The sequence below is a fragment of the Ureibacillus chungkukjangi genome, from assembly GCF_003217295.1.
GTDB lineage: Bacteria > Bacillota > Bacilli > Bacillales_A > Planococcaceae > Ureibacillus > Ureibacillus chungkukjangi.
Genome location: NZ_QJTJ01000005.1, coordinates 57,672 through 173,014 on the forward strand (window position 1 = coordinate 57,672; position 115,343 = coordinate 173,014).

At 35.7% G+C, this 115,343-nt stretch carries 111 protein-coding genes (2 of these 111 cut by a window edge); 82 read left to right on the forward strand and 29 right to left on the reverse strand.

Annotated elements, in window-relative coordinates:
- Positions 1-128 carry the 5' portion of a hypothetical protein gene (locus BJ095_RS05785; protein ID WP_107933255.1) on the reverse strand. It extends 91 nt beyond the left edge of the window, so 128 of the gene's 219 nt are visible here — the first part of the coding sequence; its start codon is at positions 126-128; its stop codon lies off the left edge, out of view.
- A 169-nt stretch (positions 129-297) separates the two neighbouring features.
- Positions 298-1,113, reverse strand: coding sequence for a uroporphyrinogen-III synthase (locus BJ095_RS05790; RefSeq protein WP_107933257.1), 816 nt, complete (start codon positions 1,111-1,113; stop codon positions 298-300).
- Between the two features lie 352 nt (positions 1,114-1,465).
- Between BJ095_RS05790 and BJ095_RS05795 the strand changes: the two genes are divergently transcribed.
- The 4 genes from BJ095_RS05795 to BJ095_RS05810 all read left to right on the forward strand — a co-directional run bounded on the left by BJ095_RS05795 (position 1,466) and on the right by BJ095_RS05810 (position 6,828).
- Positions 1,466-2,278, forward strand: a complete 813-nt coding sequence (locus BJ095_RS05795) for an N-acetylmuramoyl-L-alanine amidase (protein ID WP_107933259.1) — start codon at positions 1,466-1,468, stop codon at positions 2,276-2,278.
- A gap of 110 nt (positions 2,279-2,388) precedes the next feature.
- The gene (locus BJ095_RS05800) at positions 2,389-3,960 is read left to right on the forward strand and encodes an alkaline phosphatase family protein (protein WP_107933261.1); all 1,572 of its coding nucleotides are present in this window, start codon (positions 2,389-2,391) and stop codon (positions 3,958-3,960) included.
- A 180-nt stretch (positions 3,961-4,140) separates the two neighbouring features.
- A complete protein-coding gene (locus tag BJ095_RS05805) occupies positions 4,141-5,625 on the forward strand; it encodes an aldehyde dehydrogenase family protein (RefSeq protein WP_107933263.1) in 1,485 nt (494 codons plus the stop codon).
- Between the two features lie 885 nt (positions 5,626-6,510).
- Positions 6,511-6,828: a hypothetical protein gene (locus BJ095_RS05810; RefSeq protein ID WP_235867584.1), complete on the forward strand. Its 318-nt coding sequence runs from the start codon at positions 6,511-6,513 to the stop codon at positions 6,826-6,828.
- Positions 6,829-6,860: 32 nt separating this feature from the next.
- Here the strand turns inward: BJ095_RS05810 and BJ095_RS05815 are convergent, their stop codons facing one another.
- Positions 6,861-8,606: a B12-binding domain-containing radical SAM protein gene (locus BJ095_RS05815; RefSeq protein ID WP_107933267.1), complete on the reverse strand. Its 1,746-nt coding sequence runs from the start codon at positions 8,604-8,606 to the stop codon at positions 6,861-6,863.
- 209 nt (positions 8,607-8,815) lie between these two features.
- Here BJ095_RS05815 and BJ095_RS05820 point away from each other — a divergent pair, with 209 nt between their 5' ends.
- The 3 genes from BJ095_RS05820 (at position 8,816) to BJ095_RS05830 (ending at position 11,065) form a co-directional block, all read left to right on the forward strand.
- On the forward strand, positions 8,816-9,250 hold the full coding sequence (locus BJ095_RS05820; RefSeq protein ID WP_202973771.1) for a MarR family winged helix-turn-helix transcriptional regulator: 435 nt from the start codon (positions 8,816-8,818) through the stop codon (positions 9,248-9,250).
- Between the two features lie 25 nt (positions 9,251-9,275).
- The gene (locus tag BJ095_RS05825) at positions 9,276-9,902 is read left to right on the forward strand and encodes a nitroreductase family protein (protein WP_107933269.1); all 627 of its coding nucleotides are present in this window, start codon (positions 9,276-9,278) and stop codon (positions 9,900-9,902) included.
- Between the two features lie 233 nt (positions 9,903-10,135).
- Positions 10,136-11,065, forward strand: coding sequence for a nucleoside hydrolase (locus tag BJ095_RS05830; RefSeq protein ID WP_107933271.1), 930 nt, complete (start codon positions 10,136-10,138; stop codon positions 11,063-11,065).
- A gap of 52 nt (positions 11,066-11,117) precedes the next feature.
- On the opposite strand, the gene BJ095_RS05835 is transcribed toward BJ095_RS05830, so the two are convergent.
- Positions 11,118-11,732 (reverse strand): HD-GYP domain-containing protein, encoded by a 615-nt coding sequence (locus tag BJ095_RS05835; protein WP_235867585.1) that lies wholly within the window; start codon positions 11,730-11,732, stop codon positions 11,118-11,120.
- A 583-nt stretch (positions 11,733-12,315) separates the two neighbouring features.
- On the opposite strand from BJ095_RS05835, the gene BJ095_RS05840 reads away from it, so the two are divergent.
- Both BJ095_RS05840 and BJ095_RS05845 read left to right on the forward strand, forming a co-directional pair.
- Complete coding sequence (locus BJ095_RS05840; RefSeq protein WP_107933275.1) at positions 12,316-12,519, forward strand: hypothetical protein; 204 nt, start codon at positions 12,316-12,318, stop codon at positions 12,517-12,519.
- A gap of 196 nt (positions 12,520-12,715) precedes the next feature.
- On the forward strand, positions 12,716-13,276 hold the full coding sequence (locus BJ095_RS05845; RefSeq protein ID WP_235867586.1) for an RNA polymerase subunit sigma: 561 nt from the start codon (positions 12,716-12,718) through the stop codon (positions 13,274-13,276).
- A gap of 69 nt (positions 13,277-13,345) precedes the next feature.
- On the opposite strand, the gene qoxD is transcribed toward BJ095_RS05845, so the two are convergent.
- The 5 genes from qoxD to BJ095_RS18980 all read right to left on the reverse strand — a co-directional run bounded on the left by qoxD (position 13,346) and on the right by BJ095_RS18980 (position 17,611).
- Complete coding sequence (qoxD, locus tag BJ095_RS05850; RefSeq protein ID WP_107933277.1) at positions 13,346-13,627, reverse strand: cytochrome aa3 quinol oxidase subunit IV; 282 nt, start codon at positions 13,625-13,627, stop codon at positions 13,346-13,348.
- 1 nt (position 13,628) lies between these two features.
- Positions 13,629-14,225 carry a cytochrome aa3 quinol oxidase subunit III gene (gene qoxC, locus BJ095_RS05855; RefSeq protein ID WP_107933279.1) on the reverse strand — a complete coding sequence of 199 codons (597 nt, stop codon included), beginning with the start codon at positions 14,223-14,225 and terminating at the stop codon, positions 13,629-13,631.
- Positions 14,225-16,171 carry a cytochrome aa3 quinol oxidase subunit I gene (qoxB, locus tag BJ095_RS05860; RefSeq protein WP_107933281.1) on the reverse strand — a complete coding sequence of 649 codons (1,947 nt, stop codon included), beginning with the start codon at positions 16,169-16,171 and terminating at the stop codon, positions 14,225-14,227. Before qoxB ends, qoxC begins: the two co-directional genes overlap by 1 nt.
- A gap of 60 nt (positions 16,172-16,231) precedes the next feature.
- Positions 16,232-17,152: a cytochrome aa3 quinol oxidase subunit II gene (gene qoxA / locus BJ095_RS05865; protein ID WP_107933283.1), complete on the reverse strand. Its 921-nt coding sequence runs from the start codon at positions 17,150-17,152 to the stop codon at positions 16,232-16,234.
- 318 nt (positions 17,153-17,470) lie between these two features.
- Positions 17,471-17,611 carry a hypothetical protein gene (locus BJ095_RS18980; protein ID WP_181417970.1) on the reverse strand — a complete coding sequence of 47 codons (141 nt, stop codon included), beginning with the start codon at positions 17,609-17,611 and terminating at the stop codon, positions 17,471-17,473.
- A gap of 165 nt (positions 17,612-17,776) precedes the next feature.
- Here BJ095_RS18980 and BJ095_RS05870 point away from each other — a divergent pair, with 165 nt between their 5' ends.
- Positions 17,777-18,295 (forward strand): hypothetical protein, encoded by a 519-nt coding sequence (locus tag BJ095_RS05870; RefSeq protein ID WP_107933285.1) that lies wholly within the window; start codon positions 17,777-17,779, stop codon positions 18,293-18,295.
- Between the two features lie 253 nt (positions 18,296-18,548).
- On the opposite strand, the gene BJ095_RS05875 is transcribed toward BJ095_RS05870, so the two are convergent.
- Positions 18,549-20,006: a M20 family peptidase gene (locus BJ095_RS05875; RefSeq protein WP_181417971.1), complete on the reverse strand. Its 1,458-nt coding sequence runs from the start codon at positions 20,004-20,006 to the stop codon at positions 18,549-18,551.
- 318 nt (positions 20,007-20,324) lie between these two features.
- Here BJ095_RS05875 and BJ095_RS05880 point away from each other — a divergent pair, with 318 nt between their 5' ends.
- From BJ095_RS05880 to BJ095_RS05965, 18 genes are all read left to right on the forward strand, one after another.
- Positions 20,325-21,491, forward strand: a complete 1,167-nt coding sequence (locus tag BJ095_RS05880; protein WP_107933288.1) for an acyl-CoA dehydrogenase family protein — start codon at positions 20,325-20,327, stop codon at positions 21,489-21,491.
- Between the two features lie 299 nt (positions 21,492-21,790).
- Positions 21,791-22,951, forward strand: a complete 1,161-nt coding sequence (locus BJ095_RS05885) for an MFS transporter (protein ID WP_235867587.1) — start codon at positions 21,791-21,793, stop codon at positions 22,949-22,951.
- A 104-nt stretch (positions 22,952-23,055) separates the two neighbouring features.
- Positions 23,056-24,606 carry a class I adenylate-forming enzyme family protein gene (locus BJ095_RS05890; protein ID WP_107933290.1) on the forward strand — a complete coding sequence of 517 codons (1,551 nt, stop codon included), beginning with the start codon at positions 23,056-23,058 and terminating at the stop codon, positions 24,604-24,606.
- A gap of 34 nt (positions 24,607-24,640) precedes the next feature.
- Entirely contained in the window at positions 24,641-26,680 is a 2,040-nt protein-coding gene (locus tag BJ095_RS05895; RefSeq protein ID WP_268968868.1) for an ABC transporter ATP-binding protein, read from the forward strand.
- Positions 26,677-27,624, forward strand: coding sequence for an ABC transporter permease (locus BJ095_RS05900; RefSeq protein WP_107933294.1), 948 nt, complete (start codon positions 26,677-26,679; stop codon positions 27,622-27,624). The genes BJ095_RS05895 and BJ095_RS05900 overlap by 4 nt, the downstream gene beginning before the upstream one ends.
- Positions 27,625-27,665: 41 nt before the next feature.
- Positions 27,666-28,571: an ABC transporter permease gene (locus tag BJ095_RS05905; protein ID WP_107933296.1), complete on the forward strand. Its 906-nt coding sequence runs from the start codon at positions 27,666-27,668 to the stop codon at positions 28,569-28,571.
- A gap of 33 nt (positions 28,572-28,604) precedes the next feature.
- Complete coding sequence (locus BJ095_RS05910) at positions 28,605-30,230, forward strand: ABC transporter substrate-binding protein (protein ID WP_107933298.1); 1,626 nt, start codon at positions 28,605-28,607, stop codon at positions 30,228-30,230.
- A gap of 74 nt (positions 30,231-30,304) precedes the next feature.
- On the forward strand, positions 30,305-31,273 hold the full coding sequence (locus BJ095_RS05915; protein ID WP_235867588.1) for an MBL fold metallo-hydrolase: 969 nt from the start codon (positions 30,305-30,307) through the stop codon (positions 31,271-31,273).
- Between the two features lie 179 nt (positions 31,274-31,452).
- Positions 31,453-32,217 (forward strand): 3-oxoacyl-ACP reductase FabG, encoded by a 765-nt coding sequence (fabG, locus tag BJ095_RS05920; protein ID WP_107933302.1) that lies wholly within the window; start codon positions 31,453-31,455, stop codon positions 32,215-32,217.
- Between the two features lie 18 nt (positions 32,218-32,235).
- Positions 32,236-32,685: a MaoC family dehydratase N-terminal domain-containing protein gene (locus BJ095_RS05925; protein WP_107933304.1), complete on the forward strand. Its 450-nt coding sequence runs from the start codon at positions 32,236-32,238 to the stop codon at positions 32,683-32,685.
- Positions 32,682-33,080, forward strand: a complete 399-nt coding sequence (locus BJ095_RS05930) for a MaoC family dehydratase (RefSeq protein WP_107933305.1) — start codon at positions 32,682-32,684, stop codon at positions 33,078-33,080. Before BJ095_RS05925 ends, BJ095_RS05930 begins: the two co-directional genes overlap by 4 nt.
- A gap of 85 nt (positions 33,081-33,165) precedes the next feature.
- Entirely contained in the window at positions 33,166-34,341 is a 1,176-nt protein-coding gene (locus BJ095_RS05935) for a thiolase family protein (RefSeq protein ID WP_107933307.1), read from the forward strand.
- Positions 34,342-34,379: 38 nt separating this feature from the next.
- Complete coding sequence (locus BJ095_RS05940) at positions 34,380-34,958, forward strand: TetR/AcrR family transcriptional regulator (protein WP_107933309.1); 579 nt, start codon at positions 34,380-34,382, stop codon at positions 34,956-34,958.
- 49 nt (positions 34,959-35,007) lie between these two features.
- A complete protein-coding gene (locus tag BJ095_RS05945; protein ID WP_107933310.1) occupies positions 35,008-35,469 on the forward strand; it encodes a peptidoglycan recognition protein family protein in 462 nt (153 codons plus the stop codon).
- Positions 35,470-35,602: 133 nt separating this feature from the next.
- Positions 35,603-35,923 carry an SCP2 sterol-binding domain-containing protein gene (locus tag BJ095_RS05950; protein WP_107933312.1) on the forward strand — a complete coding sequence of 107 codons (321 nt, stop codon included), beginning with the start codon at positions 35,603-35,605 and terminating at the stop codon, positions 35,921-35,923.
- 379 nt (positions 35,924-36,302) lie between these two features.
- Positions 36,303-36,626 carry a hypothetical protein gene (locus BJ095_RS05955; protein WP_107933314.1) on the forward strand — a complete coding sequence of 108 codons (324 nt, stop codon included), beginning with the start codon at positions 36,303-36,305 and terminating at the stop codon, positions 36,624-36,626.
- A 212-nt stretch (positions 36,627-36,838) separates the two neighbouring features.
- Positions 36,839-37,618: a gluconate 2-dehydrogenase subunit 3 family protein gene (locus BJ095_RS05960; protein WP_107933316.1), complete on the forward strand. Its 780-nt coding sequence runs from the start codon at positions 36,839-36,841 to the stop codon at positions 37,616-37,618.
- A 44-nt stretch (positions 37,619-37,662) separates the two neighbouring features.
- The gene (locus BJ095_RS05965) at positions 37,663-39,378 is read left to right on the forward strand and encodes a GMC family oxidoreductase (protein ID WP_107933318.1); all 1,716 of its coding nucleotides are present in this window, start codon (positions 37,663-37,665) and stop codon (positions 39,376-39,378) included.
- A 54-nt stretch (positions 39,379-39,432) separates the two neighbouring features.
- Here the strand turns inward: BJ095_RS05965 and pabB are convergent, their stop codons facing one another.
- The 3 genes from pabB to BJ095_RS05980 all read right to left on the reverse strand — a co-directional run bounded on the left by pabB (position 39,433) and on the right by BJ095_RS05980 (position 42,110).
- A complete protein-coding gene (pabB, locus tag BJ095_RS05970) occupies positions 39,433-41,172 on the reverse strand; it encodes an aminodeoxychorismate synthase component I (protein ID WP_107933320.1) in 1,740 nt (579 codons plus the stop codon).
- Positions 41,172-41,750, reverse strand: coding sequence for an anthranilate synthase component II (locus BJ095_RS05975; RefSeq protein ID WP_107933322.1), 579 nt, complete (start codon positions 41,748-41,750; stop codon positions 41,172-41,174). Before BJ095_RS05975 ends, pabB begins: the two co-directional genes overlap by 1 nt.
- A 150-nt stretch (positions 41,751-41,900) precedes the next feature.
- The gene (locus tag BJ095_RS05980) at positions 41,901-42,110 is read right to left on the reverse strand and encodes a hypothetical protein (RefSeq protein WP_107933324.1); all 210 of its coding nucleotides are present in this window, start codon (positions 42,108-42,110) and stop codon (positions 41,901-41,903) included.
- A gap of 131 nt (positions 42,111-42,241) precedes the next feature.
- On the opposite strand from BJ095_RS05980, the gene purU reads away from it, so the two are divergent.
- A complete protein-coding gene (purU, locus tag BJ095_RS05985) occupies positions 42,242-43,147 on the forward strand; it encodes a formyltetrahydrofolate deformylase (protein ID WP_107933326.1) in 906 nt (301 codons plus the stop codon).
- 78 nt (positions 43,148-43,225) lie between these two features.
- Here the strand turns inward: purU and BJ095_RS05990 are convergent, their stop codons facing one another.
- Positions 43,226-44,050, reverse strand: coding sequence for an EcsC family protein (locus tag BJ095_RS05990; protein WP_107933328.1), 825 nt, complete (start codon positions 44,048-44,050; stop codon positions 43,226-43,228).
- Between the two features lie 211 nt (positions 44,051-44,261).
- Here BJ095_RS05990 and BJ095_RS05995 point away from each other — a divergent pair, with 211 nt between their 5' ends.
- The 6 genes from BJ095_RS05995 to BJ095_RS06020 all read left to right on the forward strand — a co-directional run bounded on the left by BJ095_RS05995 (position 44,262) and on the right by BJ095_RS06020 (position 49,811).
- Positions 44,262-45,002 carry a hypothetical protein gene (locus tag BJ095_RS05995; RefSeq protein ID WP_107933329.1) on the forward strand — a complete coding sequence of 247 codons (741 nt, stop codon included), beginning with the start codon at positions 44,262-44,264 and terminating at the stop codon, positions 45,000-45,002.
- A 159-nt stretch (positions 45,003-45,161) separates the two neighbouring features.
- Complete coding sequence (locus BJ095_RS06000; protein ID WP_181417972.1) at positions 45,162-45,812, forward strand: NAD(P)H-binding protein; 651 nt, start codon at positions 45,162-45,164, stop codon at positions 45,810-45,812.
- A gap of 248 nt (positions 45,813-46,060) precedes the next feature.
- Positions 46,061-47,560 carry a malate:quinone oxidoreductase gene (locus BJ095_RS06005; RefSeq protein WP_107933333.1) on the forward strand — a complete coding sequence of 500 codons (1,500 nt, stop codon included), beginning with the start codon at positions 46,061-46,063 and terminating at the stop codon, positions 47,558-47,560.
- Positions 47,561-47,734: 174 nt separating this feature from the next.
- Positions 47,735-49,030: an arsenic transporter gene (locus BJ095_RS06010; protein ID WP_107933335.1), complete on the forward strand. Its 1,296-nt coding sequence runs from the start codon at positions 47,735-47,737 to the stop codon at positions 49,028-49,030.
- A gap of 14 nt (positions 49,031-49,044) precedes the next feature.
- Positions 49,045-49,467, forward strand: coding sequence for an arsenate reductase (thioredoxin) (arsC, locus tag BJ095_RS06015; protein ID WP_107933337.1), 423 nt, complete (start codon positions 49,045-49,047; stop codon positions 49,465-49,467).
- A 38-nt stretch (positions 49,468-49,505) separates the two neighbouring features.
- Positions 49,506-49,811 carry an ArsR/SmtB family transcription factor gene (locus BJ095_RS06020; protein ID WP_107933339.1) on the forward strand — a complete coding sequence of 102 codons (306 nt, stop codon included), beginning with the start codon at positions 49,506-49,508 and terminating at the stop codon, positions 49,809-49,811.
- A 198-nt stretch (positions 49,812-50,009) separates the two neighbouring features.
- On the opposite strand, the gene BJ095_RS06025 is transcribed toward BJ095_RS06020, so the two are convergent.
- From BJ095_RS06025 to BJ095_RS06040, 4 genes are all read right to left on the reverse strand, one after another.
- Positions 50,010-51,014, reverse strand: coding sequence for a nucleoid-associated protein (locus BJ095_RS06025; RefSeq protein ID WP_107933341.1), 1,005 nt, complete (start codon positions 51,012-51,014; stop codon positions 50,010-50,012).
- Positions 51,015-51,249: 235 nt separating this feature from the next.
- The gene (locus tag BJ095_RS06030; protein ID WP_107933343.1) at positions 51,250-51,861 is read right to left on the reverse strand and encodes a methyltransferase; all 612 of its coding nucleotides are present in this window, start codon (positions 51,859-51,861) and stop codon (positions 51,250-51,252) included.
- A gap of 35 nt (positions 51,862-51,896) precedes the next feature.
- Positions 51,897-52,895 (reverse strand): LLM class flavin-dependent oxidoreductase, encoded by a 999-nt coding sequence (locus BJ095_RS06035; protein ID WP_107933345.1) that lies wholly within the window; start codon positions 52,893-52,895, stop codon positions 51,897-51,899.
- 17 nt (positions 52,896-52,912) lie between these two features.
- Positions 52,913-53,197, reverse strand: a complete 285-nt coding sequence (locus BJ095_RS06040; protein WP_107933347.1) for a DUF3219 family protein — start codon at positions 53,195-53,197, stop codon at positions 52,913-52,915.
- A 465-nt stretch (positions 53,198-53,662) separates the two neighbouring features.
- On the opposite strand from BJ095_RS06040, the gene BJ095_RS06045 reads away from it, so the two are divergent.
- The 12 genes from BJ095_RS06045 to proS all read left to right on the forward strand — a co-directional run bounded on the left by BJ095_RS06045 (position 53,663) and on the right by proS (position 67,019).
- On the forward strand, positions 53,663-54,130 hold the full coding sequence (locus BJ095_RS06045; RefSeq protein ID WP_235867589.1) for a spore coat protein: 468 nt from the start codon (positions 53,663-53,665) through the stop codon (positions 54,128-54,130).
- A gap of 26 nt (positions 54,131-54,156) precedes the next feature.
- A complete protein-coding gene (locus tag BJ095_RS06050) occupies positions 54,157-54,582 on the forward strand; it encodes a spore coat protein (RefSeq protein ID WP_107933349.1) in 426 nt (141 codons plus the stop codon).
- A 249-nt stretch (positions 54,583-54,831) separates the two neighbouring features.
- A complete protein-coding gene (locus tag BJ095_RS06055; protein ID WP_107933351.1) occupies positions 54,832-55,032 on the forward strand; it encodes a spore coat protein in 201 nt (66 codons plus the stop codon).
- A gap of 150 nt (positions 55,033-55,182) precedes the next feature.
- Positions 55,183-55,839: a ribonuclease H family protein gene (locus BJ095_RS06060; protein ID WP_107933353.1), complete on the forward strand. Its 657-nt coding sequence runs from the start codon at positions 55,183-55,185 to the stop codon at positions 55,837-55,839.
- 152 nt (positions 55,840-55,991) lie between these two features.
- Positions 55,992-57,497 (forward strand): acetyl-CoA hydrolase/transferase family protein, encoded by a 1,506-nt coding sequence (locus BJ095_RS06065; RefSeq protein ID WP_107933355.1) that lies wholly within the window; start codon positions 55,992-55,994, stop codon positions 57,495-57,497.
- Between the two features lie 214 nt (positions 57,498-57,711).
- Positions 57,712-59,658 (forward strand): elongation factor G, encoded by a 1,947-nt coding sequence (locus BJ095_RS06070; RefSeq protein ID WP_107933357.1) that lies wholly within the window; start codon positions 57,712-57,714, stop codon positions 59,656-59,658.
- A 109-nt stretch (positions 59,659-59,767) separates the two neighbouring features.
- Entirely contained in the window at positions 59,768-59,971 is a 204-nt protein-coding gene (locus BJ095_RS06075) for a hypothetical protein (protein ID WP_107933359.1), read from the forward strand.
- Between the two features lie 385 nt (positions 59,972-60,356).
- Positions 60,357-60,638, forward strand: a complete 282-nt coding sequence (locus tag BJ095_RS06080) for a hypothetical protein (RefSeq protein ID WP_107933361.1) — start codon at positions 60,357-60,359, stop codon at positions 60,636-60,638.
- A 446-nt stretch (positions 60,639-61,084) separates the two neighbouring features.
- On the forward strand, positions 61,085-62,794 hold the full coding sequence (locus BJ095_RS06085) for a methyl-accepting chemotaxis protein (RefSeq protein WP_107933363.1): 1,710 nt from the start codon (positions 61,085-61,087) through the stop codon (positions 62,792-62,794).
- 201 nt (positions 62,795-62,995) lie between these two features.
- Positions 62,996-63,829: an MBL fold metallo-hydrolase gene (locus BJ095_RS06090; protein WP_107933365.1), complete on the forward strand. Its 834-nt coding sequence runs from the start codon at positions 62,996-62,998 to the stop codon at positions 63,827-63,829.
- A gap of 78 nt (positions 63,830-63,907) precedes the next feature.
- Positions 63,908-64,903 (forward strand): hypothetical protein, encoded by a 996-nt coding sequence (locus BJ095_RS06095; RefSeq protein WP_107933367.1) that lies wholly within the window; start codon positions 63,908-63,910, stop codon positions 64,901-64,903.
- A 679-nt stretch (positions 64,904-65,582) separates the two neighbouring features.
- Positions 65,583-67,019: a proline--tRNA ligase gene (gene proS / locus BJ095_RS06100; RefSeq protein ID WP_107933369.1), complete on the forward strand. Its 1,437-nt coding sequence runs from the start codon at positions 65,583-65,585 to the stop codon at positions 67,017-67,019.
- Between the two features lie 314 nt (positions 67,020-67,333).
- Here the strand turns inward: proS and BJ095_RS06105 are convergent, their stop codons facing one another.
- On the reverse strand, positions 67,334-68,251 hold the full coding sequence (locus BJ095_RS06105; RefSeq protein WP_107933371.1) for a cation diffusion facilitator family transporter: 918 nt from the start codon (positions 68,249-68,251) through the stop codon (positions 67,334-67,336).
- Positions 68,252-68,559: 308 nt separating this feature from the next.
- On the reverse strand, positions 68,560-69,654 hold the full coding sequence (gene serC, locus BJ095_RS06110) for a 3-phosphoserine/phosphohydroxythreonine transaminase (RefSeq protein WP_107933373.1): 1,095 nt from the start codon (positions 69,652-69,654) through the stop codon (positions 68,560-68,562).
- 442 nt (positions 69,655-70,096) lie between these two features.
- Here serC and BJ095_RS06115 point away from each other — a divergent pair, with 442 nt between their 5' ends.
- The gene (locus BJ095_RS06115) at positions 70,097-70,255 is read left to right on the forward strand and encodes a YjcZ family sporulation protein (RefSeq protein ID WP_107933375.1); all 159 of its coding nucleotides are present in this window, start codon (positions 70,097-70,099) and stop codon (positions 70,253-70,255) included.
- A gap of 158 nt (positions 70,256-70,413) precedes the next feature.
- Entirely contained in the window at positions 70,414-70,518 is a 105-nt protein-coding gene (locus BJ095_RS06120) for a YjcZ family sporulation protein (RefSeq protein ID WP_107933377.1), read from the forward strand.
- A 66-nt stretch (positions 70,519-70,584) separates the two neighbouring features.
- Here BJ095_RS06120 and BJ095_RS06125 read toward each other — a convergent pair whose 3' ends face one another.
- Positions 70,585-70,980, reverse strand: a complete 396-nt coding sequence (locus BJ095_RS06125) for a hypothetical protein (protein ID WP_146223200.1) — start codon at positions 70,978-70,980, stop codon at positions 70,585-70,587.
- Between the two features lie 478 nt (positions 70,981-71,458).
- On the opposite strand from BJ095_RS06125, the gene BJ095_RS06130 reads away from it, so the two are divergent.
- The 3 genes from BJ095_RS06130 to BJ095_RS06140 all read left to right on the forward strand — a co-directional run bounded on the left by BJ095_RS06130 (position 71,459) and on the right by BJ095_RS06140 (position 75,823).
- Positions 71,459-73,618, forward strand: coding sequence for a DUF2339 domain-containing protein (locus BJ095_RS06130; protein ID WP_107933381.1), 2,160 nt, complete (start codon positions 71,459-71,461; stop codon positions 73,616-73,618).
- A gap of 78 nt (positions 73,619-73,696) precedes the next feature.
- Positions 73,697-74,479 (forward strand): SDR family NAD(P)-dependent oxidoreductase, encoded by a 783-nt coding sequence (locus BJ095_RS06135; protein WP_107933383.1) that lies wholly within the window; start codon positions 73,697-73,699, stop codon positions 74,477-74,479.
- 195 nt (positions 74,480-74,674) lie between these two features.
- On the forward strand, positions 74,675-75,823 hold the full coding sequence (locus BJ095_RS06140) for a toxic anion resistance protein (RefSeq protein WP_107933385.1): 1,149 nt from the start codon (positions 74,675-74,677) through the stop codon (positions 75,821-75,823).
- A gap of 128 nt (positions 75,824-75,951) precedes the next feature.
- Here the strand turns inward: BJ095_RS06140 and BJ095_RS06145 are convergent, their stop codons facing one another.
- Positions 75,952-76,392, reverse strand: a complete 441-nt coding sequence (locus BJ095_RS06145) for a CotD family spore coat protein (protein WP_107933387.1) — start codon at positions 76,390-76,392, stop codon at positions 75,952-75,954.
- A gap of 317 nt (positions 76,393-76,709) precedes the next feature.
- Here BJ095_RS06145 and BJ095_RS06150 point away from each other — a divergent pair, with 317 nt between their 5' ends.
- The 12 genes from BJ095_RS06150 (at position 76,710) to BJ095_RS06205 (ending at position 88,512) form a co-directional block, all read left to right on the forward strand.
- Positions 76,710-77,336, forward strand: coding sequence for a cupin domain-containing protein (locus BJ095_RS06150; RefSeq protein WP_107933389.1), 627 nt, complete (start codon positions 76,710-76,712; stop codon positions 77,334-77,336).
- Between the two features lie 182 nt (positions 77,337-77,518).
- Positions 77,519-78,448 (forward strand): alpha/beta hydrolase, encoded by a 930-nt coding sequence (locus BJ095_RS06155; RefSeq protein WP_107933390.1) that lies wholly within the window; start codon positions 77,519-77,521, stop codon positions 78,446-78,448.
- 173 nt (positions 78,449-78,621) lie between these two features.
- A complete protein-coding gene (locus BJ095_RS06160) occupies positions 78,622-78,939 on the forward strand; it encodes a PadR family transcriptional regulator (RefSeq protein ID WP_107933392.1) in 318 nt (105 codons plus the stop codon).
- The gene (locus BJ095_RS06165; RefSeq protein WP_107933394.1) at positions 78,936-79,469 is read left to right on the forward strand and encodes a DUF2812 domain-containing protein; all 534 of its coding nucleotides are present in this window, start codon (positions 78,936-78,938) and stop codon (positions 79,467-79,469) included. Before BJ095_RS06160 ends, BJ095_RS06165 begins: the two co-directional genes overlap by 4 nt.
- A gap of 14 nt (positions 79,470-79,483) precedes the next feature.
- On the forward strand, positions 79,484-80,383 hold the full coding sequence (locus tag BJ095_RS06170) for an ABC transporter ATP-binding protein (protein ID WP_107933396.1): 900 nt from the start codon (positions 79,484-79,486) through the stop codon (positions 80,381-80,383).
- Positions 80,373-81,614 (forward strand): ABC transporter permease, encoded by a 1,242-nt coding sequence (locus BJ095_RS06175; protein ID WP_181417973.1) that lies wholly within the window; start codon positions 80,373-80,375, stop codon positions 81,612-81,614. Before BJ095_RS06170 ends, BJ095_RS06175 begins: the two co-directional genes overlap by 11 nt.
- 241 nt (positions 81,615-81,855) lie before the next feature.
- Positions 81,856-83,616, forward strand: coding sequence for an ABC transporter ATP-binding protein (locus tag BJ095_RS06180; protein ID WP_107933399.1), 1,761 nt, complete (start codon positions 81,856-81,858; stop codon positions 83,614-83,616).
- Positions 83,609-85,378: an ABC transporter ATP-binding protein gene (locus BJ095_RS06185; RefSeq protein ID WP_107933401.1), complete on the forward strand. Its 1,770-nt coding sequence runs from the start codon at positions 83,609-83,611 to the stop codon at positions 85,376-85,378. The genes BJ095_RS06180 and BJ095_RS06185 overlap by 8 nt, the downstream gene beginning before the upstream one ends.
- Before the next feature lie 149 nt (positions 85,379-85,527).
- Positions 85,528-86,454: an EamA family transporter RarD gene (gene rarD / locus BJ095_RS06190; RefSeq protein WP_107933403.1), complete on the forward strand. Its 927-nt coding sequence runs from the start codon at positions 85,528-85,530 to the stop codon at positions 86,452-86,454.
- 190 nt (positions 86,455-86,644) lie between these two features.
- Positions 86,645-87,355, forward strand: a complete 711-nt coding sequence (locus BJ095_RS06195) for a cytochrome c biogenesis CcdA family protein (protein WP_107933405.1) — start codon at positions 86,645-86,647, stop codon at positions 87,353-87,355.
- 75 nt (positions 87,356-87,430) lie between these two features.
- On the forward strand, positions 87,431-87,802 hold the full coding sequence (locus BJ095_RS06200; RefSeq protein WP_107933407.1) for a response regulator: 372 nt from the start codon (positions 87,431-87,433) through the stop codon (positions 87,800-87,802).
- 218 nt (positions 87,803-88,020) lie between these two features.
- The gene (locus BJ095_RS06205) at positions 88,021-88,512 is read left to right on the forward strand and encodes a CcdC family protein (protein WP_107933409.1); all 492 of its coding nucleotides are present in this window, start codon (positions 88,021-88,023) and stop codon (positions 88,510-88,512) included.
- A gap of 56 nt (positions 88,513-88,568) precedes the next feature.
- Here BJ095_RS06205 and BJ095_RS06210 read toward each other — a convergent pair whose 3' ends face one another.
- Complete coding sequence (locus BJ095_RS06210) at positions 88,569-89,009, reverse strand: DUF2621 domain-containing protein (protein WP_181417978.1); 441 nt, start codon at positions 89,007-89,009, stop codon at positions 88,569-88,571.
- A gap of 111 nt (positions 89,010-89,120) precedes the next feature.
- On the opposite strand from BJ095_RS06210, the gene BJ095_RS06215 reads away from it, so the two are divergent.
- The 5 genes from BJ095_RS06215 (at position 89,121) to BJ095_RS06235 (ending at position 91,070) form a co-directional block, all read left to right on the forward strand.
- The gene (locus BJ095_RS06215) at positions 89,121-89,339 is read left to right on the forward strand and encodes a DUF1659 domain-containing protein (RefSeq protein WP_107933410.1); all 219 of its coding nucleotides are present in this window, start codon (positions 89,121-89,123) and stop codon (positions 89,337-89,339) included.
- 30 nt (positions 89,340-89,369) lie between these two features.
- Positions 89,370-89,597 carry a DUF2922 domain-containing protein gene (locus BJ095_RS06220; protein ID WP_107933412.1) on the forward strand — a complete coding sequence of 76 codons (228 nt, stop codon included), beginning with the start codon at positions 89,370-89,372 and terminating at the stop codon, positions 89,595-89,597.
- Positions 89,598-89,666: 69 nt separating this feature from the next.
- Positions 89,667-89,795, forward strand: coding sequence for a YvrJ family protein (locus BJ095_RS06225; protein WP_107933414.1), 129 nt, complete (start codon positions 89,667-89,669; stop codon positions 89,793-89,795).
- 124 nt (positions 89,796-89,919) lie between these two features.
- Positions 89,920-90,522 carry an SCO family protein gene (locus tag BJ095_RS06230; RefSeq protein ID WP_107933416.1) on the forward strand — a complete coding sequence of 201 codons (603 nt, stop codon included), beginning with the start codon at positions 89,920-89,922 and terminating at the stop codon, positions 90,520-90,522.
- Between the two features lie 116 nt (positions 90,523-90,638).
- Positions 90,639-91,070, forward strand: a complete 432-nt coding sequence (locus tag BJ095_RS06235) for a CBS domain-containing protein (protein ID WP_107933418.1) — start codon at positions 90,639-90,641, stop codon at positions 91,068-91,070.
- A gap of 127 nt (positions 91,071-91,197) precedes the next feature.
- Here the strand turns inward: BJ095_RS06235 and BJ095_RS06240 are convergent, their stop codons facing one another.
- Together BJ095_RS06240 and mscL are read right to left on the reverse strand one after the other, a co-directional pair.
- Complete coding sequence (locus BJ095_RS06240) at positions 91,198-92,304, reverse strand: methionine biosynthesis PLP-dependent protein (RefSeq protein ID WP_107933420.1); 1,107 nt, start codon at positions 92,302-92,304, stop codon at positions 91,198-91,200.
- A gap of 197 nt (positions 92,305-92,501) precedes the next feature.
- On the reverse strand, positions 92,502-92,894 hold the full coding sequence (gene mscL, locus BJ095_RS06245) for a large conductance mechanosensitive channel protein MscL (RefSeq protein WP_107933421.1): 393 nt from the start codon (positions 92,892-92,894) through the stop codon (positions 92,502-92,504).
- A 106-nt stretch (positions 92,895-93,000) separates the two neighbouring features.
- On the opposite strand from mscL, the gene BJ095_RS06250 reads away from it, so the two are divergent.
- A complete protein-coding gene (locus BJ095_RS06250; protein WP_404426983.1) occupies positions 93,001-93,747 on the forward strand; it encodes a lytic transglycosylase domain-containing protein in 747 nt (248 codons plus the stop codon).
- A 47-nt stretch (positions 93,748-93,794) separates the two neighbouring features.
- Here BJ095_RS06250 and BJ095_RS06255 read toward each other — a convergent pair whose 3' ends face one another.
- Positions 93,795-94,052: a GlsB/YeaQ/YmgE family stress response membrane protein gene (locus tag BJ095_RS06255; RefSeq protein WP_107933495.1), complete on the reverse strand. Its 258-nt coding sequence runs from the start codon at positions 94,050-94,052 to the stop codon at positions 93,795-93,797.
- An 847-nt stretch (positions 94,053-94,899) separates the two neighbouring features.
- On the opposite strand from BJ095_RS06255, the gene ilvD reads away from it, so the two are divergent.
- The 8 genes from ilvD (at position 94,900) to leuD (ending at position 105,269) form a co-directional block, all read left to right on the forward strand.
- Positions 94,900-96,570: a dihydroxy-acid dehydratase gene (gene ilvD, locus BJ095_RS06260; protein ID WP_107933423.1), complete on the forward strand. Its 1,671-nt coding sequence runs from the start codon at positions 94,900-94,902 to the stop codon at positions 96,568-96,570.
- A gap of 452 nt (positions 96,571-97,022) precedes the next feature.
- Positions 97,023-98,795 (forward strand): biosynthetic-type acetolactate synthase large subunit, encoded by a 1,773-nt coding sequence (gene ilvB, locus BJ095_RS06265; protein WP_110561291.1) that lies wholly within the window; start codon positions 97,023-97,025, stop codon positions 98,793-98,795.
- Positions 98,792-99,307 carry an acetolactate synthase small subunit gene (gene ilvN, locus BJ095_RS06270; RefSeq protein ID WP_107933427.1) on the forward strand — a complete coding sequence of 172 codons (516 nt, stop codon included), beginning with the start codon at positions 98,792-98,794 and terminating at the stop codon, positions 99,305-99,307. Before ilvB ends, ilvN begins: the two co-directional genes overlap by 4 nt.
- 97 nt (positions 99,308-99,404) lie before the next feature.
- Positions 99,405-100,418, forward strand: a complete 1,014-nt coding sequence (ilvC, locus tag BJ095_RS06275) for a ketol-acid reductoisomerase (RefSeq protein WP_107933429.1) — start codon at positions 99,405-99,407, stop codon at positions 100,416-100,418.
- The gene (locus BJ095_RS06280) at positions 100,418-101,962 is read left to right on the forward strand and encodes a 2-isopropylmalate synthase (protein ID WP_107933430.1); all 1,545 of its coding nucleotides are present in this window, start codon (positions 100,418-100,420) and stop codon (positions 101,960-101,962) included. The genes ilvC and BJ095_RS06280 overlap by 1 nt, the downstream gene beginning before the upstream one ends.
- Before the next feature lie 174 nt (positions 101,963-102,136).
- The gene (gene leuB / locus BJ095_RS06285; protein ID WP_107933432.1) at positions 102,137-103,234 is read left to right on the forward strand and encodes a 3-isopropylmalate dehydrogenase; all 1,098 of its coding nucleotides are present in this window, start codon (positions 102,137-102,139) and stop codon (positions 103,232-103,234) included.
- A 15-nt stretch (positions 103,235-103,249) separates the two neighbouring features.
- Positions 103,250-104,659 carry a 3-isopropylmalate dehydratase large subunit gene (gene leuC / locus BJ095_RS06290; RefSeq protein WP_107933434.1) on the forward strand — a complete coding sequence of 470 codons (1,410 nt, stop codon included), beginning with the start codon at positions 103,250-103,252 and terminating at the stop codon, positions 104,657-104,659.
- Positions 104,660-104,678: 19 nt separating this feature from the next.
- Entirely contained in the window at positions 104,679-105,269 is a 591-nt protein-coding gene (gene leuD, locus BJ095_RS06295; protein WP_107933435.1) for a 3-isopropylmalate dehydratase small subunit, read from the forward strand.
- Between the two features lie 481 nt (positions 105,270-105,750).
- On the opposite strand, the gene BJ095_RS06300 is transcribed toward leuD, so the two are convergent.
- A complete protein-coding gene (locus tag BJ095_RS06300; RefSeq protein WP_107933437.1) occupies positions 105,751-107,139 on the reverse strand; it encodes an MFS transporter in 1,389 nt (462 codons plus the stop codon).
- A 194-nt stretch (positions 107,140-107,333) separates the two neighbouring features.
- Here BJ095_RS06300 and BJ095_RS06305 point away from each other — a divergent pair, with 194 nt between their 5' ends.
- Complete coding sequence (locus BJ095_RS06305) at positions 107,334-108,596, forward strand: helix-turn-helix domain-containing protein (RefSeq protein WP_107933439.1); 1,263 nt, start codon at positions 107,334-107,336, stop codon at positions 108,594-108,596.
- 149 nt (positions 108,597-108,745) lie between these two features.
- On the opposite strand, the gene yfkAB is transcribed toward BJ095_RS06305, so the two are convergent.
- Both yfkAB and BJ095_RS06315 read right to left on the reverse strand, forming a co-directional pair.
- Positions 108,746-109,855 (reverse strand): radical SAM/CxCxxxxC motif protein YfkAB, encoded by a 1,110-nt coding sequence (yfkAB, locus tag BJ095_RS06310; protein ID WP_107933440.1) that lies wholly within the window; start codon positions 109,853-109,855, stop codon positions 108,746-108,748.
- Between the two features lie 127 nt (positions 109,856-109,982).
- Positions 109,983-111,905 carry a right-handed parallel beta-helix repeat-containing protein gene (locus BJ095_RS06315; RefSeq protein ID WP_107933442.1) on the reverse strand — a complete coding sequence of 641 codons (1,923 nt, stop codon included), beginning with the start codon at positions 111,903-111,905 and terminating at the stop codon, positions 109,983-109,985.
- Between the two features lie 191 nt (positions 111,906-112,096).
- Between BJ095_RS06315 and BJ095_RS06320 the strand changes: the two genes are divergently transcribed.
- The 3 genes from BJ095_RS06320 to acnA form a co-directional block, all read left to right on the forward strand.
- A complete protein-coding gene (locus tag BJ095_RS06320; RefSeq protein WP_107933444.1) occupies positions 112,097-112,927 on the forward strand; it encodes a DUF2785 domain-containing protein in 831 nt (276 codons plus the stop codon).
- On the forward strand, positions 112,928-113,515 hold the full coding sequence (locus BJ095_RS06325) for a hypothetical protein (protein WP_107933446.1): 588 nt from the start codon (positions 112,928-112,930) through the stop codon (positions 113,513-113,515).
- Positions 113,516-113,748: 233 nt separating this feature from the next.
- On the forward strand, positions 113,749-115,343 hold the 5' portion of the coding sequence (gene acnA / locus BJ095_RS06330; RefSeq protein WP_181417975.1) for an aconitate hydratase AcnA. It continues 1,108 nt past the right edge of the window; 1,595 of the gene's 2,703 nt are visible here — the first part of the coding sequence; the start codon lies at positions 113,749-113,751; the stop codon falls past the right edge of the window.

Genomic DNA, 115,343 nt, shown 5'->3' on the forward strand with positions numbered 1-115,343 from the left:
ACTTCACTTACTTGTGTAACAATTCCTTTTCGACCCTTTAATTTAATTTCAGAGCCCTCTGTCGGAACCTCATTTAATAATTTACTTATAAATAGTGTGTTTCTTTCATAAAAATGAACTGCGTACATAATCTATCTCCCTTCAACTAAATATACTTACATTCTATGAAGCTAAATTAATTGTAGAAGGGAGAAATATGTAAATAGAGAAATTTTTCAACCCAGTATCTCTTTTTAGTAAATAAAAAACTAATTCGTAGGGAGTACACGAATTAGTCTTGTAATTAAGATTCTCATTCTATTTTGTAACAGTTTCTTTATAATACTTATTTAATGTCATCAGAGCACTACCAATTCTCTCGTCCTCAGGGATAATCATTCTTGTAACACCGCGCTCCTGTAGTGCCTTTCCAGTAACTTTTCCAACAGGTAGGGCTAGCACATGATTCTCGAAAGCGTGCAGAAGCTCGCCATCCTGGTTGTTTTCTACTGCATAATTAAATAAGAAACGAACCTGTTGAATACTTGTAAATCCTACTGCATCTACTTTGCTTGTAAGTATTTCATTCATTATTTGATCCAAAACCTCTTTTTGAGGTGGAATATGCTCATAAGGGATTATTTCTTTAAAATCAGCCTGCTGACCTTTTAACCAATTGATGAGCTCTACTGCAGGATCGCCATAAAGTTGTACAGCAACAGTTTTATCTTTTAAATCATGGTCGTGCATTTCACGGAGTAAGCCTGAAATACTACCATCATCATCTCTCACAATAGGAACCAATCCTCTCTTTTTCAAAGCGTTTGCTGATTTATAACCTCGTATAGCAATATTCATCTTTTCAAGAGCTGCTTGCAAAGCTGCTTCTAACCCCATTTCAGCAGCGACTTCAAATAATTTTTCAAAGCCGATACCTGTTGTGAAAATGGCCCATTCAAAGTGACCGTTTATAATTTCTTTTACTTCAGAGCCAATAAAACTTGAATCAAAAAATACAGTTCCCTGTGCAGGGCGATGGACAGCACTTCCACCAAGCTGTCTAATAATATTTATTTGTTCATCTATTTTTCTTGTCCCTAATAACGCGATGCACTTGTGATTTAATCCACTCATCCAACATTCTCCTCATTAATTAATAATTCTATCTTAACAAAAAAATGAAAAAAAAAGAGAGTGTGTTAGGGAATAATACATTAAAGTACGAAATTAAAGCGAATTTTTTAACAAAGTGTGGAGTGCTTCATATTATAAATCATTAAGAGTGGATACATGTGGTATGCAGGAAGCTATTTAGCTGTATTAAGCGTGGGTATATTAATAAGTCAAAGACAAAAGATTATGGCTTATTGTTCCTTAAGGGTCTCTTTTAGCTCAAGTTTTTCATATTTATATAAATAGAATGGTGATTTTCTCATTCTAACAGTATGAAATTTTCAGCATATACTATTTCCAAGGGTGATGGAGAATGATAAAAGTTGGATATGATGCGGGACATGGTTATAATACGCCTGGTAAACGTACGCCAGATGGGGAAAGAGAATGGTCTTTTAATGACAAAGTAGCTCGTGCCTTTGCTAATGAATTAGCCCTGTATAAAGGAGTTATGACAAGAAGATTCGACGACCCTACTGGTCAAAGAGACGTCCCTTTAAATGAGAGAACAAATGGGGCAAATAATTGGGCAGCCAATTATTATATTTCCTTTCACCATAATGCTCTTGGAGGGCGATGGGGAAATCATACAGGCATTGAAACCTTCGTTTATACAACTCCGCAGCCTCGCAGTGTTGAATTAGCCGAAGCGATTCATCCGGCTGTGGTTAAAGCTTATGGTCTTAGTGATCGAGGCATTAAACGAGGGAATCTTCACATAGTTCGCGAAACAGCAATGCCAGCAATCTTAATCGAGGGTGGCTTTATGGATAGTTTGGTTGATATAACTAAGCTTCGTAATGATACAGTTCTTGCCAATGCAGGAAGGGCTGTCGCTCAAAGCTTTGCGAGGTTTGCTGGGTTATCTAGAGTAACAAGTCCAGAGGAGGAGTTAACTATGGCACAGTACGAGGAATTAAAACGATTAATCGAAGCTCAGGCTAATAGAATACAGGTTTTAGAAGCAATGGCTGGAGTTAGAGAACGTGCAGTTGCACCTGATCATAGAGTGGCATGGGAATGGGCTATAGATCAAGGCTTAGTTAATGGCTCTAATCCGAATAGACCATTAACTCGTGAGCAATTTGCTACAATCGAATATAGAAAAGCAACTCAAGGAATGTAATAGATAAAAAGATACAAAGATCAGCGCAATTTGTGTTGGTCTTTTTTATTTGTGCATGTAATTTCGTTTAAAACACATAATTAATATATTCTTTTAAAATAGGTGGTTACATGAAAAGTAAAATAATTAGTTATTTATTCATATTTGTCATTCTATTGGCAGTTGCTGGCGTTTCGATTTCAATGACCCCAACTAAAAACTTAGATGAAGTAGATATACACACATCTAATAAGCCAGTCATCTTGCTCACAGTAGATTCTCTTATGAGTGAGCCACTACAGAAGATTATTGAGGAAGGTGATGCTCCAGCCTTATCTTTTTTAATGAATAATGGTCATTATCTATCGGATGTTATAAGCTCTTATCCAACGATGTCTGTGACAATTGATAGCACAATCCTAACAGGAACCTATGCAGATCAACATAATGTCCCAGGGTTAATTTGGTTCAACAATGAGGGAAATCAAATGATCAGCTATGGAAGTGGGATGCGGGAAATATGGCATAATGGTGTGAAAAACGTAGTCAGGGATAGTATTATCAATTTGAATAATGAACATTTGAACCCAAAAATTAAAACGATTTACGAAGAGCTTGCGGACTCAGATATAAAAGCTGCATCTATAAATGGTTTAATTTTTAGAGGAGATACAACCCACCATTTGAATGTTCCCAGAATGCTATCATTCGTGAACCTCCTTCCAAAGAATATTGAGGTAGATGGACCGCAGCTTTTTTCTCTAGGGGCTTTATCACAATATAATTCGGCTAATGATAAGCATAAATTTATATGGAACCGTATGGGTCTTAATAATAATTTTACCGTAAGCGAATTAAAGTATCTAATAGAACAAAATAAATTGCCTCCCTTTACTCTTGCATATCTACCAGATCTCGATATGAAGGTGCATAAAAATGGACCAGAAGAGCTAAAGGCAATAAAGGACGTAGATCTTTCCATTCAAGAGCTTCTAAATCAATTTCCATCATGGGAAGAGGCGGTTAAAGAAGTAGTATGGGTTGTAATGGGCGATAGTGCACAATCGCTTGTTGAGAAGGACAAGAAAGAGGGACTAATTGATTTAAACGAATTACTGAATGATTTTTCATTTTGGAATAAGAAAAATCCAGAAGGGCAGTTAGCTATCGCAATAAATGAACGTATGGCCTATATTAACCTAATAGATGAGAATATGGATATTGACTCAATAATCGAGATACTAAAAGAGGACAAGCGAATTGGCTTTATTTCATGGGCTGATAATAATGGCAATTATGTTGCTAGTCCTGAAAAGGAAACCGTTCTATCGTTTTCAACAAAGGGAGACCAAAAAGATTTATTTAATCAAAACTGGCATCTAGAAGGTGATCTATCAATTTTGGATATTTCAATTTCAGAGGATGAAACTATTCAATATAGTAGCTATCCAGATGCCCTAGCGAGACTAAATGGAGCGCTGCATTCCCATGAGGGGCGATTTATAATAGTAGATGCCAAGCCTTCCTATGAATTTATTGAAGAGCATAGTCGTGATCATGCAGGGGGAGGGGCACACGGCTCGCTTCATGAGGTTGACTCAATTGTACCCCTAATAATTGCCGGAAGTGATGTGAAACCGAAATACAATCGCCTAGTTGATTTTAAAAATTGGTTAATAGAAATTGTTGGTCCATCAATATAAGTTTGGTGGGCTTTTCTTTTTCATATTTTTAAATTTTTATAATTGAATAATTGTGGTAATGGATTTTCATACTACTCTTTGATGGATGAGAACAGATAAATTTTTATCCTGATTACTAAGGAGAATGGCTAGAAGCTTTTGTAGGACAAGTTTTCTAGTAAGAATAAAATTTGGAGGTATATGAAATTGACTAAAGAACCGATTACAGTGGCTGCGATTATAAACGGTGAGAAAATACACACAGAAAAGAAAATACAGCGAGAAAATCCAACCCATCCAAATGAAATTGTAGGTTACGCGCCAAATAATACAAGAGAAGAAACAATTCAAGCTATTGATGCAGCTTTTAATGCTTTTAAAACTTGGGCATGGACTGATGTGGATGATCGTATTAATAGAATGAGAACGGCTATTCAAAAAATCAAGGATGCAACTCCTGAAATTGCTGAATTATTATCCCGTGAGCACGGTAAAGCACTTTACGATTCTCAGGGTGAAATCGCCATTTCTCTTATGTGGATGGAGTTTGCCTGTGATCATGTTAAAAAAGTGACAGCACCGGAAACGATGGAGCATGAAAATGGCAAGACAATAATAACGCATGATCCAATCGGAGTAGTTTCTGCAATCACCCCCTGGAACTACCCACTATCCCTTTCTACTATCAAAATTGCACCTGCTTTGTTAACTGGGAATACGATGGTTTTAAAGCCAAGCCCATTAGCACCTTTAGCGGTAAGTCGAGTTACAGAAATTATTGCTGATGAGTTTCCTCCTGGTGTGTTAAATCTTGTAAATGGAGATGCCGAAGTTGGTGTGGAGTTAACTTCAAATGAAAAGGTAGCAAAAATCGCCTTTACAGGTGGAACAAAGACTGCTAAGCATATTATGAAAGCTGCATCTGATACTATTAAGAAAATGACATTAGAGCTTGGTGGTAATGATGCAGCAATCGTCTTAGAGGATTTTGATGTAAACGATGAACGCGCTTTAAGAAGAATGGTCATTTCAAACTTTTTAACAGCCGGACAAATTTGTATGATTGCTAAACGAGTATATGTTCATCGTTCGATTTATGATGCTTTTGTAGAGAAATATATCGAAGCAGCCAATAAGTGGATACGAGTAGGGGACCCGTTTAACCCGGATGTTACTGTTGGTCCTGTTAATAATAAGAACCAAGTAGACTATGTGAAGAGCCTAATTGAAGATGCAAAAAGCAAAGGGGCAAAGGTTATTCCATTAGGTACAATTTTAAATCCAGAATTGATGGAAAACGGTTACTTCCTGCAACCGACTCTAGTATTAGATGCGGACTATCAGGATCCAATTGTAGTGGAGGAGCAATTCGGCCCTACTGTACCAATCCTACCATTTGACGATGAAGAGCAAGTAATTGAACTGCACAACGAAAGCATTTATGGTTTAACGAGCTCTGTTTGGGGGGAACAGGAGCATGCGATTAGTGTAGCCCGCCGTATTGAAGCAGGAACAACAATGATTAACACAGCTGCTGTTCAAGGGCTAGATGTTCGTTTCCCATTTGGTGGAGTTAAACAGTCAGGGGTTGGACGTGAATATGGTGAAGATGGTATTAAATCCTACACTGAAACACACGTCATTAACTTACCAAACAACTTAGAATTGCCGTATATTCCAGAATAAACATATCAAAGCATCTGTAAATTTTTGTAGATGCCTTTTAATATTAAGCGGAAAAGGGTGAGGAGAAAGTACAAGGAACGCTTTGCTACATTGTGGAGCTTAGAGTTATGTTGGAATGTCGTAAACGAGTGCGGATTGCTACAGTGTGGAGTGAGAATTCAGTTATATCGTAGCAATGGTGAATGGATTGCTACAGTGTGGAGTGAAAATTGAGTTGTATCGTAGCAATCATGGATATATTGCTACCATCCGAAGTGAGAATTCAGTTATATCGTAGCAATCAGGAATGTTTTGCTACCATGCGGAGTGAGAATTGAGTTGTATCGTAGCAATCAGGCTAGCTTTGCTACCATGCGGAGTGAGAATTGAGTTGTATCGTAGCAATCATGGATATATTGCTACCATCCGAAGTGAGAATTCAGTTATATCGTAGCAATCAGTCAAGCTTTGCTACCGTGCGGAGCGAGAATCCAGTTGTATCGTAGCAATCAGGCAAGCTTTGCTACCATGCGGAGCGAGAATTCAGTTGTATCGTAGCAATCAGGAATGTTTTGCTACCATGTGGAGTGAAAATTTAGTTGTATCGTAGCAATCAAACAAGCTTTGCTACCATGCGGAGTGATATTCTACTCGAGTCGTCGCTATCTCATCACAAGCATTAATATCATCCCTTCAATTGAATATATATTCAGTATAAAATAGTATATTTCCCTTAAATTCACACAGAATAAGTAATAGTTATTAAAATTTTATTTGTTTTGTAGCTCACCTGTGTTTCGAAAGGAAGTTGGATTTTTGAACCTGTTTCGAGGCGATGCGCATAAAATTTATTGTCATCTAAAAAAGAATTCCGCTAGTATAGCTAGTTCAAAGTATTTAAAGGAAATGAAGGAAGTACGAGATTTTTATCAATCCATTACGAGTGACATATTAAAGCTAATATTTTATCGGCTGATTAAGGAGAAAAATGGGTCGGGCATGATCCCGGTATATGTTTCTTCGATTCCATTTTTATTTCTTATCTTTTCTAATAGCTTACAAAAACATTTATTTGCGCAGGGGAGCAAGTATTGGTTAATTTTTATTGTGATTTATCTTGGGGGGATTACCTTCAGTTTATTCTTGCATTTTCGAGAGAAGGCTTGGGCTGCATCTCATATTGAAATCATTCAGGATATATTAACCGAACGTAAAGATAATTAGAGCCTTTCTCTTAAAGAGAAAGGCTCCATTTTTTATTGAATCGCTTTTTGTAAAGTTGCAAAGTAGGGAGCTTGTCCGATGCGGAAGTAAGTGAGTAAATAGCCATCAAGAGCAATAACCTGTCCGTTTTGGAAGGCATTATAATCAATCGTAAATGGAATGATAAGTGAATGTTTAAAGAATTCCTTTTCACTTAAGTCTAATTGAGCAAATTCTTCACCTGCAAGAGATGGTGTTTCTTTTAATAAGCTATAGATTTCTTTTTGTACGTCACGAGAAACGCGCTCGTCCCACCAAAGCTTTCGAGGCTGGAATTGCTGTCTTGAAAGATAGTCAAGCTGCATCAGGCTTCGTACAATTTTCAAGTTAACATTAGGCTGAGTAGCTAAAAATTCCTCCAAACGTTTAAATAAATCCTCAAGCTGATGTCCGATTCGAGACCAGCCCTTATGCTCCCAGTAAGTTCCGAAGTTTTGGAAGAAATCAAATGGTGTTTCAAACACTTCCGTTACCAGATATTCAATCGTATTATCCATGCGATGGTCATTCCAATATTTCTCTAGTACATCTTCTGCGTGCTTGATGCGAATAATTTCATCAAATGTCAGGACATTGTTTGAAAAGATCTCGTATGGTGCCAAATCCACATATGTGTAGCCGTATTGCTCAGCCTGTACGCGAAGCCCTGTTCCGCGCAATAGCTTTAAGAAGCCAAGCTGAAGTTCCTCTGGGCGCATTGCAAACACATCATTAAAGGTTTGTCTGAAGCTATCATAATCTTCTTCTGGAAGACCAGCGATCAAATCAAGATGCTGATCGATTTTACCGCCTTCTTTTACCATTGTTACAGTACGTTTCAGCTTTTCGAAGTTTTGACGACGTTTTACTAATTCATTTGTTAAATCATTAGTAGATTGTACCCCGATTTCAAAGCGGAACAGGCCATGGGGAGCGTTGTCATTCAAGAATTGAATTACTTCTGGGCGCATAATATCAGCTGTAATCTCAAATTGGAACACAACACCTGGTTTATGCTCATCAATTAAAAATTGGAACATTTCCATTGCATAGCTACGGCTAATATTAAAAGTACGATCGACAAATTTAATCGTTTTTGCGCCATTGTCCATTAAATAACGAATTTCTTCTTTGATTTTATCTCGGTTAAAGTAACGAACGCCGACTTCGATAGAGGAAAGACAGAATTGACATGAAAATGGACACCCACGACTTGTTTCGATATATTGAATTCGCTTTCCTAAAGAGGCACGATCCTCCTCAAAACGATAAGGGCTTGGAAGCTCACGTAAATCGACCTTCTTTGGCTGAGCATGGATTTTCATCTTGCCATCCAGTAAATAACAAATCCCTGGTACATCTTCTAATGGTACCTCTCCATTAATATGCTGCAGTAATATTTTGAAGGAAAGCTCACCTTCACCCATTACAATATAATCTACTTCAGGAATTCTTCGTAACCAATCGTGAACATCATAAGAAACTTCAGGACCCCCTAAAATGATTTTCGTATTTGGCGAAACTGTTTTGAGCATTCGGATGACACCGATTGTTTCTTCAATGTTCCATATATAGCAACTGAATCCAACAACATCTGGTTTATGCTGATATAAATCAGAAACAATATTAAATGCGGGATCTTTAATTGTATATTCAATAATTTTTGGGTCAAATTCAGGCTGCGCAGAACCTTTTAAATAACGTAACGCCAAGTTCGTATGTATATATTTGGCGTTCAATGTTGTAAGAACTATCTTCATGAATGAATCTCCTTTTTTGACACTTATCAAGATATAACTATACGATTTTTAATGGGTAACGTCTAGGGATTATGTATTTTCAGGAGGGAAGGGGGAGTATCTCCAAAAAAATAATGCTGCATTTTATGAGCTATTTGCTTGAATAATTGATTAGTTGTAATACAATTGACTAGTCAACTATTGTTTGGTCATTGGTTAGGAGGGAAGTAATGCAACAATCATGCGAGGAGATAAAACATATTTTTTTAATGCTTAAAAATATTGATAGACAAGTCACCCAAAACTTTGAAAAGCGAACTGGGATTAGTTTGACTAGATATGAAATGTTGCACACATTACTAACTAAAGGACAGCTTTCTCAAATTGAGTTGCAGCAATTCTTAAAGATTGACCAAGCTGCAATTACGAGGCACTTAAAAATACTTGAAGAGAAGAGTTTTGTAATTCGTACTCGGAATAAGCAAAATAACCGTGAAGTGATAGTACAAATCACGGATACTGGTAAAAGTGTATTGGGGGACTGTGATTTAGATAGAAAGCAATTTTTTGATGAAATGTTTAACAATTTTACCGATCAAGACATAAAGCATCTTCAACTATTAGTTAGAAAACTTAAGGATAACACTGAACTAAAATTTATATAAAAGAACACTGAAAGAGGTTTGAAAAATGACAACTACACTAAAAACAATTGAACAATTAATGCATGAAAGAAACTCTGTTCGTAAATATAAAGAGGGTGTTGTTATTCCACATGAAAAACTACATACTCTATTACAAAATGCAATATCAGCGCCTTCATCGAGCAACATGCAACCTTGGCGATTTATAGTTATTGAAGATCAACAGGTAAAAAAAGAATTACGTGAAATCGCAAATAATCAGGAGCAAGTTGAGACTTCTTCAGCAATTATTGCAGTGCTGGGAGATCTTGAAATGTACAAAAAAGCAGAACAAATTTATGATGCAAATTTTGAGCATGGTTTTATGTCAAGAGAAATTGCGGATTTAATGATTAAAAATTCACTGGCGTTATATGGAGGCTTACCTGAAGAGGTATTATCAAGACTTATTCATTTTGATACTGGCCTGGTATCCATGCAAATTATGTTGTTAGCTAAAGATATGGGATATGATACAGTACCAATGGGTGGTTTTGACAAAGTTAAATTTGCAGAGAAGTTTAACTTACCTAAAAATGAAATTCCGATTTTGTTAATCGCAATTGGCGAGGCTGATGCTCCTGCATATGGGTCATCACGTTTACCTCTCGAACAAATAATAAGATACATATAGGAATCTCATCTATAAAATCTAATATTATTTATTACAGAGCCACAATCCATTACCAAATGGATTTGTGGCTTTTGTTATTCATTTATTTACTATTTAAAGGTTGAAAAGCAACAACTTACATATGACTCACGATATGTGTAGTTAATTATCAATTTTAAGTTTATGTTACATTACAATTTTTGGAATTCTTCTAAAAATGCTGAATATATATGAGGTAGAGAGGGGGATTTTCTATCACAAAGAAAATACTTTTGTTTTGTGACCCTGGAATTGACGATTCCTTGGCAATTATGTATGCAATACTTGATCCGGAAATTGAATTGGTTGGAATTGTTGCAAGTTATGGAAATGTCACAAAGGATCAAGCTACAGCGAATGCTGCCTATTTGCTAGAATTGGCGGGCAGAAGTGATATTCCTGTTATTCCGGGTGCATCGATGCCTGTTACAGAAGAAGAAACTGTATTTTACCCTGAAATTCATGGGCAAGAGGGTATAGGACCGATTCAACCACCTGAAAATTTTCAATATCGGATTTATCCATTTGATATGATTCGTCACATTATAGAAAAATATAAAGATGAAGTAATAATTGTCGATACCGGTCGTTCCACAACACTTGCTACTGCCTTTATTCTATTTCCGGAATATATAGAAATGGTAAATTCCTTTTATGTTATGGGTGGTGCATTTTTTGTGCCGGGGAATGCAACAGCACTCGCAGAAGCAAACTTTTACGGGGATCCTACTTCATCCAATTTTGTGTTGAAGTATGCTCATAATCTTACTATTACTCCTTTAAATGTAACGCAGCAAGCAGTACTTACAGAAGAAATGGTACGTGCCATTTCCAATAACGATAAAAATATGTATGCCAATTTATTAGAGCCTATATTCCAATATTATTTTGATTTTTATAAGAAATCTGTGCCAGGAATTCAAGGTGCTCCAATCCATGATTTACTAACTGTTATGGTTGTAAAGAATCCTAGTATTGTTGAGTACATATATTATGACGCAACAGTAATCGAAGCAACAGAGGCAAAGGGAATGTCTTATATCGATTATCGACCAACAGCGGAAAAAGGAAAGACTAGGATAGCAGTTAAGCTTCATTATGAGGCATTTATAGAAGAGCTGAGAAAGGTTATGGTGCAGGATTAATAGCCGCTTTTAAGCTTAGATTGAAAATAAGGAGCAAACCAGTTGACTTCAACTATGTTTGCTCCTTATTTGAAATAAGATTGTTCTGATCGAATAAACTTAAAAACACTTCTACAAGCTCTGGATCAAATTGCTTTCCTTTGTTTTTTCGTATTTCATTGATCGCATATTCCAAATCAAGCTCGTCTCTATATACACGTTTCGTAGTCATTGCATCAAAACTATCAGCTATAGCTACTATCCGAGCAAAAAGGGGGATTTGTTTGCCCTTTAATCCCATTGGATATCCATTTCCATCGTATCTTTCGTGATGGTATAAAACGATATCTAATACACCGTTTTTATGAAAATTAACTATATGCTTAATCATATTGTGTCCAAGTATTGGATGGTTTTTAATGATTTCATATTCTTCATCTGTCAATTTATCTTGCTTAGTCAATATATTTTCTGGTATTCCTATTTTTCCAATATCGTGAAGCAAGGCACCTTTACGAATAATCTCGCAACTCAAATTTGGCAAATTCAATTTCCTTGCGATTTGAACAGAGTATTTTGCAACGTTTTCAGAATGATGCAGAGTGTAGTGGTCTCTGGAATCTAATGCATTGGCGAGCGCGATTGTTAACTCTAAGTTATCCTCCTCCACCTTTTGTACATATTTCATTAAACCGGTTGATATGAGCATTATTATTAAATAGGTAAGAAAATGAATAAGAAAAACCCCAAAGGTAGATGTAGAATCTGTTATCAAAAAAAACCTGCAAGTTACTATGATAAATGTAAGCAATATTAAAAACCAAAGAGGCTTATCATAGAAGCCAATACCTAAAAATATCACAGAAAATATATATAATATGTAGAAATTACTTCCTCCATGAATAATAATGCTGTTTAAAATTACAGCAAGAGAAAATACAAAATAAAAACAATATCGAAAATAGAGAGGGTTATATAAATGACTACTAAAAAAATTTTTTTTACTCATAAATCCTCCATCAAAGCTATAACTTTAAACCAACCTAAGCTAATTATGTCCCAACTCATTTAATACTATGTACCAGGTACACAAACAATTTAGGAACAATTCTGAATATTCACATTTGTTTGTGTACCTGGCACACAAACAGCACACAAACATTTTTGACTAATTAGTGGATAAAATGTGACGAAATTGTTAATAAAATGTGGCTAAATTGTGAAGGAGGTTGTATACTATATATAAATAGTCCAAGAAGGAGTGATTTTCAATGTTCAATTTATACACAAAACTTTCTGGGATGCTTGTGGCTCTAGGTATAATTCTTGTTATTGCTAGCTTTTATATAAACTTCTCAATATGGTACGGAATTGAAATCGCAAAATGTGGTGGAGCATTATTTATCATGTTCTTATTTTTACAATTACTGTCTGAACATGAATCAGAAAAATCTAATCGAAGTATAGCTAAATAGAAGAAAAATTATCAAAAGAATCGCTATAAAAGCATACCGATATTAGGCATGGTCATTCAGAAATAAGAATGACTCATGCCTCTTTTCATTTTCAGCCAAATACCACCAAAAGATTTATTTCCAAATACTGGATAAATAGTATAATGAGGATATTAATAAAAAGGGGCTTACTATGTATAGGTTTATTTCACTATTATTGGCTTTTATTTTCGTCATTACAGGCTGCGAAAACAATTCTATATCTATGGTATCGGGGGAGACCGAGGAGCAAGAAGCACAGCTAGAATCTGAACAATCACCAAATCCACAAGAAACGGAAATTATTGAAGAACCACAAACACCTGTAAAGCTTTTCGAATTATCTGGAGCTGAGGATTTGGCATACAGCAATTTTCAAAAGAATTTTGACTTATCCCATTTAAAGCAGTTAGAGCCACTATCAATTGCAAAGATCTATGTTCAGGCTGGAATCGATGAAAAGTACAATCTGCAATATGCTCTATACACTGATAGAGAAGAGCTTATTTCATGGAGCAAAGAAGAAGATGAGGCCATTCCAAAAGCTGATAGAGGAACGAAGGAGCAGCAACTGAAAACCTTTAACAACATTGACAATGGAAATTTCATTCAAACGAGTGAGTACGAAGGCTATATCGAGTATAATCCAAATCCTAAAGAGGGAAATGGTAAATCAGGATTTCAATTAGTCATGAATAAAGATGGGATATGGCAAGTGAGCTTTATGCCAATACAATAAATGATACGAAAACAAAGAAAAAGCAAGAGCAGCCTGTTATGAGGTGCTCTTGCTTTTTTAATTACAGTATTACATATCCCAAAGAAGAATTAGCAGCGTACCAAATACGGTAACGAGTGCAATTACTACAGCATAAAGGATATTTGTATAGATGGCTTTTCCATCCTTAGACTCTCCAGCATGCATGAATACAACAATTTGTAGAAAGGCTTGGATAAAGGCCGTTGCTAATAAAATCGTCATACCAACTGTGAAGGTCATATCAGTAAAGTAAACTAATAATGCAATAGCAGTTAAGACTAATGATGCAACAAAGCCTATAACCTGTTTTGCAGGGAATAATTCTTTCATATTACATCATTCCTTTCAGATAGATGAAGCTGAAGATAAAGATCCAAACAACATCTAAGAAATGCCAGTAAAGAGAGAAAATAAATGATTTATTTGCTGTTTCTGGTGTTAAACCACGTTTTTTAACTTGAAGAATAATAAATGTTCCCCAGAATAAACCTAAAGTAACGTGAGCACCATGTGTTCCTAAAGTTGTTAAAAGTGCTGCAGTGAAGGCACTTGTTTGATAAGTTGCACCAATATGGTAGTAATGCATAAATTCATAAATCTCTACGCCCAAGAAGCAAAGACCAAGGAGTAGGGTAATTGTAAAGAATGTTAGCATTGCATTTTTGCGACCAAGTCTCATTGCATGAATACCAAGTCCGATTGTAAAACTACTTGTTAATAAAACAAGTGTTTCAATTAGAACAGGCGTGATTTCAAAAATTTCAGCAGGAGCTGGGCCAGAACCAGTACGGCCTTCAAGCGTGAAGTATGCTGTGAACAGGGTAGCAAACAGCATAATTTCAGCACCTAAGAAAATCCAGAATCCTAATATATTTAACTGATTTTGTTGAGTACTATACTCAAGAGGCTGCGAATTATCGATATGCATTATTTTGCACCTCCAAGTTTTTCTTCAGTTTCAATGATTTCCTTCACCGAAATATGGCGTCCATGATCTTTCTCGAAGGAACGCATTGCCATACAAATGAAGATACCGATAAGTGAAATCACTGCTGGAACCCATAATGCGAAGATGAATGAGAATCCGGCAACGAAGAAGATCATACCCATAACGAATGGAATTCCACTATTATTAGGCATATGAATTTCTTCTATTTCACCCTTAAACAATTCGTGACCATTTTTCTTTGAGTCCCAGAATGTTTCACTTGAACTGATTTGAGGTGTTCGAGCAAAGTTGTATTCTGGAACTGGAGTGTGAGTAGCCCATTCTAAAGAGCGAGCATCCCATGGGTCACTACCGATATCTCTTGACGAGTTTTTAAAGCTATAGTAAATGTTATACACTATTGTCACAAATCCGATTGCCATTAAAGCAGCACCAGCGAATGACAGCATATTTAATGCACCAAAGCCAGTTGCTTCAGAGTAAGTGTACATACGACGTGCTTGACCGTCTAAACCTGTGATATACATAGGGAAGAAGGCAAGTACGAAACCAACTGTTAATAACCAGAACGTAACTTTACCGATTTTTTCATTTAAAATGAATCCAAAGAATTTTGGCCAGTAGAAAGTTAAACCTGCTAGCATAGCGAATACTACACCAGGAATAATTGTATTATGGAAATGGGCTACTAAGAACATTGTATTATGATATTGATAGTCAGCCGCTGACATCGCTAGCATTACACCTGTAACCCCACCAATAGTAAATAATGGAATAAAGGCTACTGAGTATAGCATAGGGACTGTAAAGCGAATTTTCCCTTTCCACATTGTAAATAACCAGTTAAAGATTTTAACCCCTGTCGGAACAGCAATCGCCATTGTAGTAATAGAGAATATGCTGTTTGTTAATGCGCCTTGACCCATCGTGAAGAAATGGTGAGTCCAAACTAAGAACGACAGAAGTGAAATCAGTACCATTGACCAAACCATAGATGAATAGCCATATAGGTTACGTTTTGAGAAGGTTGAGATGATTTCACTGTAAAGACCAAATGCCGGTAAGATTAAGATATAAACCTCAGGATGTCCCCAAATCCAGAAGAAGTTGGCCCAAAGCATATCCATACCACCGTTATCTGTAGTAAAGAAATTTGTTGCAAATAAGCGATCTGTTGTCCCCATTAATAGTGCAACTGTTAATACAGGGAATGCGAAAACGATAATTACGTTAGCAATAAATGCCGACCAAGTAAACATTGGCATTTTCATTAGTGTCATACCAGGTGCACGCATTTTTAAAATCGTAGTACACATGTTAATACCAGTCATTAAAGACCCAATCCCTGAAATTTGGATCGCTAGCATATAATAATTCGTCCCTACAGATTCACTAAAATCGTTACCTGCAAGAGGGAAGTAGGAAGTCCAACCAGCGTCTGGTGAACCACCAATGACGAATGAGATATTAAATAACATTGCTCCGGCAAAGAATAACCAGAAGCTTAAAGCGTTTAAGCGTGGGAATGCAACATCTCGTGCACCGATTTGTAATGGTACGATTAGGTTCATAAATGCAAAGATAAATGGCATAGCCATAAAGATAATCATAACAACACCATGAGTTGTGAAAATTTCGTTATAGTGTTGTGCATCTAATAATTTCATATCCGGTGCAGACAGCTGAGCACGCATCATAATGGCATCAGCACCACCGCGGAATAACATAAGTAGGGCAGAGACTAAGTACATAATCCCGATTTTTTTATGGTCAACAGTTGTTAACCATTCGCGCCATAAATAGCCCCATTTTTTGAAATATGTTAAGCCTGCAAGAATACCAATACTAACTAAAGCAATGGCAACCATTGAGGCATAGATCGCTGGACTTGGATGAGGTATGGCAAATCGTTCTAAGAATTCCATCCTTTTTTCTCCTTTCAAGCTAAAATACTAGTCTTTGAAACTCATCTTTAGCTTTTCAAATTAATGACCGCTGTGGTCTGTTTCATCTTCAGTGTGATCTTCGTGATTTGTATGTTCATGACTTTCATTATTGTCTTCATCAGAAACTTCGTTATGTGCGTGTTCTGGAGCTGGACTAAATTCTAAATGAGTACCCGTAAAGGTCATTTGTCCAAGGTGACCTGGTTCTATTAATTTTTCAAATTCACTTTCAGTAATTGGTTTGGCAGTTTCGTGCACTTCCTTAACCCAATCATCGAAATCTGCTTGAGGCATTGCTGTTACGTTGAACGTATTTTCAGCGAAGCCTTTACCACTAAAGTTCGCATTTCGTCCCATAAATTCTCCAGCAGCATCTGCAGCTAAATGTAAAGTAGTTACCATGTCAGACATTGCATATTTCTGTCCACCAAGCTGTGGAATCCAGAAGCTTGTGATTGGACCGTGAGAATAAAGCTTGAATTCTAACGGACGATCTGTCGGAATATATAGGTAGTTTACTGTTTCAATACCTTCTTCTGGATAACTAAAGTGCCATTTCCAGTCAGAAGAGGAAGCATAGATTACTAAAGGTTCTTGATTTTCATAACCTTCTGGTGCTGATTCAACGATATAATTACTTTTTACAGAGACAAATGATAAATAAGCTACTATTAAAATTGGTACACCTACACAAACAATTTCAACCCATTTATTGCCGTGGATATGTGGTGGTTCGTAATCGTCAGGCAGTTTTGATTCACGATACTTAAATAGAATAAATGTTAAGATGACCATGACAACGATTACTATTACAGACATGATGCCGATTGATAACATAATATCATTCGCTTGTCTTTGGGCTTGTGGACCTTTTGGATCTAAAACTAAAAGTGGTTCACAACCAGCTAATATAAAGACAAATGCCATCATTGACGTTAATAATGTCCATTTTTTTCTCATAAAGATATTCACCTTCCCTTATTAGTCAAAAGAAAATCACCTGTTGACTTCCTCCAACACTATAACTCTATTTTAAGCATTGGAATAGTAAAAACATCGAGAAAAAAGGGAATTCACAAAAGGTTCACCATCTATTCAAAAGTTATTCACATAAAGTTCACGTTTTATCAATATGTAGTGATATTTGTAAGAAAATGGAATGAAAACGCGTTCATTTTCCTTTATTTGTATTAAATGAGGAGGTTTGAGTTGAATTAATTAAGGAGATATTATATCTAAATAAAAAGATCTCTATAAAAAGAGATCTTTTGGTAAGGGTTAATCGTTAATCTTATTATCTTGGTATTCAATTTTCTTTAAAGCTTTTTCAAAATTTTGCTCCTGTGAAATTTCTTCACGGTTATTGATTTTCTTTGGTTTTTTCATTTTTCTAAATGTATTACGTTGCCATTTTGACATTTCTTCACCTCCCCTATGTATTTTGCGCTTATTTCAAATTGTAATTCCTCAGCAAGTTAAACAATAAAAATGAATTTTGTTACAGATTTTCTTTAATTTTTAATTGATTAGCCCTTCCAATTCACTTTACACAGCATTAACTAGTAAAGAGAAGGAGGGCTGAGAATGGGTTTGGACTGGAATTCCAATAAAGATACAAATGATGATCGTGGGAACAATCGGATAGAAAGTGAAGTGATTTTTGAGAGGAATTCGCTCATCATCGGTCAAAATTTTTGTGTGAATGCCACGATAGGTGGAGAGCAAAAGCTGATTATAGAAGAAGATTCAATAACTGAAAATAATCAAGAGGATACAACCATTGATGATTCCTCTAATTTTTTTCCTGAAACTGACACGGTAGAGGAACCTCCAAAAAATCAAGATTACACACTCATATATGCAGCCCCAGCATCACCCATGCGTGCGCCACTTCTTATAACAGTAATAGCGCGTAATTTGTCTGACAATGATGTCTTAATAAGTATGGAAGATGATGATGAGGTGCTAGTCGAAGAAATTGTTCCTGCCAATTCAGAATTAGCATTAACTGCTCAAAATGCATTATTTATAAGAGCGCTAGCACTTGAAGAAAGTCATGTGCAATTTTTTATTAGTGTTTATCATCCAACAAATCCATATTAATCTAACAGTTTGTTTTATTTGATTTTTCATATTAGTCAGCTCACCAATAATCTCAGGACTTACATCTAAAAGCCGAGAATATATCTTCTACATATTTAGAAGGTTGCAAAAGAAAATTATCAGAATTCCTAATATAAACTTTTATAGGGCAAGTTAATATATAGTAAAAAGGTTGGTAAAAAATCCAACCTTTTAATTTTTCAATTGGAAAATATAAAAAAGGCAATCGCCCATGACGAATGCCTAAAGATAATTATTGATTAGTTACTTTCATAATTTCTACATAGAATTTAATCGCATTAATATAGTTTTCACTACTTATGTGTTCATTGGTGCCATGCATTCTGTTTAAATCTTCAGATGTAATTTGAACTGGCAAGAAGCGGTAGGTATTGTCAGAGATAATATCATAATGCTTAGCGTCTGAACCAGCGAACATTAAATATGGTGCAATGATGGCATCATTATAGACATTTCGTGCTGCTTGTTGAATTGCTTTAAATTGAGGACCGTCTGTTGATGATACACTAGAACTTTCTGAACCAGTGACTGTAACTGTAATCCCATCATCATCTATAGTTTTAACAATAAATTCTTTCACATCCTCTAACGAATCTCCTGGCATTAATCGTAAATTTATTATTGCGGTTGCTTCTTCAGGCAACGCATTATATTGTTCACCAGCATGGAAGATAGTAGGGGCGATGGTTGTACGAATTAGTGCTGCTGTAGCTGGCTCCTTAAGCAAAATCTGCTCAATTATGGACTTGAATATAATTTTATTTGAAAAGACATATTTCATGCCAAAGCTCATTTCTGGTGCAACAAATTCAAATAAGTCATTGCCGGGACCTCGTAATTTCCCTTCAAATTGAGTTTCTTCTAGTGCTGCAATAGCGCTTGCAATACGCCCGATATTTGTTCGATCTTTAGGCTGGGAGGAATGTCCACCACTACCTTTTATCGTCAATTCAGCAGTAGCAGAGCCTTTTTCAGATATTCCAACAACCCCAACTGGTTGGTCAACTCCCGGCACCATATTTTCAACTATAGCACCGCCTTCATCTAGAACAAAGTCAAATTGTATTCCTCGTTGTTTTAGACTATCTGCAATGGCTTTTGCTCCTAGCTCGCCACCGATTTCTTCATCAAACCCAAACATAAAATAGATATCTCTCGAAGGTGTAAAGCCTTCTTTAAGTAAGTATTCAGCGGCCTCTAATATTCCGATAACACCGATTTTATCATCTAACGTTCCACGCCCCCAGATTAACCCGTCTTGTACGGCTCCACTAAATGGGTCTTTTTCCCAATTACCTTCTGTTCCACTAAGGACTGGTACGACATCATAATGGCTGGTTAGACCAATGGGTTTAGTATTAGGGTTTGTGCCTTCCCATTTGTATACAAGAGCGTAATCATTGATGGTCTCTAACTCTAGATTTTCGTGAACGGTTGGATAACTATCCATTAAAAAAGAGATGAATTTGTCAAACTCCTGTAAATCAAATTTTTCACGTTCTTGATAGGAAATAGTTTTATACGTAAGCGCTTTCGAAAACTTCTCTATAGCTGCATTTTCATCAAGTTCCACGGAGCTAGGAACAATAGGTGGTTGTTTTGAGGCTGTTAAAAATGTATTCGTTAATGTAAAACCGATAAATACAACTAATAGTGCAAGCAGGATAAATAGAAATTTCTTAAATTTCATGACTAATTTCTCCATTCAAAAGTATTAAATTAATATTCTATTAATTATACGATTAATCCTGCAAATATATGAGATATGACCAAAAGATAAGTAATCATCAAAGAGGATACCTAGCTGACATTACCATCTTTGGTAGGAACTTTTTTATGATTAAATCCAGAAAAATAATAATTAGTTTCTTAATGAAAACGCTTTATTTTTTTCGCATAAGTGATTTGAAATTTACATACCGTGTTGTAACTGAGTATTCCGAAAAATTGTGAACATTGTTTAACAATTTTCTACTCAAATAATTTGACTTTAAGGAGATGGATTTGAATGGATTTTACATTAACAGATGAGCAAAAAATGATTCAAAAAACAGTTCGTGACTTTGTAAATAAAGAACTTAAACCATTAGAGCAAGAGGTATTAAAAAACGAAAGAGAAGGTAGACCTGGAATCTCACGTGAAAAGGTAAAGGAATTACGAGAAAAAGCAAAAGAGATTGGCTTCTGGGGCATCAATACACCTGAGGAATATGGTGGTGCGAATTTAGGTCCGATTATGTCGGTATTAATAGCTATGGAGTTAGGTAGAACTTTTGTGCCGTTTAACTTTGGTGGTACAGCTGACAACATTCTATATTTATGTAACGAAGAACAAAAAAAGAAATATTTATTACCTACCATCAATGGGGAAAGACGTTCATGCTTTGCATTAACTGAACCAGGTGCAGGATCTGATGCTAGAAGTATTACAATGCAGGCTGTAAAAGATGGGGATCATTGGGTTTTAAATGGAGAAAAGGTATTTATAACAAACGGAAATGAAGCAGATTTTGCGATGGTTTTTGCTGTTACTGATAAAGAAAAGGGTGCAAACGGCGGTGTAACTTGCTTCTTAGTTGATAGAGAAATGGGCTGGACATCTGAATATATTTATACAATGGGTGAATGGGGCCCAGCTACTCTTGTATTTGATAATGTACGTGTTCCAGAAGAAAATATTTTAGGCGAAATAGGGCAAGGGTTTAACCTGGGGATGCAATGGATTGGTCAAGGGCGATATATGATTCCAGCTGGGGCAATTGGTGCATCAGAGAGATTATTACAAATGGCCATCGATTATTCAAAAACTCGTGTTACTTTCGGGAAGCCGATTGCTGAACGTCAAGCAGTACAATGGATGATTGCAGATTCAGCTGTTGAAATTGAAGCAGCAAAATGGATTGTCTTTAGAGCTGCATGGATGGCTGAAAATGGAATGGATGCACGTCATCAGTCTTCAATGGCCAAATTAAATGGTGCAATTATGGCAAACGAGGTTGTCGATCGTGTTCTTCAAATTCATGGTGGAATGGGTTATACGAAGGAATTACCAATCGAACGTTGGTATAGAGAGCTTAGACTGTATCGAATCTTTGAAGGTACTGATGAAATTCAACGTCGAACAATTGCACGTAACCTATTAAAAGGGCATGCAAAAGTGGGAGAGTTATTATAAAAAAACAAGAATTGCAAAGAACTCGTTATCAACATACTATCTGGTCAGTTATTATACCCTAATAATACTAACCGGTTAGTTATACTAAGTATTCTTGAATGAATATACCGTAAGACAAAAAGTTCTTCCATATTTTTGAGTTATTTAGTGCTTGTATTAAGGGGCATGCACTAAATAAAAGTGACAAAAACGGAAGAATGCTTCATCTTCCGTTTCTGTTCTACCATAGTGAAAGAAGATGAGAAGTTATGATGGATAGGAAGGCATTCTTTTTACTAGGATTCATAATGTTTTTGACGATGACAGGTTATGGAATAGTGCTTCCTACTTTACCTTTTTTAGCAGATGATTTAAACCTAACTTCAGTCCAAATGTCATCATTGATCATTATCTGGGCTATTGCACAGCTGATAACTGCACCAATTTGGGGACGTTTGGCAGATAAGATAGGAAGAAAACCCGTATTAATAATGGGTGTTTTTGGCTTTGGAATCGCCTTTTTACTATTAATTTTTGCTCAAAATTATTGGCAATTGCTGTTAGTAAGGCTAATTGGTGCCGCGATTTCATCAGGTGCACACCCTGCCGCTTTTTCAATGGTGGCAGATCAAACTAAAAAAGAGTATAGGAATCAGGCTATTGCTAAAATGGGTGCTGTAAATGGGCTCGGTTTCCTTTGTGGTCCGGCTATTGGGGGACTCTTTTCTCCGCTTGGTGTAGTGGTACCATTTATGATTGCTGGAGTGTTGGCATTAATCACACTTCCATTTGCACATTTCTATATCCAAGATACAAAAATTAGTAATGATGAAAAGGAAAGCGACGGTGAGGATTCTACTTCAACAGAGGATATAACTTTTTGGCAATCGCTTTTAATGGTAACTAAAGCTGGATATTGGAATCACTATACGATTATTTTGGGTTTATCGATCGCTGCTTCTAGTTTCTTTGGTTTACTTGGGTATTTTATGATTGAACGCTTCGATGCTACTCCAATATTTGTAAGTTTAGCCTTTAGTGCGCAGGCAGGTACATCTGTTATCGTGCAATTCTTTCTACTTAAGAAATGCTACGATCTTTGGGATGAAGAAACCATTACAAAATTCGGCTTAGTCATTGCAACAATCGGTTATTGCTTTATCAGTTTTGCGCCATTTATATGGGTTGCCCTAATAGGGTGTATCTTCACCGGTTTTGGTCAGTCATTAGTTCGTCCAACAACAATCGCGTTGCTATCAAAACGAAATGAGATGGGGCAAGGCATTACGATGGGACTCCAACATTCTATGGATAGCTTAGGAAGAATATTAGGTCCGCTTTGGGGGGGATGGGTATTTGTATTCCTGGCATCAGCTCCATTTATAACTTCCGCAATTATTACAGCTCTTCTTCTTGGAATAACATTTCTTTCTGCTTCACAACGAAGAATTCATATTCCCTTACCATTTAAAAGACACTAGTAACTCATATTAGAGAATAGTTGGCTCCTTATAAATGAAAGTGTTTTATATATTTGAATATAAAATTTTACTATGAAAATAGTAAATAAATTTAGGAGGGTAACATGCTACTAACTGAATTATTAGGGGAAAATATTAAAAAGTTTGGTGAGTATAACCTTCTTTACTATAATGACAAATCTTACACAAATTGTGAGACAGAGATTATATGTAAAAAAGTCTCAAGTCTGATTCATTCACTTGGTGTGGAAAAAGGGGATCGAGTACTTATTTGCATGCCGAATTGTCCAGAGGTCATCTTTTCTTATCAGGGTGTATTAGGTGCAGGAGGCATCATCGTTCCAGTTATGTACCTCCTTCATGAAAATGAAATTAACTTTATACTGAAAAATTCTGAAGCAAAAGTGGTCATTACATCATCACTTCTCTTACAAAAAATTACGAATGCTGCAAATGGATTAAGTGAAAAACCTAAAGTTATTTGTATCGACCAACCAAATGAAAGTGATATGCAAAAAGGTACCGATATTATCGAATGGGATAAAGCACTGGTGAATATGCCTATCTATGAAAATGCTTCTTTAGATTTAAAAGAATCTGATGTAGCAGTTATCTTATATACATCTGGTACAACAGGAGTACCTAAGGGTGTTATGCTTACACATAAAAATCTATATGCCAATTCTATGTCAGGATTAGCTTTACGAGATGAAGAGGATACAAGAGGCACTACAATCGGTGTTCTTCCATTAGCACATATTTATGGGTTTGGAATTATGAACGGAATGTTCTTGCTTGGAAGCTCTGTTGTAATCTTCTCCAAATTTGAGGCAGAGGAAGTATTTAAAGTAATCGAAAAGTACAAGGTAAAATCCTTTGCGGCAGTTCCGGCTATGGTGCATGCAATGCTTTACCACCCCAATGCTGAGCAATATGACTTGTCTAGCTTAGAAACAGTAGGGTCTGGATCAGCTGCTTTAGCCATAAGTTTACGCCATAAATTTAAAGAAAGGTTTGGCGCAGAGGTAAGGGACGCTTATGGATTATCAGAGGCTTCGCCAGGAGTAGCATCTCAACGAAATGGGATGCCTATTAAAGAAGGCTCTGTGGGAGTTCCAATGCCAGGTGTACAAATAAAAATTGTCGACGAGCAAGGGCAAGAGCTACCAGTTGGTGAAGTGGGAGAATTATTGGTTTTAGGTGAAAATGTAACACCAGGTTATTTTAGAAATGAAGAAGCAACTAAAAAAGCGCTGCAAAACGGATGGCTTCATACAGGTGATATGGCAAAGGTTGATGATGAGGGCTATTTGTATATTGTCGATCGTAAAAAGGATTTAATTATTCGAGGTGGATTTAATGTATATCCGCGAGATTTAGAAGAATTATTAGTGAAGCACGACGCAGTGCTAGAAGCCGCAGTAATTGGTGTCCCTTCAGAGAGGATGGGAGAAGAAATCCTTGCCTGTATTGTGAAAAAACCTGGAGCGAATGTAAGTGAGGGTGAATTGATTGATTATTGCCAAAAAAACCTGGCAAAATATAAAACCCCACGCCATATTGAGTTTATCGAGGAGCTGCCAAGAAATGGAGTGGGTAAAATATTGAAAACAAAGCTAAGAGAGCATTTTGCTAGACTTACTTTAGATAACTAAAGCTATGAAACTAAAGATGAAAGGAGGAATTTTATTGGCCCAAAACGCGAATACACTCTTGAAAGTGGAAGACATGAAAACGGTATTTAAAACAAGAGAAGGACATCTAGAGGCAGTAGATGGGGTTTCCTTTAGTATTGCAAAGGGTGAGACTGTAGCCATTGTTGGCGAGTCAGGATCAGGTAAAAGTGTATCTGCTCTTTCCATATTAAGATTACTAGATAGTAATGGTGAAGTGATTTCAGGGAAAATATTATTCAATGATTTGAATTTGAAGGATTTGAGTAATGATGAGATCCGGAAAATTAGAGGAAACGAGATTGCTATGATTTTTCAGGATCCAATGACGTGCTTGGACCCAGTGTATACTATCGGAGATCAAATTATTGAGACCATCAAAATTCATGAAGACCTAAGTAGAACGGAATTGCGTCTAAGAGCTCTGGAATTATTGAAGCTAGTTGGGTTGCCTGATCCTGAAAGTAGAATCGATGCTTTTCCTCATCAATTATCCGGTGGACAGAGGCAACGGGTAATGATTGCTATTGCTCTTGCATGTAGACCAAATCTAATTATTGCAGATGAGCCAACTACCGCTCTAGATGTGACAGTCCAGGCACAAATCATGCAATTGTTAAAAGACTTACAAGATCAATTTGGAACAGCCATTATTCTAGTGACCCATGATTTAGGTGTTGTTGCAGAAATGGCTGATAAAGTAGTTGTTGTCTATGCAGGGCAGGTTGTCGAGCAATCAAATGTGAAGGATTTGTTTAACAAACCAGTGCATCCATATACAGAAGCACTATTAAAAAGTATTCCGAAAATAGATACAGATAAGAATCGGAGACTGCAAACGATAAAAGGGAATGTACCAAGCTTGAAGGATATGCCAACAGGCTGCCGTTTTCATCCTAGGTGTCCTCTTGCTACAGAAAAATGTAAAAATGAGGAGCCGCCATTATTCGATGTTGAGAATAATCGGGTAAGTAAGTGCTGGATTGCAGATCCTAATCTACAAGAAGCATGGGACATTCCAATTAGTACAGACCATAATGAGGCTGATTTTGCCATCAATGAGCATTTAGTTAGTAAAAATAACCTATTAGAAGTAATTAATTTGAAAAAATACTTCCCGATTACAAAAGGGGTTTTGTCTCGAACTATTGGTCACGTTAAGGCTGTTGATGGGGTATCGCTTGCTATAAATAAGGGAGAGGTACTGGGTTTAGTAGGCGAATCGGGTTGTGGTAAATCAACCGTAGGACGTTTAATAACAGGGCTTATAGATGCTACCGATGGTGATGTAAGCTTTGATGGAAAGCAATTAGCAAATGTAAATAGAAAAGATAAAAAAGGAATTAGGAAAAGAATACAGTTTGTTTTTCAGGATCCATATAGTTCCTTGAATCCGCGGATGACGATAATGGATATAATTGGTGAACCCTTGGAAGTTCATAATTTAGCAAAGGGTGCCAAGAAAAAAGAAAGAGTCGGAGAGTTACTTGAAATTGTAGGTTTATCCAAAAACGATATGTTTAAATTTCCTCATCAATTTTCTGGGGGACAAAGGCAAAGAATTGGGATTGCCAGAGCATTGGCAACTGAACCAGAGCTATTGATTTGCGATGAGGCAGTTTCAGCATTGGATGTCTCTGTTCAGGCACAAATACTCAACCTACTAAAAGATTTACAGCTTAAATTGGGATTATCCTATTTGTTTATCTCTCACGATTTAAATGTAGTTAAGTATATTTCGGATCGAATTGCGGTGATGTATTTGGGAGAGATTGTTGAGGTATCAGATTCGGAAGAGTTATTTAAGGAACCACTGCATCCATATGCAAAGGCCCTTATATCCGCAGTCCCAGTACCAAATCCTGATATAGAACCTGATAGAATCATTTTAAAAGGGGAAGTGCCAAGTCCCTCTAACCCTCCTGAAGGGTGCAAATTCCATACGAGATGCCCATATGCGATGGATATTTGCAAGAAACAAAAACCAGTAATGAAGGCTCAATCGGAAGGTCATATTGTTTCATGTCATCTCTATGGGGAGGAGCATAGGACATGATTGAATATATTGTCAGGCGCTTAATATTCGGAATATTCGTTCTATTTATTATGACTACTTTTATTTTTATCATCATGAGGGCAGTCCCTGGTGATGTTGTAACTCTCCAGTTAGCGAATTCAGGTGCTTCAGCAGAACAAATGGAGGCATTAAAGGTTGAAATGGGGCTAGATAAGAGTGTATTAGGACAGCTGGTTGACTGGGGAACAAATGCTATACAAGGCGATTTAGGAAAATCCCTTTGGTCAGGACATCAGGTGTCACAAATTATTCTAGAAAGACTTCCGGTCACTATTCAATTGGCGATTATGTCAATAATTTTAGCCATTATTATTGGAATACCGATAGGGGTAATATCAGCTGTAAAACAAAATACATTTATCGACCACTTTTTAAAAGTCATTTCTATAGGTGGTTTATCCATACCTAATTTTTGGTTGGGGCTAATATTGCTAACAGTATTATCCTTAGCTTTAAATTGGATACCACCACTAGGCTATCAATCATTTGCTGAAAATCCCATTGTAAATCTACAGCAAATGTTTTTACCGGCAATCTGTCTGGCGATTACACTCAGTGCAAGTATCGTCCGTATGACTAGGTCGGCCGTTCTTGAAGTATTGCATTCTGAATTTATAAGAACTGTGCGAGCAAAGGGTGCTAAAGAAGGGATTGTAATATTCAAGCACGCGCTTAGAAATTCTTTAGTTTCTGTTATTACACTAATCGGTTTACAGGTGGGTTATTTACTGGGTGGAACTGTCGTTCTTGAATCGATATTTGCACTTCCAGGTTTGGGCAGTCTAATTTTTGAATCGGTTTTGGTAAGAGATTATCCGATTGTTCAATCGACAGTGTTGGTGTTTGGTGCGATGTTTTTACTAGTGAATCTGATTGTAGATGTTATGTATGGATGGGTAGATCCACGAATTAGAGCTAAATAATATAGTCATTATTCTTGTTTCAAGAAAAGGAAGTGATTCACATGTCCCAAGTTCAATTAGACTCTGAGTTGCCGAAAGAGAGGATTTCAGCAGGCAAGAATTTGCATCTAAAAAAATTTAAAGAGGACTGCAAACGATTTATCTACACACAAAAAATCGGCTTTGTATCGCTCTTAATCATCCTAATAGTGGTCGCAGTTGCAATTATTGCTCCAATCATCGCACCCTTTGACCCAATAAGCCAGGATCGTGCAGCTTTTTTGGCAGCTCCAAGTGCTGATCATATTATGGGAACTGATGATTTAGGTCGAGATGTGTTTAGTCGCCTTGTTTATGGTTCTCGTATCTCCTTACTTGTTGGAATTGCAACAGTTGTCATTTCAATTTTTTTAGGAACAATGATAGGAATGATTTCAGGTTACTTCGGTGGAATTGTAGATATGATTATTCAACGGATAATGGATGCCATCATGTCAATTCCTGCATTGATTCTAGCTTTGTTTATCGCGGCGCTGCTTGGACCTGCTATACAAAATGTGATTATTGCACTGGTGATTATAGAAGTACCCCGATTTGCCAGGATTGTACGAGGGGAAATGCTGAGAATTCGAGAATCAAATTATGTTGAAGCTTCCCGTTCCGTAGGGGCAGGTTCGTTTAGAATCATCTTGAAGCATGGATTACCGAATATGATGGCACCTATTATTGTTATGGCAAGTCTTGCCTTTGGTCAAACGATTATAGCAGAGGCATCGCTTAGTTTTCTTGGAATAGGAACACCACCCCCCAATCCTTCTTGGGGACTAATGCTGAGTGATGCGAGCAGATATATGGAAAGTGCGCCATGGCTTGTACTTTTCCCAGGCTTAGCATTAAGTATCTTGGTATTGGCATTTAACTTATTTGGGGATGCACTTCGAGATTTCCTAGATCCAAAAATGTCTTAGCTCGTTAAAAAGAATTCCATGGGAGGAAATGATATGGAGAAAAGGTTGAAATCGATAGTAAGTTTATTGATTTTCGGGATATTGATAGTGGTCTTGAGTGCATGCTCCTCTAATAATTCAACTAATGAACCAGGTACTGATAATACTGAGGAAGCAGCATCCTCAGAGCCTAAAAGTGGTGGAACATATACAATATTATCTGCCGCGGATCCAGATATGCTAGATCCTCATCGTCAGTCATCCATCTACACTCATATGATGGCAGGTCTAGTTTATAACAAGCTAGTATCCTATGAAACAGGACCAGGTGTTGACTATACAGATTATAATGTTGTACCAGATTTAGCTGAGGATTGGACTATCTCTGAAGATGGAAAAGTTTATACTTTCTTCCTTCGCGAGGCGTACTGGCATGATAAGGAACCGGTAAATGGTAGACAGGTTACAGCAGAGGATGTTGTAGCCACAATGGAAAGAATTATTTCTCTACCTGGACATCAAGCGGCCCTGCTTTCGGAGGTAGAAAGTATTGTAGCTCAAGATCCTCAAACTGTAGTTTTCACTTTGAAACAACCATTTGCGCCTTTCTTAAACTTTATGGCTAACCATTTTATGTGGATATTACCGAAAGAGGCTATGGAGGGGAAAGTAGATTTAGCAACAGATGCAATTGGAACAGGTCCTTTTGTATTAGAAAAATGGGAGGATAATGTGCAAGCAACATATAAAAAAAATCCGAACTACTATGAGGAAGGTAAACCTTATCTTGATGAAGTAATTTATAAAGTGGTGCCAGATCAAGGATCTAGAATCGCAGCGTTTAGAACAGGGCAGGCAGATGGAATTGGTCAATTATCACCTGAACAGCTCACTCAGCTCCAGAAAACGAATCCAGATATCACTATTTTTGATGCATTATTCCCTACACAAGAACAGCTTTATATGAACATGGAGCGCAAGCCTTTTGACGATATACGAATTCGCAAAGCGATAAGCATGGCTGTCGACCGTCAATCTATGGTAAATGCAATCTATGGAGGCGGGGAAACGAGCGGACCTGTTAACCCTTCTTTAGGAGATTGGGCATTACCTTTGGAGGAACGTGAAGCCTTACAACCATACAATCCGGAAGAAGCGAAAAAGCTTTTAGCAGAAGCAGGATATCCAAATGGTTTTGATACAACAATGATTGTTACAAATGGTTACGGAGAACAATTAGTACGTGTTGCTCAATGGGTTGCAGAGGATTTAAGAAATATCGGAATAAATGTAGAAATCGAAATTGTCGAATATGCTGCCTACTTCTCAGAAAGATGGCCAAAAGTAGATTACGATATGGGGATAGGCTATCAAACCTACTTCCAAGAGCCAGACGAGTGGCTTCGAACACAGCTTCATACAAATGGTTCACGAAATTGGTACAACATAAGTGATCCAGAATTAGACAAAATGCTTGACGAGCAACGACTTATCTTAGATGTAAACGAAAGAAAAGAATATGTACATGAAATTCAGCGTTATGTATTAGAAAACTTGGTGAATCCAGTAACATTAACTACTTACTATACAACTACTCCAAGACATGCTTATGTAAAGGATCTATATCCACACGCTTCTTATGGGTATGGCTATTTGAAGGATGTTTGGATCGATAAATAGAATCTATTTATAAATTACTAGCTTTCATGAAAGGTATGTGAGAACACATTCTTATAAAAGAAGGATTGAGTACATTGCAAAGAGTAGAAAGATTGGAGTTAACAACCAACTTTCCAATTGGTCCAGTATATTCATATGTTGTTTTTGGAGAGAAATTAACCCTTATCGATGCAGGGCTAAAAAATAAGCAAGGCTGGGATGAGTTAAATAAGGGGCTCCATCTGTTAGGCTTAGGGCTAACAGATATCGAGCAAATTGTGATAACTCATCATCATAATGATCATACCGGCATGGTGGATTGGATTCTAGAAAAAAATCCATCAGTCTCTATCTACGCACATAAGGATACTGAAATGATTTTAAAAGATGAGAGCTATCTAGCATGGAGCTCGGAATTTTTTGAGAGACTATTCCTAGAATTTGGTTTAACAAAGGAATTGGCCATTAAATGGGCATATCGTAAGGGACACCGTGATTACTTCCAGCTTGCTACGGTTGATGAAGTGCTTCAAGATGGCGATTCTGTGCCAGGTTTGCCTGGTTGGAAAGTAATTGAAACACTAGGACATTCTCAGGATCATATTTCTCTTTATTGCGGAGATACTCAGCAGTTTATTTGTGGTGATAACATCATAAAAGGCGTACATGGCGGGATATTTTTAGATGCGCCTAAACAAGGAGAAGAGCGAGCTAAGCCCTTGCTGCAATACCTAAATAATTTGGAAATATGCAGAAAGCTTCCAGCAAAAGTAACTTATTCAGGACATGGCCCTATCATTGATAATTTAAATGGGGCAATTGATGGACACATCAATAATATTGAAAACCGAGCAAATCGTGTCATCAATACCTTGAAGAAATTAGATAATAGTGCAACAGGACTTGAAATCATCCAAGACATGTACCGAGGTAGATATGAAAAGGCTGTGATCACCTTTGTTTTTGAGATTGTTAGTGTTCTTGATATGCTCCAAGAGCGAAATATTGTATTTGCAGAAAAACTAAATGGTGTCTATCAGTACCGATTGATAAATGGAGATTAAATCTATTAAAAAGTCCTAAGTGAGAAGTGCTTCATTCAAGGAATAATTTTCAATTTGGATGCAGTCTACAAATACTCAATCTCATTTTGAAGAAAAAACGCTGCCCTCAGAATATTTCTATAAAACTATTAATAGAATATTAGGACATAATTTTAGTATATAAATAGGAGGAATTTAATTTGACACAGAGGTTTGATAATAGAGTTGCTTTTATTACAGGTGGTAGCCGTGGAATTGGCAAAGGAATTGCAGAGACTTTTGCTGAAGAAGGGGCTAAGATTGCCATTATTGATATCAATGAAGAAGCCTTACAGGAAGTTGAAGCAGAGTTTAAGGAAAAGGGCATCAACATTTTGGCAATTCAAGCAAATGTTGTGAAAGCAGCAGAAGTAGAAGCTGCAATGGAGCAGGTAGTGAAAGAGTTTGGTTCTATTGATATATTAGTCAACAATGCAGGAATCATCCGAGACAACTTACTTTTCAAAATGACAGATAGTGACTGGGATCAAGTAATTGATGTTCACTTGAAGGGTGCATTTAATACAACGCGTGCTGCACAAAAGTATATGGTGCAGCAAAAGTACGGGAGAATCATTAATATTTCTTCAACTTCAGCATTAGGAAATCCAGGGCAAGCCAATTACTCCGCTGTAAAAGCTGGTTTACAGGGGCTAACAAAAACGCTTGCCAAGGAGCTTGGAAAGTTTGGAATTACTTCAAACTCAGTTGCTCCAGGATTCATAGAAACTGATATGACAAAGGCAACAGCAGAAAGAATAGGTGTGTCCTTTGAAGATTTCTTAAAGGGAGTAGCGAGTAAAATACCAGTTGGGCGAGCTGGAAAACCAAGTGATATTGCCAATGCAGTAGCCTTCTTTGCAGACGAAAAATCTTCTTTTGTTAACGGTCAGGTAATCTATGTGGCAGGTGGGCCAACAAATTAATAAAAAGGAGTGTGACGCATGTATACAGATTATATCGGTCTAACTTCAACCAAGGTTAAGAATGTAGTTGAACGAGAGCTTGTTAGACGCTTTGCCGATTCGATTGGAGATAATCATCCAATTTATATAGATGAAGAAACGGGGAAACAATCTAGGTTTGGTACCAATATTGCACCTCCTACCTTCCCTCGAGTTTTAAGATCTGGGACAATTGATGGTCTAAAATTACCCTTGAATGGCCTGATTCACGGAGAGCAAATTTATCATTATGAAAGACCGCTATTGATAGGAGAAGAAGTCTACTGTTATTCAAAAATAGAAGATTACTATGAAAAAGAAGGTAGTACAGGGAAAATGGGCTTTCTAAAAATGAGAAGATATGGTGAGGATTCGAACGGACACTTAATCTTCACCGAGGAATCAATCACCATCATCACTGAAACCGTTAGGAGGTCATTGAACGTATGACAGTTTTAAAGGAAATCAGTATTGGTGAATCACTTGAAACAATCCTTAAACCTGTAAGTAGAATGGATTTAATCAAGTATTCAGGGTCTTCCGGAGATTTTAACCCAATCCATACAATAGACGAGGAAGCTAAGAAAGCGGGTTTGCCAGGGATAATTGCTCACGGTATGTGGACAATGGGGAATCTTTCAAAACTTTTTACTCCTTACTATGAAGACGGGTATATTACAGATTATAATATCCGCTTTTCTGGAATGGTGTTTTTAAATGATGTACTTACATTAAAGGCGGAATTAGTGGAGAAAATTGACCAATCACTACTCTTTGATGTAAAAGCCGTAAACCAGCATGAAAAAGATGTCGTTAAGGGAAAAATAAAATTTGAACTTTGCTAATGTTAGAGGGTTTGTCTCTATTAAAATAAACTAAAAGAGGCAGCCCTCCTTTTAATTCAAAGTAAATATATGAGAGGAAGGGTCTATGAAAAGAGACGCTGTAATTGTATCAGCAGTGCGTACTGCAATTGGGAAACAAGGTGGGACTTTGGCGAGTATTCCTGCCCACTATTATGGTGGGGAAGTCATTAAAGAAGCGGTTAAGCGTGCAAATATAAATCCTGAACTAATCGATGATGTTATTTTAGGAAATGTTCTTAGTGGTGGTGGCAATATTGCTAGATTGACAGCATTACAAGGTGGTCTATCTGTGAACATACCGGGGTTAACAATTGACCGACAATGCGGCTCTGGAATCAATGCTGTTGCGTTAGCTGCGCAAGCTATTGAATCTGGTGCGGGTGATATCTATGTTGCTGGTGGTATTGAAAGTATGAGTCGTGCACCCTATCAATATGAACGTCCTGAAAAAGCCTATAGCTCTATCCCTCCAAAACATCGAAAATCCCTGCTTGCACCTGAGGAAATCGGTAATCCTGCAATGGGAACTACTGCAGAAAATCTAGCGAAAAAATATGAGATAACTAGAAAAGAGCAGGATGAGTATTCATTAAGAAGTCAGCAAAGAATGGCAAGAGCCATCGAGGAAGGACGTTTTGATGAACAAATCGTGCCGATAAGTATTCCTGTACGTAAAGGAGAGCCTGTACTCTTCAACAAAGACGAACATCCACGTCCCAATTCAACTTTAGCTGCTTTAGCTAAATTACCTCCTGCCTTCGAAAGAGATGGTACGGTAACAGCAGGTAGCAGTTCAGGCCTAAATGATGCGGCATCAGCGCTAGTCGTCATGTCTCGTGAGAAAGCTGAAGAATTAGGAATTCAGCCACTTGCGACAATTAAAGGTGCAACAGTAGCAGGAGTTGACCCAAACATTATGGGAATTGGACCTGTGCCAGCAACGAAAAAATTAATGGAAAAGCTTGGTCTATCTTTAGCCGATATGGACATTGTTGAACTAAACGAGGCTTTCGCTGCTCAAGTGATTGCCTGTGACCGAGAATTAGAAATAGACCCAGAAAAGCTGAATGTAAATGGGGGAGCAATTGCTCATGGGCACCCATTAGGAGCAACAGGTGCAATTTTAATAACAAAGGCAGTTTATGAGTTAAAGCGATCTGCTGGTAAGTATGCCCTCATAACGGCATGTATTGGTGGAGGGCAAGGAATCTCTTTAGTAATTGAAAGGGAGCCAAACTAAAAATGTAACAAAATCTATTTTTTGAAGGGAACAATATTATGCGAGGAAGAATTATTAAAGAAAGTATAGACCTTTTTGATAAGAAGGGCTTCAGTAAAACTTCCATACAAGATATTGTTGATACGATAGGTGTAACAAAGGGGACCTTTTATTACTATTTTAAAAGTAAACAAGAGCTTTTAATGGATATTCATCAAAACTATATAAAAGAGCTTTTAAAGGAGCAGGAAGTAATTCTTAATGATGAATATATTAGCTGTAAAGAGAAGATGAATAGGCTAATTCATTTAATTATCAAAAATATAAAAGTGCATGGAAAGAGTGCAAGGGTTTTTAATAGAGAAGTTCGCCATTTAGATGAAACACAGGTGCTATTGGTCAATAAATATAGAAAAGACTTTCGCTTTAATCTGGAAAAGCTAATGGAAGAAGGTATTGAAAGGGGAGAATTCAGAAATCATTTAAGAAGTGATATCGTGATTTTTGGAATTCTTGGTATGGTTAACCGTTCTTACAATTGGTATAACCCGGACGGAAAGGTATCTGAAGAGGAGCTTGTATCAATATATATGGATTTAATCTTAAATGGAATAAAAGCAGATACAAATAGTCAATGATATAGTGGAACAAAAATAATTTAATCCCAAGAATCACAGTAGGAGAGCTATGAAAATTATACAAAAAAACCTTCACTTTTTAGAACCCTTTGAATCACTAGAAAAAGTACAACATATCATTGTTCACCATACTTCAAGAAAACATATGACAGCCGAGGAATGCCATGATTTTCACCAGAAAGAACGAGGCTGGAGTGGGATAGGCTATAATTATTTTATAGAAAAAGATGGATCCATTATTGAAGGTAGAGGACAACATGTAGGAGCTCATGCCTATGGACATAATCGCACCTCCATTGGAATTTGCATGACAGGAGATTTTGATAGTGAGTCACCAACAAACCAACAGTGGACATCCTTTCTATGGCTATGTGGTTATATGTTGAAATTATATAATTTAACCCCCTTACAAGTACTTGGCCATCGAGAGCTTGAAGGAGTGCAAAAAAGCTGTCCAGGTAAACTCATCAATATGGCTGAGGTTCGTAGTCAGGTAACAGAATACATTTAGATTTAGTCTCGTCAGTTGAAAAACTGTCGAGATTTTTTTGAATTGTTAAAAAATAGATGTTAATTTTAGTATCTCATTGTTATGATGAAATTAATGGGGATGTATCTCAAAAATTGTTCATGGGGGCGAGTTAATGTCGTTAGCAATAATTAAAAAACTATTCGAAAAAATTGAAAAAGATGGATGTGGAATCAACGGATATGAAAAGATTATTCAATTTGAATTTACTGATTTGAAGGAGTCTTACAATGTAAAGTTTCTTGGAGAACGTGCTGAACTGATTGATATAAGCGAAACTCCTTCGGCTACAGTTCAGATTACAAGTGAAAATTTTGAAAAACTAACAAACGGCCAGTTGAATCCAAATACAGCCTTTCTATTCGGTAAAATAAAAGTATTTGGTGATATGAGTCAATTACTTAAGCTTAGTAAGATTCTTGAATACTATAGCTAATTATAATGGAGTTATAGCTTGTACTTAAGCTTTAACTCTTTTTTTGTTGAAATAAAAGGAATTATTGCGAATTATATAGAATTATGTAATATGCAAAAAATATAGAGGAGATGATGTTTTGAAAAAACGAAATCTAGTTGCCTTTATTTTATTTTTTCTCCTAATGTTAGTTGGTTATTTTTATTCAAACCATCCGATAATAGAAAAAGGAGCTTTAATTGATCATTTTAATATTGAATATTTCAATTAATTTTATTTTTACATACATTAAGTAAAAATGCGTTGAAACATTTAATGGATACTTTTAATGAATACTTTTAATGAATAATAAAACTGAAATCACACATAATAACTCCAAATCAAATTGGAGGTTATTTCATTGAAAAAACTTTGGTACGTACCATTCTTATTAATGCTCTCTTTATCTTTAGTCGGCTGTAATACTGACAATGCAACAGATACTGAGACAAGTGATAATGTTAATGAAACAACGGAAATTATTGAGGAGGATTTAGAAGAGGTTCAGGAGAAATCCCTTCGAGAAAATAATGATGCAAATATGGATACAGAATTAGAAAATGAACCAGAAGACACGAATACAGGTGGAAATTCTGAGCAGCACCCTCCTGTAAGTAACGATGTTGGTGGTCAAGGTGTGGAAGACGAAGGTCAAAATACCGATGCAAATACAGTAGCTGACTAAATAAAGAATAGAATCAATAAAAAAATCGGTCCTCTTAATGGGGGCCGATTTTTTTTATTAATAAAAGTTGGATAATTAATAAAAATTTTGGATTTAAAAGTATTAAAAAGTAAATTTGATACAAAATACTGGTGAACTATATTATTTTTATTACTTATTAAAAGTAAATAGAATGGTTTATTAATTTCAAAGTTAAATTAGGAGGTTGCTTTATGGCAGAACAAGATAAAAAGGATCCACTACTAGAGAAACGTACATCCAGACGTTCATTTCTTAAAAATTCTGGTTTAACAGTCGGAGGATTAATTGTCGGTGGTGCAGTTGGAACATTAATTGGTAAAGAAACAAATGAAACAACGACAACGGAAGATCCAAAACAAACACCATCCCCACAAGGGACAGGGAATGCAAATGCCAATGCTGCATTAATGTTCTTTACACCTAATCAATTCGATATAACAAATGCAGCCGTTGAAAGAATCTACCCTGCCGATGATAACGGACCAGGTGCAGAAGAACTATTAGTAGCTTATTTTATAGACCATCAATTAGCTAGCGGCTGGGGAACAAACGCAAAGGAATATATGTCAGGTCCATTCTATCCAGGCGAAGAAACTCAAGGTTATCAAAGTAGTTTAAATCGTCAAGAAATCTTTACTATAGGCCTAGAAACAATTGAAAAACATAGTGCTGAGAAATATAAAAAATCCTTCCTTGAATTATCAGGAGAAGAGCAAGATGCAGTTCTAACAGATTTCCAAGATGGAAATGTTGAGATGAAAGGAGTTTCTTCAAATTACTTCTTCAATTTACTTCGTTCTACAACAATTGAGGGAGTATATGCTGACCCGTTGTATGGAGGGAATGCAAGTATGGCTGGCTGGGAAATGAAGAAATACCCAGGGCACCAAATGAGTTACTTTAACATGATCGAGCAAGACGAGTTTGAGGAAATTGCGCCAAAATCTTTATCCTCACAACACAATCATTAATCTTAAATTTTAAATTAATTAACAAATTACAGGAGTGATAGAGAATGGCTACGACATTACCTAAAACGGATGTTGTGTTAATAGGCGTTGGTTGGACAGGCGGAATTTTAGCAGCTGAGCTTACAAAAAAAGGGTATCAGGTAGTTGGTCTTGAACGTGGAAAAGGCCGTAAGACATCCGATTTTTTAATGGTTCATGATGAACTTCGTTATGCACTACGTTACGATTTAATGCAGGATTTATCCAAAGAAACGGTTACATTTAGAAATAACGAAAAAATGCGAGCTCTTCCAATGCGTCAATACGGTTCTTTCTTATTAGGAACGGATGTGGGTGGCTCTGGAGTCCACTGGAACGGTCAAACATGGAGATTCCTTCCATATGATTTCCAAATTCGAACAATGACCGAAGAACGCTATGGAAAAAATAAAATTCCAGCTGATATGACTCTTCAAGACTGGGGAATTACTTACGATGAGATTGAACCATATTTTGACCAATTTGAGCAAATGGCAGGTATATCAGGTGAAGAAAATCCCCATGGTGGACCTCGTTCAAATCCATATCCAACGGGTCCAATGAAACAAACGCCAGCAATGAATTTATTTAAAGAAGCTTGCGAGAATCTAGGTTACAAACCATTTATACAACCATCTGCAAATTTATCCGAAGCGTATACAAATCCTGATGGTATTTCTCGTGCAGCATGTCAATATTGTGGTTTTTGTGAGAGATTTGGTTGTGAATACGGGGCTAAAGCTGATCCAACTGTGACAGTTCTACCAGTAGCAGAAAGTACAGGAAAGTTCGATCTACGCACACATGCAAATGTAGTTGAAATTCTGCATGAAGGAAATCGAGCAACCGGGGTACGATTTGTTGACACACAATCAGGTGAAGAGTTTATTCAGCCTGCTGAAGTTGTAGCTGTAACAAGTTATGTGTTAAATAATGTTCGTTTATTATTGCAATCAGGGATAGGGAAGCCATATGACCCTAAAACAGGAACTGGTGTAATAGGTAAAAACTATGCATATCAAAATATGTGTGCTTCTACTACAGGCTTCTTTGAAGAACGCGAATTTAACGTTTACGCTGGTGCAGGTTCACTAGGTATGACTCTTGATGAATTTAATGGAGATAATTTTGACCATTCTGATTTAAATTTCCTCCATGGTGCCAATATTTTCTTAGGACAACTTGGAAAGCGCCCAATTCAAAATAATGCTGTAAAACCTGATACACCAAGTTGGGGAGCGAAATTCAAAGAAGAATCAGTTAAATATTATAACCGTTCTATATCATTTAACGCACAAGGTGCTTCTATGCCATTCCGTTATCATTATTTAGATTTAGACCCAACCTATAAGGATGCATATGGAAATCCATTACTACGAATGACGTATGACTTTAAAGAGCAAGATAACGAGATGTCCAAATTTATGGCATCAAAAACTGAAGAAATCATGAAGGAAATGGGTGCATCTGAAATAATTGTAGCGAAAGAAAAAGGTCCATATAATATCGTTCCTTATCAATCTACACATAATACTGGTGGCGTAATTATGGGAGATAACCCAGACACAAGTGCTTTAAATAGTTATTTACAAATGTGGGATTATGAAAATGTTTTCGTTCCAGGTGCAAGTGCATTCCCGCATAACTCAGGCTATAACCCAACTGGCACAGTAGGAGCCTTATCCTACCGTTGTGCAGAAGGTATTGATTTATATCTAAAGAATGGTGGTTCTTTAGTATAATTACACAAAAAGAGAATGTAATCTCGAAAGAAGACATTCTCTTTTTTTACATAGTTATATAATTTTAACCTTTATCCATTTTCGTACACTGTTGATAAACCAAATTTCAGAACAATTTTCTAAATCAGTTAGCTTCAGAACTTTTTCTTCGATTTCACCCTCGCTCAGCAATTTTTCACGGAAGGTCCCAGCTAAAAGTCCGCTATGAATCGGTGGGGTATAAAGAATTCCCTCCATGTTCACGACAATATTTCCGTTTGTAAATTCAGTAATTTCATGATCTTCGTTCCAAAGTAAAACATCATATACATCAGTTTGTTGGAGTTGTGTATATATATCGCGATTGGTTGTTTTATGATATAAAAACAATTCTTTTTTATTGATAGGGTATGCTGCTAATTTGACAGTCTTTTCAACGGCTCTTTCAACTAAAGGGTGTGCTTCAATATTCAGCTGCCCGGATTTTGTCATGAGCAATCGAAGTTTAAACTCCCCAACTGGATACTCTTTTGCAACATCTTTGAGAGCAGATCTGACTTCCTGCCGATTAAACGGAAATTTAAAGTATTTCGATGATTCCTGAATACGATCAAGATGTTCTTCAAGTAAAAACAATTCTCCATTAACTAGTAGAATGCTTTCAAGCAAATCAAAAATAGGCTTCTTTTGTTCAAGTAGGCTAGCTTTTGTTAAAACCTCCTCATATTCACCAGAAGCTGTCGAATCCCATGTAATACCGCCTCCTACACCATAGGTAGCTTGTTCAGTATTTTGGTTGAGAACTACTGTACGAATTGGTACATTAAAAATTGCTTCCTTCTTTGGTGTGATATAACCAATAGCCCCACAATAGACATCTCGTGCAGCTATTTCAAGCTTCGAGATAATATCCATCGTACTAATTTTTGGAGCACCAGTAATTGAACCACATGGGAAAAGGGCCTTAAACAAGTCGAAATAGGTAGTATTAGGTCTTACCTTTGCAGTAATTGTAGAGGTCATTTGGTGAACAGTAGGGTAATGTTCAATTTCAAAAAGTTTTGGTACCTGGACAGTCCCTTGCTGTGCAATGACACTTAAGTCATTTCGCAGTAAATCCACAATCATTACATTTTCAGCTCGATTTTTTTCTGACTCATAAAGCCATTTTGCATTCTCTTCATCCTCTGCTACTGTTCTGCCTCTAGCGATCGTTCCTTTCATCGGTCGAGTAGTAATATGATGATCCTTCAAATGAAAGAAAAGCTCAGGTGAGGCAGACAAAATACTAAATTCTCCTGTATTGATATATGCACAATAATTAGAAGATTGAGCTTGTTTTAATTTAGTGAAAAAGGCGATGTCGTCCCCTTTAAATTGTGACTGCAGTCGAATTGTATAATTAGTTTGATAGGTATCACCATTTTCGATAGAGGACTTAATGGATTCGATTGAAGCATTATAATTCTCTCTTGAAACATCTGGTGACCATTTTGAATTTTCATAGCTTCCATTACTAGTAATACCTTCTTCAATGGGTTCTGAAAAGATTCCGAACCAGAGTAAAGGCATATTCGGATTTTCACTTACCTGAAAGGCAGAGTCAAATGCAGGAGCACTTTCATAAGAAACATATCCAGCCGCATAAAAGCCTTGCTCCACGGCTTCTTGGATTTGCTCAAAGCATGGAAAAATATCCTCTATTTTATTTGCCACAATCGTTTTAATCGGATTTATAAAGGTTACTGGCTTGACTTCACCAGTGGAAGTTGCAAATTCAAATGATAAAAGTGGTTGTTTATTATTCGTTTTCATTATGTAATCCTTTGTGTTTTAGTAAAGAAATTTTGAATCATTTTAAGTCCATTTTCTGTAAGTATTGCTTCGGGATGGAATTGTACACCTTCAACATGGAAATGCTTGTGTCGAATGGCCATGATTTCTCCGCCTTCTGTTTTAGCACTGATTTCAATCATGCTTGGTAAGGTTGCCTCATCTACTATTAATGAATGATATCTTGTAACAGGTGCAGGGGAGGGGATATCATTAAAAATCTGTTTTCCATCGTGAATGATTATATCCACTTTTCCGTGCATAGGCTGGTTAGCTTTATGTACTTTTCCTCCAAATGCCTGTGCAATTATTTGATGCCCTAGACAAACTCCTAATATAGGTATTTCTTGATGAAGCTCTTTCACAATTTCCAAGCAAATACCAGCAGTATCTGGGTTTCCAGGACCAGGCGAGAGAAGGATAGAATTAGGCTGCATTTTTCTAATGTCATCCAACGTAAGCTCATCATTTCGAACAACTACGACTTCCTCACCAATGGATTGAATATATTGGACTAAATTATAAGTAAATGAATCATAATTATCGATGACTAGTATCAATTTAATAGTCTTCCTTTCAAGGTGAGTAATATGAGACCTATTATAGAAGAATTGGACAAGAAATGCGAAGAATTTGAAAATTATTAAGTGCAGAGGGAATAATAAAAACAAGAAAATCCCTCGATGTAAAAATCGAGGGATTAGTTAGGGTTATTTATTGTCATCTAAGAATTTCTCAACTTTTTTCATAATTGAGCTATTCTTAATTTTGTTCAAAAGTGGGTTTTTCTCCATCCCATATTCCTCATTTGACTTAGTCGAGTTTTGATGAGAATTATTTGATTTGTAGGCACTGCTTTTACTTTGTAAATTACGGTCATCAAAGTTTGAGTATTCGTCAAAATCCTTCTTTTCGCTCATTATCTCATCTCCTTTCAACCTTAATATGCGAAATTTTGTGTAAATTATGTAAACAAAACGCCAAACTGTTGCTCATTATTTGAAAATGATAGATAATAAAAAAATTAATGATAAGTAGGAGTGTACATAAGATGCAAGTAGAGCAAGTTAAGAGAGAGAACAAACAATTAGGTTCAAGAGCAGAGAATAGAGCGAGGCTATTAGTTAAATGCCCTGACAAACCAGGTATTGTTTCAGTCCTATCAAGTTTTTTGTGGAAACATAAAGCCAATATTATTGAATCCAGTCAATATTCAAGTGATCCAGAAAACGGAACTTTTTTTATTCGAATAGAATATACTTGTGACAAGCTGCTGTCTAAGGTTCAAGAGATGGAGCAGGAATTTAAGCAAATTGCTGACAATTATGAGATGACCTATCATTTTCATTATTTAAGTAACCGTCAACGATCAGCTATATACGTTTCAAAGGAATTACACTGCTTATTAGAATTACTTTGGGAATGGCAAAACGGAGATTTAGAAACGGATATTGCAGTTGTTATAAGTAATCATGAGGATGCACGTCAGATTGTCGAGTCTTACGGAATCTCATTTCATTACTTACCGGCAAATAAGGATATTCGCAAAGAAGTAGAGGCAAAACAAATTTCCCTAATGGAAGAATATAATGTAGATTTACTAATTTTAGCTCGTTATATGCAGATTCTAACGCCGGAATTTGTAAATCATTTTGAAAATAGAATTATTAATATTCACCATTCCTTCCTACCAGCGTTTATAGGTGCTAACCCTTATGACCGTGCCTATAAAAGAGGGGTGAAGCTGATTGGTGCTACTTCACATTATGTAACAAACGATTTAGATGAGGGACCAATCATTGAACAGGATGTGGAACGTGTGGACCACCGAGATGATGTTGCAACTCTAAAGAAAATCGGTCGTAAAATTGAGCGTCGTGTATTAGCTAAAGCAGTGAAATGGCATTTAGAAAATCGAATCATTGTAGAAGGAAATAAAACAATCGTATTCCATTAAAATATAACGACCATTCAAAAAGCTGGAAATCTGTATCGTAGGATTTCCAGCTTTTTTATAATTTGAAATAAAATCAAGCTATTCTATTGTAGGATTTTTCACTTTTTCTAGCTCATGTAGCTTTTCATAAATTCGTCTTTTTCGATACAACATTTTACCTGCTTCAGAGACATCGTCCATCATGCCTTTGTTGATGATTGCACCAAAAACCATGCCGGCAATTGGGACCATTTGAAATAGCTTTTTCCAACCGAAGTTATCGCGGTATGTGAAGAATACCTCCTGCCAACCCTTTAGCTGACTTATCATGCTCTCTGCAGTATCTTTTTTCTTATTCAGCATGGAAAGCTCGTTTAAGATTGCTTCTTTTCCTACAATGTCTGCTGAAGCGAACTGCAAGCATTTTACTATGAAAACCCGTTCTTGTTTCTCATTTGGGTTATAGCCATGAATAATCGCAATCTCCTGTAGGGTTTTTAAAGCCATTCCTAAAATAACAGGAATATCAATTACTAGTGTGAAAACGCCCCCAAAACCAGTGGATGCCCCTTGCACTGTGGCTAATTTACTTCGTTCACTTTGTAATTTTTCGCTTAATTGAATCATATCCTCAATAGGCATTTTTCCAATATCCTCGAAGGTATCAATGGAATATGAAGTGTTTTTTTGAATTTTTTTCAGCATTAGCTTTTCACTTATTAAATATTTGCCGCCTGTATGAATATAGCTTCCTAATTCATTAACCAAAATCCCAATTTTCGCTTGTATAAATTTAGGTGTGAGCTTATCGATTACTTTAAAGGGAAGTCGACCAATCTTCTCCCAAAAAAATAACCCTTTTTGGTCATCCTCCCATTTTTCGATTTCCACTAAATAATGTTCCAATTGTTCTTTTGATTCCAATATCATTGCTCCTATCTATATTTTACGTAGGGTATAGTTTCTTTACGTTAGTAGGTGACAGAATGTTTCATTTTTTAGTATGTACATTTTTGTCAAAGTCTTTCTTAAACTAAATTAATTTGAAATGAATGACATATAAAATTAAATCGTATATATAACTGATATGTATTTAAAATTCTAGAGGAAATGGTAACAATAGGGGAGGGATGAAATGGAAGATGGTACTCAAACTGAGCTTAAGCAAATCCATGAGCATTTTAGAGACTCATTATTAATCGATAAATTTGACCCACAGCTTGAATTTTGGCAAAAAAGAAGGTTAGAGAAGACCCAAAGTGAAACGAGTGAAGATTCAATTGTATGGAATGTTTTTCGTTCATTTAACCAGATTGATCGGAAGCTTTGGATTGAACAGTTATTTTATAAAGCATTTCAAAAAGAGTTTTCTCATTCAACTGAACAGATAGAAATTAAACTTTGGAAAAAAATCCGCCAGCCCCAAAGTCTTGCTGTTAGTGAAGGGAAAACTGATATTGATATCATCATCGAGTCGGATACGTTTGTATGGTTTATAGAGGCAAAATACAAGTCGGATATTAGCCTAGGTCATAATGATAATGCGAAAAGAGATGAGCTAATAAGGATGATTGATGGTGGTACGAATTATGCAAAAAAGAGAGACTTTTACTTTTCACTATTGATATTAGATAAATATAATAGTCCAATGGGATTTAGAATGGTAAATGAATACAAAGACTCGACTGAAAAGGTCATAGGCTTACTGCCACATCGTCAAGAGCTTCCAATGCTAAAAGGTGTAAGTGTCTTTTATTGGAAGGATATTCAAACCTTATTTAAAACTGTGTATTTATATAGTAAGAACAAATATGAAAGATATATAGCTGATCAGGCAAGCTATTGGTTATACGATAAAATCAGAGAAGATAATTAGTTATATTGAAATAGGGATTTTTCTGCCGACATATTAATAAAATTGTCGGTTTTTTTGTTTTGGTTTTATTCTACATAAAGTAGCTTAAAATTATGGTTAAATTTATCATTTTTAGGCCATTCTGTAGGTAAAACATTTAGATTAAAGGTTGTGAGGGAATTGAATATTCTCGTATTTGGAGCCAATGGTCCATTAGGAAGACAATTAATTCAATACATACTTAACAATGCAAAACACACGGCTATTGCTTTACTAGAAAATAGAGCTCAGTCGGCTTATTTTACTGAAAAAGGTATTGAGAATTATTTATATAGCACAGGTGATTCTCTAGAAGTCATTCTGTCGACAGCTCCTAATGTTGATGCCATCGTAATTGCTGAGCACATTATGGATGATCTCGTGTCAGAAACGATAGTCGAAATTGATGAAACCATTAAATTATTAGAAGCACTGAAGAATACTCCTCTCAAACGAATGGTTCATATTAGTTCATTTGAAACTCGTAAAGAAGAATGGATTCATTTACCTGTATACTTTCGACCGATAATGATTAAGAATTATTATGTTGATCAGTGGTTAAGGCAGTCATCACTTGATTATACAATTATCCATCCTGGAAATTTAAATGATAAAAAAGGGACAGGATTTGTAAAAGTGGATGATAGAGATATTAGTATTGGTGATATTTCTCGTGAGGATGTTGCGAAAATAGTCCTTGCATGCTTAGAGAATCAGTCAACCATTCGAAAGGAATTCAAGGTAGTATCAGGAAAACAACCTATTGAGGACGCCATAAATATGGTAATTTAATATTTGGATTTTTAAAGTCTTTAAATTAAAGATTCCGTGATTTACTAGCCTTTGTGGATAGAATGCTATTTATTTCACCTTTTATAAACTAAAAATTTATTATATAATAGTAGATATTTTAATCTAAGAAAAAATGTATTATAATGTTATACGGTTATAATTAATACAGAGAAGGTGGGTTCTTAGGTTTACGCCTAGAAAGAATCACCTACATCTTTGCAAATATAGGGGAGATAAGGAAGGTAATTATGAGTACTAGATATGAAAAAACAGACGTTATCTTAATTGGTGCTGGCGTAATGAGTGCGACTTTAGGGACAATGCTTAAAGAATTAGCACCTGATTGGGAAATTAAGGTTTTTGAATCACTTGACAAACCAGGTGAGGAAAGTTCTAACGAATGGAATAATGCTGGTACAGGGCACGCTGCACTTTGTGAGCTAAACTACACACCACAAAAACCAGATGGTACAGTTGAAATAATAAAAGCAATTGATGTAAATGAACAGTTCCAGCTTTCAAGACAATTCTGGTCATACCTTGTAAAGAGTAACTTAATCAGTAATCCAGAAGATTTCATTAAAGCAATCCCACATATGAGCTTAGTTATGGGAGAAGATGATGTAAACTTCTTAAGAAAACGTTTTGAAGCGCTTTCAGCTAGTCCATTATTTAAAGGTATGGAATACACTGAGGACGCAGCAAAACTAAAAGAGTGGATGCCACTAGTAATGGATGGACGTGAAGGAAACGAACCTCTTGCGGCTACTAAAATCGACAGTGGTACTGATGTAAACTTTGGTGCTTTAACACGTATGCTTTTCGAACACTTAGTGAAACAAAACGTTGAAGTTAACTACAAGCATTCAGTTGCTGATATTAAACGTTCAAACGATGGCATGTGGGAAGTAAAAGTGCATGACTTAGATGGCTGTAAAATGGAGTACCATAAAGCAAAATTTGTCTTTATCGGTGCTGGTGGCGCAAGTCTTCCATTATTACAAGCAACTGGTATTCCTGAATCAAAACATATCGGTGGTTTCCCTGTAAGTGGTTTATTCATGGTATGTAATAATCAAGAAATCGTAGAACAACATCATGGTAAGGTTTATGGAAAAGCTAAAGTTGGTGCACCACCGATGTCTGTACCTCACTTAGATACACGCTTTATCGATGGTAAGAAATCATTATTATTTGGACCATTTGCAGGTTTCTCACCTAAATTCCTAAAAACTGGTTCTAATATGGATTTAGTTGCTTCAGTTAAACCTAATAATCTGTTAACAATGTTATCTGCTGGTGTTAAGGAAATGTCATTGACTAAGTACTTAATTCAACAAGTAATGTTATCAAACGAACAACGCTTAGAAGAGCTACAAGAATTTGTTCCAAACGCTAAACTAGAAGATTGGGAAATTATCGTAGCTGGACAACGTGTTCAGGTTATTAAAGATACAGATGCTGGAAAAGGAACACTTCAATTTGGTACTGAAGTAGTAACTGCTGCTGATGGTTCAGTAGCTGCATTACTTGGAGCATCTCCAGGTGCATCTACAGCTGTAAAAGTAATGTTAGACGTTATGAACAAATGCTTCCCAGATCGCATCAAAGAATGGGAGCCAAAAATTAAAGAAATGATTCCGTCATACGGTCTAAATTTATCAGATAACGAAAAATTATTTGATGAAATCTCTACTTCAACTTCAGAAGTTCTTGGACTAAATGAAAAAGAAGTAGTTCACAACTAATTTTCGATAGATATAGAACCATCAATCTGTGAATAATATTGCAGATTGATGGTTTTTTTTAGGTCTAAACAAAACAATTGAATTGATTTTAATATATAAGTAAATTATTATATAAGAGGTTAATTATATATTGTTTATAACTTGATATATTTACGGTTTAGGAGGAATTCTGCATTGTTTACAGCTGTTTTAGCAACACTTATTTTTTTAGTTACACTTATTTTCGTTATTTGGCAACCCAGAGGACTTAATATTGGTTGGACTGCGTGTGCAGGAGCAATTGTTGCACTGGTCGCAGGTGTTGTAGATTTTGGTGATGTGGGGGAAGTAGTAGGAATCACATGGAACGCTACAATCACATTCGTAGCCATTATCCTTATTTCATTGATTTTAGATGAAATCGGGTTATTTGAATGGGCGGCATTACATATGGTTAGAGCTGCAAAGGGCAATGGCATTAAAATGTTTGTATATGTCAGTATTTTAGGGGCAATTGTGGCTGCATTATTTGCAAATGATGGAGCGGCATTAATCTTAACACCAATAGTATTGGCGATGGTTCGTAATTTGAACTTCCAGGAAAAAATGATTTTCCCATTTATTATGGCAAGTGGGTTTATCGCAGATACTACATCTTTACCGTTTGTAGTTAGTAATTTAGTAAACATCGTATCTGCAGATTTCTTTAATATTGGATTTTTAGAATATGCAGCAAGAATGCTTCTACCAAATCTCTTTTCACTCGTAGCAACTATTACAGTGCTTTTAATTTACTTCAGAAAAAGTATTCCAAAAAATTATGAGCTTTCTAAATTAAGACAGCCTAAAGAAGCTATTAAGGATTTAAAAATGTTTCAGCTATCTTGGTATGTCATGGCATTGTTATTAATAGGTTACTTTTCGAGCGAGTTTATGGGAATCCCAGTTTCCTTTGTAGCGGGAATCATTGCAATATTCTTCTTATTGATGGCTAGAAAAAGCAAAGCTGTAAATACAGCAGAAGTTGTAAAGGGTGCACCATGGAATGTTGTATTTTTCTCAATAGGAATGTATGTAGTTGTGTATGGTCTTGGCAATGCTTGGTTAACACATTCCTTAGCAGGAGTTATAGAATATTTTGCTGAACAAGGATTGTTTGTAGCAACGCTTGCAATGGGCTTTATAGCTGCAATTCTTTCCTCTGTCATGAATAATATGCCAACTGTTATGATTGACGCACTAGCAATTGCTGAAACGAACACAACTGGAATTGTAAGAGAAGCTCTAATTTACGCCAATGTTATCGGCTCTGACTTAGGACCAAAAATTACACCGATAGGTTCTTTAGCTACACTTGTGTGGTTACATGTTCTTTCACAAAAGGGTGTTAAAATTTCATGGGGTACTTATTTTAAAACGGGAATCATTCTTACAATACCAATTCTATTTATCACATTAGTTGGTCTGTATATAACGCTAATTCTATTCTAAAAGGAGCTTTTATCATGTCGAAAAAAACACTATATTTCTTATGTACAGGGAACTCTTGCAGAAGCCAAATGGCAGAAGGCTGGGCAAAAAAGTTACTACCAGCTGACGAGTGGGAAGTGAAAAGTGCTGGAATTGAGGCACATGGAGTAAATCCAAATGCAGTGAAAGCAATGAGAGAAATAGAAGTAGATATTTCTTCACAGACTTCAGATATTATTGACCTAGCAACATTAAATAACGCAGATTTAGTAGTTACCTTATGTGGGGATGCCAACGATAAATGTCCGGTTACACCACCTCATGTAAAACGTGAGCATTGGGGATTTGACGACCCTGCAAAAGCACAAGGCTCAGAAGAAGAAAAATGGGCTTTCTTTGAGCGAGTTCGTGATGAAATAGGCGAGAGAATCGAACGTTTTTCAAAAACAGGAAAATGATTTATATGTAGTTAAAGAATATAAAACGGGGTGAACGTATGGACCTTCAATTACTGGAAAAACAACTTAAGGCAGTATCAGATACCAATCGTTTAACTCTTCTAAGCTGCTTAAAATCTGGAGAGGTTTGTGTATGCGATTTTGTAGATGTGTTAGGAATTTCTCAGCCAGCAGTCAGTCAGCACCTAAAGAAATTAGAGGAAGCCGGCATTATTACTGCACGCAAGCTTGGAACCTGGAAGCATTATAGAATTGTTGAAAATCCATCTCCAATTATCAAAACTGTATTAGATCAATTAGAAGAACGCGAACTATGTAATTGTAGACCAAGTTCTTCGTGTTAGGTAAATATATAATTATAGCCGATTTTGTATCGACAAGAGTTGATACAAAATCGGCTTTTTTAATTGTAGGGGAGAGTTAATTGCTTTTATGTGTTATTTTGGGATTTAATTGCTTAAACTAGCCACTTTTTGTCGAATTCCAGCCACTTTCTTCAATAATCTAGCTACTTCAAAAAATCTATACCTGCTAACACATTTTTAAGCTTCTTCCTCAAAATATATCTTATAATATTTACGATTCGTCGCCTCGTCGTAGCCAATTTCGATTAACTCATCAACCTGTTCGATGTTTTGGACATTTACTTGGATTTCGATATTGGAATCTAGCTTGATTTTACGTTTATAAGTTTTTTCAGCCTTTTCAATAGCAAATTCAGAGATTACCGTTTCATATGGCTTTACCGAATTGACGATGATATCCTTTTGTGTTGAGTCAGCCTTTTTGAAAACCGAATCTATATAATTGTCGACGTGGAATTCTTCTTCGTTTCTAAAATAATCGAGAGTTTTATTTAATAGGCCTAGTTTTTCAGTGTTTGTAAAGCTTTCTTCCTTTAAAATATACTTCTTGCACTCTGTCAAAGCTAAATTAGTTTTATGATAATCCTCATCTGCTACTTTAATCTTTAAGAAGCGTTCTTGCCAGTAGACAACATCTTCTTTTCTTTTTGTTTTAATAAATACAGCTGGCTTCTCGTCAGGGCCCATGTCAACTATGACAGCTACATTATTAATTTTCTTTACGTTAATCCCATCAATACCATTAACAACCATTTTATTTTCATCGTTTTTAACGTCTAAAAAGATTTCCTTTTCATCGATTTTAACAATCGATAGGGCGTTTTTTGTTTCGTTGTTCCAAATGCAATTGTTGAACAAGCCGATAAACAATTCACCGTTTTTAATATTTGGATGCTGGGATGCACTATGTAAATGCTTTGCGATATTATTAGATTGTTCTAGGAAGCTAGTATTATCATTAAATATCTTTTTTGCGTAAGTATAGATTTCGTTTAAATTGACATCTGTTTCATGGAAAAATTCGTATTGCTGGTCTAAGTCGATTTTGTTAAATGCTAGTTGTGTAAAGGCTGCTTCCAGCAAGACTTCTGGCTGGGGAAAGGCTTCTTCACCCAAAATTAATGTATCACTTACATAATGTAGGATGTACTGCGTTAACTTACTTTCACTTACTTCTAACACTCTTATTCACCTTCTAAATTAAAATCTCTAGAGAATATACCATAACATATACCTTTAATATTTTCATAGCTTTTCATAAAGCTAATAATTGCCAACGATAAATCAGCATTTTAAACTATACGTTCATTTTAAAATACTATATAATTATTTATAGAATACAAGTGATTCAAAATAAAAAACCGTTTTCCGTTAGGTGTTTGGCTACACTTAACATAGGAAAACGGTTTTTTATTTTTTACGCTAGAGATAAACGATAGATTAAAAATCTTTCGTAAGTGTTTTTGCCATAAAGCTTTGGAAGCGGCACTTCTTTTATCAATTCAAATGAGGTATGCTGCTCTAAATAATATCTGTAATCATCAGAAGCATAATAAAAGATTAAATCAATTTCTCGTTTATTGATCTCAACCGATAATAAAATATTGTTTAAGACCTTCATAAAAATTTGTACAGAGAAGGGATTAAAGAAATAAAATCGATTATCGGCATTTTGGATTTTATAATCTTCTGCTAAGCAATTGTGGAATTGAATTGTTTCTGGATTCCTATTTGTTATTTTTAAGTAGCTATCTCGATTTTTTATAGCTTCATCAAGAAAGGCTTTGTTCATTTCAATTCCTACTATAGGAACTTTGAATTTGTAATTTAGATAAATGTTCAACCGTCCTTTGCCACAGCCAAAATCAACAATATAATCACTTGACTGAACCTCATAGTGCTTAAATAGCTCATCTAAAGCAGCATAAGGAGTAGGCTCATAAGGATGGTAGTGGAGTGAATGATTGACCTCTCCTTTAGTTCCTTTAGTATTTATATTTAATAATTTTTCATAATAGTCTTCCTTCACAGCTGTATATCTCCAATCAGTGCCTCTATTATTAACTAATAACCTAAAATTTCTTCTGCTAAAAGTTTATAGGATTCCATACGTTCATTTGGGGAGTGAGTGATTGTAAGAATCATAAATTCCTCAACATTATATTTAGCTTGTAATTCAGCTAAATTATTTTTAACCTCTTGTGGGTTACCAATAATCATTTTTTGCTTTACAGTGTTAAAATGGTCTTTTTCTTTATCGGTTAATTCGATTGCCTTTGCTTCTTCAATGGAAGGAACTCTTTGACCTTTTCCTCGGTTCTGAAGTATTTGCCAAATAATTGAGCTCCAGGCGATTTCCTCAGCTCTTTCACCAGTAGCTGCACATATTACAGGGACTGTTAGTAAAACTTTAGGAGCCTCTCCAAATTGATTGGACTTAAAGGTTTTACAATACTCTTCAATTATCAAATTAGCATCTACATCACTCATAAATTGTCCAAAGGCATAGGGTAAGCCATTTTTAGCAGCGAGTTGAGCACTTTTTGCACTAGTCCCCAGCATCCAAGGGATAGGTGTTTTTTGTGGGACAGGAGAAGCTTTAATTTTAGAGAATTGATGATCTTCAGGAAAGTCGTTCTTGAGAAAATGCAGTAATTCATCAACTAGGTCTGCCATCTTAAATACCTGCTGCAAAAAGTTATCCGACAAAGCATTTGTTGCTTCAGCAGAGCCACCTGGTGAACGTCCAATTCCTATATCAACTCGATCTGGAAAAAGGGTAGCTAACATATTATAAGTTTCAGCAATCTTATAGGGTTTGTAATGGGGGAGTAAAACAGCACCACAACCTATACGAATATTTTTCGTTTTTCCTCCTATTAAGCCTAGCATTACTTCAGGGGCTGAGCATGCCAATCCTGGTAAATCGTGATGCTCGGCAATCCAGTATCTTGTATAGCCAAATTTGTCGCAAGCTTCGGCAAGCTTGAGTGATTCAGTTAATGCATCACCTGCAGTTTGGTTAGAAGAGATTGGGGACTGATCTAATATACTTAGCTTCATGTGAGTGCACCTCTTTCTTATTCCTTCACTTCTAGTAAAGACACATGATAATCTCCAACCTGCCCGTTTTCATAAAGATTTGTAATAGAAGTTGAGTATTCTTGAATTGCTCCTTTAAATGATAAGCCCTTTTCAGGAACACTAATATTAAAGATTCCTTCATATAAAAGGGTTGAGATGTCATGATAATCCTCACTTGTCACTTTAAAATCGATAATTATTTTATGTAAACCAGATATAGTTACTTCTTCATATTTCTCTATTCCGATAACCGTATCATTTAATGTAATTTTATTAACCAAAAAAATGCCTCCTTTAGAAAATAATATAGAGAATCATATCACTGTATGAAATGGTAGAGCAAATTAAAGGGATTGTTAGAAACTAGACTTCTGTCATAAAAATTAGAGATAAATGTCCTTATTGTAAACATTCAATATCAAATCTATAGCATTTGCCATATCCCGGTTAAATTACTCTAATAGCCTAGTGATTTACCTTACTATCCTTTGCTATTCAAAAAATAGGCTATTAAAAACTTTATAGAAAATTTTAATAATGATGATATTCAACTATACCAACTATTTAAATATCCATATTCTATTAATGTCAAGTTGATAATAGGTTACAGCTTGAATCTACCAGGAAAGGAGGAGACATAAATGGGACGTTGGAATTGTACAAAGTGTAATCAAAAAAATTCAAAGAGAAAAATGAATTGTAAGCACTGCTATACTCCTTGTGGATCAATGGAGGAGGAAAGTGTGATGGCTATGGAAACTGAATCTGTGATGGTAATGGAATCAGTAATGGCTATGGACAATAGACAGGTAAGGTATATGAGAGATAACAATAGTGAGGATGCTTTAGTTGACCAAGGGTATGATCAAATCTTTTTAATGGAACAAGAATCAGATGAATTAATTTGGATTAAAGATTCTTGCAATGTTAATGTAAGCACTACTGATACTCAGGGTGCTGTTTCTCTTCAAGTAGGATTACAGCTTGCTATTGCCTTAGTAATTAGCATTTCTCTTGGAGATTCAGAACAAGGCCGTGCAGTAGCTCAAGAAATCTTCCAAAAATTTGATGACGAGCAATCAAACAAACAAAGAATTTATATTGAAAACAGTAAAGATGTTGATATTCACACAACAGATACTGATTTATCACTGAACATTCAGGCTTTATTAGATGTACTACTTACATTAGTAGTGAGAATTGATGTACTTTAATTTCATATAAAAAGGAGGGGAATATAATGGCAGAAACTAAGTGGAGAGCTTTAGACCATTGTGACGACCACAAAAATGATGCAGATGTTGATCAAGAGAATACACAAAAACAAATAACAAAGCAAGAATCCAACGAATGGATTATTGTTAGGGATTCTGAAGGTGTTGAAGTAACAACTACAGATACGCAAGTTGCTTTAAATCTACAACTAGGTATTCAAGCAGCGATCGTCGCAGTTATCAGTATAACTATTGGTGATAACGATCAAGGGAATAACGTGGCTCAAGACTTAAAACAGTTTATGAAAACTAAACAGAGTAATAGGCAAAAAACAATTATTGAAGGCAGCAAACACGTCAAGGTAAAAACAACTGATACTGACATAGCTGTAAATATTCAAGCACTACTTCAAATCCTAGTTGCTATTGTAGCTAGATTAGATGTGTTATAGGAATTGAATATAATATTGTAGTTCTTTGAAACATTTTAAAAAAAGTATTCCACGCAACGTTAATGAAACCCATATGTTGCGTGGAATATTCTTTTACAGAACAATTTGTTTAATGTCATCATTCATTTCGAATTATTTATTAGGTGGTAAATTATTAGTTTTTTGTGTATAAGAATACAAAAATCCATCCGTTTCTATCTGGTTTGCATATACTGATAAAAAACGGGAAATTCGAAAAGGAGTGATCATATGAGTGAAAATCCAAAGGCTATCCCGAATAAGGTTGTTGACTTACTTGTAAGTGAAGTATTACGAAAAAACAACGTTAATATTGATAGTGCCAAGTCTAACTTAAATGACGAACAAAAAAAAGCAATTAAAGACTTAGTAGAGGAATTAAAAACGCAAGTAGACTCATTTGTAAATCAATCACCAGATAAAAAGGAATAAGGACTACTAAAACGCCTCGAGAATGAGGCGTTTTTTTTTTAGGAGTTCATCAAATAGAATAGTTTTCCTTCTATTATAAATACCTACAGGTTGAAATTATCTAAGTATGGGTCATAATATCAGTAAGTAGGATATTTTAGGAGGGTTTCCATGAAAATTACAATTGAATGGACATATAAAACAAAGAATGGTATTGAAACAGTATTCCGCTCCGATGAAATGCCGCCTGCCCATGCATTAAGTATTGGGGAAGATTTAGAGAAAACGGGAAGAGCAAAAAAGTTACAGTTTATAGACCAAAATGATAGTACATGGTTGGCGAAAGAACTCAAAAAATACATTAAAGAAATTGATACAGAACCACATAATGTTCGAGTATATTTTGATGGTGGCTATGATATTCAAACGAAAAATGCCGGATTAGGGATTGCTATATATTATGAACAAAATGGAAAATCGTATAGGTTAAGGCGCAATGCACCGGCTTCGGGGTTAAATTCTAATAATGAAGCAGAATACGCTGCACTCCATTTAGCTATTGTCGAGTTGGATTTGTTAGATGTACATCATCAAACTGTTCAATTTTTGGGAGATTCACAAGTTGTAATTAATCAGATGAACGGCGAGTGGCCAGCATACGAGAAAGATTTATCAAGCTGGGCAGATCGAATTGATGAAAAGCTAAATGAGCTCGGTATTACTCCAGAATTTGAGCTAGTGCCAAGAAAATTAAACTCTGAAGCAGATAGACTAGCTACTCAAAGCTTACAAGGAGTGGGTATTACAGGACAAATAGAGCTCCAATAACCACCGTGATTATAAGATAATATTATTATGTAAACTTCAGACGTTTTCCTATTTTTCTCCTCCTTTAGGTCTAATTTTACTTCTATTAGCATAAATAAAATGGGTGAGAGAATCTATTATTTTTTTATTTTATGAGAATAGGGGGAGATGAAATGGAAGAAGCAGTTGTTAAAAGAATTGGAATAAGTAACTTAGTTAGTAAGGTTATGTCAGCAGAAGAAGCTGCTGCCTTTATTCAAAATGGTGCAATTGTTGGGATGAGCGGCTTTACACGAGCAGGGGATGCAAAGGTAGTTCCTTTAGCTTTAGCAGAACGTGCAAAAAATGAAAAGTTAAAAATTGATGTCTATACTGGTGCTTCTCTAGGTCCAGAAGTGGACCAAATTCTAGCACAGGCAGGAGGCATTCGAAAACGTGGCCCTTACCAAGGAGATTCTGTCATTCGAAATTTAGTTAATACTGGTGAAGTATTATATGTAGATGCTCATCTTTCACATAATGCAGAGCTAGTACGTCAAGGGATTATTGGTCCAATTGATTTTGCCATTATTGAAGCTACTGCAATTACAAGTGAAGGCTACCTGGTGCCAACCACATCAGTTGGAAACTCGCCAATTTTTGTAGAGCATGCGAAAAATATTATTGTGGAGTTAAATTTAGCTCATTCGGATTCATTGGTTGGGGTACATGATATATATGTTCCACAAATGCAAGGTGATAGAAAACCAATTCCAATTTTAAGCCCTACAGACCGAATTGGGGATATTGGCATTAAGTTTGATTCGGACAAAATAAAAGCCATTGTAATTTCTAATGAGCAGGATGCACCATCCCTAATTGTAGAGCCAGACGATGAAACGCAAGAGATGGCAAACCATCTGCTAGATTTCCTAAGAAGTGAAATCAAAGCCGGTCGTCTTACAAACAAATTAGCGCCATTGCAATCAGGGGTTGGTTCTGTTGCTAACGCTGTATTAGAAGGATTTAAAGATTCTGAATTTGAAGATTTAGTAATTTTCTCTGAAGTGTTGCAGGATGCAGTATTTAACTTAATAGATGCAGGTAAGGTTTCCTTTGCATCATGTACCTCTATAACGATATCCGAGGAACTGCAGAAAAAAGTCTATGGTAATATTAAAAATTATTCTGATAAGATTATCCTTCGGCCACAGGAAATTTCAAATCATCCAGAAGTCATCCGTCGTTTAGGATTAATCGCAATAAATGCTGCTTTAGAAGCTGATATTTATGGAAACGTAAACTCAACTCATGTTGGTGGAACTAAAATGATGAATGGTATTGGTGGATCTGGTGACTTTACCCGTAATTCTAGATTAAGTATTTTTGTTACGAAGTCCTATGCAAAGGGCGGGAAGCTGTCTTCAATCGTACCGATGGTTGCCCATCACGATCATACTGAGCATGATGTGCATGTTATAGTAACAGAACAGGGTGTTGCGGATTTACGCGGCTTGGCACCTAAAGAACGCGTTCCTTTAATTATTGAAAACTGTGTCCATCCAGATTTTAAACAACAGCTTTGGGATTATTATAACGAAGCAGTAGCTTTAACAGGTAATGCCCAAACACCACACAACCTAGAAAAAGCGCTTTCTTGGCACGTAAATGCAGCGAAAACAGGAACGATGAAGCTATAAGAATTATAAATCATAAACCCCTTTTTATTAATAAAAATTTAATAGAGGGGGTTTTTTATATCTAAATTTCAATTAAATGCATCTCCTTCATTAATATATGTATAAATAACTCAATCCCTAGGTAAGTATTCTAGATAAAATTCTATTTATTTAATCTACCATCAATTATTTGCTACAATCATGATATCGAACAACAGCTAGAAAGTGGGATTACATGTATAAAACTATTGGTGTACTTGCTCATGTGGATGCTGGAAAAACAACTTTTTCAGAGCAGCTGCTATATCATACAGAAAGCATTAAAGAAAGAGGCCGAGTGGATCATAAGGATGCATATTTAGATAATCATTCCATTGAACGCCAGCGTGGCATTACGATTTTCGCTGAACAGGGAAGGATTCACTACAAAGGCGATACATATACCTTGATCGATACACCTGGACATGTCGATTTTTCACCAGAAATGGAGAGAGCGATTAGTGTCATGGATTACGCTATATTAATCATTAGTGCTGTAGATGGAATAGAAGGGCACACTGAAACAGTATGGAATCTTTTGAGACAATATCATGTCCCTACCTTTATCTTTATTAATAAAATTGACCGTGAAGGTGCAGACATTGATGGTGTCATGGCGTCAATTCAAAAGGAATTATCAGAGGATGCCGTTTTACTTCAAGAGAAAATCACACTAGAGAATATGCCTGAATCTATTATTGAATGGATAGCAGAAAGAGATGAAGATTTATTAGAGCAATATATGGAGGGAGCGCTAGATGTCTCTGCATATTTCTCAGCATTCCTTTCAATGCTAAAAAAAGAACAAGCCTTTGTGTGTATGACAGGTTCTGCTCTTAAAGATATAGGAATAATGGAATTTTTTGAACAGCTGTCAATTCTAACTACAACTAATTTTGACAATAGCAAAACGTTCAAAGGACAAGTATTTAAAATTAGACATGATGAAAAAAATCAACGAATTACTTTCATTAAAGCTTTGCAGGGGACATTAAAGGTACGTGAAGAGTTTACATTTGGTGAGGAAACAGAAAAAGTGACTGAAATTAGATTGTATAACGGAACGCGTTATGAATCGGTACAAGAAGTAGAAGCCGGTGAACTCTTTGCGGTTAAGGGATTTACGAACCCTCAAATTGGAGACATAATCGGCTGTGAAAATTCTCCTCAAGGGGAGTTTGAGCTTGTGCCAACACTTCAAGCTAAGGTTGTATACAATTGCTCAGAGCATATCAAAGAGATTCTTCGCTATTTCCGTATATTAGAGGCAGAAGAACCTACTTTAAAGGTCGTATGGAATGAGAAGTTCCAAGAAATTAACGTACATGTAATGGGGATTATTCAATTAGAGGTACTTCTTGAAGTGACGAAAGAGCGTTTTGGAATTGATGTCCGTTTTGAAGAGCCCAAAATTTTATATATGGAAACAATTCAAAGTAGCTGTGTTGGTTATGGTCACTTTGAGCCGTTGAAGCATTATGCAGAAGTGCATTTGAAAATGGAGCCAGCTCCAAGAGGATCGGGAATTCAATTTAAAAATGAATGCCATGCAGATAATTTGTCTTTCGGGCATCAACGATTAATTGAAAAGCATTTATTTGAACAAGATCACCATGGTTTACTTACAGGGTATCCAATCACGGATATTTCCATTACCTTATTAACTGGCAGAGCACATAACAAGCATACAGAAGGTGGCGACTTTAGAGAAGCAACTTTCCGTGCACTGCGCCAAGGACTTGAACAAGCAGAGAATGTAGTATTAGAACCTTATTACCGTTATAAAATAAAAGCTTCCACAGAATTTATGGGGCGCATACTGACTGATATTCAACAAGCAAGCGGCACGTTTGAAACACCTACTATGACTGAAGAACAAGTTACTATCATTGGTAAAGCACCTGTATCGACTTTTATGAATTACAGTACAACTTTTGCAGCATATACGAATGGGAAAGGCGTATTATCACTTCAGTTTAACGGATTTGAAATATGTCATAACCAGGATGAAGTCATCGAAAAAATTGGCTATGAAAAAAACGCAGATCCCGAATATTCCTCCTCAAGTATTTTTTGCGCGAAAGGGAAGGGTTATTCTGTTCCATGGTATGAAGCTAAAGAAGCTATGCACTGTATTAAATGATGATACGTTGATTATTTTATCCAAAAGCTACAGTATTATTTAAATGAAGTATAAATGGAACAAAGAAAAACAAACTAATTTTGTAATTTAAAATTAGGAGGTTATTTCTATGAAACAAAACCCACAATCTGTCCCAGGAAGACCTAAAAAATTTGTTAGTAAAGAAGAAATGATTAACAATACAAAAGACAATATGCGCGAAGCAGAAATTAGCATGGAATTTGCTGGTGAAGAAGAGCTAGAGAACCTACAGGAAAAGAATGAACGTAGAAAGCATCAAATACAAAGAATGAAAAATGAACCACTAACTTAAAATTTCTAAGAGCAGTGTTAAATCACAATTAACGCTGCTTTTTAGTATTTAATTGATATAATTTCAATATCGACTAATTTGTTAAATATCAAAACTATGTTAAAATGGAATTAATTAGGAATGACTTTCGAGCTTTTCTATAGTTTTATTTTAATTAGCAATTTATTTCAATACACAAAAAACATTATAATTTAATTATTTTAGATAAAAAATAAAAAGTGGAATGTAAGTAAGTCACTATTTATGTTAAAATAATTGAATGGCATAACCACATTGTTTGGGTTGTTTTAATTGCTAATTGAATATAAGATATACTTTCATGGTCCTGTTATTTTCTTTGAAATAAGGACTCATCAGGAAGAGAAAGTTTTATTGGAGGCTTATGATGAACTATAAAATTATTAACAAACCAGTATTTGAACAAGCACAGGTTCGTTCAGTATCAGATGTTGAATTCACTGAAGAACAACAACAAGAAGGCATGAAATTAGCTGTATCTAAAGTAGACCCGACTCTTGCCCTTTATTTAATCGACTCTGAAGGGAAAAAGAAATTCGAAGTTCGTTGGGATGACTCTTCTGAACTGTTTAACGGCTGGTATTCTGCTTGGGATAACTTCACTTGGTGCTTAGGAATCGTAGAACCACCAAAAGAACAATCAAATTAATACTCGTATAAATGTAAAAGCTCCTACTTTCCAAAGTGGGGGCTTTTAATATGCTTTTTAATCTACCTCCTCTTGGTGTTTTCTATATAAAATTTCTCGTGCGTTTAATTTCTTATTAGAAAAGATTTGGAGTGTTCAAGGTTGGTTCTTATTTCGAAATAATAATTTTAAATTACCTATTAATTTTCTCTATAGGTGTTCGATAATACAAAGGTAGAAGTTTAGGTTTATTTATCTATAAAATTCAGATTATATGTTAATTAAATTTACCGATTCACATGTAATAGGTAGAAAAGAATGATGTTTTTTTGATTAATTAGTCAATTTAATGATGTGAATACTAAGGTTCTTAAAAGAGTTAGATTAAATTTTAAAACATGCTTTTAAGATACATCTTTTAGTAGTAAGATAGATTTTATTATTGAAGAAATAGAAGGTGTGAAAAAATGAAATTCAAAAATTCGTTAACATTCCAGCTTGGCATCATTATTGCAGGCATTCTCGTTGTAATGATTTTTATTACATCAGTTGCTACATACAAAACTGCTTACGATAAACTATACGATGCAGCAGGTGTGGAAGCATATGGCTGTGCAAATATCACGACGGGTCTTATTAATCCAGCGGAGCTAGTAAAAGCAATTTCTGGCGATGCTGCTGCAGAGACTAACATTAGTGAACAACTTAATTGGACAACAGCTCATAAAGAAATTTTTGAAAATCAATATATTATTGATTTAAATGGAAATTTAATAGCACTAGATGATAATTTAAGAGAACAAGGGTTTAAACCTGGCGATTCCTTCGAATATGACAAGAAAGCTGTTGAAATGCTTTTAGAAATGGGGCATCCTACATATTCTGACCCCTATAAATTTGCGGGTATTGAACGACTTACTGGTTATGCACCAATCTATGAAGATCATGATCCTTCAAAGGAAATTATCGCCATTAGTGCGATTGATTTTAATGCGGAAATTGTAACAGAACGTACATGGGGAGTTGTGAGTGGAGGAATTCTCTTAAGTCTAATTCCAATGCTTCTTGCAACAGTTGTAACCGCATTTTTAATTCGCCGTAAAACAAGACCAATTTCTCTATTAATCGCTCAGGCAAAAGAAATTACAGATGGCAACTTAACTGTTGAACCGACAACGGTTAAAAGTAAGGATGAGATTGGTGATTTAGCGAATACACTCAATGCAATGACTTCTAAGCTACAAGAAATGATTGCTACGATGAGCTCCACTTCTCATCAAATCACTGGAAATGCCAATGAAACTGCAAGCTCATTAACTGAAATTAATGATTCAATGCAGGTAGTAACGTCCAATATTGATGAAGTGTCGAGTGCAATGACGGATGGTATGCATCATGCGGATAATGCTTCCCATTCCTTAACTAGACTAGCTGAAGACCTACAAAGCATGAAGAGTAAAGCTGATAGTACAGTAGAAAACTCAAACAAAACAATGAAAATTGCAGCACAAGGTGAAGACCGCGCGAAGGAAATTCGTCTAGATATGGAAAAAATCCGCAACGGTTCTCAAGATGTTAGTAGTACAATTCAGCAGCTTGTTGAATCGGCGGAAAAAATTCAACATATTACAACAACGATTTCTGGAATCGCATCACAAACGAACTTACTTGCTTTAAATGCTTCAATTGAGGCAGCAAGAGCTGGTGAGCACGGGAAGGGATTTGCGGTAGTTGCCGAGGAAGTTCGTAAACTAGCAGAACAATCTAATACAGAAGTAAATGAAGTCGAGAAGCTAGTAAAAGATATTATGGTACGTATTGGCAATGTATTAGTTTCTTCTCAGGAAAACGAAAAATATATTGAAAAAGGTAGCCAGACTGTTCAATTAACAACAAATGCCTTACACAATATTTATACGGCCGTTTCTGAAACAGTTGAAGAGATTACTACAATATCTCGATTATTATCAACTGAAACTGCTAAGTCAGATGATATTGTTACAAGAATTCAAGAGTTAGCTCATTCAATTCATGAGATTGAAAATACGATGAATAATATTGCAGCAGCTTCTGAAGAAACATCTGCTAGCATTCAAGAAATATCGAATCGTTCTAATGAATCAACACATATGGCCGAAGAACTAGAGCGCTTTGTAAAAACTTTTAAAGTGAAATAGAAAAAATTAAGAAGTTTTCCAAAATTAGTAGTAGAATAATAGAATCAAGCATAAATAAAAGTGTACCGTCATGTAAATGATGCGTACACTTCTTTTAATATGAAAAAATACTAAGTCTTTTTACAAAAAAAATATAATGTAAAGCTAGTTTTTCAAATGGAAATTCTAGAAGATAATTAGAAGTATTAGGGGTGAAGCTATTTGATAAAATATCAAACTAATAATGTAACAGTTTTTCAAAGCGTACTATATAAAACCACATCCCTTGTTATTCGAACAGAAGATTGCATACTAGTAGTCGATCCAAATTTACTTCCAGATGAAGTGGTTGAAATTCGGCAGCATGTAGATAAATTCAAGGAAGATAAGCAAATTTATTTAATTTTTACTCATTCTGACTGGGATCATATTGTTGGTTACGGAGCTTTTGACGATGCAATCGTAATTGCTAGTGAAGAGTTTAATAAGAGAGAAGATAAAAATGAAATTGTAAATCAAATTTTTCAATTTGATGACCAATATTATTTAGATCGCAGTTATCCTTTACAATTTCCTTCTGTAGATATCCCAGTATTGGAGGATGGCCAAGAGCTCGTAATTAAAAATACGAAGCTTACTTTTTATAAAGCGGAAGGTCATACAAATGACGGAATTTTCGTAGTGGTAGAACCGTTAGGAGTCTGGATTGCAGGAGATTATTTATCGGACGTAGAATTTCCATTTATTTATGATAATAGTGAGAAATATGAACAAACGATTGGAAAAACGGATAAGATACTAAGCTCGCATAATATCAAACTGCTAGTTCCTGGTCATGGAACGGCTACTGATATAATGGAAGAAATCATCTTTAGAAAAGTACTTTCATACCGCTATATCCAAGAGCTTCGAAATACTATTAGTAACAATCTAGACCATGAGTTTTTAATTCACGGCTATAAATATAAGGAAGATCAGATAAAAAGTCATAACGATAATGTTGCATTAATTAAACAAGAGCTTCAACTAAAAGCAAAACAAACACATAAAGGATAGATGGATTTCTTTCTTTTGTACCCTCCCAGGCGAATGCCGCATAAACTATAGAGGTGTAAAAAGGGGGGTGTCCATTAAGTGGGAATTTACATCAACAAAGAGCACCCAGGAGTGTTTAGAAATACCCAACCAATTCCAGAACCAAATCAGGTTGAATTCCGGCGCGACTATTTGTCAGAGTTACTCGAGCAACAAATAGTTGAAAATCGAAAATTACAACATAGTTTTGTTCATATGCAGCTTTCACAAAATGATTGGAATCAACATCAGTCTATCCAATATAAGAAATTAGATAAACGAGTGAATGAGATTAAGGAGCATCAAGAGTATCAAGAAGCAATGGATCATCAAGTAATTGATTGGTTAGAAAAATTAGAAGACCAAAACAGCATCATGCAGCAAACCATTAATTACGACCAACGCATTCATAATGAGTTACTTCAGCAAGTAAACCAAATTGATCAAAATATTAAAAATGAAGTACTTCAGCAGGTAGCACAGATTGATCAACGAATTGAAAATGAGGTGCTTCAGCAGGTAAATCAGATTGATCAACGAATTGAAAATGAGGTACTTCAGCAGGTAGCACAGATTGATCAACGAATTGAAAATGAAGTGCTTCAGCAAGTAAGCCAAATTGATCAACGTATCCAAAATGACTTGCTCGAGGAAGTAAATAAAATAAGTCAATCTCAAAAGGAAATGGTTCAACAACTCAATGGTGTTGGTGATGAACATAAAGAAGTTGTGAAAATGATAGCAGATTTTACTGCGCTAAATGAAGCTTTAATTTTCCGAATAGAACAGGTTGTAGCTGCAAATGAAAAAATCGAACTTCACTTGGTAGATCAAAATGAGTTTAATCAGCAAATCGTAGCTCAAATGTCAAATATCGAAGAGACTCAAAAAGATGTATTAAACCGTGTCGATAATCATGAAGGTCTATTGGAGAAAATGCTACGACAGGTTGATCATCTACGAGCGGTTCTGTTTGAACGTACTAATTCCTTAGAAGAAAGAGTAGAAAAGGTTTTTCAAAGCTCCGCTGCCTATTTTCAAAAAATCAAAAACTAAACATAATTGAAACCACGAATGCTATCTTAAGCAGTCGTGGTTTTTATTTGAGCATATATAAATCGCGTAAACGCTCATAAATCCTCCTTATTCATATGAACCACCATTAAAAGAAAATATTTCACATAGATTGAATTATTTCCTTTAATTTGATACAGTATAAACAATATGGAATAATCTATGATGTGACCAAGTAGATAAGAAATGTGAGACAGAAAATATAGTAATTGCTGAGAGCTATATCACCGCTTCTTGTTGAAACCTATCACGGAGGTGCAAGCCAAACTTGCCGAGTCGTTTTCGTTACAAACGCTAGAGGGTAGTTGCGTGAAATGTCGCTAGCTAAGACTAAAAGCTTTGCAATTATCAAACTAAGGTGGTACCACGTCTATTTTGCACAAAGACGTCCTTGTCATAAGGACGCTTTGTGCTTTTTATTTGCTTAGAGCTAGGTATAATTACCTTAAGTCTATATACTATGAAGGTTTAACAATAGTAAATAAAACCAAAGCTTAGATAACTACCATAATTTGTGGCGAAATCACTGATAGCAAACATCAAAATTGTTTTTAGTGGATATGAAACTTTAAAGCTTTCATATCTGCACAGCACAAAACTAGGACAAATCGCACCTTAAAGGTATGTGAATTGCCAAGTTTTAATTTTAGGAGGAAAAAAGATGTCACAACAAACAAATGATTTTTCGAAATGGTACATTGACACAATTCAAAAAGCAGATTTAATGGATTACACACCAGTACGTGGGTGTATCGCCTTTAAACCAGATGGATATGAGATTTGGGAGCATATTCAAGGTGAAATGGATCGTCGTTTTAAAGAAACAGGTCACCGAAATGCTTATTTCCCAATGTTGATTCCAGAATCTTTCTTCCAAAAAGAAAAAGATCATATCGAAGGATTTTCACCAGAACTTCCTTGGGTTACAGAAGCAGCAGGGGAGCAATTAGAAGAGCGTTTAGCACTTCGCCCAACTTCTGAAACAATGATCGGTCACTTATATTCAGATTGGATTAAAAGCTACCGCGATCTACCAGTATTAATCAACCAATGGGCAAACGTATTCCGTTGGGAGAAGAAAACACTTCCGTTCATCCGTACTTCCGAGTTTTTATGGCAAGAAGGACATACTGCTCATATTGATGAGGAGGATGCACGTAAAGAAACAATGCAAATGTTAAATATCTATAAAGAAGTAGTAGAAAACTTCTTGGCTATTCCGGTATATGATGGTCAAAAAACTCCTTCAGAACGTTTTGCTGGTGCGGTTGATACGTATTCAATCGAAGCGATGATGAAGGATGGAAAAGCTGTTCAAGCTGGTACCTCTCACTATCTAGGTACAAAATTTGCTGAAGCCTTCGATATTAAATTCTTGAGCAAAGAAAACAAGCATGAATATGTTCATACAACTTCTTGGGGTACATCTACTCGTTTAATTGGTTCTGTAATCATGGTTCATGGGGACGAGCAAGGTCTTGTTTTACCTCCAACTATTGCACCAACTCAAGTAGTGTTAATTCCAGTAGGTCCATGGAAAAAGAACCCTGCAATTATAGAAAAGTTAGATGAAATTTATGCTAGCCTAAAAGCAAAAGGTATCCGTGTTCGTCTTGATGATTCAGATCAATCACCTGGCTACAAATTCAATGAATGGGAACTAAAAGGTGTACCAGTTCGCATTGAACTTGGACCTCGTGATTTAGAAAACAACCAAGTGTTATTAAAAGCCCGTGACGAAGCTGACAAACAATCAGTAGAATTAGGCTCTGTTGTAGAAAAAATCGAAAATGAATTAAAGGTAATGCAAACGCGTCTTTTCGAAAAAGCAAAAGCATTCCGTGATGCAAACTCTCATACACATATCGATTCTTTAGATCAATTAAAACAACACTTAGCTGATTCTGAGAAAAACGATACACTTCCAGGTTGGATTCTTGCTGGTTGGTGTGGAGATGATGCTTGTGAGTCAAATGTTAAAGATGAAACAAAATTCACAACACGTAATATTCCATTTAACCCTCCAACGGAAAAACATACATGCGTTAACTGTGGTAAAGACGCGAAACATACTGTTTGGTTTGGCCGCTCTTACTAAGGAATCTAGAAAACACTACTCAATTGGGTAGTGTTTTCTTCATATGCAAAAAAATATCCACCTATAATAGGCGGATATCTGAATTCATACTATAAGCTTTTTTCTTTTAACAAAGGGAATAAATTAGAGACATGATTAATGATTCTAATCTTTCTTGTGTCATTCATATCAACTCCCTTAAGATATATTTGAATTCTAGTTGCAGGAAAATTGAAAAGAATTACCAATAGTATGAATTACACTTATCAGTTTGCTTCGTGTTAGTAAATTGATACATTTGAAAATAAAAAACGTCCCATAAAAGGACGCTTTTTTTAAGTATATGAATTACATCGATGGTGCTCATAATCCTCAAGCTGTGCACTTACACGTTCTACTTGTATTGTGGCATGCTCAATATGGAACTCATCATGTAATATTTTAAGAGCATCCTTTATTACTTTATCATGCTCATTTCGAACAATTTCTAAGTGGCAGCTAACCGTTGGAAAGTCAGATGTAATACTCCATACATGAAAATCATGTATTCCTACAACACCTTGAATATTAAGCAGAGCATCTCGAATTTTTTTGACATCCATGTTCATCGGAATACCCTCCATTAAAATATGGAAGGAGATTGTTGTAATTTCTATACCGTTTCTTAAAATAATAATAGAAATAAGCAAGCTTGCTAGAGGATCTGCAATGGACCAGCCAAATAACAGGATAAGAATAGAAGCGATAATCGCACCAACTGAACCTAATAAATCCCCAATGACATGCATAAAAGCAGCTCGTAAGTTAATATTTTCGCTAGTATCGCCTCTAGTTAAAATAAAAGCAACAATAATATTAACAATCGCTCCGGTAATTGCTACAGCAAGCATACCAAGACTCGAAATCTCCTCAGGATTAGCAAACCTTTTAAAAGCTTCATAGATGATAACTAATGCAATACCAATTAGAAGAAGGCCGTTAAATAAAGCGGCTAAAATTTCTAATCTTTTATAGCCAAAGGTCATATTGCTATTCACAGCTTTTTCTCCCAATTTAAATGCAAGCAAGCCTATACCTAAAGATAATGCATCACTCAGCATATGGCCGGCATCTGAAAGAAGGGTTAAACTATTGGTTAATAGACCCCCTACAAAAACAACTACTACAAAGGATGCAATGATGAAAAAGCTTATAAGTAATGCTTTTTTATTTTTTGTATGATGATGATGGGTATGAGAATGAGAATGAGCCATAATTGTCCTCCATTATAGTTTATCGAAGAGAGGAAAGTAGCTAATGCTAGAATGAATTCATCCGCTCTTAAGAAACCTATTATTTTTGTTATTTATAAAAGGTATTCGGTTTATAAACTCTGTATGACTATTAATATAGAAAATGTGGTTAAAAAGATTTATTAAAACTCCATTCTAATAGATTGCTTCAGGATTAAACATTTGAGAGGGCTAGTTTTGTTTATAGGACATGTTCAATCGAACTCTATCATTTACTTAAATAAAAAAAGACCCAAAACTAATTGGGCCTTCTTCATAATTTAATTAAATTAATGATTTTTGTTTTGGAATGCGATCATAAAATCAGCTAAAGCCTTGCATGTTTCATAAGGCACAGCATTATAAGTTGAAGCTCGGCAACCACCTACTGAACGGTGACCATTTAATCCAACAAAGCCTGCTTCTTTTGCTTCTGCAAGGAATTGCTTTTCAAGCTCCTCATCTGCAACACGGAATGTAATGTTCATAAGTGAGCGTGACTCGTTGCTTGCATGACCAGTGTAGAAGCCATTGCTATTATCGATTACATCATAAATTAACTTCGCTTTTTCTTCATTATTTTTTTCGATGGCTTGTAATCCACCTTTTTCTTCCACCCATTTTAAAACCTCACCTAACATATAAATACCAAATGTTGGCGGCGTGTTATATAAAGAATTTGAATCTGCATGAGTAGAATATTTAAGTATTGTTGGAATGTCTGTTTTCGCATTTTCAAGTAAATCTTTTCGAATAATGACAATCGTTACACCAGAAGGTCCAAGATTCTTTTGTGCACCTGCATATATTATGCCGAAGCTGCTTACATCTATTGGTTTAGATAAAATATCACTCGACATATCTGCGACTAGTGGAACATTACCTGTTAGAGGGAAATCTTTCCACTGAGTACCAAATATAGTGTTATTCGAAGTTAAGTGTACATAAGCATCTGTATCACTAAATTGAATGTCATCCAATGCTGGGATATTGCGATAAGCATTGCCTTTAGTACTCGCAGCTTCTTTTGTAATTCCCAAAAGCTTTGCTTCCTTCCACGCTTTCTCAGACCAAGAGCCAGTTAAGATATAGCTAGCAGTTTGTCCTTCTTTTAAGAGGTTCATAGGCACCATTGTAAACTGAAGACTACCGCCACCCTGTAAGAAAAGGACCTCATAGTTATCTGGAATCGAATACAAGGATTTCAAACGTGCAATAGCATCATTATGTACAGCTTCATAATCCTTGCTTCTATGACTCATTTCCATAATTGACATGCCTGAGTTATTAAAATTTACTAGTTCTTTCTGTGCTTTTTCTAAAACTTCAAGTGGTAGAGCAGATGGACCCGCATTAAAATTGAAGGCACGCTTTGTTGTAATCAAATTGAACACTCCCTAGAAAATAATAAATTGATATATTGATTATATACCTTTTTTTGACTAATGGATTTGATTTTTTATAAAATGATGAATTTTTCGACATTTTAATTTTACTTGTGTTTATATCTAGTAAATTTGTTCATCAGTTTGGAAGGCTAACTTCTAATTTCCAGGTATATAAGTATCTAGTTTTACAAAGGAACGAAATAAATTCAAAAGCCATTTAAGATAGATTTATAACTTTTATGTTACAAATTACAAAATTATAGACATTTGTCCTGGCTTGACGGGTTGGTCATGGCATTTATTAATATAAGAAAATCTCATAAATTTTCTAGCTTGAAATGAAAATTCATTATTTTCAACAGAAACTAAACAGTTGTCCATATCCTATTTTTTATCGGCACATAAGATATAAATAGTTGAGCTGAAAGGAGGTTAAAACATGGGATACTCTAACGTAGGTGGAGCAGGCAGCTATTGCGGCGGTGGATCTGGAGCTGGTACTGGCGGATTCGGAAGCGGATTTGCATTATTAGTGGTACTATTCATCCTTTTAATTATCGTTGGTGCTTCATTTTTCAATGGTAGTGGTGGCTACTAATTATTAATGGAAATAAAGCAGGAAGTGGATTCTCATCTGTAGAATCCACTTTTTTCTTATAATTTTAATTTATTCCCTAAAAACTCAGCATTTGTCCCTGTCATAAAAAAGCCAATTACATAAATTGTAGGTATATCGAACAAAGGGGGAGAAAATGTATGCATTGCAACGGCGGTTTTTCTAAAAATAATAGCGAGTTCGTGTTAATCGTTGTGTTATTCATCCTTTTAATTATTGTTGGTGCTTACTACTTCGGCAACTAATCAAAGTAGGTGCCAAAAAATACGGATTTTAAAAAGAAATCCGTTATGTTGTAGGCAAAGTTGTTTTTAACGACTTTGTCTACTTTTTTTGTACGGTTTTATTCGTAGTAAGTCCACTGCTGGTTTCCTAATAAAGTTCTTTTTTAAAGTTCTTTGAATCCATTGTTTTGGATTAATTTGACACCATTCAGCAATTCTATTTGTCGTTAGTTTTTCATTAGGAAACAGACGTCTAAACTGTTTTACATTCCTTATAATTGCTTTTTCCACTAGCTCTTGGTAGCCACAATCCAAACATTGACATTTCAAATGAGTAATCTTAAAAAAAAATGAAGCACATTTCGCACAATTCAACCCTTTTTGTAAATTTTTATAATCATATACGGGTAGGTGTTGATAAGGATTCTCCTTTATATGTAGAGAAGCCAACATTTCACCAATTTTCTCATGATCTTCAGTCAACTTGGCTTGTTGAATATTAAGTTTTTTATAAAACGCTGAATTTGATTAGGGAAGAGAAAGGGCTTATCCATAGGGGCTTTATACATAAAAAATTCGGGATTTATGAAAATAACAGAAGCTTTAATGGGAATTGTATAATTCAATTTTTGTAGCAATTGACGAAGTAAGGATTCAGTTCTGGATAACTGAACAAAAGGCGCCATGCATTTCATAAAGCGGATGAACCCACAAGCTAGCTAAGAAACCTACAACTTGATGCATCCCAAACCCTCCACCTCAAAATGCAAGGCACCATTCACCAGGATTTTTAAGCCTAAAGCTTTAAAATCCATTTTTTTGTTCACATAGATTGGTCAGTAGCATAAGTTCAACTAGAGGTATCAATAATACTTTGTCTTAAAATCCAAAATTTGCCACACTATAACTTGAGTTCAGTTACAATGGAATAGCAATGAAAAATAAATAAAGGGGTACTTGAATGGAAAAAGAAACGGATAAGCGAATCGAGAGGTTAGAGGGAGAAGTTCGAGCGCTACGTCTAGAGCTAGATGAACTTAAAAGAGGGGGAAATGGTTTTAAAGAGGAAGTCATCAATACTCCTGATACTCCAAAACAAAACCCGCCGGAGGAAGAAGAAAATCATTTAATCAAATTAAATAAAGCAGCCTCCAAAAAAAACAAAAACCAAATTAATAAAAAAGATGTACCGCAACAAGTGCAATCTTCAAATCTAAAAAAACCTACACCACCTCCATCGAAGAAACAACGGAGCTTAGAAGAAATGATTCTATGGCTATTGCCGAAAATTTTTATGGTTATTTTGGTGCTGGGAGTATTATGGGGACTTAAAGTAATTAGTGACTTTGAATTACTGTCAAATGGATTGAAAATAGTGCTGGCATATTGTTTGTCTATTGGCTTGATCATAATCGGATTCATTTTGGATTTAAGAAAGCCGGATTCTTCCCAGATATTTACCGTCGTGCTGTATGGTGGAGGTTTTATCATCGGGATCTTAACCACTGCTGCTGGGGCCATACTGTATGACGTTTTAGGGTTGTATTTCGCTCTATTGTTAGCACTGGTTTATATTGGCTACGGGGTGACCATCTGCTATGTTAAGAAAAATCAAGTGCTTTCGATTTTCGTTATTTTTACATCCTTACTATTACCATACCTACTAGAATATATGGATTTCAATGGAATGATGATTTTACTTTATGTTCTAATAGTTTACGGCTTCATGCAATTCGTTGTTGTTAAATATAATCAATCGATTACTATGTATACGTCTTTTATCTTCTCTATGCTTGCTGTCCATATTATATGGGGCTTAAATGATGACAGTGCAGGCATGTACGTAATTAGCCTCATCCTTTTGAACATGATTTTGCTTCTTGTCTGGTGGGAATTATATAAACCTTTTAGCAAATGGAGAGCGATTCATGAAGGCTTCTTATTTAGTCTTAATGGGTTTACAATACTTTTGATTAATTTCATCGCGGATAATGCCACATTCCCATTACTGTTTTTAACGGCCATTTACTTTACCGTAGCTCTATTTGCTAATAAGCGGAATGAGTCGCGGATTGTTGATATTGCAGGAACTCTTTCCTTATTAAAAATCTTTAATATCATTATGGTGATTAATGCGATAGACCATTTAGAAATTGTACTTTTACCACTTAGTGCATTTTTGGGTTTAATGATTGGGCTAAAGCTTAATGCGAATCTCATGAAAATTTTGTATAGTATCTTATTTACTTTTTTTGTGATAGTCCATTTGATAGTAGATGATATTACGCCATTTTGGACAATGGAGCATTTAAATTACCTACTGATTTTCATTTACTTAATAGTTTTGTTCCTTTATTTAAAACGACTAACTATCTTGGAGTTTAATGAAGAAGGTAAAGCGAAATTAAATTTTTCAATTGATATATATCCGATTTTCATAGCACTATACTTCTTTATATACATGTATAATTTCGACACTACCTATATAGCTTATAATAATGCATATATCACAGCCATTGTACTGGCTGTTGTTATGCTTGCTTCATTATTTATTTCCGAAAAGCTTATTGGTAGAGTGCTTAAATATATTTTGATTTTCGCATTTCTAATAACCTCCATTAATCACATACCAACACATTTTGTAGAGGGAGTCGATATATGGTTAAATCTTTTAGTTCGTGTTGTATATGCATTAATCGTGATAGCGATTATTGTTGATATTTATATGAAGGGATATTTATATAAAACTTGGATTTCCCATTTGAAAATAGATATAGATGGTCTTTTAACGGTAGCTATGGTAGGAGCATTGCTGCTTTTATATTCTCTATTAAGTCAGCTGCAATTCGATAGTACTGTAAATTATTATCTCGTAGTCACAGGAAAAACAGTATTACTCTTTGTAACTGCAACGATGTCTCTGTGGATGAGTTCAACTAAGGAATTACGTAAAGTAAAAGCTTTGGGGTACACGCTTCTTGCCATTGCCATTTTAAAGCTTGTATTCTCAGATCTTGATTCTTTAAATCTAGTAATTAGAGCATTTTTATTTATGGTTATTGGCGGTATTGGGTTATTCCTATCAAGTAAATTAATATCTAAAAACACGAAAAATGAATGAAAGGTTCGAAAATTCACACAACATAGTCAATTTCTTATATAATTTAACTAGTATAGAAATTTAAAGGAGCTTTTGTATATGGATTTAGGACTAAGAGATAAGGTTGCGGTAATAACAGGAGCGAGCAAAGGAATTGGCTTATTTACAGCTTTACAGCTAGTAAAAGAAGGAGCTAAAGTTGCTATTGCAGCTCGAGGCGAAGAGTCGCTAAAAGAAGCGCAGGCATTTATCAAGGAGCAAACTGGCGAAGAGGTTTTGACTGTATCGGCAGATGTTTCTTCAGAAGCAGATTGTAAGAGTTTGATAGAAGAAGTAGTTGCTCATTTTGGTCAGTTAAATATAGTTATCAACAATGCGGGCACATCCTCCGCAAATTCGTTTGAGGACGTTGATACAGACTTATGGCATTCTGATTTAAATTTAAAGTTATTTGGAGCAATTCACTGCTCCAAATACGCTTTACCTTATCTAAAGGAACAAAACGGTGGTTCAATTATTAATTTAACTGCGGTTTTAGCAAAAACTCCGCCGGCAAATAGCTTACCTACAACTGTTAGTCGTTCAGCTGGCCTTGCATTAACAAAGGCGATGAGTAAAGATTTAGGAAAATATAATATCCGTGTAAACTCTGTTTGTATCGGCTTAATAAGAAGTCAGCAAATTGAAGACAAATGGCACAATGAAATGCCTAATGCTACTTGGGACGAGTATTCTAAGGAAGTGGGGAAAACCATTCCTTTAGGACGTATAGGTAATACTGAGGAGGCGGCAAAAGTTATTGCATTTTTAGCTTCAGATGCTGCTTCGTATGTTTCGGGCACTGCTGTTAATATTGATGGTGGTTCTGGTGCAGCCTTATAGTTGAAACTTTAATAATCCTGCTATTCATAAAAGCAGGATTATTAGTTACATAGCTGAATGTTGACGAATTTATTTAATTGAAACTTTTTCAATTCTATTTCGTATGTTTTTTATAAGCATTATTTGTACATCATTAATGTTAACTGTGTTTTATGTCTTTTATAGATATAACAATAAATGGAACGGGGGATTTCAATGTCAGAACTTAAAAACCCATTATTTGACGATTTGAACTCAAAAACAAATGTAGAAAATAATAGCCTTGCTGAAATACCACAGCAGCAGCTTGTGAGTAAGGAAGAATTATCTCAAATTAAAAAACGTCAGCTTGCTTTAAAGGAAGAGCCTCAAGTTCAGGCTCTAGCTGAGAAAATCGATGCTAAAAATCAAATTGCTGTATTGGAATTCGGTAAAGAAACCGCAACGGCAATCTCTAAGTTCTCAGATAAAATGCTTGCTTCTATTAAAACAAGTAAGCTTGAAAAATCCAGTGAGCTTATTAATAATTTAAATAAAATCATGGATCGTTTTGACCCTCAGGATTTTAAGGAAGAGAAAAAGGGTGGCTTTTTAAAACGTTTATTTAACAAAGGTAAAGAGCAGCTAGAAAAAATCCTGTCGAAATATGACACGATGAATAAAGAAATTGATGTTATATACAATGAAATCCAAAAATATGAGCTTGAGATGAAGCGAAATACAGTTGAGCTTGAGCAAATGTATGACCAAAATCTTAATTATTTCCAAAGTTTAAGCGAACACGTTGCAGCCATCGAAGTGAAACTGCAACAGCTTCAGCCGCTCATTCCATCACTTGAACAACGTGCAAATGAAGGCGATCAGCAAGCAATCATGGAGTTGGAAACGCTAAAAAGAAATATGGAACTCTTAGAGCAGCGCAGGTACGATTTAGAGATGGCACAGCAGGTATCCTTCCAGGCGGCACCTCAAATTCGTATGATCCAACAAGGAAACAATCATTTAATCGGGAAAATTAACTCTGCATTTGTAACGACAATTCCAATTTTTAAACAAGGATTAATACATGCAGTAACAATTCAGCGTCAAAAATTAGTGGCGGACTCTATGAATGAGCTTGATAAGCGTACAAACGAGATGCTTATTCGTAATGCGGAAAACATTCGTCAAAACAGTGTTGAAATTGCTAGATCTGCTGGTAATCCAAGTATTAAAATCGAAACAATTGAAACAACTTGGCAGACAATTATGTCTGGTATTGAAGAAACAAAACAAATTCAAGCTGAAACAGTTCGTAACCGTGAAGAGGGAAGAAAACGTATTGAACAATTACAGCTCGAGTATGAGAAACTAAAACGTATGTAATGAAAAATAGATTACCGTTCACATTTCAGTGAAGGTAATCTATTTTTTTCTTAGAATTCAAGTAAATAACAACACCCCGACCTATATTGGTCGAGGTGTGTATTTCTAGGTCCTTCTAAAACTAGATATTAGAAAAATCTTCTTCTCGGAACTGGGAAGCCTGTAAAACCAGTATTACCCATATTGCCCATAGTACCCATTGTTCCAGTAGTACCCATGTTACCCATGTTACCCATAGTACCTGTTGTACCCATGTTGCCAGTAGTACCAACTGTGTTCGTAGTTCCTAAATTACCTGCATTGAAAGGTGGAAAGAATTGCTGAGTTTCAGAAAACTCATTTACAGTTGATTGTGTTCGTGGGAAGAAATGCTGATTGTGCGTGTTGTGTCTGTTAACAGTTGTCGTATGAACTGGATGGTAATGTGGTACAACTGTGTTGAAAACGTTTGTTCTTACCACTTGTTGAGTTGGTGACACTCGTGCTGGTGCAACTTGTGTTGGAAACACATTTGGAGGACAGCAAATTGGATTATTACAACGACCTCCACAAGAATGACGATGATTCATGACCTTTTCCCTCCTCTTTTTAAATATTTAGTGCATTACTAATCTATTCAAAAGAGAGAAAGTGAACTAGATAAATTACCTATTAACGAAGAAGAAGTTGAGAAATTGATTTATCATTCTATAAATACAGTAATAATTTTCTTTTTGAGACTACATTACTTGTACAAGAACCTAAATTGAAAAACTACATATTATAATTGAGGATGAAGGCAGATTTAAGTCATATATATTGTTCGCAGTGTTTATTGCTACTTTGTATTCTGCTAGATTATAGGGGTTTGCTTTTTATTAATAATTCAACAAAGGAGAACGTACAGATGAGTTCATCAATTGATTTTTCTTCACCATCGATTCAATTTTCGTTTGACATAAACAAAAGCCAGCTATTTAAAAAGGATCAACATAATTTTATAAATGTTTTGGGTGTGAATGAATTAAACTCATTAAAAAATCTTTCAATGTTAGACACTTTTTTAAGTAAAGGAAATATTGTTGAGCCTCATTACCACCAAAATGCAGCAGAATTAGTATATTGTATTTCTGGTTGTGCCACAGTCTCTATCTTTAACCCATTTTTAAAGCAATTAATGCAATTTACAATTTACCCTGGCCAAGTAACAAATGTACCGCAAGGCTGGTGGCATTTTATTGAAGCACAGTCTGATCATACGCATTTTTTGGCTATTTTTGATTCGAATACCCCTGAAGTGATATTGGGGTCTGATCTTTTGAAATTTACTCCACCAAGTATCATGGCAAAAACATATTGTATAGATGAACAACAGTGGAAACAAGCAGTTGCACCAGTTAAGCCAGCAACGTTTATAGGATCATATAAGGATTGCCATCAAAATTACCACTATCAACAACCACATCAAACCCATACAACTCATTATTCAATGCCTATTAATCATCCACAAAAGAACTATCCGTTTTATTCATAGTAAAAAGGGCATGGGCGATCCATGTCTTTTATTTTTGTTTAAGAAATAATGGTTTAAGGGAAAGTTATCAGTAGAAGGTTTCATTTTTGGAAAATAAATTTGATAATTCCTATTATTTTACTTATAATTAATGCAAAGTAAATTGATAGGAATTGATTTTAAGTTTAAGGAGTGTGATTATAATGATGAATTTATTGGAGAATACAAGAAGATATTTGAAAATTGTCAACAAGCTTAGTCCCATACATACAAATACACCTGTTGAAGTTAGAAGATCCCGGGCAAAGACTAAGAAAACAAGGCTATGGAAAAAAGTATCGCTAGAAAAAATTGAAGATTTACAAATTGTTGTTCGGGATGGAGAACATATTCCATTAAGAATTTATAGTCCAGTTGGCAATGGACCGTTTCCAATCATTATTTATTATCATGGTGGAGGATGGGTTATAAACGATATTGAAACCTGTGATGCAACCTGCCAGCAGCTTTCAGCAGATACTAAATCAATTGTCGTTTCAGTTGGTTATCGATTGGCACCAGAAAATCCTTTTCCAATTCCAGTAAACGATGCATACGATGCTTTTCTATGGACAGCAGGTAATTCATCAGCACTAAATGGGATAGCAAATGAAATAAATGTGATGGGTGATAGTGCTGGAGCCAATCTAGCGACAGTTGTGACAATTATAAACAAAGAACTTGAAGGACCTGTAGCAATAAAATCACAGGTTTTACTTTATCCAGTAACTGACCTGTCATTTTCAACTGATTCGTATCACCTATATGCAGAAGGCTACGGGTTGCAGAAAAAGGATATGGAATGGTTTGCAAAATATTATTTGCAACAGCAAGAAGACAAAACCCATCCTTATGTAGCGCCGTTAAAGTCAGATAATCTAAAAGATTTACCTCCAGCCTTTATCATCGTTGCAGAAAATGATGTATTAAGAGATGAAGGAATAGCTTATGCACAAAAACTTAAAGATTTTGATAATCGTGCTCATTTACACATCGCAAAAGGTTTAGTACATAGCTATTTTACAAAAAATGATTATTTCAGTAAGGAAATTGAGGAAACAATGGAGAAGATAAAAGGATTTCTGGGAAGGTAAATTTGTTATATAGAAGAGAAGCAGATTCGCTTCTCTTTTTTTATGATAAAATCTGACAGTGCAAAATTAAATTTACATTTACTCCCATATTGACAACTGTATCGATTGCTGATATATTAACTATATCAACAGCCGATATATCGTTCGACAATATATAAGAAAGGAATTACAAAATGACACAAGAGCATCCTCCATTAACGGAAGGGGTTTATTATATTTTACTTTCCTTGTATGAGCCTAGACATGGCTATGGAATTATACAGCTTACAGAGGAACTGACAGCGGGGCGTGTGAAATTAGGGGCAGGTACGATTTATGGAGCGATAAAAACTTTGTTAGATCGCGGCTGGATTCAAACCTTTGAGGATGATGGACGTAAAAAAGAGTACATCATTACAGAGGAAGGAAAAAAAGTAATTGAATTAGAAATTTTAAGATTAAGGGAACTTTTTGAGAATGGTGTCCGTATAACAGGAGATGGCAAATTTTGAGAGAACGCAAATTGAAAATTCGTTTTTTTATTGATTACGAAAAAGAGGAAAAATGGGTAAATCTTATGGCTGTAAAGGGGTGGAATTTATACTCCTTTGGATTAGGCTATTATACTTTTGAAAAGGGCGATCCTGGTCAGTATATTTATAGGAATGAAATGATTCATAATCTGGGTGTGAAGGATGAGCGTGATGAGTACATAAATTTTTTGCAATCATCTGGAGTTGAACTCGTAAAGGTTTTCTTTAATTGGGCATATTTTCGGAAAAAAGCTTCGGAAGGTCCTTTCGAGCTATATAGTGACATCACTTCAAAGCTAGCTTATCAAAAACGAATCTGCAAGCTATTTTTAATTGCCTTTTTTATCAATGTAGTCGCTGGAATTAGCAATTTAATTCTTGAAGAAAAATTCAATCACTACACAGGGTTAGTGAATATTGGACTTGCCGTCATCTTATTAATCCCCTTGCTTAAAGTTCTAAGAAAGCAAAGAAATTTAAAACAACAGTTAACAATTTTTAATGATTAGGAAGGAGCTAGAAAATGACTTTAACTCTAGAGCATGTTGTGAAAAAGTATAAGGATTTCACAGCGGTAAATGGCCTGAATTTCACCATCGGAAGAGGTGAAATCTTTGGTCTTATTGGTCAAAATGGTGCTGGTAAAACTACTACGTTCCGAATGATTCTAGATTTACAGGATCAGACTTCAGGTACAATTACTTGGGATGGAACACCTATCAAAAAAATAAACCGTGATTATTTGGGCTATCTACCTGAGGAACGAGGTATTTTTCCTCAAATGAAGGTGGAGGAGCAATTACTTTTCTTTGGTGAATTGCGTGGTATGAAGCGTGATGAACTTAAAAAAGAAATTGATTTTTGGATTGCCCGTTTTGATTTAGAAGAAAAACGTCACGAAAAGGCAGAAACGTTATCAAAAGGAAATCAACAAAAAGTTCAATTGATAGCTAGTTTTATTCATAAACCTCAATTTTTAATTTTAGATGAACCGTTCAGTGGATTAGATCCGGTAAATAGAGACTTACTAAAAAATGCTATTCTATTATTAAAAGATAAAGGTGTCACAATTCTTTTTTCTAGTCACCAAATGGATAATGTTGAGGAATTATGTGATCATCTATGTCTACTTAAACGTGGTGTCTCTCTTTTCTCAGGAAGTCTGTTAGATTTAAAGAAGCAGTATGGAAAGACAAAATTAACGCTTCGCACAAATGTGCCGTTAAATGAATTAGAAAAATTGGCCGGTGTTAAAGGGGTTAAGGTTGATCGAGATGAGTATGTTTTAACCTTAGTTGACGAAACCTTTGCTGAATCTATCTTTGAGGTTGTCTCAAATGGACAATATATCGAAAAGTTTAGTCTTGATTATTTATCATTAGATGAGATTTTCAAAGATAAGGTAGGTGGTAATGTTGAGTAAATTAGGTATTTTGATAAAACAGCTATACAAACAAAAGGTTCGTGCAAAGTCATTTATGCTAATGACACTTTTATATGTTGCAATTATTGGTGTCATTATGTTCTGGTCAGATATTAAAGGAATCTTTGTAAATGAGGAAGCACTAGAAGTAGCATTGATAAATGAAACACCAGTTGAATTGGAATCGATCTTTTTAACTAATGAGGACATTGCATTCAGCTTCCCAGCAGATTCCAAGGAAAGCGTCTATAATCAATTGAAAGAGGAAAAATATGATGCTGTAGTAGTGGTTACAGAAGAAAACGAAACATTAACTGCTGATATCGCAACATATTCTCCTCTAAAGTTAAATGACCAATCAACTATTTCTTCTTTTGTTCAATATGCAGGGAAGATATACGGTATTCAGCAACTAAATCTAACAGCTAGTGAAGCTGACAAAATCTTAAATTCAGAAGCAATCATTACGACGACAAATTTAAATGAGGCTGTGGCTGACGGTAAAAGCGAAGACCAAAAGCAATCAGGAATTTGGGCTTCCTACTTTGTGGGGATTGTAATTTACTTCTTTATAATGGCATTCTTATCTATGATTACAACAGATGTGGCATCTGAAAAAGGTTCACGAGCTCTTGAAATGCTTTTAGTAAGTGTGAAGCCAAGCACGCATTTCCAATCCAAAATTATTGGGATTACATTGCTAGCCTTAACTCAGTTTACCATCATTTTTGGTTTCCTATTTGTCTTACTTCGCTTCTCAGATGGTGGAGAGAAATGGGATATGATTCAAACTATTTTAAATGAATTATCTTATAGCTACGTATTTTACGTTCTAGCCTTTTTATTCTTGACGATTATTTTATTCTTAATCATTGGTGCTTTATTTGGGTCACTTGTATCGAAGGTAGAAGAAGCCTCACAAGTAATGACTCCAGCAATCATGACGGCATTAGTCGGCTTTTACGTTATGATTTCAGGTGTAGCAAACCCAGATACGTTACTAATTAAAGTATTCTCGTATATTCCTTTAACTTCTGGAATGGTTATGCCAATGCGAATAGGCGCAACGGATATCTCTACAATAGAGCCGATTATTTCACTAGTACTATTAATCATCACAGTTATAGTATTTTATATAATCAGTTTATCGTTCTATAAACGTAGCGTATTAACTTATAGCTCTGGTGGAGTAATTCAAAAAATAAAAACAGTACTAAAAGTTACGACATAATTAAGTAAAACCATTTTATAAATTGCTTTAGACTAGACTGCAGTCGAATTCGAATTTTTCGGGTTTGAGCTGCAGTCTATTTTTATTTCTTCCTACTTTTGAATGAAAATGCTTCGAAATCTGAATTATTTTTAAAAATGCTCTTCACGTCTAATTTAATATTTGCTAAAATAGGTTGGGTTTGATAAGGACTGAATTTTTGAAAAATTAAGTACCTTTAAAGACAGAAGAAGGTGAATGAATGAAAGTATTTTTAAAATTGATTTGGTTTTTTAAGCTGAGGAAAAAGGAGTATTTAATCGGTCTGTCTATGCTTGGACTTGTGGCGATATTAAATCTTATTCCTCCAAAAGTAATTGGTTATGTCATTGATGAAATTGGAAATGGTGAGCTAACAACTCAATCTCTTGCAAAATGGGTCGGAATTATTATAGTTGTTGCTATTCTTATCTACATCATGCGTTATTATTGGCGACGTATGATATTTGGGTCTTCCACATATTTAGCCAAATTACTGCGTGAGAAGTTATTTCATCATTTTACAAAGATGAGTCCGTCCTTTTACCAGCAGCGACGAGTTGGAGATTTAATGGCTCATGCAACAAATGACATTTCTGCCGTTCAGCAAACAGCTGGAGGTGGCGTTTTAACTCTTTTCGACTCAGTTACTACAGGTGGATTTGTTATTTTAGCAATGGCTATAACTATTGATTGGCGTTTAACTTTAATTGCCTTAATCCCTATGCCATTGATGGCAATCTCAACGAGTTATTACGGAAAGCTTCTGCATTCTAGATTTAGAGAAGCTCAAGCCGCGTTCTCAGACTTAAATGACAAAACACAGGAGAGCATTTCTGGTATTAAGGTTATCAAAACCTTCGGACAGCAAGATGAGGATACAGCTGATTTCACTCGATTATCTAATGATGTTGTGGATAAAAATATGAAGGTTGCAAAAATCGATTCGTTGTTTGATCCAACAATCAGCTTAGTAATAGGCTTTAGCTTTATGCTGAGTCTAGGCTTTGGTGCGAAGTTTATATATGAAGGGTCTATGTCAATCGGTGATTTGGTTGCCTTTAATACTTACTTAGGACTGCTTGTATGGCCAATGTTAGCATTTGGTATGCTGTTTAACATCATGGAGCGCGGCTCTGCCTCATATGACCGAATTGAGCAGCTACTAGAAGTACCGGTAGAAATTGATGACAAAGAAAATGCATTGGATAGTAAACCAAATGGGGATATCGGATTTAAAATTGATGATTTCAAATTCCCTGGAGACCAAGCAAGTGCATTACACAGTGTACATTTTACCTTGAAGCGTGGGGAAACGTTAGGAATTGTAGGGAAAACCGGTTCAGGAAAGACAACGATCTTAAAGCTATTATTACGTGAATTCGAGGGCTATAATGGGGAAATTAGATTTGGAAACCACACCATTGATGATTATAAAAAGCAAAGGTTAAGAGAGGCAATTGGGTATGTACCTCAAGATCATTTTTTATTTTCAACGACAGTTTTTGAAAACATCGCATTTAACAACCCTCAAGAAAATCGAGAAGAGGTTGAGCAGATCGCGAAAATTGCCCATATACATGATGACATTTTACGATTTACAAATGGTTATGAAACAATTGTTGGTGAGCGGGGGGTTTCTTTATCAGGTGGACAAAAACAAAGGATTTCCATTGCACGTGCATTGATGATGAAACCGGAGCTTCTTATTTTAGATGATTCGTTATCGGCTGTTGATGCAAAAACGGAAGAAGCGATTCTTAAGTCTCTTAAGGAAGCACGAGAGGATTCGACAACAATTATTACATCTCACCGTTTAAGTGCAATTGAGCATGCCCATTTAATTATTGTAATGGATGATGGAACAATCGTAGAGCAAGGAACTCATGAGGAATTGATGGCATTACAGGGGAAATATTTCGAAATGTATCAATTGCAGCAGCTTGAAAGATTAGTAGAAAAGGGAGGAGAAGAAATTGAATAATAAGTCCGCCTTTTCTAGTAAAGAACAAACACAAATACTGTTCAGACTGTTATCTTATTTAAAACCCCATAAGAAAGCGGTTTTGCTAGCTTTATTTTTACTTATGCTAACGGTAATTGGAGATGTAACCGGCCCATATCTTATTAAGATATTTCTTGATGATCATGTAGCTACAAATAATTTTGAATTTGAGGCTATTATCTTATTAGCGGTTTCATATTTTATAATCCAAATACTGAATGTCATAATCTCTTATTTTCAGCTTGTAAAATTCCAAGAGATTGCGTTGAAAATCATTCAGCAACTACGTATAGATGTTTTTTCTAAAATCCATCAGCTTGGTATGCGTTATTTTGACGAAACTCCTGCAGGGTCAATTGTATCAAGAGCGACAAATGATACAGAGGCTATAAAGGAGCTATTCGTCTCGGTATTAAGCTCTTTTATACAAGCAGCATTTCTAATTGTAGGGGTATATATCGCTATGTTTTTATTAAATCCGATGCTAGCTTTGTATGCTCTCGTATTACTTCCGTTAATCTTTTTGGTTATCTACTTGTATAGAAAGTTTAGCTCAGTGGTATTTCTGACCATGCGTGAAAAGCTAAGCCAGTTAAATGCAAAATTAGCCGAAAGTTTATCGGGTATGGGAATTATCCAGACATTCCGTCAGGAACAGAGAATATCAGAGGACTTCGACAAAATAAATGATGAGCATTATGCTGCGATGATGAATAATATCAAACTAAATAGTCTTCTACTTAGACCTGTTATTGATTTAATATTCTTCACTGCTATTGTTCTGATCTTGACTTATTTTGGGATGGCTTCCTTTAACACGGCGATAGAGGTGGGAGTAGTCTATGTTTTCATTACGTATATTAACCGATTCTTTGAACCGATTAATAATGTAATGGAGCGTTTAGCATTCTATCAACAAGCTATTGTTGCAGCCTCACGAGTTTTCGCATTGCTTGATAATGAAGATATCGAGCCAAAACAAGAAGAAAGAGAACAAGTTATCTCGAGTGGATTAATTGAGTTTAAAAATGTTACTTTTAGCTACGATGGTAAAGCAAATGTTTTGAAAAACATCTCATTTACTGTGAAACCAGGAGAAACTGTGGCTTTAGTTGGCCATACTGGTAGTGGAAAAAGTTCAATTATTAATCTATTAATGCGTTTTTATGAGTTTGGTGATGGGGATATCTTAATAGATGGAAAATCTATTAAGAGCTATCGTAAAAAGGAGCTGAGAAACAAGCTCGGACTTGTACTTCAAGATCCATTCCTTTTTTATGGGACAATCGAAAGTAATATACGATTGTTTAACTCAAGCTTAACAAAAGAGCAGGTTATTGCTGCAGCGGAATTTGTGCAGGCTGATAAATTTATAGAGCAATTACCAAGTAAATATGACCAACGCGTATCCGAGCGAGGATCTACATTCTCAAGCGGACAAAGACAGCTAGTTGCATTCGCTCGTACAATTGCAACGAATCCTAAAATTTTAGTATTAGATGAAGCAACTGCATCGATTGATACTGAAACAGAGGTTGCGATTCAATCCTCTTTAGAAAAAATGAGAAAAGGGCGTACTACCATTGCTATTGCCCACCGTCTGTCGACAATTCAGGATGCGGAACTAATTTTAGTTTTACACCAAGGAGAAATTGTTGAAAGGGGAACTCACCAAGAGCTTCTTGCGCAAAATGGGTTATACCATAAAATGTATTTATTACAAAATGGGATAGTCGAATAATTTTCTTGAAGGGGTGTTGCTTTGAAGGTAACACTCTTTTCATTTATGTGTGTGTTAAATTAAACGATGAAAATACCATTTACTTCAAATTTCACGAGTACTATAATTGGCTTAGCTTAAAAAAGCAAAAAAATTAAGAAGGTGTCTAAATGAATATAGATCGTAAGGGGATTCTTTATGCAGTTGCTGCATATGGTATATGGGGTATTTTTCCGCTCTACTGGAAGCTACTGGCACATGTAGACAGTTTGGAAGTATTAGTTTCCAGAGTTATTTGGTCCTTTGTGTTTACGTATGTCTTTATAATTCTGATTAAACAAAGACAGTTATTATTAGAGGATTTAAAGTCACTTTGGAAAAATAAAAAATTATTCCTTTCCTTACTAGGTGCATCCTTTGTTATATCCTGCAATTGGTTTCTATATATATTTGCAGTAAATAATAATCACGTGGTTGATGCTAGTCTAGGCTATTATATTAATCCTTTAATAACGGTTGTGTTTGGTATGATTTTCTTTAAGGAGAAGCTTTCTAAATTACAAATAAGTGCCGTTATCGTAGCGTTTCTCGGTGTAGTATCGCTTACTATAGGTTATGGAGAGGTTCCTTGGATCGCATTGTTAATCGCATTTAGTTTTGCTAGCTACAGTGCTCTAAAAAAACAAATCACATTAAATGCAACTCGAGGCTTAGTACTTGAGACAATGCTTATGCTTCCCGTGGCAATAGTTTACTATATTTATATTATGTCTACTAATAAAATGTCCTTTCTACAAATTAATTGGGAGACGGATTTTATATTAGTCCTAGGAGGGATTGTGACAGCTTTTCCGTTAGTCTTATTTGCCAATGGAGCAAAATTACTCCCACAGTATGTAATCGGTTTTATTCAATATATGACGCCGACAATTGTTCTTATATTAGGTATTGTTTTATATCATGAACCATTTACAAAAACAGAATTAATATCATTCTCTTTTATATGGTTATCAATCATAATTTTTACTTTCTCAACGATATATGAATCAAAAAAAAGAATTCAAATTAAGCGAGAAACCGCTAATGTAGATATATAATAATTATTGAATTATTAGAATTTTGTATTGCTTTTTAAATGAATATGATATGATTTTATGTAATAAGTATTAACATCTATCATTTTCACATTTCTTACACATTTTAGACAAAAAATCTTCATACCCATTTCAAAGCATTTTCAGAGAAATTTTGATACTATGAAGACATTAATTGTAAGGAGAGTACACAATGAATACAGATGTAAATATCTTTTTGGCGTTTGGTGCGGGTTTTTTGAGCTTTATCTCACCCTGTACATTACCGCTCTATCCGGCTTTCTTATCCTATATAACAGGTATGAGCTATGATGAACTAAAAAATGAAAAGGGTATGTTGCAAAAACGTGCAATTTTACATACATTATTCTTTTTAATTGGATTTTCAATAATCTTTATTGCTATAGGATTCAGTGCTTCCTTAGCAAAAGAATTCTTCTTGAACTATCAGGTTTTAATGAGACAAATTGGGGCAATTCTCATTGTTGTGTTTGGCTTAATGATTGTAGGGTTACTTCAATTTGATTTTTTAATGAAGGACCGCAAATTTCAGTTTAAAAACAGACCATCAGGTTACTTTGGGTCATTATTAATCGGGTTAGCGTTTGCAGCGGGCTGGACTCCTTGTACAGGTCCAATACTCGCATCAATCATTGCGTTAGCTACTGCAAATCCAGAATCGGGTATTGGATATATGCTCGCTTATTACTTTGGTTTTGCTATTCCATTCTTTGTTTTATCGTTCTTTATCTCAAAACTTGGGTGGATTCGAAATCATAGTCAAAAAATCGTTAAAGTCGGCGGTTATATTATGATTGCTGTCGGGATTTTACTATTTTTTAATGGATTAGATTATATTATTCGCGTTCTATCTCCAATTTTTGGTGGATTTACTGGCTTCTAATCAAAATTATTTTACTTTTCCATTACTAATTAAAACAAAATAATAGATTGATTTATTAAAGAAGGGGAATGAAGGATGCCAACAGTATTAATAGTTGATGACGCACTTTTTATGAGAGTTGCTGTCGGTAATATGTTTAAAGAGTGGGACTTTGTAGTCGTAGGAGAGGCTGCTAATGGTAGAGAAGCGGTCGAACTATATGAAAAATATAAGCCAGATCTTGTTACGATGGATATAACAATGCCCGTAATGTCTGGATTGGATGCAGTTAAAGAAATTATCCCTGCACATCCAGATGCAAATATTATTATGATGACAGCTCTTGGGCAGCAAAGAATCATTGTAGAAGCTATAGAAGCTGGTGCAAAAGACTTTATCACAAAACCTTTCGAAAAAAATCAATTAAAAACGGTTGTCGATAATATTTTAGGCTATGACGAGCCTTAGTGTGAAAGTGTGAAAACCTGCTATAACTAATTAGCAGGTTTTTTTACGGAATTTGTTCTTTTGAGATGAAAATTCTAATTATGCTTTGTGTGGAAAAATATCTATAAATAAGGTATTATCAATACGATATTTATCTTGCCAACTATGATAGGATATAAAATAGAAATAAAGGTAATGATAATACTATTAGAGAGAGATTTACAGAGGAGGGAAGAGTTATGTTAGCAAATATACCTTCTCAATATTTCATTATTGGATCAACAGTTATGGCATTTTTAATGGGTCTATTTGTGATGTTTGTTCGTATTCGCTCCCAAAAGAAACCTGTTAACGCAAAAAAAATATTAATTCCTCCGATTGCCATGTCTTCAGGCGGGTTAATGTTTATTTTTGAAGAATTTCGCATTACACCTATTCAAATATTAGAAGCAGTTGCTGTAGGTGTTGTTTTTTCTACTGTTTTAATTGCAACCTCAAAATTTGAAGTGCGAAATGCAGAAGTTTTTATGAAACGATCAAAAGCATTTTTCTTTATATTAGCCGGTTTATTGATTCTTCGAGTTCTTATGAAAATATACTTATCAGATTCGTTTGATGTCGGTGAGCTAGCAGCAATGTTTTGGATTTTAGCCTTTTCTATGCTTTGGCCATGGAGAATTGCCATGTTATTCCGATATAAGAAAATTGAAAAAACGATAATAGCAGCGTAAAAAAACGGGACCTTCTTATTATAAGAGGGTCCCGTTTTAAAATTATGTAGTCTATATTACTCAAAATAATGTTCGTAGGGAGTAATGTCAATATTTAACTCATCTAGTTTTTTTCTTAAAAACTTATGGTCTCGCTTTGGAGTCGCAATAATATAGCCTCGGATTAATAAGTCATGAGTAATTGATTTAGCTTTTTCCTTTAAAGCAATTTCACCAATTTTGCCTGCAATTTTCTCCTTAGCAACCTGACGAAATAAATCAGGTACCGGACTTACTAGCTCATTTAGCAATTCCTTAGCGTCTTCTCCCCATAAATGATTGGTTTTATCTAGATAATAATTTTGCCAGTCTAAATCTGACCTGCCATCCTTTTTTGGCAACGCTTTTAAAAATTTGCGGAACATAAAGAATCCGCCTATTCCCATTAAGGTAATTAAGACGAAAACCCAAAATACAATAAACCACAAAAACCAACCTTCCAAATTCAAACCGTTCACCTCTTTTACTTCACTATTTCTTATTATAAAAGGAACTAGAAAAGTTTTCACTTTAAATGTCTCTTTTTTTGAAGAAAAAAGATATTTAATAAGTGAAAGGAGGTGATAGAAATGGCAGCATACAATTTTGAAAACGCAACTTTAAGACTTTCTTATGTAACTGGTGTTGATGAAAATGGAAAGGCAATCATTACTTCAAAGACGTACAGAAATTTACAAGAAAACGTTGAAGCAGCTGATGTTTTAGTAGTAGCGCAAGCTCTTTCTAGTCTTTCAAGCTATGATTTTTACTTAGCGAAAAAGATTTTAACAGAAGCGGTTGAAATGTAAAAATGACAAAAGGAAAAGGTGGCGAATTAGATGACACAGGTTTTAGAATTGAAATTTGATACGGCTAATGGCAAATCTATGACATTAACAGTTGATAACCCGAAGGAAAATTTAACGGGGGATGAAGTAGAAAATGCGATGCAAGAAATTATCAGCTCCAATATTTTTCACAATAATGGCGCTAGCTTAGTCGCTATTAACCAGGCACGCATAGTAGAAAGAACTGTATCTGAATTCGAATTTACTGAAGGGAATTAACTAGTTTGAATTTGCCGACAAAATCCATATTATGATTTTGTCGGCTTTTTTTTAAAGGAGGGAATGTTGATGGAGGAATGGGTTCGATTAATTCAAGAAATAGGTTTTCCAATAGTGGTTTCATTTTATTTGTTAAACCGTATTGAAACTAAGCTTGAAGCAATTCACACTGCACTCGTCACAATAAATCACCAATAATCAAATTAAACTATAGAGAATTAGAGTAAAACTTCACAAATTTGTTCGAAATGTGTGTAATTGATTGGTTGTACGATTTATAGTATTTCGATAAGATGGAGAAGGAAAGAGGAGTTGAATACTATTGAGAAAGAAATTAGCGGGTCTTATCGGAATACTTATTCTTTCAGTTGTCTTAAATGCATGCAGCAATTATAAATTTAAAGCAGACACAGAATATGTAATTGATGATTTTAATGTAACCAATCATAAAGGTGAAGAAGTATCCCTTGAAAGCTTGAAAGGGAAGCCGTGGTTAGCGATGTTTATCTTTACAAATTGTACGTCTATCTGTCAGCCGATGACATTTAATATGACAGAGATTCAAACAGAACTACAAGAACGTGGAGTAGAAGACTATAATATTGTAGGGTTTTCAGTAGATCCAGCAAACGACACTCCAGAAGTACTTTCTGAGTACTTAAGCCATTTTACTGTACCGGATGAATCGAAATGGAATTTATTAACTGGATATGACCAAACATGGATTGAGCAATTCTCTGTCAATTCTTTTAAATCCTTAGTTAAAATGCCAAAAGAAGGCGATCAGGTTTTACATGGTTCTAGCTTTTACTTAGTTGATGAAAAAGGGATTGCTGTAAAAAACTACCCGGGTACTGAAGAAGTCCCATATGATACGATTGCTATCGATATTGAAACTTTAATTGAAGAACGTTTAGGTAAATAATATTATTGAAATGGAGCTAGACTTTTAATAGTCTGGCTTTTTTTGCTCTTTTTTTAGAATAATTTAATGAAGATAACAGAAAATAAACAAGTCAAAATTTGATTGGAGGTAAAAAAATGAAAACTGTAAAAGAATTAATGTCTACTAATATCAAAGTGTGTGCACCACATGATTCAGTAACTGCAGCTGCGAAAATTATGCGTGATATTGAATGCGGATCTGTACCGGTTTGTGAAAACAAAAAGGTAGTAGGAATAATTACTGACCGAGATATCGTTATCAATGTAGTAGCAGATGGAAAAGATACAAACACTGTACATTGCCATGACTGCATGACAAGTGATGTTGTAACTTGTACGACAGATACTGATGTACATGAATGTGCACAAATGATGGCACAGCATCAGGTTCGCCGTCTTCCAGTTGTGGAAAATGGAGATATTGTCGGCATTATCGCTATTGGTGATTTAGCGAAAGAAAATATCTTTGCAAATGAGGCAGGAGATGCCCTTAGCGACATCTCAGAGCATTCTCGTTTAGACCATTAAGCACAATAAGTATGTCTATAAGTATCGCAGATTTGAAAATACATCAGGATAGTCTTCGTGCTTTCTGAAGGCAAATTTAAAATTAAAAGCGTGGTGCCCAGTTAGTGAGCACCACGCTTTAGTTTAATTAAAATTCTTTTCTTAACTGCTCGAACACCTGTTTTAGGTCAGCGATAATGTCTTCTGCTTCTTCCACACCAACAGAGAAGCGTAACAGACGATCATCTACACCTCGTGCCACTCGTTCTTCATACGGGATATCAGCATGTGTTTGTGTTGCAGGGTAGGTGATAAAGCTTTCAACACCGCCAAGACTTTCGGCAAAAGTGATTAATTGAATTTTTTGTAAGAATGGGTTCACCATTTCAGCATCCTTTACACGGAATGAAAGCATGCCGCCTTTGCCTGTATACAGCACATCGGTAACAAGTGGTTCTGTCTTTAAATAAGCAGCAACCTTTTTACCGTTAGCATCATGCTGCTTTAAACGCAGATGCATCGTTTTTAGTCCGCGGATGACTAACCAGCTATCCATTGGAGATAGTACCAATCCCATACCATTATGAGCAAAACCTAACTTCTCGCATAATTCTTGTCCTTTAGCAACAACTAATCCTGCTAAAACATCGTTATGACCAGCAATATATTTTGTTGCGCTATGTAACACAATATCTGCACCATGCTCGATAGGGCGCTGGAAATATGGAGTATAGAAAGTGTTGTCTACGATGAATAATAAATTATGCTTTTTACTGATGCTTGCAAATTTATCTAAATCAAATTCTATCATTAAAGGGTTTGTTGGAGTCTCTAAGAAAATTGCCTTTGTATTTTCATTAATAAGTCCTTCAACCTCTTCAATTGATGCAAAATAGACTGGGTTAATATTATAGGTTTCACCAAAGGTTTTTAATAATCGATAAGTACCACCGTAAATATCATCTGGAACGATGATTTCATCGCCTGGTTTGAATAGAGATAAGATTAGCTGGACTGCAGCCATTCCAGAGCTACATGCAAAACCTGCATCTGCATTTTCTAAATCGGCAATCCCTTTTTCGAGAATTTCTCGTGTTGGATTTTTTGTACGTGTATAGTCGTATCCTGTGGATTGACCAATTCCAGCATGCTTATAGGCTGTTGACATGTAAATCGGAGGATTAACGGCTCCTGTTTTAGGATCACTTAAGTTACCTAATTGAACTAGTTTTGTCTCAATTGAACGTTTTGTCACTTTGCTCACTCTTTCTTTTTGAAGATACATTCTACCAAATATTAAGATAAATCAATTTTTTTGATTATTATTCAATTTATCATGTTAAAGTGGCGAAAACAACACTATCAAGCTAGAAATAATTATATATACGGATAAATTCAATAATTTATAACAAAAAAGGTCAATAACCAGTAATAGTTAAACACCTTTTTATATTATGCTTGTTCTTTTTTTAGTAAGTCTCTAATCTCTTTTAATAGCTCTTCCTTAGCATCAAGCACAGGCGCTGCTTTTTCTTCGACAACCTCTTCTTTCTTTTTGCGGTTTATTTTATTAATGAAGCGTAGAGCCATAAAAATAGAAAAGGCGATGATTAAAAAGTCGATAATAGATTGTATAAACACACCTAATTTAATTTGTGCTTGACCTGGACCGAACATAAAGCTCTGTGTTAGATCTACTCCTCCGGTTAACATGCCGACAAGAGGCATAATAATATTCTCAACTAATGAAGTTACGATTTTGCCGAAAGCACCGCCAATAACGACCCCAATAGCTAAATCGAGTATATTTCCCTTCATGGCAAATTCTTTAAATTCTTTCCACATACATTTGCATCTCCTTGCATTTTCATATTTATTTAGTATAAAATGGTACTTCTTAATAATCTATTATTCTTTTGAAGAATTTATCGAAATATGTCTAAAGTAGTAAGTGGTTGAAGACAAATTTAAAGTGGATGTGGCCAAAGTGGTGAAAAATAATTACAAGAAGAAAAAGAAAAAATTAAAAAAGCCAATCCTAACACCAGGTGTGAAAATTTTCCTGATCGTTTTATTACTCCCCATCTCTATAACGGTTTATTCACTAGTCGTATTTGCTTGGGGTGGCATAAGCAATCTTCCTTTTATTCAAAACTTTTCACAAAGTGAAGTAGAAAAAATACAATCAGAATTCGATCTTCAAATCCCCGAAGAATATATTCCAATTTATATATCAGCAGCCAATACCTACAGTGTTCCTTGGACACTTTTAGCTGCACATCATCGTGTAGAAACTCGTTTTTCTACAATGAAATCGCTTGTTTCTCCAGTTGGGGCTGAAGGGCATATGCAGTTTATGCCATGTACTTTTGTTGGCTGGAGCCATCCGACCTGTTCTAATTTGGGTGAAGGAGATATACCAGAAAGTGAAAAAACGAATCCACAAACAATCAAAAAATATGGTGGCTATGGAGTAGATGCAAATGGTGATGGAGTAGCAGATCCATTTGACATTGAAGATGCAATTTATAGTGCGGCAAATTATCTCTCACGTGCAGGGGCATCTGAAGGGGAACTTAAAAAGGCAATTTTCAATTATAATCATAGTGATAAATACGTTGAGGATATTCTATTTTATTATCACCAATATGAAGAGGTTAGCGATGATCTTGTTCAGACTGTTTTTTATAGCAAATAAAGAAATCAACTGCAAAAGCGCAGTTGATTTCTTTATTAATTATTTAATTATGTTGCTTTTCTCATTGAACGCATAATCAAGCTTACGATAAAGATTAGTACGATTGCTCCGATTAAGGCAGGGAATACATAGAAGTCAGATACTTGCCAGCCCCAGTTACCTAATACGGCACTACCTATCCAAGAACCAACGATACCTGCAATAATATTACCAATAACTCCACCAGGAACATCTCTACCGATAATTACTCCTGCTAACCAACCTAATACTCCGCCAATAATTAAAAACCAAATGAAACTCATCATATGATTGTCAACTCCTTTTTCTTTATTAAAAGCGTGTACTAACTTATATCCTGAAAACTGCACTTCTAAACTTACTTTTCGAAAACGGACAGTCATTACACCTTTTCACTAAATAATATGCGCATTTTTTACTAAATGAATGCATTCAGATGTAATAAATGCATGAGATCATTTATTAATGTATTAAGAACGAATTCACAATTTGTTCAAAATATTTTGATTTTTTTAAACTTTGGGAGTATAATTTCTTCAAGCAGTACAAAAAATCTTATATAATGGGGTGTTTTAAATGAATATGAAAGTTATGAAAAAATTAAATCGCCAAGGATTTGTAATTGCCTTTCTTCACGCCGTCATATTGTTGAACCTCTCATTGGATATCTTTTACCTGAAATAATTATAAATTCCTCAGTCTAGCTATTTTTTAGCTAGACTTTTATTATTTTTAAATAAAATTCTTTTAAAAACTTCTTACATATTTATGATATTTCTAATACATATATCGAAATTTTTTTTGATTTGCAACTTTGAAAATTGTAATAAATTACTTGGTTAATAATAGAAAAATTAAAATTGTCAAATTTTCGAAAAAGTTTACTGAAACAGAAATTCTAAGTAATAGTAAGCATGTAAACGATTTCATATTTTAAAGTTTTTAGAATTGTCTAAATAATTCTAAATATTCTATTGACTGTAATGGCTTTTATGTACTATGATAGCAACAATTTAAGAAGTTCGTAATTTTAAAACGAACACAATCATGTGACTTAAGGGGAAGCTGATTGTAAATAATTAATTCTATCTATCTTTTGATAAAGTAATAGATATTCTGAGGGGCGTTTTAAATATGAGAAGTGACATGATTAAAGTAGGAGTTGATCGTGCTCCTCACCGTAGTCTTTTATATGCGACTGGAAAGGTGAAAGCAAAAGATCTTGGAAAACCATTTATCGGTGTATGTAATTCCTATATCGATATCATTCCAGGGCACGTTCACCTACGTGGATTTGCTGATGTGGTAAAGGAAGCTATTATAGAAGCAGGTGGGATACCGTTCGAATTTAATACTATCGGAGTCGATGACGGCATTGCCATGGGGCATATTGGTATGCGATATTCCTTACCAAGCCGTGAGTTAATTGCAGACTCTGCTGAAACGGTTATTAACGCACACTGGTTTGATGGTGTGTTTTACATACCAAACTGTGACAAAATTACACCAGGTATGTTAATGGCAGCTGTACGTACGAACGTACCATCAATTTTCGTATCAGGCGGACCAATGGAAGCAGGTACATCTGCTTCTGGTAAACAATTATCATTAACCTCTGTATTTGAGGGTGTTGGTGCGCATAAATCTGGTACGATGACTGCTGAAGAGCTATTAGATATTGAAAATAATGCTTGTCCTACATGTGGTTCATGTTCAGGGATGTTTACAGCAAACTCCATGAACTGTTTAATGGAGATGCTAGGTGTTGCTCTACCAGGAAACGGAACAATCGTTGCAACTAGTGAACAACGCTATGAACTCATTCGTGAAGCAGCTAAACAATTAGTTAGAATGGTAAAAGAGGATATTAAACCTCGAGATATTATTACGAAAGAAGCAATTGATGATGCCTTTGCTTTAGATATGGCAATGGGTGGGTCAACAAACACGGTACTTCATACATTAGCAATTGCTAACGAAGCAGAAATTGATTATAACCTTGAGGAGATTAATAAAGTAGCTGCTCGAGTTCCATATCTAGCAAAAATTATGCCAGCCTCTGATATCTCGATGGATGATATTAATAAGGCAGGCGGTGTTAGCTCGATCATCAATGAGCTAACTAAAATACCTGGTGCAATCCATCCGGATCGAATTACGGTTGCTGGACAGACAATGCGTGAGCTAGTAAAAGATCATGTCATTACAAATGATCAAGTAATTCGAACAAAAGATAATCCATTTAGTCCTGTAGGTGGTTTATCTGTTCTATACGGAAATATAGCTCCAGAGGGGTCTGTTATAAAAGTGGGTGCAGTTGACCCTTCAATACAAACCTTTGTAGGCGATGCAATTGTTTTTGATTCACAAGATGAAGCCCAAATGGCGATTGATAATGGCACAGTAAAAGCTGGCCATGTGGTAGTTATACGATACGAAGGTCCAAAGGGTGGACCAGGAATGCCTGAGATGCTAGCACCAACCTCTGCTATAATGGGGCGCGGATTAGGGACAAAGGTTGCCTTAATAACGGATGGTCGTTTTAGTGGGGCATCCCGTGGTATTTCAATTGGTCATATATCTCCAGAGGCTGCTGAAGGTGGTCCAATCGCACTTATAGAAAATGGCGATAAAATAATAATTGACTTACCAAATAGAACTATTAATTTGGATGTAGCAGATGAAGTGTTATCTGAGCGTCGTCAAAGCTTAAAACCATTTGAACCGAAAATTAAAAAAGGTTGGCTTGCGAGATATTCAAAACTTGTAACAAATGCTTCTAAAGGCGGCGTTATGAAAATATAATGCACACGTAGCAAATGTTTTAATGTACTAGTCAAACAAACTAAAACTAAAAATGTTGTAAGTGAATAGATAAATTCGATGATGAGGTAAAAGGATATAGAGCCTTGTATCTACCAGAGAGTCGGTATTGCTGGAAGCCGACGATACAACTATATCCGACATCCCCTCGGAGTGAGCTATTAAACGCTTTAAAGCCATTAGATAGCTCCGGGCATATTTCGAAATGCTCGTTATTAATGAATAGTGTACCTAATCTTGTTGCACAAAAGTGGTTTCTTACTATATAGTAGCCACTTTAGTAGATTGGTAATTCCCACTATTCGCGAGGTAGCTTATTTAGCTATGAACAAGGGTGGTACCATGAAAGTCTTTTTCATCCCTACGTAAAGGTTTTCTTTGCGTTGGAGAAAAAAGGCTTTTTTATTTTTTAAAATTAAGGGAGGAGTTAACAAATGGCTGCTAACGTATCCACAACGGATGAACAAAAAGATGCAATCGCAACAACTCAATTACAAACAGAAGTAACAAATAAACCAAGAAACGGTGCAGATGTTTTAATACAAGCTTTACATGACCAAAAGGTTGACATTGTTTTTGGCTACCCTGGAGGAGCTGTTCTACATGTATATGATGCATTGTATAGAAATCCGATTCGCCATATTTTAACCAGACATGAACAAGGAGCAATTCATGCAGCGGAAGGATATGCACGTGTATTAAATAAACCTGGTGTAGTAATAGCAACGAGTGGTCCGGGTGCAACTAACCTGGTAACTGGGATTGCAGATGCGATGATTGATTCAATACCATTAGTTGTTTTCACTGGTCAGGTAGCAACTAATGTAATAGGCTCAGATGCTTTCCAGGAAGCTGACATCATGGGCATTACAACACCTATTACTAAGCATAATTATCAGGTTCAGGATGTAAATGACATTCCACGTATTGTAAAAGAAGCATTCCATATTGCAAATACTGGTCGTAAAGGTCCTGTGTTAATCGACTTCCCTAAAAATATATCTGCTTCTGTTTTTGATGAAGCATTAGCTGAGTCTAGTAGAGAAGAAGAGTTGTATTTACCAGGCTACCAACCGAATACAAAACCTAATTTCTTGCAGATCCAAAAAGCAATTCAAGCGATAGGTGAGGCTAAGCAGCCATTAATTTTAGCTGATGCGGGAGTTTTATTTGCTGATGCACGCCAAGAATTATCTGAATTTGCCGAAAAATATAAATTACCAGTTATTAATACCTTACTTGGTTTAGGAAGCATTCACGGTCAGCACGAACTAAACTTTGGTATGGCTGGTATGCATGGTGCGGGTGTAGCAAATGATGCAATCCAAAAAGCGGATTTACTTATTAATATTGGTGCTCGCTTTGATGATCGTCTAACAGGGGATACAAAGCTGTTTGCACCAAATGCAACTATCATTCATATTGATATCGATCCAGCAGAAATTGGAAAGAATATTCCAACTGCTATTCCGATTGTAGCAGATGCTAAGGAAGCTCTTACCGCTTTACTAAAGAAAGATTTTGAAGGGCCGGATACAACAGACTGGTTAGCATACTTATACGAAAAACAACATGATACACCATATTGGTATGTAGAAGATGAAAAGGAAATTTTACCACAGCAAATTATTGAGATGGTTCACACAATTACAAATGGAGATGCAGTAGTGACAACGGATGTAGGTCAGCATCAAATGTGGGCTGCACAATACTACAAACTAAATCATGATCATCAATGGGTGACTTCGGGCGGCCTTGGAACAATGGGCTTTGGCTTCCCAGCTGCTATTGGTGCACAATTTGCTAAACCAGATAAGAAGGTAATTACGTTTTGTGGGGATGCTGGTTTCCAAATGACATTACAAGAACTAGCCTTATTAAATGAGTTCAATCTACCTGTAAAGGTTGTTATCGTAAACAATGGGGCACTTGGTATGGTACGACAATGGCAGGAGTTATTCTACGATGGTCGCTATTCACAAAGTCTAATGCCAGTTCAACCGGATTTCGTGAAGCTAGCAGAAGCATATGGAGTAAAAGGATATCGCATTAACACGCTTGATGAAGCACACACAATTTTAGAAGAAGCATTAAATTCTGATGAGCCTGTAGTAATTGATGCAAGAGTTAAGCAATTAGAAAACGTATATCCAATGGTTCCTGCAGGAAAATCCTTGGATGATATTGTAGGGGTGAAGAAATTTTGAAGCGAGTAATAACAGTAACTGTACTTAACCAAAGTGGTGTTTTAAATCGGGTCACGGGTTTACTAATGAAACGTCAATTTAATATCGAATCTATTACAGTAGGTCACACAGAGCAAGCGAATGTCTCCAAAATGACATTTGTTGTACATGTGGCCGATGAAACAAAGCTTGAGCAATTAGTTAAGCAATTATCAAAGCAAATTGATGTTTTGAAGGTAAATGACATTACAGAAAAATCAATAGTTTTAAGAGAATTAGCTCTTATTAAAGTAGTTTCGCCAGCTAATCTCAGACATGAAATGAACTCGATTGTTGAACCTTTTAGACCTCAAATAATTGATACGTCTAAAAATGTTGTCACATATCAAGTGGTTGGTCAACCTGACAAAATCGATGCTTTTATCGAGCTGATTCGACCATATGGCATTAAAGAGTTAACGCGAACAGGTGTGACAGCATCTGTTCGTGAATCCCAGCCTATTGAAACACCGCAACTTTCTATTCTTAAGTAAGGTTACTTACAAGATAGTTGGTATATAAATCGATGATGCGTTTAAACGTGTTGTCTAGTATTAAAAAAATAGAAACCCATATTAGGAGGAAAAGAAAATGACAAAAATGTACTATCAAAACGAAATCAATGAGGCTCCATTAAAAGGAAAGAAAATCGCAATCATCGGCTACGGCTCTCAAGGTCATGCCCATGCACAAAACCTGAAGGATTCTGGATTCGATGTAGTAGTAGGGGTACGTCCTGGTAAATCCTTCGACCAAGCGCGTGAAGATGGATTAGAGGTTAAAACTGTTGCTGAAGCAGCAGCTGAAGCTGATATCATTCAAATCCTTCTTCCAGATGAGCGACAAAAACAAGTTTATGAGGCTGAAATTGCACCATACTTAGAACCAGGTAAAGCATTAATGTTCGCACATGGCTTTAATATTAACTTTGGTCAAATTGTGCCACCAGCTGACATTGACGTATTCTTAGTAGCACCAAAAGGTCCGGGTCACTTAGTACGTCGTACATTTGTTCAAGGTGCAGGTGTTCCGGCATTATTTGCAATCTATCAAAATGCTACTGGTGAAGCACGTGAACTAGCTTTAGCTTATGGTAAGGGTGTTGGTGCTGCTCGTGCTGGTATGTTAGAAACGACATTTAAAGAAGAAACTGAAACGGATCTTTTCGGTGAGCAAGCTGTACTTTGTGGAGGAACAACCGAATTAATCAAAGCTGGCTTCGAAACTCTGGTTGAGGCTGGATATCAGCCTGAGTTAGCTTATTTTGAAACTTTACATGAATTAAAGTTAATCGTTGACCTTATCTATGAAGGTGGTATGGAAACAATGCGTTATTCAGTTTCAGATACTGCTGAATGGGGAGATTATGTAACTGGACCTCGTATCATTGATGGGTCAGTAAAAGCTCGCATGAAGGAAGTATTAACTGATATCCAAGACGGTACTTTTGCGAAAGACTGGATTAAAGAAAACGAAACTGGCCGCCCTCGCTACAATGCATACAAAAAAGCTGGTGCAGAACACCAAATTGAAGAGGTTGGCTCTAAATTACGTGAAATGATGCCATTTATTAATGAAGGCAAGAAACAAGTGGTGATTAAGTAGTGCGCAAAATTGACATTTTCGATACAACACTTCGTGATGGAGAACAGTCCGCAGGTATTAATTTGAATACTGCAGAAAAAATCGAAATCGCTAAGCAGCTAGAACGTCTAGGAGTAAGCATTATTGAAGCAGGTTTTCCTGCTTCAAGTCCTGGCGATTTCGAGGCAGTAAACAAAATTGCAAGAACTGTTAAGAATTCAATTGTTACTGGTCTTGCTCGCTGTGTAAAAAGTGATATTGATACAACGTGGGAAGCTATTAAGGTTGCTGAACAGCCGCATATTCATGTTTTTCTAGCAACAAGTCCCATTCATATGGAATACAAATTAAAGAAGTCGCCAGATCAAGTTCTTGAACAAGCGGTAGAAACAGTTAAATATGCGAAAAAATTCTTCCCACTTGTTCAATGGTCTGCTGAAGATGGTTTCCGCTCAGACCGTGACTTCTTAGCTCGAATTATTGAAAAGGTAATCGAGGCTGGAGCTACGACTATTAATGTTCCAGATACAGTAGGCTATGCATCACCACAAGAGTATGGAGAGCTTTTCAAATTCTTGCGTGAAAACGTCCGCGGGGCTGATAATGTGAAATTTTCGGCTCATTGCCATGATGACCTTGGTATGGCTGTAGCTAACTCGATTGCAGCAATTCAAAATGGTGCTGACCAGGTGGAATGTACCATCAATGGTATTGGTGAACGTGCAGGTAATGCCTCACTTGAAGAGATCGGTGTTGCAATGCATATTCGAAACGACCTTTACCAGGTTGAAACAGGCTTGAACTTAAAGGAAATTAAACGAACTTCTCAATTGGTTAGTCGTTTAACTGGAGTTGTTATTCAGCCAAATAAAGCAGTAGTTGGTAAAAATGCCTTTGCACATGAATCAGGAATTCACCAGGATGGTGTATTGAAAAATAAAGAAACCTACGAGATCATCTCGCCAGAATTAGTTGGTGAGGGAGAGGTTCCTTTAGTTTTAGGTAAGCACTCTGGACGTGCTGCATTCCGTGATCGTGCGGAAAAAATGGGCTTTGACTTGTCAGATGATAAATTAAATAAAGCTTTCCAGGAGTTTAAAAAACTGGCTGACCGAAAAAAAGTAATTACAGAAGAAGACTTAATGACGCTCCTAACAGAACAGCAAGTATTAATAGAGGATGTTCCGTTATTTGAATTGAAATCAGTTCAGGTTTCTTATGGAACTGAAAACATTCCAACAGCTACTGCATCTGTCGTTACACCAGAAGGAGAGGTAAAAACTCTAGCTGCTACAGGGTCAGGTTCTGTGGAAGCGATATTTAATACACTGGAGCAATTAGTGAATGCTACGGTAAATATACTTGACTTCCGTGTGAAATCGGTAGGAAAAGGTAGAGATGCTTTAGGAGATGCACTTGTAAATTTACGATATAACGGCTATACATCAACTGGGCGCGATGCTTCTCAGGATGTTCTTGAAGCAACAGCAAAAGCCTATTTAAATGCTATTAATCGTCATTTAATCCAAGATAGTATTCGCAGCAAGGAAACTGCTGAGGTTTAAATTGTTCTATTACTAGATAACTGAACTTTCGATAAGATTATAGAGGCTTAATGTAATAGCATTTTCTTTTTTGTAATTCAAATCAACAAGAAAAAGCCATCAAAGACAAACTTTGATGGCATTTCTTTAAACGTACGCTTTAGCGTAAAACAGTATAGAAAGGTGTTTTTGCAGGTGGAAAAGAAAATTACAGTACTTCCTGGGGATGGCATTGGACCAGAAGTGGTTGCAGCGGCAATTAGAGTTTTACAAGTTATCGCAAAACGTTACAAGCATGATTTCCAGTTAGGATATGCTGCAATTGGTGGAGCGGCAATTGATCAGTTCCAGGACCCACTTCCTATTGAAACGATTGAGATGTGTAGGGAAAGTGATGCAGTTTTATTAGGCGCAGTTGGAGGACCCAAATGGGATAACAACCCTGCTGAGCTACGTCCAGAAAAAGGTTTGCTTCGAATTCGTAAAACCTTTGACTTATTTGCCAATCTCCGACCAGTTAAAGCATTCCCAAGCCTACTTGATGCCTCTCCGTTAAAACGCGAAGTAGCAGAAAATGTTGATTTGATGATTGTACGTGAACTAACAGGTGGAATCTATTTCGGAGAAAAGAATCGTTCAGAAGTAGAAGCAAGCGATTTAAATATCTATACTCGTGAAGAGATTGAACGCATCGTTGACAATGCTTTTATACTTGCAAAACTTCGTAAAGGCAAGCTTTGCTCTGTTGACAAAGCAAACGTGCTAGAGACGTCAAGACTATGGCGTCAAATTGTCGAGGAGAAGAAGGTGCAATATCCTGAGGTTATTGTAGAACATAATTTAGTAGACTCTGTTGCCATGAAGCTAATTACAAATCCAGCACACTATGATGTAGTAGTAACAGATAATATGTTTGGAGATATTTTAAGTGATGAGGCCTCTGTCATTACGGGTTCTCTTGGGGTATTACCATCAGCTTCTATACGTAGTGATAATTTCGGTTTATATGAGCCAGTTCATGGTTCTGCTCCTGAAATAGCAGGTGAAGGCATTGCAAATCCAGCGGCAACAATTCTTTCGGTTGCCATGATGCTTCGTTATTCCTTCAATCTTCAAGAGGAAGCCGCAGAAATTGAACGCGCAGTTAGTAGTGTATTTAACGATGGCTACTTCACGGCAGATTTAGTGAAGGATCAAAGTCGTGCGCTAACAACTGATGAATGGACAGATAAAGTTATCGCTGAGATCGATACTAGTTTTGTTGCAGATAGTATTATGGAATCATATATTTAAGGATTGGTGAAGATAATGGCAAAAAATATTGTAGAAAAAATTTGGGATTCACACGTTGTATATCAAGAGGCTGGAAAACCGGATTTACTTTATATCGATCTTCATTTAATTCATGAAGTCACATCTCCACAGGCGTTTGAAGGCTTACGTTTAGCTGGACGCAAAGTTCGTCGTCCTGATCTTTGTTTTGCAACAATGGATCATAATGTGCCTACAAAAAACCTGCCGACAATTAACGATCCGATTGCAAAAAAACAAATTATGACCCTAGCAGATAATGCCAAAGAATTTGGTATTCAGCTTGCTGATATTGGTCATCCAGATCAAGGTATTGTTCACGTAATTGGCCCTGAGCTAGGCTTGACACAGCCAGGAAAAACAATTGTTTGTGGAGACTCCCATACATCAACCCATGGTGCTTTTGGAGCGCTAGCATTTGGTATTGGAACTTCAGAGGTTGAGCACGTGTTATCTACTCAAACATTATGGCAATCCAAGCCACCGACAATGGAAATACGTGTAAATGGACAGTTAGGTATCGGTGTTGCAGCAAAAGACATAATCCTAGCAATTATTGCAAAATGGGGCATTGGGGTAGGTACAGGTCATATCGTTGAATATACAGGCGAGGCTATCCGTAACCTTTCGATGGAAGAACGTATGACGATTTGTAATATGTCTATTGAAGCTGGTGCAAAAGCTGGACTTATTTCTCCAGACCAAACAACAGTAGAATTCCTTCGTGAACGCCGTTTTGCTCCAAGTGCAGAAAGCTTTGATGAAGCAGCTAATTATTGGTTAAGCTTAGCTTCAGATACTGATTGTACTTATGATGTTGTTTTGGAAATTAATGCAGAAGAAATCGAGCCATTCGTAACATGGGGTACAAATCCTTCAATGGGAACAGGTGTATCCAAAACAGTACCCACATCTGCTGATTATACTTCGGAATCTGACAAATCCGCACTAAACAAAGCTCTTACTTATATGGGATTAGAAGAAGGTCAACCAATCTCCTCAATTGAAATACAGCATGTATTTATTGGCTCCTGTACAAATTCTCGTCTATCTGATTTACGTACAGCAGCAAATATCATAGAAGGTAAAAAAGTAGCCCCTGGTGTGAACGCTATTGTGGTACCGGGCTCTTATTCTACAAAAGCAGCTGCAGAAAAAGAGGGCTTACACAAAATCTTCCTCGACGCTGGCTTTGAATGGCGTGAATCAGGTTGCTCAGCCTGTTTAGGTATGAATGAGGATATCATTCCTTTTGGGGAACGCTGTGCTTCCACATCTAATCGTAACTTCGAGGGACGTCAAGGTGCAGGAGCTCGTACACATTTAGTTAGTCCTGCAATGGCAGCAGCTGCAGCAATTGAAGGTCACTTTGTTGACGTACGCAAATATGTAACGCAAGTAGTATAAGAGGTTAGGAGTGGGGAATATGGAACCTATTAATATCGTAAATAGTATCATTACACCGTTAGATCGAAAAAATGTCGATACAGACCAAATTATTTCAAAGGAATTTTTAAAACGAATTGAACGAACTGGCTTCGGGCGTTTTTTATTCCATCATTGGCGTTTTGATGCACAAGGAAATGAAAATTCAGATTTCGTTTTAAATAAACCTGAATATCAAGGCTCACAAATACTGGTTGCACAAGATAACTTTGGTTGTGGATCATCTCGTGAGCATGCACCGTGGGCAATTTTAGACTATGGATTCCGTGTAGTAATTGCACCAAGCTTTGCAGACATTTTCCATAACAACTGTTTCAAAAATGGCATTCTTCCTATTAGATTGACAGAAATAGAATGTGATGAAATTTTAGCCAAAGGTTTGGCAAGCCCTTATTCAGTAGAGGTTAATTTAGAGGCTCAGACGGTTGTGGGTTCAGATGGTAAGGTTTATAGCTTTAACATCGATCCTTACTACAAGCAAATGCTGCTAAATGGCTGGGATGAGATTTCATTAACATTCCAATATGAAGATTACATCAAAGCCTATGAAGACAAAAGAGTAGCTTTCTAAACATATAAAAGTCGATTCATTCTTTTTAGAGTGAATCGACTTTTTATATTAGTGGGGAAGGTTTAGCTATAGTCATTTAACGTATTTTAAGCCAATCTGGAATAGTGAAGTTGCTTGAAAGGAAGCAAAGTGGACCGGGTTAAGCCGATTCGGAGTCGCTACCTGGTTGAAAGGTGGCAAAGCGAATGGGATTAACCCAATCTAGAGCGGGTAGGAGTTTCAAAGGTAGCAAAACGGCTCGCATTACCCCAATCTGGAGTTGGTAGGAGTTTGAAAGGTAGCAAAACGGCTCGCATTACCCCAATCTGGAGTTGGTAGGAGTTTGAAAGGGAGCAAAGCGAACGAGATTACCCCAATCCGAAGTTGGTAGGAGCTTGAAAGCGAGCAAAGCGATCCGCATTACCCCAATCCAGAGCAGACAACTGTTCAACTGTAGCAAAGCCGCTCCCCGCCTATTCCCCCCACCCAAACACTCCACTTTCTAAAACCGGAGTGTTGTTGGATTGGATAGCTGTTTTTGTTTTTCGATATGATCGCGATATTCATTCATTAATTGCTTTTTTGCCAGCATCTCTAAATTTTTATCTGACGCAGGTTTTTCATAATTTTTATCTTCCTCTATTTCAGGATATGCCATTTTAATCAATGAATAAGGGAGTAAAGTTAATGTAATAATCACGAGTAAAATACTGCACGAAAGCAATATAATTTGTGCCGGGACAATATCATAAAGGATTCCGAAAACTAATGACCCAAGAGGCATTAAGCCCATAGCCATCATTTCAATAATTCCAAAGATTCTTCCTCGATAGTTTTCATCCACTTCCTTCTGTAGCATGACTCCAATTGGTGTATTCGTTAGAACGCTAAAGCAGCCGAAAAAGAACATATTAGCTAGAAAATAGACAAATAGCAATGTGCCTGAAAAGTTGAAAATAAGTGGGATGGACAATGTTCCTACAAGAACCGATAACCCTAAAATAGTACGTTTTGAAAATTGCAGGGGATACTTCACGTTTGACCTGCTCGCAAAGTAAATTGACATAAGCAGCATTCCAATCGCTGCAGCTGCTTCAACAAAGCCGATCAAAGAATACTCCATCTTCAATACTTCTACTAGTATGAAATTGCTTCCAACACTAACCGATGTGAAAAATAAATTTATCCAAAGAATAACGATAAGTAGACGTGAGATAACAGGCTTTGTTTTTAAATAAATGATTCCTTCCTTGAAGCTTTGTAGCATAGACTCTTCTTTTTTCGTGCTTTCATTTTTACTAGAATATAATTTGAAGTTCATCGTTGATTCCAATAGAAATGCAAGGGAATAGGAAATGATATTTATGAATAAAAACATTTCCATTGATACAAATCCAAACAGCATCCCTCCAACAATTGGTCCTCCAATGCCAGAAATGGACATGGACATTTGGTTAAAGGACATTGCTTTTTGAAGTCTTTCTTGATCGACTAAATTAGCGATTGATGCAGAGAAAGCAATCGATGAGAAAGTGCTGCTAATTGTATAGAAAACAGTTGTGATGTATATTGCAGTTATTGATAAATCAAATAACAGTGTATATGTGAGTAACCCGGTGATAGATAAAATTGAACCACCTTGACCTACGAGTACCACCAGCTTTTTAGGAAGACGGTCGACAAGGATCCCCGCAATCGGTGAAAGTAGAACACGCGGAATAATTGAAAAAATTAAATTTGCTGCAAAGCTCAGGGCAGACCCTGTTATTGATAAGATAAACATGCTCATTCCAAATCCATATACAGTGGAACCTAGTGAAGAAATCATTTTACTTATTAAGAAAGTATATAAATGATAGGTAGCCCGCCTTTGCTTTAATGCCTCTGACATAAAACCATCCCCTTTTAACGAATGTTTAATTTTATTAAACTCATAATATTCCACTCTTTGGAAAAAGGCAACACAAAAGTTTAATTTAATTTAACTTATTTGTAAAAAACAGAAATTTAGGTTACTATTTGTTTAACGAAACTTAAAACAGGCTGATTATTCTGATTTTTGTTGTGAAAAGGCGGGATAGTTATATGAATTCACTTGGGGAACGAATTAAACAATTAAGGAAACAAAAGAAGATGACATTAGCAGAGCTTGCTGGGGATCGTTTGACTAAAGGGATGCTCAGCTTGATAGAAAATGGCAAGGCACAGCCGTCTATGGAGAGTTTAAGATATATAGCCGAAAGAGTTGGAGTGGAGGTTTCTGCCTTACTTGATGATGGCAATATTGAAGAACTCCGAGAGCTACTTTTAGAAATCGAAACATTATTTAAATCTGTCTATTATCTACATCAAATAAAAGAAAACGAGAAGGTTGACGCTATTTACAAAAAGCTTTCTGCAAAAAAATCTGATTTGACAGGGAAGACATACGAAGAGATAAGATTGTTGGATTTCTATATTCGTTTGTCTGCTTTTTTAAATTATGAACAAGAAGAAGTAACAATGTTTGATGTGATTACTTATTATGAAAAAATTCATGCTTATAGTCGAATTATAGATTGCTATAGTTTTTTAGCAGGAGATGCCTTTCAGCAAAATGACTATAATATTGCGCTCGAATTCGTACTGGAGGCTGAACAAAGAATTGAGCCGTATAAACATTTAATCGATCATATTGCTTTGTTGGATCTGCATTATTTGTTAACGGTTCTTTATGCAGCGATTGATAATACAGCAAAAACACAGGAGCATCTTAACCTGGCATTAGAAATTGCCCATAAAAATAGAATATATTATCGATTAGATGATTTTTATCGATTTACTTTCATCCAGGCAATAGGTCAAGCAGATGAGGTAAAAAGTAAATATTACTTAACAAAATTAACGCAACATGCAGAATTTACCGAAGATAAAGTGGCTATCAGCGGTCTGGCATTTGCCTATGGGCATTATACGAACCTAATTGAAAAAGATTATAAAAAAGTGCCGAGCTTTAGCAAATATATAATAACGAAAAGATATGGTCCAGACGATGTTGAGGATGCACCGATTTTATATCAGATGGAAGAGACTTATTCATATTGGGCAATTGGCAACTACCAAAAAGCTTTAGAAACAAGTCAGTCAATTACTATTCCAGATTATATACATCATCCTGTTGATTTATCTATAATGTATCGCTGCTTTGCTGTACGTGCCCTTTGCTTCTATGAGCTTGGCGATAAGGAAGCTGCAAAGAGTGAAATCCTATTTGCCTATCATGGTGTAGCAGAATTTCCAAACTCGATATACAAAAAATTTATTCAAGAGGCTTATGAAAAAATACGATATGGTAAAAGGGGTAAGTAGGGAAAGACTTATTGTGGCGAATATATGATAGAGGGCAGAAGATAATTTGCAGTAACCACTATAGTAACTAAAGTTGCATGAACAAGAAAATGAAAAGGGTATCCAGATTTACTATACTGGACCCCCTTTTTTTATTGGCCGAGTTGTTTTTATTTAACTGAGCCACTTATAAACTCTGAATCCTTATAATACATATTTTTCACTAATACATTTGGTCCTAAGCATTTAACTGCAGGACAATGACAATTTAGTGATTTCGCTAAATCTGTTGCTAACCATTTGTCGAAAACATCTGGTAGTGAATCTTTTTGGATGTTACCAAGTGCGGGTGTATCACCAAAGTCTGTTACGATGACATCCCCATTAAAAATATTAACGTTCAGCCTTGAACGACCATCAGGATCATTTCGTAATGTGACATTTTTTGCGTTTTGTAAACGCGTTAATAATGCTTGATCTTCTTCACTTGGGCTACATGGGTAGAAGGGAAGTGTTCCAAACAGCATCCAAGTATTCTTATCGCGAATGTCTAGTAAATGATTAATTGCAGCTCGAGTTTCCTCCAAAGATAGGGAAGTAAGACTTGATGCAAAATCAGATGGATACATAGGATGCACTTCATGACGAGCACATTTCATTTCATGAACGATTTGGTGATGGATATGTTCGATATAAGGAATCGTTTTCTTATTCAACATCGTTTCAGCAGATACCATAACCCCTTGCTCTGAAAGCATACGAGAGTTTTCTATCATACGATCGAAAAGGGCAGCTCTTTGGTCGAATGTAGGCTTTCGTTCCATCATAGCAAAACCTGTTTCTACGAATTCTTCAATCGTTCCCCAGTTATGTGAAATGTGAAGTACATCAAGATAAGGTGCTATTTCAAAGTATCGTTCCCCGTCAACTGTTAAATTTGAATTCATTTGCGTTCGAACGCCACGTTCATGGGCATATTGCAAAATAGGTTTTACATAGTTTGCAACCGACTTTTTACTAAGCATCGGTTCGCCACCCGTGATACTTAATGTTCTTAAATTTGGAATTTCGTCTAATCGTTTTAAAATTAGCTCTATTGGAAGTGCAGTTGGATCTTTGGTTTGCAGTGTATACCCTACCGCACAATGTGCACATCTCATATTACATAAAGTTGTTGTTGTAAATTCAATATTTGAAAGTGTTAATTTCCCGAATTGCTCTACATCTAAATAAGCTTCCCAAGGATCGAACTTAGTCGTAATCTTTTCTAATGTTTTCATAGTTATTGATCTTCCTTTCCAAAACTACATTTTCTCATAACTCAGACCATTAGAAAACTAATTTCGCTATATTTAGAAGATTTAACTGTTAACGGGGATAATAGGTATTCTTTTCTAGCAGGAAAATTCAAGTATCTAATTGCTTTATAAAGCTATGATTTTCACTGTAATAGACATCTCCGTATATATTTTCAACTATAGTTTTACTAATTTCGATGTTAGAAAAATTAACTGCCTGCACATTAAAGCGAGATTTATTGTTTCTGATTACGCTATCTGAAACATAAACGGATGATTGATTTTGTGCAAAAATGTCGGAGAGTGTACCATCAGTTACCTGCACGCTCTTTAATTCAACAGTTGATTCAAAATCTATCCATAGCTGATGCTGGGCATGCTTTGAGATAAAACAATCCGTAAGAAATACTTCACTATGGTTTTGAATATAGAGGGCATTACGATTTCCATCAAATAATTCACTGTTTTTTAAAATGACCGAGCTATCATTTACCACCATTTGAGAAAGCTCATGATTGAAAATTTGACTATCAAATAAATACAAGCTTGAATTTCGTAATACTTTAACACCGTAGGACTTTCCGTTATAAATCTGACAGTTTTCAAATCGAGCATTGGATAGGTCGCAAATTTCGATTTGTACATTCAGGCTATCGTAAAATTGACAATCTATTGCAGTCAGTTCACATTCATTTACAATAAATAAGCTTTTTCCGTTAAAAAGCTTGCTTTGAATAATGTAGATTTCAACATTTGATTTACAAGCGATATGAGGCATCTCATTATCATAAAACTTACACATATCTACCTCTACCTTTGACTCGGACATTGCTAATATGCCATTTCCGACATTTTGGGTTAAAGTCGACTTGAAAATCGATAGCTCTGATTTAAATAAAGTGATTGCTGAATTTGCATTATGAGTAACTTCACATTCAACAATCGAACAATTACTATTGTCTTCAATACAAATCCCAACATGATAGCCGCCTGAAACCTCGCATTTTTTCATGGAACAAATCGATTTGTTTGCAATAGTTACTTGAGAGGAGCGATGTCCTTTTATCATGGTTTCGAAAACATTAACAATAGAGTTATCGCAAATTTGAATACCGATATTTTCTCCATTATGAATTTTACAAAACTCAATATTCATCTTTGAATCCTTTGTAACAACGACATTGGATTTCTTATTTTGAGCAATTTCACAATGGAAGGTTTGGGCTTCTGAATTTTGTGTAATCGATATTCCTGCATCCTTACCTTGTTGAATGGAACAGTATCGAGCTGTTAAAAGAGCTCTTTGTACGCAAATTTGTGTTTGAGTATTGTATTGAAGGACGGTAGATTGAATCGAAGCATCTCCTTCATGATAGATATGGATCCCCATACCATCGCCATGTTCAATTACGCTTTCGTGATCGATAAAGCGTGAATCCTCTACAACAATTTGCGCACTTGTATGATGATGGAAATGAACATTTCGCGATTGTACAAAGGAGCCATTTCTAATACATAATCCATGCTTTGCATAAGAGAACTCGCATTTTTCGATATAGACTTGAGATGATTCGGCTAGAATTTGAGTTTTACCGTTATGGTCAAAATTACAATTTTCGAAAATCACCTTACTATTATTAATGATGGAGAGTGCCATATCCCTTGCATGCTCAAAATTGCAATGATAGGCGTTGAGTTTTCCACCATCCACCGTTACATGAATATCATTTTTTCCGCCCTTGAAATGACAATTTTGAAGAACAGCTTCACCTTCAATATACATTTGTGCAGTAGGGGAAATCGTTAAGTTTTGCAATGTGACAGATACATTTTTTGGAATAATGATTAGTCCCTCTATAATCGTTTCATCATGTATATCTCCAGCAAGAACCATGTTTTTATCTAAATGAATCGATTCTTTATATAGCTTTGGTTTTAGTTGTATAAAGTTTCCTGCTTTTGAATGCTGTATAATCTTTTGAATTGTTTTTGCTTTAGTAAAAAGTCTTGAAAATAATCGATAAATAGTCACTAATGGGTACCTCCTCCATTTGAAAATCAATACTTCTATTCTCAGTAAAAAAGCGAAATCTTAATCGTATTTTTACAAATCTTTGAAAAAAATGGATAATATTTTTTCTGAAATCCTAATTTTCTTTTTTTGCTAAATGCCAAATAGAGGGTTACAATTAACTTTATTTGATTTTTTAGGAGGATATTTTGTTGAAAGCTACATTAACGAAGCTACTAAATATGAACGAGCTTGAAAGACAAGCATATATGAATGAAAATGCTGATCAACTGATTGCGGAAATGATCAAACATATTGGTTATCCAGAAGATGAAATGCGTGATAAATTAAATTACCGTTTATTCGTCGAGCTACTAGCTAGTCAATTATATTCACATGAACAAATGGCTCATATAGCATCATTACTAAAAGGGGAAGACTATCTATTTCTTTCCATCGGTGAACGTGATACTGATACTGTATTCACGCGTTCTTTTTCAGCCCTTTGGTTAAGTAACCTTCTCAATGTAGATAGACAGCTTCGATTTTTAAACGAAGAGGATGCTACATGCATTTTAGAGACAAGCTCACATTATTTAGGTAGGGAAAACGATGTGCGCGGTTTTGTTGGTGAAAAAGGTTGGGCACACAGTATTGCGCACGGAGCTGACCTGTCGAGTGCAATTATCTCGCATCCTTCTTTTAATGTTCGATTTGCTCCTGTAATTTTACAGGGAATAAAGAAAAGCTTTTGGAATGGAACCGTATTTGTTGATGACGAAGAAGAACGTCTAGTAACTGTTTTCGAAAATTTAATAGCAAAAGATTTCCCGGAAGAAGTTCTAATTGAATGGATTGAACAGGTATTTGATAAACTGCAGTTCTATTTAATGGAAGTTGGATATACACCAGAGTATTTTGCAGCAAGAACAAATACTCTTCATTTTATGAAAACTTTATACTTCACATTAAAGTTTTCTAAAAAATCACCAGAAATTATGGGGATAGTTTCACTATTTATAGCTAAATGGATGAAACAATAGATGAGTAGGGTGAAGAAAGCGGCAGGTGATAGTGTGAGAGGGAGATTCACTCGTGTATTAATTTTCACAGTTATCGTTATAGGCTTAGCTGTAGGCTATAATTTCGTTTCAGTTCACTTTTCAGGAGATGGAAAATCTTCTCCAGAAGAAGCACTACCTCAAGATAGTAATTATGAATGGATTGAAGGACCACGAAGTGAGAAGGAGGTAAGATATTTCTTCTTATATAATAGTGGGAATTTTGGGACGCAAGTAGTAACTAAAAATTTTAAAGGCTGGAGTTTAGGAAGTCGTACCTCATCACCATTACCAAAGGTATTAGACGAAAATAAAATAGCTACCGCTTATTCTGATAGTGAAGTATTATTTGGACTTATAAAGCCGGGTGGAGAAGTAGAAGTTACAGTTAATGGAAAGGGAACAAAACGAATACCATTAACTTCCTTATCAAAAGAAGTATTAGATAGATTAAATGTGGCAGGATATGAAATCTGGTACATAGATTTGTCAGAATTAACTGATTCCAAAAAATTTTTAATAAAGGTATTAGATGAAAATAATTCTTTACTTAATGAGTTATCAATCTGATACTAATTGTCCATAATTGATAAGGACGAATAGCAAGAAATCTTGAATAGATGGTTTTTTATTTTAGAAAAGTAAGCTATAATACTATTTGCATAGTAAATGGCTAGGTCATAAAAATAACTTATCACAAAAGATAATTTTAATGTAATTTACTTATGTATATAAATCGTTTATGATGATTTATGGAGAAAAGCTTTGCAAGCCTTTCAATATTAAATAGGGGGAGTACAATAATGGCAATTAACTTACACAATAGCCGTTCTTCATTTGAAGTGAATGGTAAAACATACAACTTTTACCGTCTTGCTGCAATTGAAGAAGCTGGCGTAGCAAACGTATCACGCCTACCTTACTCAATTAAAGTATTATTAGAATCAGTATTACGTCAATTTGATGACTATGTTATTAAAGAAGAGCACGTAAACAACTTAGCGAAATTTGGTGCTGGTGCTGACGCAGAAGGTGAAGTACCTTTCAAACCATCACGTGTAGTATTACAAGACTTCACAGGTGTGCCAGTAGTAGTAGACTTAGCTTCTTTACGTTCAGCTATGAAAGAATTAGGTGGAAATCCTGATAAAATCAACCCAGCAATTCCAGTTGACCTTGTAATTGACCACTCAGTACAGGTTGACAAATACGGTAATGCAGCTGCATTACAAGCTAACATGGACCTTGAGTTCGAGCGTAACGCAGAACGTTACAACTTCTTAAAATGGGCTCAAACTGCTTACGATAACTTCCGTGCTGTTCCTCCAGCAACTGGTATCGTACACCAAGTTAACTTAGAATATTTAGCGCCAGTAGTTCACGTTAAAGAAAACGTTGATGGCACTTTTGAAACATTCCCAGACTCAGTAGTAGGTACTGACTCACATACAACAATGATTAACGGTATCGGTGTACTTGGATGGGGTGTAGGTGGTATCGAAGCTGAAGCAGGTATGCTTGGTCAAGCGTCATACTTCCCAATTCCAGAAGTAATCGGTGTTAAATTAACTGGTGATCTTCCAAACGGTGCAACTGCGATGGACTTATCATTAAAAGTAACTCAAGTATTACGTCAACGCGGCGTAGTAGGTAAATTCGTTGAGTTCTTCGGTCCTGGTGTGTCTAAATTACCATTAGCTGACCGTGCAACAATTTCAAACATGGCTCCTGAATATGGTGCAACATGTGGTTACTTCGCTATTGACGAAGAATCTTTAAACTATATGCGTTTAACTGGTCGTGACGAAGAGCACATCGCAGTAGTTGAAGCTTACTTAAAAGCTAACAACTTATTCTTCGATCCATCATTAGAGCCTGTTTACACTGATGTATTAGAAATTAAATTAGAGGACATCCAACCAAACCTTTCTGGTCCAAAACGTCCACAAGATTTAATTCCTCTTACAGATATGAAAGCTCGCTACCATGAAGCAGTAACTGCTCCAATGGGCGTACAAGGCTTTGGTTTAACAGAAGATGAATTCGATAAAAAAGCTACAGTTAAATTTGCAGATGGCGATGTGGAAATGCCAACAGGTGCAGTAGCTATTGCTGCAATCACTTCTTGTACAAACACATCTAACCCATATGTTCTTTTAGCAGCTGGTTTAGTTGCGAAAAAAGCAGTTGAAAAAGGTATCCAACCACCATCATGGGTTAAAACTTCTTTAGCACCAGGTTCTAAAGTAGTAACTGGTTACTTAGAAGAGTCAGGTTTACAATCTTACCTTGACCAAATTGGCTTCAACACTGTAGGTTATGGTTGTACAACATGTATCGGTAACTCTGGTCCATTACTTCCAGAAATCGAAGATGCTATTAAAGAAAAAGACTTATT

Excerpts from the sequence above, each read along its gene's own strand:
- BJ095_RS05790 (WP_107933257.1), bottom strand. The coding sequence starts at position 1,113 with ATGAGTGGATTAAATCACAAGTGCATCGCGTTATTAGGGACAAGAAAA.
- BJ095_RS05795 (WP_107933259.1), top strand. The coding sequence starts at position 1,466 with ATGATAAAAGTTGGATATGATGCGGGACATGGTTATAATACGCCTGGT.
- BJ095_RS05800 (WP_107933261.1), top strand. The coding sequence starts at position 2,389 with ATGAAAAGTAAAATAATTAGTTATTTATTCATATTTGTCATTCTATTG.
- BJ095_RS05805 (WP_107933263.1), top strand. The coding sequence starts at position 4,141 with ATGAAATTGACTAAAGAACCGATTACAGTGGCTGCGATTATAAACGGT.
- BJ095_RS05810 (WP_235867584.1), top strand. The coding sequence starts at position 6,511 with ATGAAGGAAGTACGAGATTTTTATCAATCCATTACGAGTGACATATTA.
- BJ095_RS05815 (WP_107933267.1), bottom strand. The coding sequence starts at position 8,606 with ATGAAGATAGTTCTTACAACATTGAACGCCAAATATATACATACGAAC.
- BJ095_RS05820 (WP_202973771.1), top strand. The coding sequence starts at position 8,816 with ATGCAACAATCATGCGAGGAGATAAAACATATTTTTTTAATGCTTAAA.
- BJ095_RS05825 (WP_107933269.1), top strand. The coding sequence starts at position 9,276 with ATGACAACTACACTAAAAACAATTGAACAATTAATGCATGAAAGAAAC.
- BJ095_RS05835 (WP_235867585.1), bottom strand. The coding sequence starts at position 11,732 with ATGAAATATGTACAAAAGGTGGAGGAGGATAACTTAGAGTTAACAATC.
- BJ095_RS05840 (WP_107933275.1), top strand. The coding sequence starts at position 12,316 with ATGTTCAATTTATACACAAAACTTTCTGGGATGCTTGTGGCTCTAGGT.
- qoxD (WP_107933277.1), bottom strand. The coding sequence starts at position 13,627 with ATGAAAGAATTATTCCCTGCAAAACAGGTTATAGGCTTTGTTGCATCA.
- qoxC (WP_107933279.1), bottom strand. The coding sequence starts at position 14,225 with ATGCATATCGATAATTCGCAGCCTCTTGAGTATAGTACTCAACAAAAT.
- qoxB (WP_107933281.1), bottom strand. The coding sequence starts at position 16,171 with ATGGAATTCTTAGAACGATTTGCCATACCTCATCCAAGTCCAGCGATC.
- qoxA (WP_107933283.1), bottom strand. The coding sequence starts at position 17,152 with ATGAGAAAAAAATGGACATTATTAACGTCAATGATGGCATTTGTCTTT.
- BJ095_RS18980 (WP_181417970.1), bottom strand. The coding sequence starts at position 17,611 with ATGTCAAAATGGCAACGTAATACATTTAGAAAAATGAAAAAACCAAAG.
- BJ095_RS05870 (WP_107933285.1), top strand. The coding sequence starts at position 17,777 with ATGGGTTTGGACTGGAATTCCAATAAAGATACAAATGATGATCGTGGG.
- BJ095_RS05875 (WP_181417971.1), bottom strand. The coding sequence starts at position 20,006 with ATGAAATTTAAGAAATTTCTATTTATCCTGCTTGCACTATTAGTTGTA.
- BJ095_RS05880 (WP_107933288.1), top strand. The coding sequence starts at position 20,325 with ATGGATTTTACATTAACAGATGAGCAAAAAATGATTCAAAAAACAGTT.
- BJ095_RS05885 (WP_235867587.1), top strand. The coding sequence starts at position 21,791 with ATGACAGGTTATGGAATAGTGCTTCCTACTTTACCTTTTTTAGCAGAT.
- BJ095_RS05890 (WP_107933290.1), top strand. The coding sequence starts at position 23,056 with ATGCTACTAACTGAATTATTAGGGGAAAATATTAAAAAGTTTGGTGAG.
- BJ095_RS05900 (WP_107933294.1), top strand. The coding sequence starts at position 26,677 with ATGATTGAATATATTGTCAGGCGCTTAATATTCGGAATATTCGTTCTA.
- BJ095_RS05905 (WP_107933296.1), top strand. The coding sequence starts at position 27,666 with ATGTCCCAAGTTCAATTAGACTCTGAGTTGCCGAAAGAGAGGATTTCA.
- BJ095_RS05910 (WP_107933298.1), top strand. The coding sequence starts at position 28,605 with ATGGAGAAAAGGTTGAAATCGATAGTAAGTTTATTGATTTTCGGGATA.
- BJ095_RS05925 (WP_107933304.1), top strand. The coding sequence starts at position 32,236 with ATGTATACAGATTATATCGGTCTAACTTCAACCAAGGTTAAGAATGTA.
- BJ095_RS05930 (WP_107933305.1), top strand. The coding sequence starts at position 32,682 with ATGACAGTTTTAAAGGAAATCAGTATTGGTGAATCACTTGAAACAATC.
- BJ095_RS05935 (WP_107933307.1), top strand. The coding sequence starts at position 33,166 with ATGAAAAGAGACGCTGTAATTGTATCAGCAGTGCGTACTGCAATTGGG.
- BJ095_RS05940 (WP_107933309.1), top strand. The coding sequence starts at position 34,380 with ATGCGAGGAAGAATTATTAAAGAAAGTATAGACCTTTTTGATAAGAAG.
- BJ095_RS05945 (WP_107933310.1), top strand. The coding sequence starts at position 35,008 with ATGAAAATTATACAAAAAAACCTTCACTTTTTAGAACCCTTTGAATCA.
- BJ095_RS05950 (WP_107933312.1), top strand. The coding sequence starts at position 35,603 with ATGTCGTTAGCAATAATTAAAAAACTATTCGAAAAAATTGAAAAAGAT.
- BJ095_RS05960 (WP_107933316.1), top strand. The coding sequence starts at position 36,839 with ATGGCAGAACAAGATAAAAAGGATCCACTACTAGAGAAACGTACATCC.
- BJ095_RS05965 (WP_107933318.1), top strand. The coding sequence starts at position 37,663 with ATGGCTACGACATTACCTAAAACGGATGTTGTGTTAATAGGCGTTGGT.
- pabB (WP_107933320.1), bottom strand. The coding sequence starts at position 41,172 with ATGAAAACGAATAATAAACAACCACTTTTATCATTTGAATTTGCAACT.
- BJ095_RS05980 (WP_107933324.1), bottom strand. The coding sequence starts at position 42,110 with ATGAGCGAAAAGAAGGATTTTGACGAATACTCAAACTTTGATGACCGT.
- purU (WP_107933326.1), top strand. The coding sequence starts at position 42,242 with ATGCAAGTAGAGCAAGTTAAGAGAGAGAACAAACAATTAGGTTCAAGA.
- BJ095_RS05995 (WP_107933329.1), top strand. The coding sequence starts at position 44,262 with ATGGAAGATGGTACTCAAACTGAGCTTAAGCAAATCCATGAGCATTTT.
- BJ095_RS06005 (WP_107933333.1), top strand. The coding sequence starts at position 46,061 with ATGAGTACTAGATATGAAAAAACAGACGTTATCTTAATTGGTGCTGGC.
- arsC (WP_107933337.1), top strand. The coding sequence starts at position 49,045 with ATGTCGAAAAAAACACTATATTTCTTATGTACAGGGAACTCTTGCAGA.
- BJ095_RS06020 (WP_107933339.1), top strand. The coding sequence starts at position 49,506 with ATGGACCTTCAATTACTGGAAAAACAACTTAAGGCAGTATCAGATACC.
- BJ095_RS06035 (WP_107933345.1), bottom strand. The coding sequence starts at position 52,895 with ATGAAGCTAAGTATATTAGATCAGTCCCCAATCTCTTCTAACCAAACT.
- BJ095_RS06045 (WP_235867589.1), top strand. The coding sequence starts at position 53,663 with ATGGCTATGGAAACTGAATCTGTGATGGTAATGGAATCAGTAATGGCT.
- BJ095_RS06050 (WP_107933349.1), top strand. The coding sequence starts at position 54,157 with ATGGCAGAAACTAAGTGGAGAGCTTTAGACCATTGTGACGACCACAAA.
- BJ095_RS06055 (WP_107933351.1), top strand. The coding sequence starts at position 54,832 with ATGAGTGAAAATCCAAAGGCTATCCCGAATAAGGTTGTTGACTTACTT.
- BJ095_RS06060 (WP_107933353.1), top strand. The coding sequence starts at position 55,183 with ATGAAAATTACAATTGAATGGACATATAAAACAAAGAATGGTATTGAA.
- BJ095_RS06065 (WP_107933355.1), top strand. The coding sequence starts at position 55,992 with ATGGAAGAAGCAGTTGTTAAAAGAATTGGAATAAGTAACTTAGTTAGT.
- BJ095_RS06070 (WP_107933357.1), top strand. The coding sequence starts at position 57,712 with ATGTATAAAACTATTGGTGTACTTGCTCATGTGGATGCTGGAAAAACA.
- BJ095_RS06075 (WP_107933359.1), top strand. The coding sequence starts at position 59,768 with ATGAAACAAAACCCACAATCTGTCCCAGGAAGACCTAAAAAATTTGTT.
- BJ095_RS06080 (WP_107933361.1), top strand. The coding sequence starts at position 60,357 with ATGAACTATAAAATTATTAACAAACCAGTATTTGAACAAGCACAGGTT.
- BJ095_RS06085 (WP_107933363.1), top strand. The coding sequence starts at position 61,085 with ATGAAATTCAAAAATTCGTTAACATTCCAGCTTGGCATCATTATTGCA.
- proS (WP_107933369.1), top strand. The coding sequence starts at position 65,583 with ATGTCACAACAAACAAATGATTTTTCGAAATGGTACATTGACACAATT.
- BJ095_RS06105 (WP_107933371.1), bottom strand. The coding sequence starts at position 68,251 with ATGGCTCATTCTCATTCTCATACCCATCATCATCATACAAAAAATAAA.
- BJ095_RS06115 (WP_107933375.1), top strand. The coding sequence starts at position 70,097 with ATGGGATACTCTAACGTAGGTGGAGCAGGCAGCTATTGCGGCGGTGGA.
- BJ095_RS06120 (WP_107933377.1), top strand. The coding sequence starts at position 70,414 with ATGCATTGCAACGGCGGTTTTTCTAAAAATAATAGCGAGTTCGTGTTA.
- BJ095_RS06130 (WP_107933381.1), top strand. The coding sequence starts at position 71,459 with ATGGAAAAAGAAACGGATAAGCGAATCGAGAGGTTAGAGGGAGAAGTT.
- BJ095_RS06135 (WP_107933383.1), top strand. The coding sequence starts at position 73,697 with ATGGATTTAGGACTAAGAGATAAGGTTGCGGTAATAACAGGAGCGAGC.
- BJ095_RS06140 (WP_107933385.1), top strand. The coding sequence starts at position 74,675 with ATGTCAGAACTTAAAAACCCATTATTTGACGATTTGAACTCAAAAACA.
- BJ095_RS06145 (WP_107933387.1), bottom strand. The coding sequence starts at position 76,392 with ATGAATCATCGTCATTCTTGTGGAGGTCGTTGTAATAATCCAATTTGC.
- BJ095_RS06150 (WP_107933389.1), top strand. The coding sequence starts at position 76,710 with ATGAGTTCATCAATTGATTTTTCTTCACCATCGATTCAATTTTCGTTT.
- BJ095_RS06155 (WP_107933390.1), top strand. The coding sequence starts at position 77,519 with ATGATGAATTTATTGGAGAATACAAGAAGATATTTGAAAATTGTCAAC.
- BJ095_RS06160 (WP_107933392.1), top strand. The coding sequence starts at position 78,622 with ATGACACAAGAGCATCCTCCATTAACGGAAGGGGTTTATTATATTTTA.
- BJ095_RS06170 (WP_107933396.1), top strand. The coding sequence starts at position 79,484 with ATGACTTTAACTCTAGAGCATGTTGTGAAAAAGTATAAGGATTTCACA.
- BJ095_RS06175 (WP_181417973.1), top strand. The coding sequence starts at position 80,373 with ATGTTGAGTAAATTAGGTATTTTGATAAAACAGCTATACAAACAAAAG.
- BJ095_RS06180 (WP_107933399.1), top strand. The coding sequence starts at position 81,856 with ATGAAAGTATTTTTAAAATTGATTTGGTTTTTTAAGCTGAGGAAAAAG.
- rarD (WP_107933403.1), top strand. The coding sequence starts at position 85,528 with ATGAATATAGATCGTAAGGGGATTCTTTATGCAGTTGCTGCATATGGT.
- BJ095_RS06195 (WP_107933405.1), top strand. The coding sequence starts at position 86,645 with ATGAATACAGATGTAAATATCTTTTTGGCGTTTGGTGCGGGTTTTTTG.
- BJ095_RS06200 (WP_107933407.1), top strand. The coding sequence starts at position 87,431 with ATGCCAACAGTATTAATAGTTGATGACGCACTTTTTATGAGAGTTGCT.
- BJ095_RS06205 (WP_107933409.1), top strand. The coding sequence starts at position 88,021 with ATGTTAGCAAATATACCTTCTCAATATTTCATTATTGGATCAACAGTT.
- BJ095_RS06215 (WP_107933410.1), top strand. The coding sequence starts at position 89,121 with ATGGCAGCATACAATTTTGAAAACGCAACTTTAAGACTTTCTTATGTA.
- BJ095_RS06220 (WP_107933412.1), top strand. The coding sequence starts at position 89,370 with ATGACACAGGTTTTAGAATTGAAATTTGATACGGCTAATGGCAAATCT.
- BJ095_RS06225 (WP_107933414.1), top strand. The coding sequence starts at position 89,667 with ATGGAGGAATGGGTTCGATTAATTCAAGAAATAGGTTTTCCAATAGTG.
- BJ095_RS06235 (WP_107933418.1), top strand. The coding sequence starts at position 90,639 with ATGAAAACTGTAAAAGAATTAATGTCTACTAATATCAAAGTGTGTGCA.
- mscL (WP_107933421.1), bottom strand. The coding sequence starts at position 92,894 with ATGTGGAAAGAATTTAAAGAATTTGCCATGAAGGGAAATATACTCGAT.
- BJ095_RS06255 (WP_107933495.1), bottom strand. The coding sequence starts at position 94,052 with ATGATGAGTTTCATTTGGTTTTTAATTATTGGCGGAGTATTAGGTTGG.
- ilvD (WP_107933423.1), top strand. The coding sequence starts at position 94,900 with ATGAGAAGTGACATGATTAAAGTAGGAGTTGATCGTGCTCCTCACCGT.
- ilvB (WP_110561291.1), top strand. The coding sequence starts at position 97,023 with ATGGCTGCTAACGTATCCACAACGGATGAACAAAAAGATGCAATCGCA.
- ilvC (WP_107933429.1), top strand. The coding sequence starts at position 99,405 with ATGACAAAAATGTACTATCAAAACGAAATCAATGAGGCTCCATTAAAA.
- leuC (WP_107933434.1), top strand. The coding sequence starts at position 103,250 with ATGGCAAAAAATATTGTAGAAAAAATTTGGGATTCACACGTTGTATAT.
- leuD (WP_107933435.1), top strand. The coding sequence starts at position 104,679 with ATGGAACCTATTAATATCGTAAATAGTATCATTACACCGTTAGATCGA.
- BJ095_RS06300 (WP_107933437.1), bottom strand. The coding sequence starts at position 107,139 with ATGTCAGAGGCATTAAAGCAAAGGCGGGCTACCTATCATTTATATACT.
- BJ095_RS06305 (WP_107933439.1), top strand. The coding sequence starts at position 107,334 with ATGAATTCACTTGGGGAACGAATTAAACAATTAAGGAAACAAAAGAAG.
- yfkAB (WP_107933440.1), bottom strand. The coding sequence starts at position 109,855 with ATGAAAACATTAGAAAAGATTACGACTAAGTTCGATCCTTGGGAAGCT.
- BJ095_RS06325 (WP_107933446.1), top strand. The coding sequence starts at position 112,928 with ATGAGTAGGGTGAAGAAAGCGGCAGGTGATAGTGTGAGAGGGAGATTC.